Here is a 115343-nt window from a genome sequence, read left to right as displayed (position 1 = left end):
GCTGACCAACGCTTTGCGTTACGGCGCCAAGAGCCCGATCACCGTGAAGGTGTACAGTGAGAGCGGTCAGGCGCGGGTGGAAGTGCGCGATCAGGGGATCGGTATTGGAGAAGAAAACCAGAAACGCATTTTCCAGCAGTTCGAACGTGTGACGGCCAGACACGCCGTCGCCGGGCTGGGCCTGGGGTTGTTTATTTCAGAACAGATTGTGACCGCCCATGGCGGTAACATTACCGTCGAGAGCCGGATTGGCGAAGGCGCCTTGTTTCGCGTTTGTCTGCCGCTGTAGGAAAACAGCCGTTTAAACGCAACCTCTGATCGACCCCACGGTCGTATCAGCAGCTATTGACCGAACAAAGGCTTCCCATGAGTGAAGATGCACAAGATGTCGTATTGATCGTCGAAGATGACCCATCGATCCTGATGGTGCTGTCGGCCTACCTGTCCGGTGAGGGTTACCGGGTATTGCAGGCCGAAAACGGCGAGCAGGCCTTCGAAATTCTGGCGAGCAAGCCGCATCTGGACATGATGATCACCGATTTCCGCCTGCCGGGCGGGATCTCCGGCGTGCAAATTGCCGAACCCGCCGTGAAACTGCGACCGGAGCTCAAGGTGATTTTCATCAGCGGTTACCCGCAGGAAATCCGCGAGACCGACAGCCCGATCACGCGCACAGCGCCGATTCTGGGTAAGCCGTTTGATCTGGATGTGTTGCAGGAATTGATGCAGGACATGCTGTCGTAAGCATTTGTCGGCATGGCTCGACCGGTTGACCCCGGACCTGCAGGAGCCGGTTTACCGGCGAAGAGACCCCTGAGGTGTGCATCTACAGGGGCGCTCGTCAAATTCTAATCATCTCCCGCACCTTCGCCGTCAACAGGTCAAAGGTAAACGGCTTGGTGATCATCTGCATCCCCGGATCCAGGAACCCGCCACGTACCGCTGCGTGTTCCGCATAACCCGTAATAAACAACACCTTGAGATCGGGCCGGTATTGTCGGCCGATTTCCGCCAGTTGCCGGCCATTCATGCCGGGTAGGCCGACGTCACTGATCATCAGGTCGATGCGTTGCCCGGAATCGAGAATCGGCATCGCGCTGTCGGCATCGCCGGCCTCGACGAAGGCATAACCCAGATCACTCAGCACGGTGCTGACCAGCACCCGCACGGCCGGATCATCCTCGACGATCAGCACCGTTTCGCCGTTCTGCGCGAACAGCGCATGCTGCACGTCCGACGGACAATCCTGAGGCAGGTCACCCCTGAAACGCGGCAGAAACAGACTCACCGTGGTGCCTTCGTCCACTTCGCTGTGAATGGCGACATGCCCGCGTGATTGTTTGCTGAAACCGTAGATCATCGATAACCCAAGGCCCGTACCCTGGCCGATTGGCTTGGTGGTGAAGAACGGGTCGAAGGCGCGGTTGATCGTGCTTTGCGGCATGCCGCAACCGTTGTCGGTGACGCTCAGCACCACGTAGTCACCGGGCTCCAGGTTTCTGTGGGATTCGGTGAAATCGCTGCCCAGGTATTGATTGCTGGTTCTGACCACCAATTTTCCGCCGTCAGGCATGGCGTCCCGCGCGTTGATCACCAGATTGAGCAGGGCGCTCTCGAGTTGATTGGGATCGGCCTCGGCCACCCACAACGGCTCGTTCAACTGCATGTCCAGTTGAATGCTTTCATTGATGCTGCGCTGCAACAGTTCGCCCATGGACACCACCAGGGTGTTCATCGCCACGGGTTTGGAGTCCAGCGACTGACGGCGGGAGAACGCCAGCAAACGGTGGGTCAGGCCTGCCGCGCGGTTGGCCGACGTCACGCCCAGGTCGATCAGGCTGTCGAGGTCTTCCGTACGCCCACGCGCCAGGCGCCGGCGTAGCAGTTCCAGGCTGCCGATGATCCCGGTCAGCATGTTGTTGAAGTCGTGGGCAATGCCGCCAGTGAGTTGGCCGACCGCTTCCATCTTCTGCGATTGGCGCAGGGCTTCTTCGTTGTGGCGCAACTGTGCGGTGCGTTCCTCGACCTGCTGCTCCAGGGTTTCGAGAGTGGTTTGCAGGCGCGATTCGCTTTGACTCAAATCGATCAACCGGTCCCTGGCGTCATACTGTCGTCGTCGGCCGCGCAGCGCGGTGGTCACCAGGCTGATCAAAGTCACCGGATGAAAAGGGCGCTCAAGGAACGTCACATTGCCCAGTTGCGGGCCGAAGCGCGAGGCAGGGTTCTGTTCCGGGCCACCATGGTAGGTCATCAGAACAATCGGCAGATCGGACCACGACGGCTGCTGTTCAATCAGTCCTAACAACGGCTCGATATCGCTGCCCAGCAAGGCCTCGGAGGAGATCAGCAGCAACCCGACGCCATGCTCCAGTTCGGCGCACAGACCGTTCAGGTCGCGGGTGATGACGCCGTCGTAACCCGCTTCGTTGAGCATCATCAGGGCAATCTGGCTGTCACGTCCCAGCGGCGCGAGGATGATCGCGCGCTCGGACTTTGCTTCCATGACCGTCATGGGGCCTGGTCCCCGAGCAATGGATTGCTCGCACCCAGGTAAGTCGGCACGCCGCGCAACACACCCTGGAAAGCGTCCAGCGGTTCGCCGATGGTCATGCCGCTCCCGCTGATGCGGTATTCGCGAATGGTCGATTCGTGGCTGCCCGTACGTTTCTTGATAATCGAGATTGCCCGGCGAACCTTGCCCAGCGCTTCGAAGTAACGCAACAGGATGACCGTATCGGCCAGGTAGGTGATATCGACCGGGGCTTGCATGTCGCCGACCAGGCCGTGCTGGGCGACGGTCATGAAGGTCGCGGCGCCCTGGCGGTTGAGGTACAGCAGCAATTCATGCATGTGCAACACCAGGGCGTTTTCTCCGGGCATCGCCGCCTGGTAACCGTTGATGCTGTCGATGACCACGGTCTTGATATTGCGCTCGTCGACGCAGCGACGAACCCGGTGGGAAAACTCGCCGGGGGACAATTCCGCTGCATCCACTTGCTCGATCAGCAGGTTGCCGGTGTCTTGCAGGGCCTTGAGATCGATGCCCATGTTGTTCATGCGCTCAAACAGCAGGCCCAGCTCTTCATCGAAAATGAACAACGCGGCTTTTTCTCCGCGAGCGACGGCGGCAGCGGCGAAAATCATCGAGATCAGTGATTTGCCAGTACCGGCCGGGCCGAGGATCAAGGTGCTGGAACCGGTCTCGATACCGCCGCCGAGCAGGGCGTCCATTTCCTTGATGCCGCTGGTGAGTTGCGTGCGCACGTACTTGCCGCGATGTTCGGCGGCCACCAGGCGCGGAAAGACGTGGACGCCGTCGCCCATGATGGTGAAGTCATGGAAACCGCCACGGTATTTCTGGCCGCGATACTTTACTACGCGGATACGCCGGCGCTCGGCGCCATAGTTGGGGGTCAGTTCTTCAAGTCGAATCACACCGTGGGCCACGCTGTGCACGGTTTTGTCGAGGGATTCGGTGGTCAGGTCGTCCAGCAGCACCACGGTGGCGTCATAACGCACGAAGTAATGTTTGATCGCGAGGATCTGGCGGCGATAGCGCAGGGAGCTTTGGGCGAGCAGGCGAATCTCGGAAAGGCTGTCGAGCACCACGCGAGAGGGCTTGACCCGTTCGACCACTTCGAAAATCTGCTTGGTGGCTTCACCCAGTTCAAGGTCCGAGGAGTACAGAAGGCTCTGCTGATGCTCGGCATTGAGCAGGCTTTCCGGCGGGGTCAGTTCGAAGATGTGGATGTTGTCATCCAGCTCCCAACCATGGGAGCGTGCACCTTGGCGCAGCTCGCGCTCGGTTTCGGACAGGGTGATGTACAACGAGCGCTCGCCGGCTCTGGCACCGGCTAACAGAAAATGCAAAGCGACGGTGGTTTTGCCGGTACCGGGTTCACCCTCCAGCAAAAACACATGGCCGCGGGACAGTCCACCGGCCAGGATGTCATCCAGACCGTCGATGCCGGTGGCGGCTTTTGCACTGAACAACTCGTTAGATGTAGACAAAAAATGCCCTCTCATGACTAGGGGAAGCGAGGCAACAGGCCTGAAGTGCCTGAACGGACTGCCTGATCACTTGACCGTTGGCCGAGACGACGGTTCAACCTTTTGTTACACCTGACTTTGTAGGCGCTGGCTTGCTGGCGATGGCGACCGCCAGATCAACAATGATTTAAAGCCCTTGCTGCAACGCAGGGTCGTCGGGATTGAGTTGTTCGAGTTGCGCCAACAGAATCTGCACGTTTTGCAACTGCCCGCTTTCTTTCCAGTAATTGATCAACAACACCCGTGCCTTGCGGTCGGCCGGATGGCGCTGGACGATTTCCTGCAACTGCTTCTGCGCCGCTTCCAGCTCTTGTTCGCCGTGCAGCGTGGTGGCGAGGTCGTAGCGGTAATCCTTGTTGTCCGGTTCCAGCTCCACAGCTTTGGACAGGCCAAGCAGGGCGAATTCACTCTGTCCGTGATGCAACAACCAGAGCCCCAAGGCATGTTGCAAATAGGCGGAATCGGGTTGAGCCTTCAACTGTTTGGCCAATAACTGCCGGGCAGCTTCACTTTGGCCCTGTTTGTCCAGCACCTCGATCTGCATCACCAGTGCCGGCAGATTGTCAGGAGCCAGGCGCAAGGTGTTCTCCAACGCATGTTGCGCCGCCTTGAATTCGCCGTTGTGCAGATGTAACCGGGCCAGCTGATCCTGGTTTTCCGCACTGTCGGGCGCACTCGTGAGCACTTGCTCCCACGCGTCGATCGCCTGCTGCAACGGTCCGAAGTACAAGCCAAGGTCGTCCGGCGACAGTCCCAGCAATGCGTTCACGGCGGCAAACCGCACGCTTTGTTCGCTGTCATCGAGCAGCGGGCCCAGCAGCAGGCTGCGTTGGCCGTTGGGGACCAACCCGCTGATGCTTTTGATTGCAGCGATGCGCACCTCGACCGCCGGGTGTTGCAGGTCTGCGTCCGCCAGTTTCAGGGCGAGAGGGCTGGGATAATTGGGCAGTTCGGCATGCAGCCAGACGCGACGTTTGGGGGATATGTCAGGTCGACCCAACTGCTGATACAAAACCCGCGCTGCACCCGGTTGCCCCGCCCGCGCCTGGGTCAGCGCTTCGTTGAAACCGCGTTTGATCGCCTCCGGCACCACGGGCGTTGTGCTGCGCAGCAACAGCCAGGCAAGGCCGATGGCAAACAGGACACAGAGGCTGATGATCGGGTAACGGCGGGACTGGGGCATGCAGGAATCCGGAAGCTGGCAAGCTTTTGCAAGGTTGCCAGCTTCGGTCAGGCTGGGCTGTGAGTCAAACCCTGAGGCCATTACGCAGTAGATCGTCAGGATTTTTCCTACGAGGCCTGTCGACATTGAAACCCTGTCGAACCGCCGAAGCAGTGACTACGCTTGCTGTAGATGACTCGATGAGCACTCCCATGCAACCGTTGCTTCAATACTTCAAGGCAATACTCAACCCCGGGCAGGGGGTAGTGTTGTTCGCCTTGAGGACCATCGCGGCCGGGCTGTTGACGCTGTACCTGGCGTTCCTGTTCGACCTCGACCAGCCCAAGTGGTCGATCATGGCGGTGGTCATCGTCAGTCAACCGTTGGGCGGAATGGCCCTGGCCCGCAGCTTCGGTCAAGTCATCGGCACCACCCTCGGCGCCGTTGTCGCGGTGTTGATCATGGCGACCTTTCCCCAGGCGCCGTTGCCTTTCATCGTTACCTTGGCCCTGTGGCTGGCGTTGTGTACCGCCGGCGGGACTTTGTTGCGCTATACCAGTTCCCAGGCGTTTGTCTTGAGCGGCTACACGGCAGTGGTCGTGGCACTGCTGGCGGTGCCTGATCAGGACGGCACGTTCCTGCTGGCCGTGACCCGTGTCACCGAAACCTTGTTGGCGGTGGCCTGCGTATGCGTGGTCAGCCTGCTCACCGCGCGCCCGGAAACCGTGGCCCGGGACTATTTCGCCAAAATCGATCAAGTCATCAAGCTGCTGGCAACCCATGCCGCGGCGGTCATTCGCACCGAAGAAAGCGAGGCGGAGTTCCACCGCCGGCAGATGCAACTGTTGGGGGAAATCAGCGCCCTTGAAGGCGTGCGTCGGCATTTGTATTTCGACGCGCCACGGTTGCGCAGTGCCAATGGTCTCGTGCAGTTACTGGGTAATCAGCTGGTGCTGCTGACCTCGCGGCTGACGGCGCTGCGTCACCAGCGAGAACTGCTGACCGAGCGCTGGCAAGGGGCGCTACCCGAGGAAATCCAGCTGTTGCGCGCTGAAGAGCTGGCCTTCCTCGATCAGTTGGCCCTGCAAGGACGCTCGCTGTCGAGCGAGGCGCGGCACCATTTCGCGGCGCTGCAACAGCGTTTCGATGATCAGGCCTACAAGGCCGAACAACTCACCGAGACGATGCCTGCCACGTTGCGTTCCCTGGCCTGGGCACTGCGCTGGGAACAGGCCCGGATGTTGGAGCAACTGGGGCAGATGCTGGAGCTGAGCGACGCGATTCAGGAAGAACGGGCGGCCAGTTGCGTCTTTCGCGGCCAGGACAATCCGCTACATCTGGACTTCACCCTGGCGGCAATGAATGCGATTCGCGCCTTTACTGCATTGGTGGTGGCCGGGTTCATCTGGATCGAAACGGGTTGGGACGGGGCCCGGGGCGGGATGATTGTGGTGGGGATTCTCTGTTCGCTGATGGCCACTTTTCCCCGGCCATTACTGGCCAGCCAAAGCTTCGCCAGGGGGCTGGGTCTGGCGCTGGTGGTGTCGGCGCTCTACCTGTTCTTGCTGATTCCGATGATCAGTGGCTTCGAGCTGCTGGCCTTGCTGCTCGCTCCGTTGCTGTATGCCGTTGCGGTGGGGTTGTCCAGCCCGCCAACCACCGGCACCGGGATTGGCCTCGGATTGACGACGATGCTGTTGCTGGGTCCGCAAAACGTCGGCGTCGGGCAAAACACGGCGATTCAGTGGTTCGAGTTCGCCGGGGCCTATATCAGTGCCGCCGCACTGGCGCTAAGCGTGTATGCCTTGATCTTCCCGTTCCGGCCCGTGTTGCGGATACGTCGACTGTTCAATGAGAACTGCGAGCAGGTCTACGCTTTGTTGAAGACCCCGGTCACCGACGAACAACAATTTGCATTTGAAAGCCGCATGGTCGATCGCCTGACCATGATGTTGGGCCTATTGCCGGCCACCACTGACAAGCATTCCAGAGACCTGTTTGAAGTCAGCCTCGGGTGTATGGCACTCGGCGTTGCGTTGAATCAGCTCAGGCAACAGGGGCAAAGCAACACGTTGCTGAGTACCGACCAATTGAGCCGTTTGCTGACAGAGGTCCGCGAGACCGGGCGATTGATTGCCGGGCGGTCCGGGATCGACCTTGAACGGTTGCTGGAAAATTTGCGTGTCTTGGGTGATGAAATGGACGACTTGCATCTGGACGTTCATGAACACCTGTGGTCGGTCTTCAGGATGCGCGTGGCGTTGTTGATCGTGGTGTCGTTTCTGGAGCGATATCGCGCCTGGTTTCAACCCGCCGAACAGGAAGGAGACCCCGTCCTTGCCCATTGACCTGGAAATCGGGGGCGTCTATTTGCCGCCGATCGCGCAGGCGCTGTTGCTGGCCCTGCCGATTTTCCTGCTGCTGGACTGGACTTTGCGCCGCCTCGGTGTATTGCGGTTCGTCTGGCACGAAGCCTTGTTCGAAGGTGCGTTGTACGCCTGCGTTTGCGCGACGCTGATTCTGGTGATGGGAGCTTGATGCCTTGAAGAAGATCCTTGCCCGGCTGGCCACAGTGGCGGTGGTGGTGCTGGCCTTTGTGCTCGGCTGGTTCGCCTGGGAGCATTACACCCGCGCCCCCTGGACTCGCGATGCGCGGGTGCGGGCAGATGTGGTGACCTTGTCCGCCGATGTCTCGGGTCGCATTGTCGCACTGGGGGTCGAGGACAATCAGCATGTCGACAAGGGCCAGTTACTGCTGGAGATCGACCCGGCTCGTTATGTCCTGGCGGTGGAGCATGCCAAGCGTTCGGTGGAGGTGTCGAAGGCGACCCTTGGTCAATCCGAAGCAACGATTGTCGCCAGCGAAGCGCTGCTGCGCCAACGCCAAAGTGAAGAACGCCGGCGGCGCACGCTCAAGCAACGCTTCGCGATTTCGGGCGAAGAATGGGAAAAGTCCAGCACTGAGGTGGCGGTCGCGCAGGCCGAGTTGCTGCGTAACCAGGCGAACCTGGGGCTGGCTCAGGCCAATGTGCAATTGGCCGTTGCGGCATTGACTCAGGCCGAGCTGGATTTACAGCGCACTCGGGTCGAAGCGCCCGTCAGCGGTTACGTCACCAACCTGCTGACCCGACAGGGCGACTATGCCGCGGCCGGTGGCGCGTTGTTGGCACTGGTGGACAGCGAATCGTTCTATGTCAGCGGCTATTTCGAAGAAACCAAGCTGCCGAGAATCGGGGAGGGTGATCGGGTCAGGATCGAATTGATGAGCGGTGAAACCTTCGGTGGCACAGTGCAAAGCATCGCCTTCGCCATCGCCGACCGCGAGAACTTGCCCGGTGGTCGTCTGCTGGCCAACATCAACCCCAGTTACACTTGGGTCAAACTGGCGCAACGGGTGCCGGTGCGGATCAGGATTGACCCCGACTATGCCGGCAAAGACAAACTGCGGGCCGGGACAACGGCCACGGTGACCATTGAGGAAAATCGCAATACCGAAGATCACCGCTAACCCCTGTGGGAGCGGGCTTGCCCGCGATAGCGGTGGATCAGTCACCACTCTGTTGAATGTGCGACCGTCATCGCGGGCAAGCCCGCTCCCACAGGGGACTCGAGTAATTTCACTCATCGTGCAGACAAAAAAAGCCCCGCGACCGAATGAGGCGCGGGGCAAAAAAATCGGTTGGTTGCGGCCAACCAAAGAAGCAATTACGCGTTACTTGCTGGCGACCGTCTCTGGTTGCCAACCACCACCCAAGGCCTTGTAGATCGCGACGATGCCGCGATACAGATCGACTTCGGCCTGGGCCTGAGTGTCTTCTGCCGCCAAGCGTTCGCGCTGGGCATCGAGCAGGACGAGGAAGTCCGACGACCCTTCGCGGTAGCGAATTTCCGCCAGGTCAGCGGCCGCACGGCTGGATTCACTCTGACGAATCAGCGAAATCAGGCGTTGCTGGCGTTTGCCGTAATCACTGAAGGCGTTTTCCGATTCTTCCAGCGCCAGCAGCACTTGTTGCTCGTAAGTTGCCAAGGCGCCTTCGGCATCTGCGTCGGCACCGCGCAGTCGAGCACGAACGCTGCCCAGATCGAACGCCGCCCACGTGATGCTTGGGCCCAGCGCCCAGGCGTTGGCCGCCGAGGAGCCGATCTGCGAACCTCGCCCGGCAGTAAAGCCGAGGAAGCCACTGAGGCTGACCCTTGGAAACAGATCCGCCTTGGCCACGCCGATACGCGCCGTGGCCGACGCCAGTTTGCGTTCGGCACTGAGAATGTCCGGACGGCGTTGCAGCAGTTCGCCCGGATCACCGATCGGCAGCGCCTTGGCGATGGCCGGCAAGTCTTTCGGGCTCAAGTCGACGGTCAGTTTGTCCGGACGTTCACCCAACAGGGTGGCGATACGGTTTTTCTGCCGGACCTGTTCGGCCTGCAATTGCGGCACGCTGGCTTCGACAGACGCCAGACGTGCATCGGCGCGGACCACATCGAGCTGATCGCCGACGCCGGCATCACGCAGGCTTTCGGTGATCTTGCGCGACTCCTGCTGGTTGTTCAGGTTGGCCAGGGCAATCTTTTCCCGCAGTTGCGCGCCCCGCAGTTGACCGTAGGCGTCCACCAGTTCGGCAATCATGCTGACTTGCAGTTGGTACAGATCGGCTTCGGCCGCTTGCTGTTCGGCGTCGCTGGATTCCAGATTGCGCTGGATGCGGCCAAACAGGTCCAGTTCCCAGGCCATGTCCAGACCCAGGTCATAGCGTTCGCTATTGACCCGCTTGGTGGTCTGGCCAGGAATCTGACCTTTGCCCAGATCACTGCTGACGCGGCTGGTGATGGTCGGCATGGCGTCATTGCTGGCGTCATCGCGGATCGCCCGTGCGGCTTTCCAGCGCGCGAAGGCGACGCGCAAATCACGGTTGCCTTGCAGCGATTGCGTCACCAACTGGTTGAGAGTCGGGTCTTCAAACTGCTGCCACCAGATGCCTTCGAAGCGCGAGCGGTCGAAGTTTTTCTGACCGGCAGCGCCATCGGTGGCGGTGGTGATGTTCGCCGGTTCGCTGGCCGGGGTCTTGTAGTCCGGGCCGACCGCACAGGCACTCAGGGCCAGTACCAGCAAGCTCGGCAGGAAGGCTTTCAGGCTCATTGTTGCGCCTCCAGTTTCAGGGCCTTGGCCGCTTTGCGCTTCTCGCCGCGCTCCACGAAATTACGAATCAACACGTAGAACACCGGTGTCAGCAACAGCCCGAAGAAGGTCACCCCGAGCATCCCGGAGAACACCGCCACACCCATGGCGTGACGCATTTCAGCACCGGCGCCGCTGGAGAACACCAGTGGCACCACACCCATGATGAACGCGAAGGAGGTCATCAGGATCGGCCGCAGACGCAGACGGCAGGCTTCCAATACTGCCGCGAGTGGGCTGAGGCCTTCGTCCTGCTGTTTGTCCTTGGCAAACTCGACGATCAGAATCGCGTTCTTACACGCAAGTCCCACCAGTACGATCAAACCGATCTGGGTGAAGATGTTGTTGTCGCCTCCCGAAGCAATCACACCCGTGATGGCCGACAGCAGGGTCATCGGTACGATCAGGATCACCGCCAATGGCAGGCTCCAGCTTTCGTACTGTGCCGCCAGTACCAGGAATGCCAGCAATACGCAGAGCGGGAACACGAACAGCGCGGTGTTGCCGGACAGAATCTGCTGGTACGTCAGGTCGGTCCATTCGTAGGTCATGCCGTTCGGAAGTTCTTCCTTGAGCAGTTTTTCGATGGCTTTTTCGGCCTGGCCGGAGCTGTAGCCTGGGGCGGCCGCACCGTTGATTTCAGCGGTGATGAAGCCGTTGTAGTGCATCACGCGGTCCGGGCCCGAGGTGTCGCTGACCTTGATGAAGGTCGCCAGTGGGATCATCTCGCCTTTGTTGTTACGCACTTTCAACTGACCGATCTGGACCGGCTCGAGGCGGAACTGCTGTTCGGCCTGAACGTTCACCTGATAAGTACGACCGAAGCGGTTGAAGTCGTTGGCGTACAGCGAACCCAAATAAATCTGCAGGGTGTCGAAAATGTCGCTGACGGCCACGCCGTGAGTCTTGGCTTTTTCCCGGTCGATGGCGGCATCGACCTGGGGCACGTTCACCGTGTAGCTGGTGAACAGGCCAGCCAGTTCCGGAACGCCGTGGCTTTTGTTGATGATGTTCATGGTTTCTTTGTACAGCTCGTCGTAACCCAGGTTGCCCCGGTCTTCGATCTGCAGGCGGAAACCACCGATGGTGCCCAGGCCTTGTACCGGCGGCGGCGGGAAGATCGCCATATAAGCTTCTTGAATTCCGGCGAACTGGCCGTTCAACGCACCGGCAATCGCACCGGCGGACATGCTCGGGTCTTTACGCTCGTCGAACGGTTTGAGGGTTACAAACACGATGCCGGCGTTCGGACTGTTGGTGAAGCCGTTGATCGACAGGCCAGGGAACGCCACGGCACTTTCCACGCCCGGCTGTTTCAGCGCGAGGTCGGACATGCGTTTGATCACGTCTTCGGTACGGTCCAGGCTGGAAGCGTCCGGCAATTGCGCGAAGGCCACCAGGTATTGCTTGTCCTGGCCGGGGACGAAACCGGTCGGGGTGCTGGAGAAACCGAAGAAGGTCAGCACCATCAAGCCTGCATACAACAGCAGGGCAATGCCGCTGCTGCGGATAACCCGGCCTACCGTGCCGACATAACCGTGGCTGGCCTTGTCAAAGAAGCGGTTGAACGGACGGAACAACCACCCACCAAAGATCTTGTCCAGCACCTTGGAGAAACCGTCTTTCGGTGCGTCATGGCTTTTGAGCAATACGGCGGCCAGTGCCGGCGACAGGGTCAGCGAGTTGAAGGCCGAAATCACTGTCGAGATCGCAATGGTCAGGGCGAACTGCTTGTAGAACTGCCCGGTCAACCCGGAGATGAACGCCGCCGGAATAAATACCGCACACAGTACCAGCGCCGTGGCGATGATCGGACCGGTCACTTCACGCATGGCGCGCTTGGTGGCTTCGACCGGGGTCAGCCCGAGTCCGATGTTTCGCTCGACGTTTTCCACTACCACGATGGCGTCGTCCACCACGATACCGATGGCCAATACCAATCCGAACAGCGACAAGGCGTTCAGCGAGAAGCCGAACAAGTGCATGACCGCAAACGTACCGATCAGCGAAACCGGCACCGCCACCAACGGAATGATCGAGGCACGCCAGGTCTGCAGGAACAGGATCACCACCAGTACAACGAGGATCAGCGCTTCGAAGAGGGTGTGAACCACCGCTTCGATGGAACCGCGCACGAAGATCGTCGGGTCATAGACGATGCTGAAGTCCATGCCTTCCGGGAAGCTCTTCTTCAGCTCCGCCATCTTGTCGCGCACTTCGTTGGAGATTTCGATCGCGTTGGAACCCGGACGCTGGAAGATCGGGATCGCCACCGCCGGTTGGTTGTTCAGCAACGAACGCAGGGCGTATTGGCTGGAACCCAGCTCGACGCGCGCGATGTCTTTCAGACGAGTGATTTCACCGTTGTCGCCGGAGCGAATGATGATGTTTTCGAACTCTTCTTCGGAAACCAGGCGACCTTGGGTGTTGACCGACAACTGGAACGCGGTGGCATTCGGTGCAGGCGGGGCGCCTAGGGCACCGGCCGCCACTTGACGGTTCTGCTCGCGAATCGCGGTCACCACATCGGTCGCGGTCAGATTGCGCGAAGCGGTCTTGTTCGGGTCGAGCCACACTCGCAGGGAGTAATCGCCCATACCGAACAGTTGCACATCACCGACACCGCCCAGTCGCGCCAGCTCATCCTTGATGTTGAGCAAGGCGTAGTTGGACAGGTACAGCATGTCGTAGCGTTTGTCCGGCGAGGTCAAGTGCACCACCATGGTCAGGTCGGGCGACGCCTTGTCCACGGTAATACCGATGCGCGTCACTTCTTCTGGAAGCTTCGGTTCGGTGCGGGTCACGCGGTTCTGCACCTGCACCTGGGCGTTGTCCAGGTCAGTGCCCAGCGCAAAGGTGATGGTCAGGGTGATCTTGCCGTCAGCGGTGGACTGCGAGGACATGTACAGCATGTTCTCGACGCCGGTGATGGCTTGCTCCAGTGGAGCGGCCACGGTTTCACCGATGACTTTTGGGTTGGCGCCCGGGAAGTTCGCGCGGACCACAACGGTCGGTGGCACGACTTCCGGGTATTCGCTGATCGGCAACTGGAACAGCGAGATGGCACCGGCGATCAGGATCAGCAGCGACAGCACCGCTGCAAAGATCGGCCGTGAAATGAAGAATTGGGAAAAATTCATCGGAGTTTGTCGTCCCTTAACCGCGTGGAGTCGCAGCAGCCAGTTTCACAACCGAACCCGGCGCGACCTTGGCAGGTGCGACTTGGGGCAGGTTGCTGGCTTCCAGCGCTTGTCGTTGTTGTGCGAGTGCCGCGAGGGTTTGTTCGCTGGCCATCGGGATCACTTCAGGGGTGACTGGCGAACCGGGACGTACCCGTTGCAGGCCCTTGACGATGATCGTGTCATCCTTGTTCAGGCCGTTGCGCACGATGCGCAGACCTTCGATTTTCGGACCCAGTTCGACGGCGCGGTACGCGGTTTTGTTGTCCGCATCCATCACCAGCACGAATTTTTTACCGAGGTCAGTACCGACCGCTTCGTCGTTGATCAGCACGGCGGAATAGGTGCCGCTACCGACCAGTTTCAGACGTGCATACAGGCCTGGGGTGTAGGTGCCGTCGGTGTTGTCGAACACCGCGCGACCGCGGATGGTGCCGGTTTTCGGGTTGACCTGGTTGTCGACGAAGTTCATCACGCCCTGGTGCGGATTGCCGTCTTCGTTGGACAGGCCGAGGTAAACCGGGGTGGTTGCACCGCGTTTACCCTGGCGGGCGAGTTGGGTGTACTTGAGGAACACACGCTCGTCAGCGTCGAAGTAGGCGTAGACCTTATCGGTAGACACGACGCTGGTCAGCGCGGTGGTATCGGCGGTCACCAGGTTGCCGGCGGTGATTTCGGCACGGCTGACACGGCCGCTGATCGGCGCGGTGACGCGGGTGAAGCTAAGGTTCAGTTTCGCCAGGTCCAGTTGTGCCTGGAGGGCACCGACTGCAGCGCGGGCTTCTTGTGCAGCGCTGGTGCGCGAATCAGCCAGCTCGGCGGAAATCGCGTTGCTGATGCGCAGACGCTCACCGCGCTGGGCTTCGTTTTCGCTACGGGTGGCGTTGGCGCGCGACTGAGCGACCAGCGCTTCGAGACGGCGGACTTCAGCCTGGAAGGGACGCGGGTCGATCTGGAACAGCAAGTCACCTTTCTTGACCAGCGCGCCTTCGGTAAAGGCGACGTCATCGATCTGGCCGGAGACCCGTGGACGAATCTCTACCGTTTCCGGCGCTTCAAGGCGCCCGGTGAATTCGTCCCATTCATTGACCGGTTGTTCCAGCACCTTGGCGACGCTGACTTTCGCCGCAGGCATGGTCGCGGCAGACTCCGGAGCCTTGCCGCAAGCGCTCATCACCACTATGGCCAACAGGGCCAGCGGGAAGCGCAAATGTTTGAATGACTGTTCCATGGATGCATCCGCCAATGTATTGAGATGGGCGGATGATGCTCGGCGGGGTGGTATCGCACGAATCGAACGAAGCGAAGGTAACTATCATTCGGAATGATATGAGGTCAAAGCGAGCCCTCTAGCATGCACCTCAGGTCAGAAGACGATCAATGTGTTTGATGGCAATTCTGTGTTGCGTGGAATGCAAGGACGCGGCGTGAGACCGAGTCGTGGTCTTCGCCGGCAAGCCGGCGAAGAGGCCATAGGCCCCAACACAAGATCAGGATCAGGATCAGGATCAGGATCAGGCCAGGCTATCCGGGTCGCCAAAGAACATCTGGATCCGCGACCTAAGCCAGCGCTCCCCCGGATCATTGTCCTGCGACCCGCGCCAGGCCATGTGCAACTCAAAGCTGCGCACCGGCAACGGCGGATCTTCCGCCCGCACACCGCCCGCGGCCGTCAGCGCGTCAGCCGTGTAATCCGGCACAGTTGCGACGATATCCGTCCCGCTGATGAGCGTGCTGAGCCCGTTGAACTGCGGCACCGCGAGCACCACGTGACGTTTGCGTCCGAGTTTTTCCAGCTCTTCATCTATAAAGCCGCTCAGGTCGCCGGCGAACGACACCAGCGCGTGAGGGCGTTCGCAGAAGTCATCCAGGCTCAAAGGCCCCGGCACGGTGTCGGCGCGCAAGAGTTTGGGCATGCTGCGGCGCAGCACTTTGCGCTTGGCGTTGGCCGGCAGGTCGGCGGTGTAACTGACGCCGATTGAAATCTCGCCCGAGGCCAGCAGGCTCGGCATCAGGATGTAGTTGGCCCGCCGCACCACCAGCACAATCCCTGGCGATTCGGCGCGCAGACGTTTGAGCAGCATCGGCAACAGTGCGAACTCGACATCGTCCGACAGGCCGATGCGGAACACCGCAGTGCTGGTCGCCGGGTCGAATTCCGCTGCACGGCTGACGGCCGTGGAAATCGAGTCCAGGGCCGGGGAGAGCAGGGCGAAGATCTCCACCGCCCGCGCGGACGGTTCCATGCTGCGCCCGGTTCGCACGAATAACGGATCATCGAACAGCCCGCGCAGGCGCGAGAGCGCCGCACTGATGGCTGGCTGGCCGAGGAACAATTTCTCCGCAGCGCGGGTCACACTGCGTTCGTGCATCAATGTTTCGAAAACGATCAACAGGTTCAGGTCGACACGACGCAGGTCATTACGATTCATCTGGAGTCCTGGCAGAGTCATCAAGCTTGACGAGAGCGGCCATATGAGAACAATGGCCGGCATGAATATTACGGGGAAAGGCTGCTACTCTGCACCGGGTAATTCACTTTTCCTACAAAGGCTGCTTCGGTTTCTTACGACATTTGAGGATGTCGCCGGCGCTGCGGAATCAATGACAGGCATGTCGACTATTAATAGCCACTGATAGTCTTGGGTAGAAAGCCCAGATAGAGTTCAGGGCATTAGAGGTTTCTTTGACGAGGTTTGCGATGTCCCGCACGATCCGTTTTCACAAGTTTGGTCCAGCCGAGGTGCTCAAATGCGAAGAGCATGCGGCCGCTCTCCCTGCGCCGGGCGAAGTGCAGGTGCGCGTCGAGGCGATTGGCATCAGCTGGTATGACATTCTTTGGCGTCAGAATCTGGCGTCCTCCCATGCTCGCTTGCCTTCAGGCCTTGGCCATGAAATGTCCGGCGTCGTGACAGCGGTCGGCGATGGTGTCGATGACCTCGCGGTCGGTGACAAGGTCGCCAGTTTCCCGGCTGAAAGTCCGAACGACTATCCTGTCTATGGTGAGCAAATCGTTCTGCCACGTTCGGCACTGACCCGTTATCCAGACGTGCTCAGCCCGATCGAAGCCAGCGTGCACTACACGCCGCTGTTGATTGCCTATTTCGCCTATGTCGACCTGGCCCGGGTCAAACCCGGGCAATTCGCCTTGGTTACCGACGCGAGTCACTGCGCCGGGCCGTCCTTTGTCCAGCTGGGCAAGGCGCTGGGCATTCGGGTGATTGCCGCCACTAAAACCGCGGAAGAACGTGAATACCTGCTGTCCCTCGGGGCCGAGAAGGTCATCGTCACTGAAGAACAGGACCTGCTGATGCAGATCAACAAGATCACCGACAATCGCGGCGTTGACGTGGTGTTCGATGGCCTTGGCGGCCCGCAGATGTCTATGCTCGGTGATGTGCTCGCGCCTCGCGGCAGCCTGGTGTTGTACGGCCTGCAAGGGGGCAACCAGACGCCGTTCCCGGCTTGCGCAGCGTTCCAGAAGAACATTCAGTTCTTTGTGCACTGCATCGGCAACTTCACTGGCAAACCTGAGCTGGGCATCATTCAGGACCAGGTCGCGTTGCAACGGGCCTTGCGCGATATCAACCAGCTGACCGCCGATCGCGTGCTGCTGCCGCTCAAGACTCGGGTCTTCCCGTTTTCCGAGTTTGTCGAAGCACACCGCTACATGGACGAATGCCCATGTCGCGAGCGGGTCGCCCTTCAGGTCGAATCTGCGTAACAGCCCCAGAAAAAGTCCGTGCCTGCACGGACTTTTTTATTGTCCCTCGGAAAACATGAGACGTCTCATCGATCTGTCGATGGGTCAGTTCAGCAACTGAACTAGTTTTTGCTCTCGATCTGTATCTTCTAATCAGCATCTAAGCCTTGATAATTGAATGATTACTTTCATCTCAAGGAATGAGTCATGTCTGGGTGCCAGCCTGATACTTTTCAATGCACATCGTTAATAGATATCCGACCAACAGTAAGTCGTTGCGCAGTTGTCAAAAAAAGCACGTGCGGCTTCTATCTTTATTTCTTGTGCTACATGTCTGTGGGACGCTGTCGGACATTTCCTAGGATGCTCTGTGCGGTCGCAAGATCCCGGTAATACGGGGCTTTGGCGCCGTTCGGTCTCGGCTGGGACAACGTCGGTGTTCAACCATTTCAAATAATTACTAAAAGCATAAGTGCTAGCATTTGACAATAACGTCCAGCACTTCATTCGTGTCAGACAATCCGCTGTGCAGTGCATATCACTGTTTATGCAGTACTGAACTTACGAGCATCAGGTAAATAAAGATGACCCATATCCATGACCAAGCGATGAACTATGTCTACCAGCAAATGCTGCAACGCTTGTTGAGTTTTTTCTCTCGGGCCGAACGCACGGCATTGCAACTGATGATTCAGCGTCTGGTGGTCGCTGCGGGCGGTATGGAGCACATTGGCGATTACAAGGTGCTGGCGATCCAGTCCGGGTCGCGCGACAGTTGCTACACCCTGGCGCTGCTGCGCGCCGCGCAACTGAGTATTGCCGGTCGGGCGCCTGCCACGTTCCATTTGCGCGTGGCCTCTCTGCGAATGAACGGTGCCAGCTCGATGGCTCAGGAAAACATCCATCGCAGCTACAGTTCGCTGTTTCTCTACGACGATCCGCGGGTCGAAGTGTTGATGGTGGATAACCGCGAAGTGTTGCCGTTCACCCATCCCGCGCCGATCTCCGATGCCGGTCGCGAAGCCAACCGGCTCAATGTGCTGATGGTGGGCCATCGTCGAACCTGGAACGGGCCAATCGATCTGTGGGACGACGGCTATCTGGCGACCGGTGAATTCTATGGGCAGATCGCGCGTTGGGACGGCGGCGTCGATGCCTTGGTCAGCAGTGACACTTCACGCCAGCAGAAGCAGTTTCTCGAAGGCTTGAAGCGGGCGGCGGCCAAGGCCGGGTTCAAGATCTCCAGTTCCGTTGAAACAGGCTTCGATGAGTTGTTCGCCTTGCTCGACGAGCTAGGCAGTGACTGCTATCGCGCGTTTTACCCTGGACAGGGTCAGGCGGCATGGCGGCCGGCCGAGCGCTTTGAGGCCTGTCGCCGTACCACGTTCATTGACATTCACGACATGCTGGTCAGCAACCTCGAAGAGCGCTGGCCGCTGCTGACCGAGTTTCTCGGTTTTCAACCCGACGAACTGGCGGCTCAGCTTAGCGACAACGAGTTTGTCAGCCTCTCGATATCGGCACACGTGCGAGGGTTGCAAGCGTGCTTCGTGCACGGTCGAAGCTACGAGGCGGGTGTCGCCGAATACTTGCAGCGGGCGTTGGTGATGATGCGCCGCAAGCGACTCCCGGAGCGTTTGTGCGAGCAAGCCGTGGAGGTCTTCGGTAATCCGGCGGGGCTTTCTGAACAGCGAGGGCTGGCCGCGTCCGAGGCGCAAACAAACCTTGGTTTGACCGAGGCTCAGCTGGTGTGCCTGCTTTTCGCACCCTTTGTCGAAAGCGGCGCAGCCCTTGAGCGCTTTTTGCGCCAGTGCCATCCCGGAATGCTGGTGGCGATGCCTGATTTGCACCGGGCAATGCAGGGCAGCCCGGTGCCGGAGCAAATCCTGCAATGGATGGTCGACGTCAGCGGGTTGCCCGTAAGCCTGATCGGCACACTTTACCGGATGGGGCCTGTGCCGGGAGCCGAGGCCAGGGCGGTCGAGTCTGATACGGATGGCGCGAACCTGCCATCGGAAACCGCCAACTTTGGCGATGCGGCGGTAGTGGTGGGTGAAGGATCCGCGGGACATTGAAAGGACCACGCGAGACCGACTTTGCTTATCAGGCGGTGTACCGATACCTGACGCACCTGATCAACGAACCGGTCAGCGACACTCGCGTGCGCTTGCCATCGTTGCGGCAGTTGGCGGATCGTCTGAGCGTGTCGATTTCGACGATTCAGTACGCGTACTCGTTGCTGGAGAAAGAGGGGCGTGTGTATTCGGTCGCCAAATCCGGCTATTACGCGTTGCCGGTGTCCGCCATCAGCACCCTCGGCAATGGCAATGACCTGCTCGAAACCGTTTATTTCAGTGCCAGGTGCCCCGGCATGCTGGTGTTGAGTGCCGATGAGCCAGCACTGCTACAACCCCTCGACAGTCCGTTATTGCTACTGGAGCGAGAACTGTTGCGCCAGTATCCGCGCCAGCCACAACCGCGTTCGCAACCCTGCGGTGAGCTGGAACTGCGTACCGCCCTGGCAGCGCGTTACACCACAACGCCGGTGCGCTGTTGGCATGCCGATGATGTTTACATTGGTGCCGACTTGCGCGGCGTCCTGGAAATACTGATCGCCGTGTTGTGCCTCAAAAACGCCGCGGTGGTGCTTGAGTCTCCGTGTGACTGGGCGATTCTGCGTTTGCTCCAGGCCGCCGATGTCCAGGTGATCGAGTTGCCGCTGCAAACCGATGGCGGACTGGACGTCGAACGGCTCAAGGAGCTGCTGGAGACCCGACCGGTGCGGTTGGTCATGCTGTCATCCGCTTTGAACATGCCGCGAGGCAGCCTTGCCACTGACGACAACCGGCGCGCCATTGCGCAGCTCCTGGCGCGACATGGCAGTTGGGTGTTGGAAAACGATTGCTACGGTGAACTCGAATTCGAACCGTGCGGCTTGCGGTTTCGCGATCTGCTCGACCCTGACCGGCTGATCGTGTTCTCGACGTTCGAGAAAGTCATCGGCCCGGAAGCGCCCTACGGCTACCTGTTGTCGCGGCATTTCAGTGCCGAATTGCAGCGGCACTTTCTGCTGCGCTCCTTTCGCCTGTCGCCGATTCGCCAGAAAGCCATTGCCCGTTTGTACGGTAACGGGCGGATCGATCAGCATCTTCAGGTGTTGCGCCGGTTGCTCAAGGACCGCAAGGTGCAGATGACGCAGCTGTTGCAGGAGCGCTTGAGCGACGCCTTGCATTTTGTCGAGCCGCAGGGTGGCGCAACGATTTGGGCGCGTTCACTGCGTCAGGTCGATGTGCGGCGAGTGTTTCAGCGCCTGCTCAAACAACAGGTGGTGATTGCACCGGGCGAGCTGTTCAGTTTGCAGGGGCTGCACTCGCAGCACTTGCGCCTCAGCCACACCTTTGGCGGTGAGCATGATCTGGCCGTTGCACTGTGCCTACTCGGCGATGCCTTGCGCCTGGAGTCAGTCGACTGAGCACGTCCGGCAGACATCCTTTGCGCTCGTGGATCGATCCCATCGCGTTGTGGTCAAACTGCCAGTAAACTGCGTCCCTATTCCTGAACCACTCTATTCAGAGGTTTTGCATGACACTCAGTCCTTTTGCGGGCAAACCGGCACCGGCAGAGTTGTTGGTCGACATCCCGCGACTGGTAACGGCTTATTACACCGGCCAGCCCGATGCCGCGATCTCCACCCAGCGTGTCGCTTTCGGCACGTCAGGGCACCGAGGTAGCTCGTTCGACTTGAGTTTCAACGAATGGCATGTTCTGGCGATCAGCCAGGCGATCTGCCTGTACCGCGAAGCCCAGGGCATCGATGGTCCGCTGTTCGTCGGCATCGATACCCACGCACTGTCCACCCCGGCCGGCGCCAGCGCCCTCGAAGTGCTGGCCGCCAACGGCGTGACAGTGATGATTGCCGAGGGGGACGAATACACCCCGACACCGGCCATTTCCCACGCGATTCTCTGTTACAACCGTGGCCGCACCTCGGGCCTGGCAGACGGCGTCGTCATCACGCCGTCCCACAACCCGCCCCAAAGCGGTGGCTACAAATACAACCCCACCAACGGTGGTCCGGCCGACACCCACATCACCAAATGGATCGAAGCCAAGGCTAACGAGCTGTTGAGCAACAAGCTCGCCGGCGTCAAGCGCATCAGCTACGAGCAGGCGTTGAAGGCCAGCACCACCCATCGTCACGATTACCTCAACACCTATGTTGCCGACCTGATCAATGTGATCGACTTTGACGCCATCCGCGACGCCAAGCTGCATCTGGGCGTCGATCCGCTGGGCGGAGCAGGGGTGCGTTACTGGTCGGCAATTGCCGAGCATTACAAGCTGGATCTCGACGTGGTGAACAAGCAGGTCGATCCGACCTTCCGTTTCATGACGGTCGACTGGGATGGCCAGATCCGCATGGATCCTTCGTCCAGTCACGCCATGCAAGGCCTGATCGGCCTGAAAGAGCGGTTTGATGTGGCGTTCGCCTGCGACCCGGATCACGATCGCCATGGCATCGTGACGCCGTCCGGCGGTTTGCTCGCGCCGAACAGCTACCTGGCGGTGTCTATCGATTATCTGTTCCAGAATCGCCCGCAATGGCGCGCTGATGCTGCCGTGGGTAAAACTGTGGTCAGCAGCGGCCTGATTGATCGCGTGGCCAAGCGTTTGGGCCGTCGTCTGTACGAAGTGCCGGTCGGTTTCAAATGGTTTGCGGACGGCCTGTTCGACGGCTCGCTGGGTTTTGGCGGCGAAGAAAGCGCCGGCGCCTCGTTCCTGCGCAAGGACGGCGGCGTCTGGAGCACCGACAAGGACGGTTTGATCCCGGCCCTGCTGGCGGCAGAAATGACCGCCCGTACCGGCCGCGACCCGAGCCAGGCGTATCGTGCGTTGACCGATGAACTGGGCGAACCCTTCTCGGTGCGGGTCGATGCAAAAGCCAACCCGGAACAGAAAGCGTTGCTGAGCAAGTTGTCACCTCAGCAGGTCACATCGACTCAGCTTGCTGGCGAAGCGATCCAGAGCATCCTCAGCCACGCGCCGGGTAATGACCAAGCCATTGGCGGCCTGAAAGTCATGACCGAAAACGGCTGGTTCGCGGCGCGTCCGTCGGGTACGGAAGACATCTACAAGATCTACGCTGAGAGCTTTGTCAGTGATGAGCATCTGAAGCAGTTGGTTGCCGAAGCTCAAACATTGGTGGATAGCGCTATTTCTGCGAAATAGTTGAGGTCCCCATCGCCGGCAAGCCAGCTCCTACACAGAATTGCGCAGGCCCTGTAGGAGCTGGCTTGCCAGCGAAGGCGGCATCAGACGCGCAGCAAATCCAGAATCAAAAAAAGGGCGACTATTACAGTCGCCTCTTTTTTTGCCCTTTGTTTACACGATCAAGCCAGGTCCACCAGCACAATCTCACTGTCTTCGATGGCCGTCACGCGCAACACTTGCTCATCCGCCACCGCTACACCGTCTCGAGCTTGTGCACGCAAGCCATTGACTTCAATGACACCCGTGGCCGGAACCAGGTAAGCACGGCGGCCATTGTCCAGGCGATATTCCGCAGATTCGCCAGCCTTCAGGTTCGCCGCTACAAGGCGCGCATCCGCACGGATCCGCAGGCTTTGATCGTCGCCGGCCTTGCCGCTGGCCAGGGTCACGAAACCTTCGCGTTGACCTTTAGGGAACGGCTTTGCTCCCCAGGACGGCGCCAAGCCTGTTTCGTTCGGGATGATCCAGATCTGGAAGATTTTAGTTTCAGTCGCTTCCAGGTTGTACTCACTGTGGGCAATCCCGGTGCCGGCGCTCATGACCTGCACGTCGCCCGCTTCGGTGCGACCCTTGTTACCGAGGTTGTCCTCGTGGGTAATCGCACCTTCACGGACATAAGTGATGATTTCCATGTCCCGGTGCGGATGCTTCGGAAAACCGGTGCCCGAGGCGATCACGTCGTCGTTCCAGACCCGCAGGTTGCCCCAGTTCATGCGTTTTGGGTCATGGTATTCGGCGAACGAAAAGTGGTGATGAGCATCCAACCAGCCATGGTGGGCGCCGCCCAGGGAGTTGAAGGGTCTGAGTTCGAGCATGATCGTCTCCTGAAAGGGGTGGTGAATGGCGAGCATCATCTATCAGGCACTGATCGATAAAAAGCGTAAAAACTGCCTCAATACAATCGAATTGACTGATGTAAAATCACCTCGAAACATTCTCATCCAGCCTTCACTTCATCGCATAAGCCAATGACCTGTAAGCATTTCACTAGAACTGAAGGGCAAATGCAGACACCATAGCCCTCAACAGCCTCACACCCTGGAGTCAGCCCGCGTGCCGCAACACACCCCCGATCTTCCTCCTGAACTACGACCGTTGGCCGAGATGCCACTGTTCAAGCGCCTGGCGGCCCGCTTCTTTGGCCACGGGCTGACACGCCTGCGTGCACAACATCGGGCGTCATGGCTGCATGGCCAGGCCGACGGCTTTCGCAGCGGTCACAGCGCCGGGGTGGATTACGGTTATAAGGAAGGCAAGCTCGAAGGGTTGGAGGAAGGTCGGCAGGTGTTGCTGATTCGTGACTCGCGCTCGACCGAGCACCGGCCGCCCAACGTCGATAACAACCTGTTTGACGACTGGCGCCTGCCGTTGAGCGCCGAGTTGAAGAAGCGCATGAAGGCCGATGTCGCTCGTTTGCTGGCGCCGCACGCTCAGCCCAGCACTGCACAGTGGAAAATGATCTTCAGCGATACGCCATCGACGTCGGTGATCGCCGGCGCGGGAGCAGGCAAGTCGACCACTCTGGTGCTGCGTATTTTGCTGTTGACCCACTATCTGGGCTTCGAGCTGAACTCAATGACCGTCGTGACCTTCACGCGGGAGTCGCGCAAGGACTTCATCAACAAGCTAATCGAGATGTTTGCACTCTGGGGGCGGCCACTCGGCGTAAAGGAGGCGCGTGACCTGGTGCGCACCTTCCATTCGCGAATCCTGCCGATGGTGCGCAGCCTGCCGGGCTTCGAGCGGCTGCAAGCGTTCGAAAACCTCAGCAGCCGGGCGCAAGGCACTGGTGAGGAGGTCGATAGCAATCCTTTCGACTTGCGCATCAACGACGCCCAGCGTCAGCAGCTCAACGCCTGTTATCACCACCTGCACACGCGTGATGAGCGCTTTCGCGAACTGATCAAGCCGTTGTCGCGGCATGCCTTGCAGCTCAAGGAACTGGAGCGCGATCACCCGGACGTGCAAAAACGCATGGCCGTGACCGAACTGGCCGCCAAGCGTGATGAAGAGTTGTGCGACTTCGTTGAAGATTTGTGGATTCGCGCGGGGGCCTGGCCCATCAAAGGCATCGAGCCCAATCGACAGTCGTTCGATATCAACGGCTCGACCTTTCATTGTCATGGCTATATTCCGAGCCTGGACGCGTGGGTCGTGCTGGGTTTCGACCCGCGGGAAAACCCGCAGATCAGCCGTCCGAATGCCAAGCTCAGCGTTCGCGCGGAGTGGGCGGTAAAGCGAACCCTGTTTCAAGCTTTCTGTCGTAAGCCTTTGATATGGATTGATAGTTATGAAGCATCTAAACGTGTTTTAGCGTCTCTTGCGGGCGATGCCAGCGCCGGGCCTGGGTTCGATTACAAGGTTAAGGGTGAGCTCGGTTCCGCACCGTTGCTGGACTGTTTTGTCGCAGCGGCAGGGTTTATCGAAAATCTTGGCCTGGATGTTCCGAGCGCCGTAGGCCAAATGAACTTCGCCAACGACGACCCTGACCGATTTTTCTTCGAGGCCTTGAGCCTGTACTGGCGAGCCCTGGAGGATCATCTGCTGGATCAGAAGCCGCCGGTGATGACTTACAACCGCATGTTCGCCTTGTTCAGCGAGCATTCGCCGGAAAACCAGAAACTGCTAAGTGATGAACTGCTGCGTCCCTTGTCTCACCTGATGATCGACGAATTTCAGGACGTATCGCCGCAGATTGTTTCCTGGATTCGTGCCAGCCTCGCCGAGATTCGCAGTCGTGGCCCGGCCATGCATGTGGGGCGCGGCGCTCAGCGTTCGTCGCTGCTGTGTGTGGGCGATGACTGGCAGTCCATTTATGGATGGCGCGGCAGTTCGCCGACGTATTTCATGGAATTTAACAAGGAATTCCCGTCGCCGAGCACGACCAAGGTGATGCTCAGCGACAACTATCGCAGCCACCAGCACATCATTGATGCCGCCGAACACATCGTGCGTGCCGCGCCGTCCATAGCCGGCAAGAAGGCCAAGGCCAGCGGCGAGCCAAGGGCGCTGCTGCCGGTCAACGTGCTGGATCGGGACGATCAAGACTTGGCCAAACGGTTGATGGAGCACTACAGGCAAGGCGATACAATCTTGATGCTCTATCGAAAAAGTAGCGATAAGTCATTGATAGAAGAGCATATTAAGTCTGTAGTTAATGTTGATTCTAACTTGCCGTACGAGTCGCGACGGCTGAAGCAGTTGACCTATCACAGCGCTAAGGGCCTTCAGGCCGATGCCGTGTTTTTGCTGGGAGACTGCCAGCACCTGACCAGCTCACCGTACAAGAATCAGGTCTACCGTATGGCCGGTCTGGGCAAGGCTGGCGACAACGAAGCTTACGATAACGCGCAAAAAGACGAGATTCTGCGGCTGGCTTATGTCGGCATCACCCGTGCGGTGAGCAGTTGCTACTGGTATGTCGATGGCCAGGACAAACAAGCGGCGAACATGCCCAAGGCCTCCGACCGGATCGGCAAGGACAAGGCATTCTTTGCCGATCACCGAGGCAAGGCATTGGCTTAAACCCTCTTGACCCTCACAAAAAAGCCCACAAAAAGTGGGCTTTTTATTATGGCAACTGCGTTTCAGCTTTCAGGCATAACTCCTGAGGGTGACCGGCGGAATGAAAGACTCTAGCTCATCCTCCACCGCTTCGATAATTCGTTCTACGTCCGCTGCGTTCATGACAGTCGCGCACGGAATGCCGGCAATGGCGATCATGGTCTCGCCCGTGGCACGGTCAAAAAGACGGGCAATCATGCTGCCCGGCGCGTCCATGCTCGCCTCAAAACCCATGGGATGAAAATGCCAGCGCATCAGCTGGCAGGCGTTTGGGAAGGTGACTTTACTGAACCCTTTATTCATATGTTGCCCGCCTTCATCATCGAGCGCTTCCGTTAGCTCATGTTAGGAGGGAAGAGCCTTCATTGGCTCAACCGGTGATTGCCTTTAAAAGTAGCATCCGAATGTGAAAATGATGTGGAATTTTCAGGCCGTTTGGCGATTGCTTCCGTTTATTTTGATTCAGGTCACAGGGCTGCGGCCTTGCAGCAAAAGGCCAGTATTGATTGAGCATTGAAGCCGGTGCTGAATTTCGGCAAGCTCGCCTTTTTCTCGTCGAGACCTGTATGCATGCCGATGATGATGGTCCGCTGCAAAGCCTGGCCACGAGCGAGACGGTGATGCGCTATCACCTGCGCTGGAAGCATCGCGATCTGGACGGGGTCATGGCGCTGTATCACCCGGACATCCAGTACAGCGACTTCTTCCAGAACCGCGTAATGGGGCTGGACGAATTGCGCGAGTACGTGCGCAGCAGCATGCCGCGCGATCCCGATGAAGCGCTAGAGCACTCGGACCGCATTCGTCTGGACGGCAACACCGCGTTCATTCAGTACCGCATTACCCTGCGCGGTGGTGAAGGGTTGGTGTCGTTCCGGGCCAGCGAGGCGATCACTGTCCGCGACGGGCTGATCTGGCGGGTCAATGAATATGCCTCGCTGGTGCATGAGCAGCCCGTCAGCAAAACCGTAAACAGTCAGCGCCCGGCCGTCAGTCGTCTCGGGTTGTCTCCGCGTCAGCTGAGTTTCATGGCGCAAGACCTGCAGCAATACTTCCAGCGCCAGCAACCTTATCTGGACCCTGAGCTCGACCTGCAACGGGTGGCGAAGGAGTGCGGGTACAGTCGCAATCAAATGTCCTACCTGCTGAACCAGGTGCTGGGCCAGAGTTTCTATCGCTACGTTAACCAGGCCCGCTTGCAACATGTGCTCGCCGCGCTGGAAAACGCTGCGCCGCCACTGCGTGTCGACGATCTGGCATTTGCCGCCGGCTTCAATTCGTTGTCCGCGTTCTACAGCTGTTTCCGCCGGCACACCGGCTTGTCGCCCAAGGCCTACGTCAAACACATTTCTTTGCGTGCACGCGCGCAAGACAGTCTCTGAGCCCACGCACTAGGATCGACGTCATCGAAGTTTGAGTGGCGGAGTCTTACATGCCGGCGTGGCGCACTATCAGTTTGTGGATGGATCAACTCGACGAGCCATTGCTGGCGCGGCCGGCGCTGGAACACGATCTTGACGTTGACGTCGCCATCATTGGCGCGGGGTACACCGGGCTCTGGACCGCGTACTACCTCAAGCGCCTGGCGCCGGGTCTGAACATTGCCATCGTTGAAGCGCAGACCGCCGGTTTTGGCGCCTCCGGGCGAAACGGCGGCTGGTTGATGGGCAACCTCTTGGGTGAAGACCGATTGCTTGCCGACCTGCCGGTCGAACAGCGAAGGGCGTCGTATGGCTTGCTGCACAGCATTCCCGATGAAGTAGAGATTGTCCTCGAACGTGAAGGCATCGATTGCGATTATCGTAAAGGCGGGGCGCTGTATTGCGCTGCGCGCTACCCGGAACAGGAAGCCAGCCTCCGACGCTACCTGGACAAACTGCACAGCCAGGGCCTGACCGAAAGCCATTACCGCTGGCTGAGCCCCGAGCAGTTGGCGCAACAGATCAGAATCGCCAAGCCTTATGGCGGTATCTATGCACCGCACGTGGCGACCCTGCACCCGGCAAAGTTGGTGCGAGGTCTGGCCCGTACGGTAGAGCGCATGGGCGTCAGGGTTTACGAAAACTCTCCGGTTACCCACTGGCAGTCGGGCAGCCTGCGCACGGCGAACGCTGCGGTGCGCAGCCGCTGGATCGTTCCCGCGGTAGAAGGGTACGCGACCACGTTGCCACCGCTGGGGCGCTATCAATTGCCGGTGCAAAGCCTGATCGTCGCCACCGAGCCACTGTCGGCCGCTACGTGGGATGAAATCGGCCTGAACCGTGGGCAGGCGTTTGGCGAAAGCAGCCGTCAGGTCACTTACGGTCAGCGTACGGCGGATAACCGCCTGGTGTTCGGCGCGCGGGGCGGTTATCAGTTTGCCGGCAAGCTGCGCCATGACTTCGACCTGACCACCAGCGAGGTGGAGTTACGGCGGTATCTGTTTGGTGAGCTTTTCCCGCAACTCAAGGATGTGCGCATTACTCACGGCTGGGGCGGCAACCTGGGCATGCCCCGGCGATTCAAGCCGCACATGCTGTGCGATCAAGCGAGCGGCATTGCGATTTCCGGCGGTTATGGCGGGGAGGGCGTCGGCGCCAGCAATCTGGGTGGACGGACCCTGGCCGACTTGATTCTGCAACGCGATACCGAGCTGGTTCGCCAGCCGTGGGTCATCCCGCAGGGCGGTCTCGATGCACTCAAGACCTGGGAGCCGGAACCCTGCCGCTGGCTCGGCTACAACGCGATCATCCGCAGCTTTGTCCACGAAGACCAGACCCTGGCCAACCCGGCCACCGCGCCTTGGCGACGCAAACTGGCCAGCGGTGTCGCAGGGTTCATGGAAAGTTTCATGCAGTAAACGGCGCGCTCTTCACCTACAGGCTCAATCGACAGGTATTCCCATGGGCATCACGCAGTTCAAGAACACCGCAACCCTGACACTGGACGAATCAAATCCGGTCGCCGTGCCACTGGGCACGCCCGTGGCGGTGGCTTCCACCACTAGCGTCGAACGCGACGACGGGGTCGAGACCGGCGTCTGGGAATGCACCCCCGGTCGCTGGCGTCGGCAGATCGTCGCGCAGGAGTTCTGTCATTTCATTCAGGGGCGCTGCACCTTCACCCCGGATGACGGTGAAACCCTCCACATAGAAGCCGGCGACGCACTGATGTTGCCAGCCAACAGCCTCGGTATCTGGGACATCCAGGAAACCGTGCGCAAGAGCTACGTTTTGATTTTTTGATCCTCTGATTGCCTGCCAACAACAATAACCCACACAGGAATCCACTCATGATCCGAAAGACCCTGGCACTGGCCCCACTGGCGCTCGTCGTGTCCCTCAGCCACGCGGCCGACACCGTCAAGATCTACAACTGGTCGGATTACATCGCACCGGACACCACCAAAAACTTCCAGAAGGAAACCGGCATCGCCTTCAGCTATGACGTCTACGACAGCAACGAAACCCTCGATGGCAAGTTGATGACCGGCAAATCCGGTTACGACGTGGTGTTCCCGTCCAACCACTTCATGGCGCGGCAGATTCAGGGCGGGGCGCTGAAGAAACTCGACAAGAGCCAGTTGCCGAACTGGAAGAATCTCAATCCGGTCTTGCTCAAAGCCTTGCAGACCAACGACCCGGGCAACGAGCACGGCTTCCCGTATCTATGGGGCAGCACCGGCATCGGCTACAACATTGCCAAGGTCAAGGCGGTGCTGGGCGATAACGCGCCGGTGGATTCCTGGGACCTGATCTTCAAACCGGAAAACATGGCCAAATTGCAGAAGTGCGGCGTCGCCATCCTCGACAACGGGCCCGAACTGCTGCCGGCCGCGCTGAACTACCTGGGGCTGCCGCATCACAGCAAGAACCCGCAAGACTACAAAAAAGCTGAAGCGCTGCTGATGAAAGTCCGGCCTTACGTCAGCTACTTCCATTCGTCCAAGTACACCAGCGACCTCGCCAACGGTGACATCTGCGTGGCGGTCGGTTTCTCCGGCGACATCCTGCAGGCCGAAAACCGCGCCAGGGAAGCCAAGAACGGTGTGGACATCGGCTATGCGATTCCCAAGGAAGGCGCCGCCATCTGGTTCGACATGGTCGCCATGCCCGCCGACGCCCCGGACGAAAAGGCTGGCTACGCTTTCATGGACTACCTGCTGCGCCCGGCCGTCATGGCCGACATCAGCAACTACGTGCACTACGCCAACGGCAACGAACAGGCTGACAGCCTGATCGACCCTGCGATCAAGAACGACACCAAGGTCTATCCGAGCCCGGAAATGATGGGAAAACTGTTCGCGCTGGAAGCAATGCCGCTGAACATCGATCGGATTCGGACGCGGGTGTGGAACAAGGTTCGCACGGGCAGCTGACAGGCATTGACCATGCTATCGGGACAGGATGTCCCGTTGCGCGATCAGCCGGCCGGCTCGACCGTACAACTCATTTGTCCCGACCCCGGCATCTGGAGCAACGCGTCACTGCCGTTTTGCCAGAAGCTGTAGGTGCCCCGGTAATCTTTGCCGCTGTATTGGGTGGCGGAATCATTCGTCACCTGGATAAGGGTGGCAGAGGCATTCGCCCATTTCAGGTACACGACACGCGGCTCGACATTAAAGTAGGTGGCGGCAATCAACGCGTTGAGCCCGGCGCAACGAAAGGCTACCGGGCCGTCGGTGAGTCTGCTCGGATCCTTGGTTCGCGCAATCGCCGAGCCCTGACGAAGCTGATACGCCCGCTCGGCATAGCTTCGGATCGTGCAGGCCTTGGAATCCGCGTTGGCAGAGCACTGATTGCGGGCGTCGACCCAGAACCGCTGTTCGATCTCGACTTTGTCCGGAGGCGGCACCGACTGATCGTCGGTGAGTGCCAGGCGATAAAGGCGCGTCAGTTCAATCTCCATCTGCTTCAGTTGAGGGGTGCGGCAGATTAGCTTCTCGACGGCTGCGCTGGCTCTGGCGCAGTCGAAGCTGGTTGTCAGGACTGTAGACGTCCCGGCATTCGCCCATAGGCTCGTCCCCGCACATGCGCTGGCGGTCATGAGCGTGACCAAAAAGGGTGTGAGCATTCTCATGTCGGCTTCACCCGGATCATTTCGTGAGGCCCGTGGAGCAACGCAAACCATGCATCGTCATTCGTAACATGGGCTGTACGCAGTTTAAGGCGGTGTGCGAAACCTGCCACATCGACGATGGCTCGCGATTAACGGTAACGCGGCGTTTAATCTTCCTTGCGAACGGTGGCCACGTCATCCACCTTGACCTTCACTTTCGCCCCGGAAATATCTTCGAATTCGTAAAAGCCTTCCTTGTTATTGGCTTTTGGCATGTCCTCGGTCAAATACTGTGTGCCGTTCTGCAGCGTCACCACCGTTGGCGTCGAGCAACCGGCCAGGGTCAGAAGGGCTGCCGCCGCCAGGGGCAAACCCAGAGTCTTGATGTTCATAACCACCTCATATACTCCAAAAAACAGCGCGACCGTCTTGAACACTTCAATCGCCATTGAACCTCTACCGCGGTTGGTACGATGGATGAGCGGAAAGTTCGACCGGTACTCGAAAAAATCCCGAATCGCGCTGCCGCTTATCCTTTTCCGTTTGCACCGCACGGGTCGTAGCTGGTATCTGTACGCATAACCAGTATTCGCTCACCATGGCCCTGTTTTCCTGTGACCACACATCCCCTCGACGACCCGTTCTATTATTTGAACAACTTCATGCAAGTGCTTGATTGGCTTGAACATCGCTATGTCGATGTGTTGAGTGTCGAGGAGCAATCCTTCATCCGTGAGTTCAATCGACTGCCCCGGGAGTCCCGTGCACTTTTGGTCCGGATGGTCATGCGCAAGGGCGTTCATTTCCGGGCAAGCAAACTGCATTACGTCGAAATTGGCGACATTGCCACCGCTACGGCACCGTTGTTGGCCCTGGGCTGGATCGATGAGCAGTCGCCGCTGCCACTCGATGTGGTGTTCGAGGTGCTGCTCAAGGCCGAAGTCCTTCAATGCTTCGGCGCCGCCATCGAACAGCCCAAAGGGAAAAAGTCCGACTGGTTGACGGCATTGAGCGCACAGTTTCCCGACGCTCACTGCTTCAATCAGTGGTGCACGCCACTGGATGATCGATTGTTCAGCCTGACTATCATGGGCTTGTGCGATCGCCTGCGCCTGATGTTTTTCGGCAATCTTTATCAGGACTGGTCAGAGTTCGTGCTCGCCGACCTCGGTATCTTTACCTATGAAAAAGTCGAGTTTTGCGCCGAATCCCGAGGCTTGCGCAGCCGCGAGGACGTGGATGCGTGCCTGTTTCTTCATGATTGTCAGCAGCAGTTCGAGGCGGGTGACGCGGTGGCGGCGATTGTCGAGCAGATCAACGGACTGGCGCTGACCAATCCGTGGCTGCAAAAGCGCCGCGGCAAATTGCTGTTCCAGATCGGTCAGCACTGTGAGCGCATGGCGGATTTCGCCAATGCCCTGAATATTTACCGCGCGTGCGCCTGGCCGGGCGCACGTTCGCGCTTGATTCGGGTGCTGGAGCGCTGTGGCGAGTATCAGCTGGCCATGGACCTGGCCGTTGCGGCCGGGCAATCGCCGGAAAGCGCCGCCGAACAACAGCAGTTGCTGCGTATGGTGCCCAGGCTGCAACGCAAACTCGGCGGGCCCGCAGTGAAGCGATGCCCTCCACGGGAAATGCTGCGGCTCGATCTGCAACTGCCAAGAACTGACCCGACGCTGTCGGTGGAGTGTTACGTTCAGGCGCATCTGACGGAGGATTCGGCGCCGGTGCATTACGTCGAAAACAGTCTGATCAACTCATTGTTCGGGCTACTTTGCTGGCCGGCGATCTTCGCGCCATTACCGGGGGCGTTTTTCCACCCGTTTCAGCGGGGGCCGGCGGATTTGCTCAATGAAGATTTCCAGGCACGCCGGGCCGATCTGTTTCAGGCCTGCCTTGACGAACTCAATGACGGACGTTACCGGCAGACCATCCGTGAGCGGTATGTCGCCAAATGGGGCGTGCAATCGCCTTTCGTGTTCTGGGGGGCGTTGAGCGAACAGCTGCTTGAGCAGGCCCTCGATTGCCTGCCCGCCGAGCACCTCAAGCACTGGTTCAACCGCCTGCTGCTGGACATCAAGGCCAACCGCGCCGGCATGCCGGACCTGATCCAGTTCTGGCCGCAGCACAAGACCTACCGCATGATCGAAGTCAAAGGCCCCGGTGATCGCCTGCAGGACAACCAGTTGCGCTGGCTCGAGTTCTGCCATGAACACCAGATGCCGATTGCGGTGTGCTACGTGCAATGGGCGGAGCAGAGCGCTTGAGCTACAGCATCGCAGTGCGGGCGTTGTGTGAATTCACCGCCAAGGTCGGCGATCTCGACCTGCGTTTCACGCCATCGCCGACGGCACTGGAAGGGATCGTCGGCCACCGAACGGTGGCGTCCCGGCGCAGCGAACGTTACCAGAGCGAAGTCGCGCTTGAAGGCCAGTACCAGACGTTGAAGGTCAAGGGCAGGGCGGACGGCTACGATCCCGCGCAAAACTGCCTCGAAGAAGTCAAAACCTATCGCGGGGACTTGAGCAAACAACCGCCCAACCATCGTCAATTGCATTGGGCACAGGCCAAGGTCTATGGCTGGTTGATGTGCCAGAAACTGGAGCTGGCGCAGATCAACCTGGCCCTGGTGTATTTCGACATCGTCAGTGAAAAGGAAACCTGTCTGGTCGAGGCTTTCGGCGCTGAAGAGCTGCAGGTGTTCTTCGAACACCATTGCCGACTGTTCCTGCATTGGGCCGAACAGGAAATGGCCCATCGCGAGGCGCGCAACGGCGGGGCACAGCAATTGGCGTTTCCCCATGCCGGTTTTCGTCCGGGCCAACGGCATCTGGCCGAGTCTGTGTTCAAGGCAGTCAGCACCGGCCGGTGCCTGATGGCGCAGGCGCCGACCGGTATCGGCAAGACGCTTGGCACGCTGTTTCCGATGCTCAAGGCGTTGGCGCCGCAGCAACTGGACAAGGTGTTCTTCCTCACGGCAAAAACGCCGGGGCGCAAACTGGCGCTCGACGCCGCGCAGGTGATCCTCGACAGCGCCAAATCGCCACCGCTGCGGGTCCTGGAAATGATCGCCCGGGACAAGGCCTGCGAGCATCCGGACCAAGCCTGCCATGGCGAATCCTGCCCGTTGGCCCAAGGCTTCTATGATCGTTTGCCGGCCGCGCGCCAGGCCGCCAGCGTGCTGACGCTGTTGAACCAGAGCACTTTGCGCGAGGTGGCCCTGAAACATGCGGTCTGCCCGTATTACCTGAGCCAGGAAATGGCCCGCTGGGCAGACGTGGTGGTCGCCGATTACAACTATTATTTTGATTTCAGTGCGCTGCTGTTCGGCCTGGCCCAGGCCAACAACTGGAACGTCGCGGTACTGGTGGACGAAGCCCACAACCTGGTGGAGCGTGGCCGGCAGATGTACAGCGCGAGTCTCGACCAGTCGGCCCTCGACGGCGTGCGTAAAAGCGCGCCCGAGCCGTTGAAAAAATCCCTGCAACGGGTCAATCGTGAATGGAACGCCCTGCATAACCTGCAATCCGGTGCGTATCAGGCTTACGACAATCCACCGGAAAAGTTGCTTCAGGCATTGTTTTCCTGCAGCGCCAGCATCGGCGACTACCTCAACGATCACCCGCAGGGCCTGGACAGCGCATTACAGACGTTTTATTTCGACATGCTGCAATTCTGCCGCGTCGCCGAACTCTTCGATGAACAGTTTCTGTTCGACATCAGCAAGCGGGACCTCGAGCGTAAAAAACCGCTCTCGCAACTGTGCCTGCGCAACGTGGTGCCGGCCGGTTTCATCCGTCCACGCCTGACGGCAGCACGCAGTACCGTGCTGTTTTCCGCGACGTTGAGTCCACGCCATTACTACGCGGACCTCCTCGGGACGCCAGCGAACACGGTGTGGATCGACGTCGAGTCACCGTTTCACGCGGATCAGTTGAAGGTGCATATCGTCAGTCAGATCTCTACGCGGTTTGTCCATCGACAGTCTTCCCTGGCGCCGATTGTCGAGCTGATTGCCAAGCAGTTCAGTCAACGCCCCGGCAACTACCTGGCATTTTTCAGCAGCTTCGATTACTTGCAGCAGGTGACGCAGTTGCTGGCCGAAACACACCCACACATCAATTTGTGGGCGCAATCGCGGGGCATGGCAGAAGCCCAGCGCCAGGACTTTCTCGACCAGTTCACCGCGGACAGTCAGGGCGTCGGCTTCGCAGTGCTGGGCGGGGCCTTTGGCGAGGGCATCGACTTGCCCGGCGCACGGCTGATCGGTGCATTTATCGCCACTTTGGGCCTGGCGCAACTCAACCCGGTCAACGAACAGTTGAAACATCGCATGGCTGCGATTTTCGGCGCCGGTTACGACTACACCTACCTGTTCCCCGGTGTACAGAAAGTGGTGCAGGCGGCTGGGCGCGTGATTCGCACCCAGCAGGATGATGGGGTGGTGATGTTGATCGATGACCGGTTTGGCGATAGCAAGGTCAAGCAGTTGCTGCCGCGCTGGTGGTCGGTTGCCCCGGCGATTTCGCTCCCAGCAGGGTAGGAATTTTTACCCTGAAAAACATCGACATGCCTTGAAAGACACCGGCATTTGAACAAGTGGCGAATGTTCGCTTTATTCATAGGGGCAATCATCACTTTCAAGCCAGTCTTTGATAAGGAAATCAAGGTATGTCAGCAGCACCGGACTATAAGTACACCTCAGAGAAGGTCACGGCCGCTTTCGATGAAATACGAGCATTAAGCGAGCGCTAAAAAGCCTTGAAGTACAGGACTTGGAAAGATTTCTCACGGCGGAGAAGCTGGATATCAGCACAGGCCTTTCGCAAGCGATCATTCTGGCCTTCGAGATGGCGGCAAAGGCGGTCAGCGGTTCGCAAATGTTCGTCTATGAGCGCGGCTTCGGCGCGTTGAACGAACGTATCCTGCGTGCGCATAGCGCCTATATCAAAAACACCGGCGGTTCGGTCACCACAACGACAACCCTGGTGGATTTTGCCTATAGCGTCTATTCCGGCATCATTCAGAACTTCGTCTTCGCAAGGCGCGATCGCGATGAAATCGTTAAAGAGTGCCATTTGGCATTACTCAAGGCCTCGACCCACGCGACGGACGTACCGCAATTTGTCTACAACGACCCGTACACCTACCTCGTCTGGTACGTGTATCGATAGTTTCGGGCGACAAGCGTTGTTTTTCCGGCTTCTCAAAATCCCGCTTTGTCCCATACTCCACGAAGACAATCCCGACGAGATGGATCAATGAGCGAAGATCGAACCAAAGCCAGCGCCATCGAGGACGGGCGTTTTCGCCTGTTGATCGATGCGGTGATTGACTATGCGATCTACATGATTGATCCCGACGGCATCATCACCAGCTGGAACGCTGGCGCCCGCCGCTTCAAAGGGTATGAGGAAGCGGAAATTCTAGGTCAGCATTTTTCGCGTTTCTACACCGAAGAGGACCGTCTCAAAGGGATGCCCCAACGAGCCCTGGACACGGCCATTCGGGAGGGGCGTTTTGAAGGAGAAGGCTGGCGGGTGCGTAAGGACGGTACGCATTTCTGGTGCCACGTGCTGATCGATCCGATCCTCGATCCGACGGGCAAGCTGCTGGGGTTCGCCAAGATTACCCGGGACCTGACCGACCGCAAGATGGCCGAAGAAGTACTCAAGCGAAGCGAGCAGCAGTTCCGGCTGCTGGTGCAAAGCGTCACGGACTACGCCATCTACATGCTCGACCCTGATGGACGTCTGACCAACTGGAACCCCGGCGCCCAGCGCATCAAGGGTTACCTGCCCGAAGAGGTGATCGGCCAGCATTTTTCGATGTTTTACACCCCGGAAGATCGCGCAGCCGGCGAACCAAAGCACACGCTGGACATTGCGGTCCGCGAAGGTCGATTCGAGAACAAAGGCTGGCGACTGCGCAAGGACGGCACACGGTTCCTGGCGCATGTCGTGGTCGACCCGATCTGGGGCGATACCGGTACGTTGCTTGGTTTCGCCAAGATCACCCGGGATATCACCGAAGCGACCCATGCGCAGCACGCCCTTGAACAAACCCGCGAAGCACTTTTCCAGGCGCAAAAAATGCAGGCCATCGGACAGCTGAGCGGGGGGATTGCCCATGACTTCAATAATCTGTTGACGGTGATCCTTGGCAACCTGGAAATCGTGCGCAAGCGTGTGGGGGAGGATTCAAAGATCACCCGGTTGCTGGATAACGCCACTCAAGGCGCCTTGCGCGGAGTGTCGCTGACCCAACGCATGCTGGCGTTTGCCAGGCGTCAGGAACTGAAGACCGAGCCCGTCGAGATACCGACGCTGGTGGAAGGTATCTCCGGCCTGTTGCGCAGTTCCCTCGGGCCGTCCGTGGTTCTGGAAACGCGCTTTACGCAAGCAGTCGAGCCCGTATTGGCCGACGTAAACCAGCTCGAACTGGCGGTCCTGAACCTGGTGACAAACGCCCGCGACGCTATGCCCCATGGCGGCAGAATCCTGATCAGCGCCCGGTCTGAAGAAGCCAGCGATCACTCCGAGCTCACGCCCATGTCAGGCCGTTATGTCTGCCTGAGTTTCAGTGATACGGGGGAGGGCATGGATGACGCCACCCTTGCCTCGGCAATGGACCCCTTTTTCACCACCAAGGGCATCGGCAAAGGGACAGGGCTGGGATTGTCGATGGTGCACGGCTTCATCGAACAACTGGGCGGGCGATTCATTCTAAAAAGCCAGAAGGACAAGGGGACCACGGCCGAATTGTGGATACCCGTCGCCACACAGGGTTCGGTTGCCAGGCCTGTGCAGCTGGAAACCGCGCCGCCGGTGCCTCGTCTGAACGTGCTGGTGGTGGACGACGACAGTCTGGTGCTGACCAGTACCTGCCTGTTGCTCGAAGACTTGGGCCATCGGGTCATCAGTGCGGTATCCGGGGCTCAAGCGCTGAACGTGTTCGACAGCGAGCAAGCCATCGATCTGGTCATTACCGACATGGCCATGCCGCAGATGGACGGTGCGCAACTGGCACAGGCGATCCGAAGTATCAAACCTGACCTGCCGATCATCCTTGCCACGGGTTACGCCGAGCGGCTGGAGGGCTTTGCGACCAGGCTCCCGCGTCTGTCCAAGCCTTTCACTCAACTCAATCTGGTGGAAATCATCGCCTCGACGTTGCGCTAATAATCCAGCTGAACTTGTCAGGCGGTAGTTCTTCTAAACGGTTTCCATCGTGTGAATCCCTTGCCAAGAATACTGACTGCCGTTCCTGCCGAAGAAGCACTGACCGACCACAACGCAAAAATGTTCGGCTCGCCCAAGGAACGCCTGGATTTCTACCGCCGGGAAATCCAGTACGAAACCAGCATCCTGGCCAATCGCACCGATGCCTACCTGGCGGCGCAATCGTTCCTGGTGATTGCCTTCGCCTCCTGCATGGCAAACCTCAATCCCGAGTGGGGCAAACTCTTCACCCTGGTGGTGCCGCCCTTTCTGGCGTTGTTGGGGCTGCTGAGTTCGCTCAATGCCTGGCCGGGCATTCGCGCGGCGTATGACATCATCGATCACTGGCACTTCAAACAAAGTGAACTGTTGCGCAGCGAGCCCCTGATGGGTCTCGCCTATGACGAATCGCCGCTGTTCAGCAAGATGGAATCGTCGCACAAGGGCTACCGCAAATCGCTGTTGTTTTCAGTGCGTACGCCCTGGATATTCGCCACGTTCTGGGTGCTGCTGGGCAGCTACGCGTTTTACATCCAGGTAACCAACCCCGGTGGCTGAACCCAAAAGGCCCGGAAAATGCCGGGCCTTTTTATGGCTGTCGCGTTGATCAAGCCGCCAGATTGGCCGCGCTCATTTCTTTCTTGTACTGAGCCTTGAGGCTTTCCATCTGCGCACCCAACTCTTCAAGGGTGGCTTTGCCCAGCAGTTTTTTCGCCTGCGGAAACATTTCCGTTTCTTCCTCTTCGATGTGGTGTTCCAACAGTTCCTTGACCACTTTCACGCGACCGGCAAATTCCGGGGTGGATGGGTCGGTGACTTTTAAGTCCGGCAGCACCAGAGAGTCCACGGTGCGGTGTTCTTCCTTGGCCTCGTAATACATGACGTCCTGTTCTTTGCCGCCCGCTTTTTTATACGCCGGGTACAGGACTTCTTCTTCGAGGCGGGTATGGATGGCGATCTCCATTTCCAGCCTGGCCAATAATTCGGTGCGTTTTTTCACTCCGCGCTCGGTGGATTCGCTCAATTGGGTGAGGATGCCCTTTACGCGTTCATGGTCGGCTTGCAACAGGTCAATGGCGTTCATGGTCGAGTCTCTCAATAGTCACGGGGATGAGCGCGAACGGTCTCAAGGCCGAAGGTCGCTGCTGGTCCTGGAGCATTTGACGTGCCACTTTTTCTGCTGCGGTAGCTGCCATGAAAATCAACAGGTTGAATTGGCTGATGGCGAATTGAGCTCATGCAGGCTGCATGAGTCCGGATTTTGACTCATGCAGTTCGCGGCTTCGGGTTTCGCATCAGGTATCCAGTCAACGGTTTTGCTTTTTACGCCGTTCGTACCAAGCCAGCATCGGTTGCGTGCTGATGCCATGGATGAGGATGCTCAGCGCCACCACGGACAAGGTCAGGTCGGTGCAAAGCGTCGCAATCGACGGCGCCAGCCCATGGTTCAGGGCATAGAAAAGGTAATACAGGCTACCGATGCCGCGGATGCCGAACCAGCCGATCAACAGGCGCTGATGACCGCTCAGCACACCACGCCAGGGCAGGACGACGACGCTCAGCGGCCGTATCAGGCCAAATAACGCGCCACCGATCAACAGTGCTCGCCAGTCCCAGTGCGCCACCAGCACCACCCCGAGCAATGTCACCAGAAACACTTCCATGGCCCGCTCTACGAGACTGCCAAACGCGAGCATGTCACCCATCATGATGCCGGCGGCGACCTGGGTATCTTCAAGGCCATCGGTATCGCCATGCACGGCGTGTTGCAGCTCGACGTTCTGATGGCCGACTACCGCCTGAACCAGATGCTCGGCGGGGATTTCGTCATCGCCAGTGGATTTGACCTCTTCATGGCGCAGGCCGAGGCCCGCGGCGAACACGGACAGAAAGCCGTAGCCATGAATCCATTCGGCGCCCACGTAAGCCAGGGCGATCAAGGCGAGGGCCAGATAGTCGTTAGGTGAAAGGGTGCTGTCGTCATTCCTGATCCGCAGCGCCAGCGTCAGACGACCGATGCCGCGCCCCATCCCGTAGCCGATCAACAGGCCGGCGGGGACGGCCCAGAGCAGGCTGCGGAGCGCCCAGTCGCCCAGCCAGCCGGGATTGCCGTCGTGTTGCAACAGCAGTAAGCCGAGGATCACGAACGGAAAGGCGATCCCGTCATTCAGCCCGGCTTCACCGGAGAGGCCAAAGCGCACGCTGTCGTCATCCCGTGCGTCGTTAACCTGCACCAGGGCGGCGAGTACCGGATCGGTCGGCGCCAGAATCGAGCCGATCAACACCGAGGCACCCCAGGACAATTCGAAACCGTAGTGCAGCAGCAGGCAAACACCGGCGATGGTCAGCACCATCACCGGGCCTGCCAGGCCCATGGCGATGCGCCACTTTTCATCCTTGAACGGCGAGCGCAATTTCAAGCCACAGACAAACAGCGAAAAGAGCACCGCGACTTCCGTCAGGTGCTCCATCCAGAACGAGGCATCCTGAATGTCCAGTTTCAATAACCCTAGCGCCGCCGGTCCGATAGCGATACCCAACACCAGGCACACCGCCGCTGTGGTGACCGGCAGCCAGCGCAGGTACGACGACGTCAGCGCCAATGTCAGCAGCATGGCACCCAACACTGCCATCCAGAGAATGAAGCTCATGCGCCGTACTCGCCGCAGCGTTGGCGCGATGCCGGGCTGATGGCAATCAACCGACGGTAGCGCGCAGGTATCCCGGCGTCAGTACGTTGAACCTGGCGTTCGGTTGGGTAGACAGCTTGTCGATAGGTGCGGACATGACGACCTCCAGAGCTGGAGCGGCCTATGACAGAGCCCCTGAACGTATTGAGGGGCGAGCTTTGTCAGGGGTTCACTTTTTCTCGCCGGAGCCGGTGGTGATCCGATAGAGGGAATGCCAGGAGGCAGTGAAGATCAGCGATTGGGCCTTGAGCCTTGCGCTGACCTTGCGGGTGTCATCGCTGGCAAGCCAGCTCCTACAGGGGGCGAGGCGGCTGACGAGGATTAGTGTCGCGACCAATTTCTGTAGGAGCCAGCTTGCTGGCGATAGGCCTTGAGCCTTGCGCTGACCTTGCGGGGGTCATCGCTGGCAAGCCAGCTCCTACAGGAGGCGAGGCGGCTGGCGGGGATTAGTGTTGCGACCAATTTCTGTAGGAGCCAGCTTGCTGGCGATAGGCCTTGAGCCTTGCGCTGACCTTGCGGGGGTCATCGCTGGCAAGCCAGCTCCTACAGGAGGCGAGGCGGCTGGCGGGCATTAGTGTTGCGACCAATTTCTGTAGGAGCCAGCTTGCTGGCGATAGGCCTTGAGCCTTGCGCTGACCTTGCGGGCGTCATCGCTGGCAAGCCAGCTCCTACAGACGAGGGGTGTTTGTCAGAGGTCGCGCAGGCTGCGCTCCATCCGTGCAAGGCCTTCCTCCAGCAACACGCGCGGGCAGCCGAAGTTCAGGCGCACGAACTGTTGGCTGTCATCGCCGAAATCGAGGCCGGCGCTCAATCCGACTTTGGCCTGTTCAAGGAAGAATTGCTGCGGATTCTCCAGCCCCAGCGCCGAGCAATCGAGCCAGGCCAGGTAGGTGCTCTGAGGCACATTCATGCTGACGCCGGGCAAGCGCGTACGAACGGCATCCACCAGGTAATCGCGGTTGCTTTGCAGGTAGTCCTTGAGCGCGGCCAGCCAAGGGCCGGCATCGGTGTAGGCAACGCGTGTCGCTTCCATCCCCAGCGGATTGATGCTGTCGACCATGCCGCAGCGCGCATGGTTGACCCGCTCTCGCAGGGCGTGGTCCTGAATGATCATGAACGAGGTCTTCAGGCCGGCGATGTTGTAAGCCTTGCTCGCCGACATCAGCGTGATGGTGCGCTGAGCGATTGGCGCACTCAACGACGCGGTCGGAATGTGCTGGCGGCCGTCGAAGCAAAGCTCGGCGTGGATTTCGTCGGAAATGATCCACGCGTCCTGCGCCACACAGATATCGGCCACGGCTTGCAGTTCTTCCCTTGGGAACGCCTTGCCCAGCGGGTTGTGCGGGTTGCTCAGCAGCAGCGCGCCGCCACCTTTCAGCGACTGGCGCAAGGCGTCAAGGGGCGTGGCGTATGTGCCATCAGCCATCGCCTCGAAATTCAGTTCAACCTTGTTCAGCCCCCAATGCCCCGGTGCATGGCGCAGCGGCGGGTAATTGGGAACCTGGACCACGACGTTCTGTTGCGGCTGGACCAGCGCGTTCAGGGCCATGTTGAAACCCGATTCCACGCCCGGCAGGAAAATCAGTTCCTGTGGCTCGACGCGCCAGGCGTATTTGTTCCAGAGGTCGGCAACGATGGCATTGCGCAGATCGTCCTGCGCCACGCTGTAGCCGAGCAACGGGTGTTCCAGACGTTTTTGCAGGGCCTGGATGATCACCGGTGGCGCGGCAAAATCCATGTCGGCCACCCACATCGGCAATACGTCCGCCGGGTAGCGGCTCCACTTGGTACTGCCGGTGTTGTGGCGGTCGAACACCTGATCAAAATCGAAGGTCATGCTCAGTCTCATGCAAGGCAGGGTTGTTTTCGGCGGTCATGATAAACGCCAAGCCCTGTGGGAGCGAGCCTGCTCGTGAAGGCGGTGGTTCAGGCTTGCTTCTACAGATTGTCAGGGGCGGCACCCGTTTCCGGGCAGGCTCGACTCCCGCTGCCTTTGGGCATGTCCATCAGAAGCGCCCAAAGCGCAGCGGGTACTCGATGACCACGTAAACCCTGTCGATATCATCCCCGGCCTGAGCGCTGTTGGCCCGGTGCGAGACATGGGACAGTTGCAGCGACAGACCCTTGGCCGATCCAGACTGGACGATGTAGCGCAGGTCGATGTCGCGCTCCCAATGTCGACCGCCATCGCCTTGCTGCGGCACGCTCACACCGAGCGATTCATCGAACGGGTTGTAGGCGCCACCTTTGGGCGCATGGGTGCCGTCAATCTGACTGCCCATGACATAACGGGTCATGAATTTCAGCCCCGGAACGCCGTAGGTGCTCAAATCGAGGTCGTAACGTGCCTGCCACGAGCGTTCGTGGGCGCCGTTGAAGTCGGCGTACTTGATCGAGTTGGCGAGGTAGATCGAGTCGCCACCGACGAAGTCGAACGGCGTGTCGCCATTGATTTTTTGAAAGGCCACGGTAAAGGCCTGCGCATCGACGGTGTACTTGCCCGACAGGCTGAACGCGGTGTTATCGATAGCACCTGCCAGCGCCTGGCCGGTGTCCCGTGTCTGGTAGAGGTTGGCGTCGAGGAAAACACTGGACTGTTTTAAATGCAGATTGGCGTAGTACTGATGCCAAGTGTCGGTCAGTTCAGACGCATACAGCGCACCCCCAAACGGACTTTGGGTGAACACGTCAGCACCGACGAAGGTGATGCCGCCGGCCTCGGTGTTGGCGCCGTAACCGTAGAAGTCGTCCTTGCCTGATGAATGGTCCTGATTCTTGAACGCCGTGAAGTGCCCGGCCTGCAGCGTCGTGCCATCTATTTCGCGACTGTTCAACAGAAAACCGCTGGCGTACTCGGGTTGCAGGCGTTTGTCTGAGGTATCGAATACCGGGGTTTCGACCATCATTTCGCCGAAGGTCAAAGTGGTTTTAGATGCCTTGATTTTCAGCGCGCCGCCGCCACTGGAATAGTCGCTTTCGCTGCGACCGTCACTGTCCAGCGGCAACAGTCCGGTGCCGGAGTGCCCCTTGCCACCGTCAAGTTTCAACCCCAGAAACCCGTGGGCATCAAGCCCGAATCCGAGGCTTCCGGGTGTGAAACCAGATTCAAAAGAACTGATAAAACCCTGAGCCCATTCGGCTTTGTAGCTTTTGTCCGCCGGTGACGGCGATCGATAGTCGTTGTTCAGGTAGAAGTTTCGGCTCAGCACTTCAAGCTTCGCGTCGGCCAGCAAGCCCTGCGATTCATCCGCCAGGACCATGCCTGAAAACAGCACGGGCAAGCACACGCACAGCCTGCGATTGAGGTCTCGTGAGGAAAACGTCATCGATCAATCCACCGCGAGGGCGGCGACTCCGGTGTGCCCGGAGTCGCGGCTATTGCTTAATGGGCTTCGGACGCGCCGAACATGCTCTTGGCGTAGATCAACCCCAGGCCGTAGGCGCCGCCGTTGGCAATCGAGGTTTTCACGGTTTCTTCATAGGTTTCGCCGCGAGCCCAGTCGCGCTGCAATTCAAGCAAGTATTGCAACGAAGTCATGGGCCGCGCGCCGATCTGGATCATGCGCTGCATCGCCATTTCATGGGCTTCGGTGGTGACGTCGCCACAGGCGTCGGCGATCACGTAGACCTCAAAACCCTGATCAATGGCCGACAGCGCCGGGCCAACGATGCACACGGAGGTCCACAGGCCGGCGAGGACGATTTTCTGTTTGCCGAATTTGTTCACTTCAACGGCAATGCGCTCGTCTTCCCAGGTGTTCATGCTGGTGCGGTCGATGACGTTGTGCTCCGGGAATACCGATTTGATTTCGTCAAAGATCGGACCGGAGAAGCTTTTCTCGGCAACGGTGGTAAGGATGGTCGAGACCTTGAAACCACGCGCCGCCTTGGCCACCAGGGCAGCGTTGTTACGCAGGGTGACGGCGTCGATCGACTTGGTCGCAAAGGACATCTGCGACTGGTGGTCGATCATGATCAGCGTGTGGTCGGTCGGGGTCAGCAGGGTTTTGCCGGGTACTGCTTTTGCGATAGCCATGGCGATGTCCTTTCAGGATGAGTGAGGAGACCATGGTGGCGTAGAGTCGGGTGGGGATATTGAACCGATGTGCTGTGTTTCGACGTTGTTGTGGGCGAGATCGATGAAACGCCCCGCGCAATAAACGCTATTGCGCGGGACTGCCGATCATTGCATCACGTAACGACCGGGTGCCGATTCCAGTGCAGGGTATTGCGCATTACCGGTGTGCAGCACCGAAGGCTGGCGTTCACCGGCGTGTCCGGCCAGCCAGACGAACCAGTCATTCCACCAGCTACCGGGATGTTGCTCGGCATTCTTGAACCAGGTGTCGGGGTTTTTCGTGACCCGGTTGTTGGTCCAGTAATGGCGTTTTTCCTTGGCGGGCGGGTTGATGACCCCGGCGATATGTCCTGAAGCGCCCAGTACGAAGCGCTTGGTGCCGGCCAGCAGTTCGGTGCTGGCGTAGGCGCTTCGCCACGGCACGATGTGATCGTCATGGGTGGCGAGGATGTACGCCGGCGCTTCGATGGCGCGCAAGTCGAGCTTGACGCCACAGCAGTCCAGTTCGCCGGATTTCAGGTCGTTTTGCAGGTAGGTGTGGCGCAGATACCAGCAATACATCGGGCCGGGGAGGTTGGTGCTGTCGTTGTTCCAGAACAGCAGATCGAGGGGGATCGGCTTCTGACCCTTGAGGTACTTGTCGACGTTGTAGTTCCACCACAAATCATTCGGGCGCAGCAACGAGAAGGTGTTGCCCATGTCCTCGCCCTTGAACAGACCGATCGGGCCGTCGACGCCACCGATGGTGCGCTCGCGGTAAGCCACCAGTTGTTCGTCGACGAAGATGTCGATGGGCCCGGTGTCGAGGTAATCGAGAAACGTGGTCAACAGGCTGACGCTGGCGATCTCGCGATCACCACGGGCCGCCAGCACGGCCAGCGCGGTACTCAGCAGCGTGCCGCCGATGCAGAAGCCGACACAGTTGGGCCGTTGCTCGCCGCTGATTTCACGGGTGACTTGCAGGCCTTTGATGATGCCGGTTTCGATCAGGTCGTCCCAGGTGGTGTTGGCGTGTGCCTGATCGAAGTTGCGCCACGACATCAGAAACACCGGGTGCCCTTGCTGCAGCAGATGGCGAATCATCGAATTATCGGGCCGCAAGTCGAGGATGTAGTACTTGTTGATCGACGGCGGCACGACAAAAACCGGGCGCCGGTACTGGGTTTCGCTTTGCGGGTAGTACTGAATCAGCTGGAACAGTTCATTCTCGAACACCACTTCACCGGGGGTGCTGGCCAAGTCGACACCGACCTTGAAGGCGCCGCTGTCGCACTGTCGCATTTTGCCTTCCTGCAGATCGCTGGCCAGGTGCAGCAAGCCCGTGAGCAGGCTCACGCCCTGAGTGTCCGCGGCGCGCTTTAACGCATCGGGATCGCTCGCCAGAAAGTTGCTCGGTGCGCCGGCGGCGATGGCTTGCTCCACCAGGTACAGCAGGCGCTGGCGGGGCTTTTTGTCTTTGATCGGCAGCTTGTCGAGCAGTTTGAGCAGGAACCCGGCGTTGAGCAGGTAAAACGCAGCGAGGGAGCCAAACAGCGGCTCGCTCCAGTTGCCACTGGCGAAACGTCGATCTTCGAAGGTGAAGGGCTGGCCGCTCATCAACCGCTGGCCGAGGTTCGCCCATTGCAGTTGATAGTCCGATTGCAGGCTGTCCAGGGTGCCGCGTGGCAAGTCGAACCACTCGTTGTATTGCTGTCCGGTGAACCACGGATTGCTGCTGACCCATAACCGCAATTGTTGCACTGCAAAGGAGGCAATGAACGGAACCTGGCCGGACCAGAACGTATTGAAAGTGTGCGCGTTATTGTCCATGGAACTCCTTGCCCACATCAGCAAACCGGGCAGAAAAAAACCGCGGCGCCGGACTTCGGCACCGCGTCAGCAGTCAAGCAAGCAGTCCTGTGTTTCTTCTTATCGTTCGATGACCAGGCTGACGCCTTGGCCGCCGCCGATGCACAACGTGGCCAGGCCTTTTTTGCCGTCACGGCGAATCAGTTCGTGCACCAGCGATACCAGAATCCGCGCGCCCGACGCGCCGATCGGATGACCCAGCGCAATCGCGCCACCGTTGACGTTGACCTTGCGGGTGTCCCAGCCCAGTTCTTTGCCGACCGCCAGTGATTGCGCGGCAAACGCTTCGTTGGCTTCGATCAGGTCGAGGTCGTCCAGGCTCCAGCCGGCTTTCTCCAACACCAGACGGGTGGCCGGGACCGGGCCGATGCCCATGATCGACGGGTCAACGCCTGCGCTGGCGTATGCCTTGATGCGTGCCAGCACCGGCAAACCGAGGGCCTGGGCCTTGGCGGCGCTGGCCAGCAGCAACACGGCGGCGCCATCGTTGAGGGTCGACGAGTTGCCGGCGGTCACGCTGCCGTCTTTCTGGAACGCCGGTTTCAGGTTGCTCAAGGCTTGCAGGGTGCCGCCCGGGCGCGGTTGCTCATCTGTGTCGAACACTAACGGATCGCCCTTGCGCTGAGGGATCAGGATCGGGGTGATTTCACGCTTGAAATAGCCCGCTTCGATGGCGGCGGCAGCTTTCTGTTGCGAGGCGGCGGCGAAGGCGTCCTGATCTTCGCGGCTGAGGCTGTACTTCGTGGCCAGATTCTCAGCGGTAATGCCCATGTGGTAGTCGTTGAAGGCGTCCCACAAACCGTCCTGAATCACGCTGTCTTGCAATTGCGCATGACCCAGACGCAGGCCGGTGCGTGCCTTGGGCAGCACATAGGGCGCCAGGCTCATGTTTTCCTGACCGCCGGCAATCACCAGTTCGGCGTCGCCGCAACGGATCGCCTGTACAGCCAGTTGCACGGCCTTGAGGCCCGAGCCGCAGACCTTGTTCAGGGTCAGCGCCGGGGTGGTAAAGGGCAGGCCGGCCTTGATGGCCGTCTGGCGTGCCGGGTTTTGTCCCGAGCCTGCGGTGAGGACCTGGCCGAGGATCACTTCATCGATCTGCGCACCGTCCAGACCGGACTCTTCCAGCAGACGGCGAATCACTGTGGCGCCCAGCTCGGTGGCTGGAATCGCGGACAAGGCACCTTGAAAACTGCCAATGGCGGTACGAGTAGCGGCAACGATTACGACTTCGTTCATGCGTGACCTCATTAAAGTGTTGTCCAGCGGGAGCAGGGCGTCCGTGCCCTGATCGGTCTACTGCATGTTCATGCCGCCGTTCACCGAGAAGTCGGCGCCGGTGCTGTAGCCCGATTCATCGGAAGCCAGCCAGGCAACGATTGAAGCGATTTCTTCAGGTTGGCCGAGGCGCCCGACCGGGGTGGCCGCAATCATGCTGTCGAGGATGTCCGGGCGGATGGCCGCAGTCATGCTGGTCTGGATGTAACCCGGCGAGACGGTGTTGACGGTCACGCCCTTGCCAGATACTTCTCGTGCCAGTGCCATGGTGAAACCGTGGATGCCGGCTTTGGCCGCGCTGTAGTTGGTCTGGCCGAACTGGCCGCGCTGACCGTTGATCGAGGAGATGTTGATCACCCGTCCCCAGCCCTTGGCCAGCATTCCTTCAATCACCTGTTTGGTGGTGTTGAACACGCCGCTCAGGTTGGTGCCGATGACCGCGTTCCAGTCCTCGGGCGTCAGCTTGCGGAAAGAAGCATCACGCGTGATGCCGGCGTTGTTGACCAGCACATCGATCGGGCCGAATTGTTCCCGCGCCATCTCGAAGGCCTTGCGCGTCGACTCCCAATCGGTGATGTCGCCGTAGACGCACTCGAACTGGTAACCCGCTGCCAGTTGAGTGGCAATCCAGTCGTTCTTGCGGGCGGAATCGGCGCTGCAACCGACGATGACTTTGAATCCTTCCTTGTAAAGGCGCTGGCTTATCGCCGTGCCAATCCCACCCATACCACCAGTGACCAACGCAATACGACCAAGCGACTTCATAAGCTCCGTTCCTTTTTGTATTTTGCGCTGCAAGATGGGCAGATTGTTCGGTATTGGCGGGGGATGCGGAAGTGTTGGGAGGTGACGGGCTGGTGTCCAAAGGTGCCATGTCCGGTTTAGTTGCATCCGGGCGACGAATGGCTTGTAACAGTGGCTAAAAATGAGGATTACCTATACTGGGATCAATATTGGCAACTGAACCACCCGTTAGTCTTTGATTTATCGCAGATCAGTATGGCTCCGGACAGGATGTCCGGTTCCACAGGTCATTGAGGACGCCATGTATAGAATGAGTTCAGGCTATGCCAGCGTGCTGGTAAATACGCTCTCGGCTCAAGGACTGGATGTTGCCAGTCTGTGTCGGGAGGCTGGACTAGACATTGATCTCGCAAACAAACCAGGAGCGTTTTGCGAGCGAAAGGCCATCTATCGACTCTGGGAACTGGCCGCTGAGGCCTCGGGCGATCCGGACATTGGCTTACGGGCCTATGGCAGTTTCCACCCCGGCAGTTTTCAGATCGTCGGCTACACCATGATGTCCAGTCTGAACCTGAAAAAAGCCCTTGAACGCCTGGTCCGTTTCAGTCCGTTGATAGGCACCGGGTTCAGCCTTTTCTTCACTTCGGAACAGCACCATTTCCGTCTGTCCGGGCTCGACCATCAGCAGCAGGGTTCGGTCAAACCGCGGCAATACACCGATGCCGGGCTGGCGTCATTGCTGAGCTTCTGTCGCAAGCTGTCGGGCGGCAACACACCGCAACCCTTGAGCGTTGAGTTCACTTACCCCGAGCCCGAAGACATCTCCGAGCATCGGCGGCTGTTTGGCTGCAATCTGCGTTTCGACGCGCCTTACGACAGCATTTTGTTTGACGGGCAGGAGCTGATGCGGCCGTTGAGCATGGCCAACGAAGCGTTGGCGGTGCTGCATGACAGTTTTGCCGAGGCGCAACTGGACCTGCTGTTCGGTTTTTGCATTGTCGGCCGGATTCGCGCACTGATTACCGAGCGCTTGAGTCAGGGGCAGGGGCAGTGCGACATGGAGTCGATCGCGGCGGCCTTGAAGATGAGCAAGCGAACGCTGCAGCGTGCGCTGGAAAAGGAAGGGACACAATTCAAGGACGTGCTGAACGCGGTGCGTCGACAACTGGCGGATTTCTACCTGCGTCATTCTCACTTCAACATGAAGCATGTCGCGTATCTCCTTGGTTTTCATGATCACAGCAGCTTTAACAAAGCCTGTAGCCGCTGGTTTGGCATGACACCGGGGCAGTACCGTTCCGATGAATCGTTTGAGATCGAGGAAGCCGCGCCGGTGTGACGCGGTGCTCGTCAGCGGTCCGGCGTTACTTCGCCGGCGGTTTTTTTACTTTGTTCTTGCCCTTGGCAGGTTTGCCCACCGGACTCGCAGTCTTGGCGATTGGTGGGGTGGGCACCACGGCGGTTTTTTGCGCGATCGGCTTGGTCCGTGTCGGCGCGGGTGCGACGACGGGGGCTTTTTGCTTGACCGGCTCTGGTACGACGATCGGAGTTTTCGGCTTGATCGGCTCCGGGGTTATTGCCGGGGTTTTCTCCACGACAACATCGGCTTCACCTGGCGGTTGAGTCAGGCTGAACCCCGGCAGCGGCACATCGAGCAGCGTGTGCAATTCACACCAGGACGGGTTGTCTGCGCCGCTGGTCAGCAGTTCCGGGAGCAAATTGGCGACGGCCGCCAGCACTTGTTGGCGCTCTTCGAGGCCAACCAGCATCAGGGGCAAGCTGTGCAGGCTTTCCTGCGGGTGGGTGGCGACCAGCAGTTTTTGCAGGTGAAGGGTTTCGCGCAGGTCCCGCGGCTCGGCACTGTAGTCCTGCTGCAGCACTTGCAATTGCAGGAGCAGTTTTTCGACGCTTTGCTTGCCCGGTTCATCGCTGTCGCGGCCCAGCAGGAACAGGATCCGGATCAAGGCTTCCATCAAGCCGCCCAGGGGCAGGGCGTCCTGGAGGCGTTCGGTCAGGACTTTATCGTGCTGCCTGGCATGCGCCTGGAGATCTCGCCCCGGTGTATTGCCGGCGAGGCTGTTGAGGACGCCATACACACTATAAAAACTCATCTCCTGAGCGGCATCACGCAGGTCCCGATAGCCGTTCAAGGCGTCCTGTATCTGGTTGGAAAACAGTTCTTGCCAGGCCAGCAACGGATTGGACGGGCTGACGGGATGTCGATCCTTGCTCACTTGAGCGGCACTGCCAGCCAGCCACCAGAGCGCCGGGTTCAGACTGTTCCACATCACCTGTTGTTGGTGGAACGGGTGTGCCTTGCGCATCATTTCAGCGGTCGGCTCGTTGACCAACTGACGCAACCACGGCCGTACAAATCCGTCATAAAGCGTGTTGTTGAAATCAGAGGCACGTTCGACCAGCGCGAATTCGCGATCGTCGTCACGGGGCGGCTGCACTTTACCGTGGATGTCGGCGATACGCCGTGGCTCGAAACGCACGGCGTACGGCGTATCCGAGTTTTCCGGCAGGTCATCGATGAGCATTTCATACAGCCCGCCCGGCAGTTCATTGATCGCATCGACCGCGCCCAGCAACTCACGGTGTTCACGCCGCGCCACTTCACCCGACACGAAGATGCCCAGATGCCCGATGCTCGCGTGCCGCAGGTAAACGATGGTGCGCCCGGCATTTTGCAGGGCGAGATCGCTGGGATAGACATCAGTGATCCAGTCCAGCGCCTGTTGCGGCGAGGTGATGTTGTCGCCATAGGAGCAGAACACCACCACCGGCACTTCAATGCGTTTGAGGTCGAGCCCGCTGCTCTTGCGCCCGAGGCCGCCCGACAGCTGATTGCCGATGAACAGGTCGTCGACAATCTGCTCGATCTCTTCACCATTGAGCAGGGTCGGGCTGCCCCACCAGCGCTCGAAATCGAGAAACCGCGCGGCCTCGCTGTCGACTTCGCTGAACAGGTGGTAGTACTTGCCCCATACGGCATTGGCCGGGTCGAGACTCTCGAAGTTGCTGACCAGCCAGGTGCCGTCGAAACGGTCATTGCCCAGGTCGCTGCCCAGGCGCGCCATCCAGCCGCCACCCAGCAAGCCGCCGGTGTAGCGCATCGGATTGCGCCCATTGACACCGGCCCAGTATGACAACGGCGCGCCGTTGACGATGATCAGCCCCGGCAGTTCCGGGCGGGTCGCCGCCAGGCCCATCAATGCCCAGCCGGCCTGGCAGTTGCCGATCACCACGGGTTTGGCGCTGGCGGGATGTCGCGCGCTGACCTCTTCGAGAAACCGCGCCTGGGCTTCAACGATGTCCGCCAGGGTTTGCCCCGGGCGTGGCGAATGGCTGAACGAGATGAAATAGGTCGGATGGCCGGCGCGCAGGCTTTCGCCGATGACCGAATCCTGTTTGAAACCGCCAATCCCCGAGCCGTGACCGCCGCGAGGGTCAATGATGATCACCGGTTGTTTTTGGCTGTCGAGCAGTTGCCCGGGGCCCGCCAGGATCTGCAGCAACGAGTAGTTGACCGGGCGAGGCAGGTCTTCGCCGGCGACCAGGGTTTCATGATTGAACTTGAGCAGCAGCGGATACCCGGCGCGTTCGTGGGCCAGGGTGTTGTCACCGCGCTGACGCAAGGTGTCCCAGAACAGCACGCTGCGTTGGCCCAGGTCGGTGACGTATTCCTGCCAGTCAGCGGCGTTCGGCTGCTTGAGTAGCCCAAGGCTTGAAGGCGCGTAGGTTTTGGCCTGGCGCTGATGCGTGGCGTCGAGAACGTTGAGGGTGTTGAGGCGCTGGAGATGGTTCAGGTGCTCGAACAAACCGGGCGGAGCTGACCGTCCTTCATCTTGCAGTGCAATATTTTCTTCCTGGCCCATCGTGAACTCCTGACGCCATGCGTGGGAACGTCGCCCTGACTAATAGAAGCCAAGCCGCTCATCCGATTTTCACGAGTGTATAGGGAATTACAGCCAAGGAAGCGAACTTTATTGTGCGCTGCACAAAATAGCCATTGCCAAATGGTTTTGTGCGCTGCAATATCAAAACCAGCGCGATGACTGGCAGGATCGCTATCGCGTCCTCAGGCCCATTCGGGCCTTCCCGTACCAGGAGATTCAAGCATGTCTTTTTTCAACCCGGAAAATCTGCAAACCGCTCAGAAAGCCAACCTCGACCTGTTGCAGCAAATCAGCGGCAAAGTGTTCGCCAGCGTTGAGCAACTGAGCCAGTTGCAGTTCAAGGCACTGCGTGACTCCACCGAAGAGCATTTCGAAGGCGTCCGCAAATTGCTCGCCGTGCGCGACCCACAGGGTTTTGCTGACTTGCAAGCGTCGTTCACCCAGCCAAGCGCGCAAAGCGAACGCCTGGCCGAATTCAATCGCCAGGTTCAGGCGCTGATCGTGGGCACGCAGTCGGACATCGCGAAGCTGACGTCGAGTCAGGTCGAGGCGGGCACCCAGCAGGTGAATGAGTTTGTTGAATCGATCAGCAAGAATGCACCGGCCGGCTCCGAGCCTGTAGTGGCTGCATTCAAGTCGGGCCTGGCGAATGCCGGTACCGTGTTTGAAAGTGCACAGAAAGCCGTGAAGCAGGCAGCCGATGTGGCTCAGAGCAATTTCGACGCTGCGACCGCCGCGACCCAGAAAGCGGCGCCGGAAGCCAGCACCAAGGCCACCAGCGGTAACAAGTAAGTCAAATCAGGCCGGCAGCACCGATGGCGACGGGTTTACTCCCCGTCGCCATTTTTTTTCGTACCGTTTTCTGCTTCAGGTTTGCCGGTGAACAGGCCGAACATGTTTTGTGTGTTCAGGTAGAGCGCCTTGGACTGGTCGACATACTGACGCATCAGGTCCTGCATGACCGGCGCTTGCTGGTGCATGAAAGTGCTCCAGGCCTCGGACGATTGCGCGCCTGTCTGAGACTGGATGTCGATCACGGTCTGAATGCTTTTATCGAGGTAGCTGCCCAGTACACCCTGATAAGGACCGTAGAACTGGATAATCCCCATCAGCATGTCGCTGGTGAAAATCGGCTCACCGCCGCTTTCCGCCTCCAGAATCACCTGCAGCAGGATACTGCGAGTCAAATCCTCGCCAGACTTGGCATCGACCACCTGAAACGCAATCTTGTCGACCACCAACTGGCGTATGTCCGCCAGGGTCAGGTGACTGCTGGTGTGGGTGTCATACAGTCGGCGATTGGGGTACTTCTTGATCAGGCGGGGTGTGTTCCGACTGTTATCTGGCATGCGGGGCGTCTCGTGGCGAGCCTGGTTTGCAGGCATCTTAACCTACTATCGCTACGGTTGCGGGACGGTGTCGGGGAGGGAGGTCTTGTCCGGTATTTCGATTGAGGTTGAGGCCGCCATCGCTGGCAAGCCAGCTCCTACAGGATTGGGGTGTGCCGTAATTTTGTGGGCGACACAAACCCTGTAGGAGCCAGCTTGCTGGCGAAGCGGTGGTGGTCGTTATGCCGTCTTACCAGATCGGCAACGTGTAGCTGACAATCAAACGGTTTTCATCGAGATCGCTGCCGAAGTTGGTCGAGCGCACCGTCGCATTACGCCATTTCACCCCGACGTTCTTCAGCGGACCGCTCTGCACGACATACCCGATGTCGGTGTCGCGTTCCCATTCCTTGCCTTCGGGGCGGTTGCCGCCCAGGTCGATATTGTCACCGGTGATGTAGCGGGTCATGAACGTCAGGCCCGGCACGCCCATGGCGGCAAAGTTGTAGTCGTAACGGGCTTGCCAGGATTTTTCGTCCTTGCTGGCGAAGTCGCCGATCTGTACGAAGTTCACCAGGAACGCATCGGTGCCATTGACGTAGGCGTACCCGGTGTCGCCGCTCATGCCCTGATAACCCAGGCCGAACGCATGCCCGCCGAGGCTGTAAGTGAACATCGCGCCAATCGCGTTGTTGTCGACATTGCTGCCGCCATCATCGGTAGAGCGGGCGAAACGCAGGTCGGTCTTCAACGACTGGCCGACAGTGACCGGCAACACGTAGGTCAGGTTGACCAGGTGCTGGCTGTAGAAATTGTCGAGGTGGCCGTAGCTGTAACCAGTGGCGAGGTTACTGGTCCATTTGTAGTTGAGGCTGGCGAAATCGAAGCTGTCGCTATCCAGATGGCGGCTGGTGATGCCTTTGGCGCCGGTGCGGGTAATGCCCATGTCCTCGTAGTCCGAGGAGTCGCGCTGGTTGACCTGGGTCAGGCGTCCGGCATCCACGCTCAGGCCTTCGACTTCCAGTGAAGTCAGCTGGCCGCCCTTGAAAGTCTGCGGCAATAGCCGTGAATCGTTGGCCAGTACCGTCGGCAGCTTGGGCAACAATGTGCCGAGTTTCAGCGTGCTTTTGGAGGCGCGCATTTTGGCGGTCACGCCCAGTTCACCGTACTCGTCCTGCGCGCCTTTGCGCGTGTCGCGATGGCGCTGGAGCAAGCCGGAACCGGCGCGATCGGGGCTGGAGTCGAGTTTCACGCCCACCAGGCCGATTGCATCGAAGCCGACCCCGATCAACCCCTCGGTAAAGCCGGATTCGTAGCGCATCAGGAAGCCCTGCGCCCATTCCTCCTGTTTCGATTGCGCCGCGTTGGCCTGACGATAATCACGGTTGAAGTAGAAGTTGCGCAGCTCGAGGCTGGCCTTGCTGTCCTTGATAAAGTCAGCAGAGGCGGGGGCCGAGAGGCTGATGACGCCACTGGCCAGTAACAGTCGGGTAGCGCGAATGCGGGTGTTGCGATCCATGGTGAAGCCCCTTTGTTTTTATTATGGAATGACGGCTTGCGCAGCCCTCGCCAATCGGGCGAGGGCTTATCAAGAAAAAACGCGAGCGCCGAAAAGAGAGGAGCGTGGCGCCGCGTGCGGTTCAATCGTTAGAACTGCTCGGCACTCAGACCGAACAACGAGGCACTGCCGGCGCGAATCGACTGTTCGAGGCTCAAAATGCGCGGCAGCAAGCGATGGATGTAGAAGTCTGCGGTGGCAATTTTCGCCCCGTAGAACGCTTCGTCGTCGCCCCGTTTTTTCTGGGCAACCTGCGCCATGCGCGCCCACAACCAGGCGTAGGCGACGTAACCGAACAGGTGCAAATACTCCACGGAAGCGGCGCCGATTTCGTTGCGGTTGGTCGCCGCCCGGTCCTGCAACCAGTCGCTGAGGTCTTCCAGGCGTTGCACGGCATCGAACAGTTGCGCGGAGTAGGGCGCGTCAGGCTGATGCGCGAAATGGCGGATCTCGCCGGTGAACTGACGCAACGCGGCGCCGTTGTCGGCCAGCACTTTGCGCCCGAGCAGGTCCAGCGCCTGGATGCCGTTGGTGCCTTCGTAGATCTGCGCGATGCGCACGTCGCGGACCAATTGCTCCTGGCCCCATTCGCGGATGTAGCCATGGCCGCCGAACACTTGCTGGCCGTTGATGCAACTCTCCAGACCGGTGTCGGTGAAGAAGGCCTTGGCAATCGGCGTCAGCAACGCGACCAAGGTCTGCGCGCTGTCGCGCTCTTGCGCATCGTCGGAGAACTTCGCCAGATCGAGCTGCTGCCCGACGTAACTGGCGAACGCACGGCCACCTTCGGTCATGGCTTTCATGCTGAGCAGCATGCGCCGCACATCAGGGTGAACGATGATCGGATCGGCGACTTTGTCCGCGGCCACGGCGCCGGTCGGGGCGCGGCTCTGAATGCGTTCACGGGCGTAGGCCACGGCGCTTTGATAGGACGCTTCGGCGCAGCCAATGCCTTGAATGCCGATGGACAGGCGTTCGTAATTCATCATGGTGAACATCGCCGCCAGGCCTTTGTTGGCTTCGCCCACCAGCCAGCCGTTGGCGCCGTCGAAATTCATCACGCAGGTGGCCGAGGCCTTGATGCCCATCTTGTGTTCGATCGAACCGCAACTCACGGCGTTGGCATCACCGAGTGAACCATCGGCATTGACCAGCACCTTGGGCACCACAAACAGCGAGATGCCTTTCGGCCCGGCCGGTGCGTCCGGCAGTTTGGCCAGCACCAGATGGATGATGTTTTCGGTCAGGTCCTGATCGCCACCGGTGATGAAGATCTTGCTGCCAGTGATGCTGAAACTGCCGTCTGCCTGAGGTTCGGCGCGGGTGCGAATGAGCCCCAGGTCGGTGCCGGCATGGGCTTCGGTCAGGCACATGGACCCGGCCCAGCGACCTTCATACATCGGCGGCAGGTACAGGTCTTTCAACGTGTCGCTGGCGTGAGCATCCAGTGCCAGGCAGGCGCCGGAGCTCAATGCCGAATACAGCGCGAAACTGGAATTGGCGCCGTAGAGCATTTCTTCGAACTGCACGGCCAGCATCTTCGGCATGCCCATGCCGCCGTATTCGACGTTACCGGACAAACCGACCCAGCCACCTTCAATGTACGTGGCATACGCCTGTTTGAAGCCGATCGGCGTCGTGACTTGGCCTTCATGCCACTGCGCGCCTTCTTCGTCGCCGCTGCGGTTCAAGGGGGCGATCAGGTGCGCGGTGACTTTCCCCGCTTCCTCCAGGATCGCGTCGGCGATGCCGGCATCGATGTTGTCAGCCAGGGCAGGCAGGCGCGCCCACAGGGCCGGGGCGTCGAACACTTCATGCAGGACGAAGCGCAGGTCGCGCAGGGGGGCTTTGAATTCGGGCATAACGTGAACCTCGACAGGACGGTTGTGCACGGCGCCGCAAACGGGCGCCGTGCCTTTCAATCAATGACTGGAAGCGGCGGCAGCACCAAGGCCGGTCTGGGCGCGTACAAACTGGTCGGCGTAGGCGTCACGTTCCTTGTCGGCCCGCACGCTGCGGTCGAGTCGGGACACGACGACGATCACCAGGAACGCCAGCGGCATGGAAAACAGCGCGGGGTGGTCGTACGGGAAGATCGCGTGAGCATGACCGAGCACGGTCACCCACACGGCCGGGGACAGGATCACCAGCACCAGCGCACAGATCAGGCCGGCGAAACCGCCGATGATCGCGCCTTTGGTGGTCAGGCCTTTCCAGTACATGGCCATGATCAGCACCGGGAAGTTGGTCGAGGCGGCGATGCCGAAGGTCAGGCCCACCAGGAACGCGACGTTCATCTTCTCGAACAGAATGCCCAGCAGAATCGCGATGATGCCCAAGCCCACGGTGGCCATGCGGGTGACGCGCATTTCCTGTTTCTGGGTGGCCTTGCCTTTCTTGAACACGGTGGCGTAGAGGTCGTGGGAAATCGCCGATGCACCGGCCAGGGCCAGCCCGGAGACCACCGCAAGGATGGTGGCGAACGCCACGGCCGAGAGGAACCCGAAGAACAGATTGCCACCCACTGCTTTGGCCAGGTGCATCGCGACCATATTGCCGCCGCCGATCAAGGCACCGCCGACTTCGCCATTGACGTAGTACTGCGGATCGGTGCCGATGATCACCATCGCCGCGAAGCCCAGGGTGCACACCACCAGGAAGAAGAAACCGATGAAACCGGTGGCGTAGAACACCGATTTACGCGCTTCCTTGGCATTGGGCACGGTGAAGAAACGCATCAGAATGTGCGGCAAACCGGCGATGCCGAACACCAGGCCGAGGGACATCGACGCCGTGTTGATCGGGTCGGCGAGCATTGAGCCGGGGCCCATGATGTTCCAGCCGCTGGCATGCGCCTCGACCGCTTTGGTGGCGAGGGTTTCGTAGCTGAAACCGAATTGCGACATGGCCATGACCGCGAGGGTCGTACCGCCAGCGAGCAGCAGCACAGCCTTGATGATCTGCACCCAGGTGGTGGCGATCATCCCGCCGAAAATCACATACACCAGCATCAACGCACCGACGATCACCACCGCTACCGGGTAGTCAAGGCCGAAGAGCAATTTGATCAACTGGCCGGCACCGACCATCTGCACGATCAGGTAGCAGCACACCACCGTCAACGAACCGAACGCAGCGAAGATCCGCACTTTGTTCTGGTCCAGTCGATAGGAGACGATGTCGGCAAAGGTGTAACGCCCCAGATTGCGCAGCCGCTCGGCCATCAAAAAGGTGATGATCGGCCAGCCGACAAAGAAGCCGATGGTGTAGATGAAACCGTCGTAACCCTTGGCGAACACCAGGCTCGACAGCCCCAGCAGCGTCGCGGCAGACATGTAGTCACCGGCAATCGCCAGGCCGTTTTGAAACCCGGTGATGCCACCGCCAGCGGTGTAGAAGTCCGAGGTGGATTTGGTCTGGCGCGCGGCCCACCAGGTGATCGCCAGCGTGCCGAGGACGAACAGGAAAAACATGCCGATCGCATGCAGGTTCAGCGGTTGTTTTTCTATGGCACCCAACGCGGGTGCAGCGAACACAGCGGAGGCCGGCAACAGGCAGGCAGCGGCGAGGATGAGTTTACGTGGCAGGGTCATCACTTGCTCTCCTCAAGAATGGCCGCACCCAGTGCATCGAAGCGCGTGTTGGCGCTGTAGACATACCAACCAGTCAGCAGCCAGGAAAAAATGATGATCGCCGCGCCAACCGGCATGCCCAGGGTCAACATCCGATGCTCGCCGAGCGGTGCGTGCAGCCACTGCGGGGCAAACGCCACCACGAGCATGAACAGGTAATAAGTGCCCAGCACGGCAGCACTCAACGACCAGGCCAGGCGCGAACGGCTGCTGACCAATTGAAGGAATTTCGGGTTGCTCCGAATACGTTCACAGCGTTGGGTATCGGTTGCATGGATGTCGATCATGGTGCGCTCCACATTGTTGTTGTTATCGAAGGCCGAATTCGGCCTGCACGAGCCCGAAGCGGCAGGTAAGACACCTGCCGCCTGATAGGTGAAACGTGGGTGAGGGTTAGAGGGCCTTGGCCCTGTCGCGCAGCACGTACTTCTGGATCTTGCCGGTGGAAGTCTTCGGCAGCAGGGTGAAAATCACCGTGCGCGGGACTTTGAAACCGGCCAGGTGTTCGCGGCAGAAACTGATGATGTCGGCTTCGCGAACGTCCTGGTGATCCGCCTTCAAGGTGATGAAGGCGCAGGGCGTTTCGCCCCATTTTTCATCGGGGCGGGCGACCACCGCGGCTTCCATCACGCCCGGATGGCGGTAGAGCACGCCTTCGAGTTCGATGGTGGAAATGTTCTCGCCACCGGAAATGATGATGTCTTTGAGGCGGTCCTTGATCTCGACATAACCGTCGGGATGACACACCGCCAGGTCGCCGGTATGGAACCAGCCGCCCTCGAACGCTTCGGCGGTGGCCGTCGGGTTTTTCAGGTAGCCCTTCATCACGGTGTTGCCGCGCATGAACACTTCGCCGATGGTCTGGCCATCGCGCGGGGTCGGCTCCAAGGTCTTCGAATCGCCGACCATCACACCTTCGAGCGTCGGGTAGCGCACGCCCTGACGGGATTTGATCTGCGCCCGTTCATCCAGCGGCAGTTCGTCCCATTCGGCATGCCAGGCACACAGGGTCACCGGGCCATAGGTTTCGGTCAGACCGTAGACGTGGGTGACCTTGATGCCCATTTCTTCCACGGCACCAATGACTTTGGCCGGCGGTGCAGCACCGGCGACCATGGCGTTGACCGGGTGATCGATGGCTGCCTTCGCCGATTCCGGCATGTTGACCAGCGCATTGAGCACGATCGGCGCGCCGCACAGGTGGGTGACCTGGTGTTCGCGGATCAGCGTAAGGATTTTCTGTGGATCGACCCGGCGCAGGAACACATGCACCCCGGCCAGCGCAGTGATGGTCCACGGGTAGCACCAGCCGTTGCAATGGAACATCGGCAGGGTCCAGAGGTACACCGGATGGTTGCCCATGGCCCAGGTCATCTGGTTGCCCAAGGCATTCAGATAAGCGCCGCGGTGGTGATAGACCACGCCTTTGGGGTTGCCGGTGGTGCCGGAGGTGTAGTTCAGCGAGATGGCTTGCCACTCGTTGGCCGGCCATTGCCAGGCGAACGCCGGGTCGCCTTCGGCCAGCAACGCTTCATAGTCCAGATCGCTGACGGCCTGGCCTTCGCCGTACTCCGGGTCGTTGACGTCGATCACCAGCGGCGGGTGATCGAGCATGCCGATGGCGGCGTGAATCACGTTATGGAACTCGCGGTCGGTGATCAGCACCTTGGCCTCGCCATGTTGCAGCATGAAGGCAATGGCTTCGGCATCCAGGCGCACGTTGAGCGGGTTGAGCACGGCGCCGATCATCGGCACGCCGAAATGCACTTCAAGCATTTCCGGGATATTGGGCAGCATCACCGCCACGGTGTCGTTCTTGCCGATGCCGCGCCCGGCCAGCGCCGATGCCAGGCGTCGGCAACGGGTGTAGGTCTGCGCCCAGGTACGGCGAATCGAGCCGTGGATGACGGCGGGGTAGTCGGGGTAAACGTTGGCAGTGCGCTCGAGGAAGCTGAGCGGAGACAAGGCGATGTGATTGACAGCCGAAGGGCCTAGCCCTTGTTCATAGATCGACATGTGCGGGTACTCGGTGGCTGATTGTTAGCTCTATCGGTGGTCTTTCAGCGTAGTCGCTGAGGTCACCTTTTATGTCCGGCATGCTTTATATAACAATCAAACTCCAATATGGAAGTACAACCTATAGCGTATAGGATATGTACTATATTTAATGCTTGCGAGCCTAAATGACTGCAGTCATACCGCCAAGGCCGGTATATCCTTGGTTTCCCCAACGAAGCGGACCTGTGATGACCCTGACTCCCGTTCGATTGCACAGCTGGTTGCGCCTGCAGCGCGAGGGCGTGTCGCTGGCCGCCCGGGCCGATGCGTTGTGCCGGGCCCTGCAGGATTGTCCCGAGGTGCGTCGCGCGGTTTACCTGAGCTGGCAACCCCATGCGCGGATCTACAGCCATGAAGGCGCCGCCCAGCATTTCCCACCGGGCCAGGGCGACCCGTCGCTGGCCAGCGATCAGTTGCTGTTCGAGCGCTTGCTGGAAGCCGGGCGCCTCGATCTGGCGCAAGTACGGCAACTCGATTGCTGGTTGGCCGGTCGACTGCGCCGCGCCGCCATCAGCCATGGCCAGGTATTTGACCTGGCGTTGCAGCCGGGGCAGGCCGGGTTGTTGCTGGTAGAAGTCTGCGAGGGTGTGAGTTTTGATTGGCTGGGCTGGGTGCAGGATTTGCTGACGACGCTGCTCAGTAGCGTCAACGGCATGCTGCGCGGCTCGCCGCTGTTGGGCCACGATCCGCAGCCGAGTCTGTTGCTCGACGCGCAGGGTCGGCCGCAGGAATTCAACGCGGCGTTGCTGGCGCTGCTGGCGGAAAAGCCACTGACCGACGTACTGGGATTTCTGCCGGTCAATCATCGGGTGCTGGTGCGTGCCTGTCTGGACCAGCAACGCGCGATTGAAGGGGTCGAAGCCCAATTCGAAACGCAGATCCTGATCTGGACATTCATTCCCGACCCCCAGGACAACCGTGTGCTCGCCCGTTGCCGCGATGCCACCGCGCAAGTGCTGGCCGAGCGCGAAGCGACCCAGGCGCGGCGGCTGTACCGGTTGATCATCGAGAACACCACCGACCTGATTTCCCGGCACACGCCGGACGGCTGTTTTCTCGATGCCTCACCCGCCTCGTGGACGTTGCTCGGCTACTGGCCGGAAGAATTGCGCGGGCAAATGGCCCAGGGCCTGTTCCATGGCCAGGACCTGGCCAATCTGGTGCAGCGCGCCCGCGATGCGCTGGAGCAGGACGGCTACCACACGATGACCTATCGCATTCGCCATCGGGACGGGCATTACCTATGGTTCGAAACCGCCAGTCGGGCGATTCGTGAAACCTATACCGGCACGGTGGTCGAGGTGGTCAGCGTCTCCCGGGACATTACCGCCCGCGTGCAGGCCGAAGAGAACAAGCGGCGCCTGGCCGAAGTCGTCGAGGCCAACATCGACCCGGTGCTGTTTATCGATCCTGAGGGGCAAGTCACTTACCTCAACCCGGCGGCACGCCGCATCCTTGGCATCGACGAGCAACAGCCGATGCCGGTCCTGGCGCAACTGTTTGCCAGCGCCGACCTGACGCGTCTGCAACGTGACGGCTGGAGCGGTGCCGAACGCGACGGCGTCTGGAGCACCGATGCGCGCTTGCAACCACCGGGCGGCGGTGCGTCGGTGCCGGTGTCGCTGGTGCTGTTGGCGCATCGTTCGGCCGGCGGTGAGCGCTACTATTCCCTGGTGGCGCGGGACATGACCGAACGTGAACTGCGTGAAGTGCAACAGCGCCGCCATCAGGATGAACTGGCGCACACCGCGCGCCTGGTCACCCTCGGTGAATTGGCCTCGGGCATCGCCCATGAAATCAATCAGCCGCTGGCCGCGGTGGTCAATTATGCCAATGCCAGTCAGCGCTATTTGCAGACCGTGGATTCCAATCCGCAAGCCGCCGCCCGGGTGGCGCAAGGCCTGGAACGCATCACCCATCACGCCACGCACGCCTCGGAAGTGATCCGCCGTTTGCGCGCGTTTCTGCGCAAAGGCCAGCGCCGCATGCAGGCACTGAATGTCACCGATGTCGCCCGCGAAGCCGTGCGTTTGTGTGCTTGGGAGGCGAGCAATTGCCAAGTGACAATCGAGGATCGACTGCCGGATAATCTGCCGCCCGTTTATGCCGACCGAGTGTTGCTGGAACAAGTCCTGCTCAATCTGTTGCGCAATGCCATTGATGCCAACCGCGAACAACATCCGGGCCAGCCGTCGCTGATCGTGATGACGGCGGGCCAGGGCAGCGCCGCCACCGTTGACATCAACGTACAAGACCAGGGGCCCGGTGTGAGCGAGCCCGAACTGGAGCAGATCTTTACCCCGTTCTATACCAGCAAGGCTGATGGCCTGGGGCTCGGGTTGTCCATGAGCCGCAGCATCATCGAAGGTTTCGGCGGCGAATTGCAGGCCCGCCGCCAACCGGTCGGGCTGCTGATGTGCTGCCGCATGCCGCTTGCCGGTCCAACAAAACAACAACAGGAATAATGCAATGGCGGGTGTGACGGAGCACGTGGTGTATGTGGTCGATGACGATCAAGGCATGCTCGATTCAACGGTCTGGTTATTGGAATCGGTCGGCCTCAAGGCGTTGCCGTTTACCAGTGGCGTCGAATTCCTCAATGCCTGCGATGCCAGCCTGGCGGCCTGTGTGCTGCTGGATGTGCGCATGCCCGGCATGGGCGGCTTGAACGTGCAGGAAGAAATGCGTTTGCGCGAACTGAACCTGCCGATCATCTTCGTCAGCGGTCACGCCGATGTACCCATCGTGGTGCGTGCGTTCAAGGCCGGCGCTCACGACTTCATCGAAAAGCCTTATAACGAACAACTGCTGCTGGACAGCGTGCAACAGGCCCTCAGTAATTGCGCGGTCCACCGTTCGGGCAATCAAGGACATGACGCGTTGCAGGCGCGCTTGCTCACGCTAACCCCGCGGGAGCGCGACGTCCTGCTGCCGCTGGTGCAGGGTTACACCACCCGCGAAATTGCCGAGCAACTGGGCGTGAGCGCAAAAACCGTCGACCTCTACCGCTCCCGCGTGATGAAACGCATGCAGGCCAATACCCTGCCAGACCTGGTCGGCATGGCCATTGCCGCCGGACTGGTTGATCCATTGAAGCTGCGTTGAACCCTCGCGTTTTCCATCGAGCGTCTATGCTGGGCTAACCGATCCCGTACCCAAGTGATCAGGGAGGCATCCATGGAGCCCTCGTCGATCTCAGAGAAAACGCTGACGCGCACGCTGCTCGATGTGTTTATCCGGGCGGGGCTGATCGCCGTGCTGGTGCTGTTCTGCTTTGAAATCTTCAGCCCGTTCCGCGACCTGATGCTGTGGTCGCTGATCCTGGCGATCACCCTTTACCCCTTGCAAGAGCGGCTCAAAGGACCGTTGGGGCAAAAAGAAGGGCGCATCGCGACGCTGATCATTCTGATCGCCATTGTCATCCTGATGGTGCCGATTTACCTGTTGGGAACCTCGATAGCCGACTCGGTCGACCACGCCATGGAAATGGTCAAGGGCGGCGATTTCCACATTCCGCCGCCCGCCGAATCAGTCGCCAGTTGGCCGCTGGTGGGGCAGCCGCTGTCTGACTTGTGGCTCCAGGCCTCAACCAATCTCCCCGACCTGACCGCCAAATACATCCCGCAGATCAAACACGTCAGCCTGACCCTGTTAAGCAAACTGGCCGGCGTTGGCATGGGGTTCCTGACCTTTATTTTTGCCTTGATCATTGCCGGTATTTTCATGGCCCACGGCAAGAGCGGCAGCCGCAGTGCGGTGCAGATTGCCTCGCGGGTCGGCGGCCCGGCCAGAGGACCGAAAATCGCCGCACTGTGCACCGCGACCATCCGTGCGGTCGCGCTGGGCGTGGTCGGGATCGCGTTCATCCAGATGCTGTTGGTCGGGCTCGGGTTTGTCTTCAAGGGTATTCCCGGCGCCGGTTTGCTGGCCCTGGCCGTACTGTTGCTCGGCATCATGCAATTACCGGTGACGCTGATCACGCTTCCGGTGATTGCCTTCGTATTCGCCACCGAAGGCGCCAACACCGCAACGATCGTGTTTGCCATTTACGTATTCGTCGCCGGCCTGGTGGACAACGTGCTCAAGCCGCTGTTGTTGGGGCGCGGGGTCGATGTGCCGATGCCGGTGGTGCTGATCGGCGCGCTCGGCGGCATGGTCACCAGCGGCATCATTGGGTTGTTCATTGGCCCGGTGGTGCTGGCGGTCGGGTATCAACTGTTCTGGCAATGGGTCCAGGATCGGCCGTCGGAAGTGGGAGGGCCGCCACTGTGAATGCACCGGGTCATGAACTGCTGAATCACGTACTGATCGCCCACGGTGGTCTGGAACGCTGGAACAGCTTTAACCAGGTCCGCGCCACCCTCGTGACCGGTGGCTCGCTCTGGGCAATGAAAGGGCTGACCCAGGACAGCGCACCGCGGCAGATGAGCGTCTGGTTGCATGAACAGCGAGCTTCGGTAACGCCCTTTGGCGGGACCGATCAATTCACCGCCTACACGCCGGATCGAATTGCCATAGAGAATACCGCCGGCAAGGTGATTGCCGAGCGAACAGCGCCGAGGGAATCCTTTGTCGGCCATGGGGAAAACAGCCCCTGGGATCCACTGCACCGCGCGTACTTCAACGGTTACGCACTCTGGTCGTACCTGACCATGCCTTTTCAATTCACCTGGCCGGGTGTCGTGACCGAGGAAGTCGAGCCCTGGCACGAAGGTTCAGAACGCTGGCGACGCCTGCGGGTGACCTTTCCCGAGACCGTCGCCACGCACTGCGCAGTACAGGATTTCTACTTCGGTGATGACTTTCTGTTGCGCCGACACGACTACTCCGTGGACGTCAGCGGTGGCCTGCCTGCCGCGCAGTACGTTCATGGCTATGTTGAAGCCGATGGCTTGCGCATGCCCGGCAAGCGGCGCGCCTATCGACGCAAGGCTGACGGCCAGGCGGACACGGACGCCTTGCTCGTGGCCATCGATCTCAGCGACATCGGCTATTGGTAGTGCACTGTGGAGGAATGAATCATGACCGCGCATTCCTGGGAAAAACTGTATCTCGATGACCTGAGCCTGGGTCAGGAATTTGAAAGCGACCCTGTTCGCGTCCACCGGGACGCGATGCTGGCGTTTGCTCGCGAATACGACCCGCAACCCTTCCACCTGAGCGCCGAAGAGGCTGGGTTGAGCCTGTTCGGCGGTTTGGCGGCCAGCGGCTGGAACACCGCCGCCCTGACCATGAAAATGCTCGTGGCCAGCGTGCCGCTGGCTGACGGCATTATCGGTCTGGGAATCGAACTGAGCTGGCCGACACCGACCTATCCGGATGACGTGTTACGCCTGTTCAGCACCGTGCAGGCCATCGATCCGTCGGCCTCGAAACCGGATCGGGGCGTGGTGACGCTGTTCATGGAAACGCTGAATCAGAATGACAAGGTGGTGCAGCGTGCGACCGGGAAGTTGCTGGTGTTCAGAAAACCGGCGGAAGATTGAAGTGGCAGGCCCTGGCTTCAGGTTCCAGGGCAAAACTCGCTGCAGGTGTGAAAGCTTGCCCTCGATTTCAACCCGTTTGACCGACAGCGAACTCCATTACGGGGTGGCAATTACGGTTACTTGCGCACGTTCTGGTACAGCATCAGCCTGGAAGTTTCATGCATGCCGCGGGTCAGTTGCACCAGGCGCTTGAACTCTTCAGGGTTTTGCCCGGCCACGTTGTCCAGCGGCGTCGGTGAGGCCAGGTCGTGCAGCGTCGGCGAGCTGCCGTCGTGCTCCATCTGCACCATGTAGTGTTGAGTGACGCCCGCAATCAGCGGGAATGTGCCTTCCCGCAGTACCAACGGCACTACGCGTTCGCCCTCGGGCGCAGGCTGCTGAATATCACGCCCCAGGCCGCTGTTGCGAAACTCAAGTCCGGCCATGCCCGCCACCGTGGGCAGCAAGTCCACCAGGCCGACGGCTTCCTTGACGGTCCGCGTGCCGAGCAGGCCCGGTGCATGGATGATCATCGGCACTGCGTTGCTTTCCAGGCCCAGTTGTTCATAAGCCGGTGCGAGGAAAGGGATCTGGGCGATCCGGGTGTTATGGTCGCCAAACAGCACAAAAATGGTGTTGTCGTAGTAGCCACCTTCCTTGGCGATTTCCATCAAGCGTCCGATGTTGAAGTCCAGCAAACGCACGGCGTTGTACTGTTCGACACTGCGCGATCCTGCGGCCTGAACTTCCGCCAGGGTAGGGTGCTTGACCTCGAATCCGTCATTGCTCTTGGGAATTGTGAAGGGACGATGGTTGCCGGCCGTCTGCACATAAGCAAAGAACGGTTTGTCCTTGGGCAGGGCTTGCAGGATTTTGTCGGTTTCCTTGAACAGATCCAGGTCTGAAATCCCCCAGACATCCACGACCGGGGATTTCCAGTCCCGCTCTTCGAACAAGCGAACCCCGTCGATACTTTGTCGAATCAAGGCGTTCATGTTGGCCCAACCGGAGTTGCCGCCAATGGTGTAGATCTTCTCGTAACCGGCGAAGGCATTGATCAGTGTGTGCTGCTTGGTGATCAGCGGATTACGCGTCGCGGTTTCCTGTCGAGTGACGTCTGGAACCCCGCTAATGCTGGCCCAAACGGTTTTTGCGGTCCCGGTGACCGGAACATAGAAGTGCTCGAAGAACCAGCTCTGCGTGGCCAGGCGATCGATGTTGGGCGTCGGATTGATCGGGTTGCCATAGGCGCCGACGGCACTGGTACCCAAGGATTCGAGCATGACAAACATCACGTTCGGCGCCCGCGAACTCGATACCTTGTAGGGCTGTGGCGCCTGGTGACGGACGAAATTCAGGGTTTGCGGGTCGGGTTGCTCGACGCCGAGGTATTTTGAAATCACGGCGTAGTGTTCACGCACCTGCGCTTCGTCATAGCGCGACTGGCCGACCTTGACCGTGTCGTAGAGGAAGATCACGGGGTTCAGGCCCAGGGCTGCGACCTGGTTGTTACCGGAGAAGAACGCATCGCTCCAGCGCAACGGGACAGGGTTTTCAAGGTTCATGTTTTCGACACGGCCCAAAATGCCCAACAGCACCAACACGACCATCAACGCGCCACCCCAGGTGGCGGAGAGCGGGTGAATGGCTGTGCGGGGGCGGTCCAGCGTCAGGCGTTCCAGGCGCACCAAGGCCAAAGTCACCAGGGCGACCGTCGCCAGCCAACCCAATGAAATCCAGATGACCGGGTAGGTTTGCCAAACCATGTCACGGGATATTTGCGCGTCCTCGATGAAGCGCAGCACGGTGGCGTTGATCCTCACGCCAAGATAGGCGTAATGGCCAAAATCTACGATGTAGATCAGCAGCAGGGCGCCCATGGCGATGGACACATACACGCGTGCCAATTGGCGAAGCAGGCGGCTGCTGACGAGATTCCAACGCGGAATCCAGGCCAGCAACGCCACTGGCAACATCAGCAGGATGGCCAGGCGCAGATCGAAACGAAAGCCGATGCCCAGGGTTTCCAGTACCGCCTTTTCGTCGTTCAATGCGTTGGCATCGAAACCGGAAAATCCAAAGAAGAACACCACCCGCAGCAATGCAAACAGCACAAACGCAATCGCTGTCGCGCCTAGCCAATAGTGCAAACGTCTTGATTGCAGCCAACCCATCCCTGTTCCCCTGTTAAAAATGTCGTTGAATCTCAAACGGATCCGGAGTCTTTCACTGAGCCACGCAGCGTGTTCAGCCAGCCATACGACCAACGCACCGCCTGCGTGAGCAGTGCCGCGCAGCAATACAGGCCCAGCAGCGGATCAACCAGGTAATCCCAATAGTTATGCGAAGGTTTTACCCCGACGATGAAGGCCAGAGTTGCACTCGCCAGCATCACGACGGCCAGGTAACTGCGCACATAAAACAGGCCTGCCGTGAGCAGTGCGACGAAGATCAGCATTGGGCGCGGACTGAAGCCAAGCCGGTAAGGGTCCAGATAACTCAACCCCAGCGTTGCCGGGTAGAGCACCAGCGCCATCGCAGCGAAGATGATCAATACGCTGGTCGTGCTTTGCTGCGCAGACGGCAGGAAACCCAGTCGACGCAAACAGCCCCACACCATGAACACCAATGTCGTGACCGCAAGGTCATCGATGTGGCTGCGCAAGTACGCAGCCAACGACAAGCCATCCAGCGGTATGAAGCTGGCTGCCAGCAATGCGACCAACAGCACGATTCGTGCGGGCCTCTTTAAGCTGAAAGAAGGCAGCAACAGAAAGATGATGATTGCGAAGCTGATATGGGCTTGCCACAGGTTGATCATTTGGCACGCTCCGATAGCCATGCATCGTTGAAGGTGACGTGCTTGATGAAGGTGTTGTTCCAGGAATAAACCAGGTGATACATACCGTCGGGACTTCGAATGAAGTACGGGTATTCATATTCGAAACTGCAGGCTTGCTCTTTACAGACCCGGCTGTCGAGGTTGTTCAGGAACTGCGCCTCCAGCGGTTGGCGAAGTGCGCCACTGGAACCGCGAAACTCTCTGCCGATGATTTCCTTGTAAGCCTCGGGCGAAAACGTATCGCCCTCGGGATCAGGTGATTTGTCGAGGTCGCGCAGCGAGCGCCAATCGTTCATTTTTGCGTCGGTACCATAAAGGCTCAATTTGAAGCGCCCCTCCCGCAAGTCATTGAGCGCCACGAGCAACCCTCGTTCGGGCGTCGCGACGGCCGCCAACGAGGAGTTCGGATTCGAGGGATCGAGCGGATAAGGCTCGCTCCAGGTTTGCCCGGCGTCTTCAGTGCGGGTCGCCAGTACACGGTGGTGAATGTTGCCGGCATAGCGCAGCAAGGCGATACCGCGCTGTCCATCCAGCGGAACGACCGTGGGTTGCAATGAATTGTTGCCGTGGCTGATGCGGAATTTATCGATCACATCGCCGTCTGCGCTCAGGTACAGGTACTCGGAAAACTTGCCGAGAAATTCGTGGTAGACCGGTAAGCCGATGGAACCGTCGGCATGAAACACCGGGGCCGAACGTACCAGGGTGCTGATGTTCAGAAAGGGTGAAGTGATCAATTGGCGGGGTTCGGACCATTGGCGACCATAGTCGTCAGAGACCATCACGTTGACCGCACTACCGGCCCAGCCCCCCATGGACACCGACACGTAGAACAACCAGAGGCGTCCGTCCGGTGCGAGCGCGACAACCGGGTTGCCCAGCTTGCGGATGTATTTTCCAGTGCCCTGTTGGGTCGATTTCCGCGTCGCCAATACTTGCTCGGCACCCCATTCGCCGGTAGTCGCGTCGAAGCGTGCAGAGCGCACCTGCACGTCGGCTGCGCCTTCGCGGGTGCCGGCGAACCAGACCGCCATCAGGCTGCCGTCTGGCAAGGCGGTTACCGCCGAGGAATGCACGAAGTCCACCAGCCCGGATGAGGCAAAACGACTGGTATAGATGGGTTTGGCGACTTGATCAGTCACAGCCCGTACGGGATTCATCAGGGCAAAGGAAGAATGTTCAGGAGCAGGATGGGTGAACCATGCGACCGCAAACAGGCAGGAAAGGGCAACATAAGCCACGAAGGCGGGGAAGGTGGGTCGGTGGACGCGCATCATTAAGGCTGTGCATCTCATGGCCAGATAAGGCAGCGCAACCTATCACTTGTAGTTACAGACTCGGTCTTTTGCGAGACGCTGATTTGTAAGTAAACATTTGTAGCGCGGCATCCGTTCCTGTGCGCAGTAAAAACACCTTATTTATTAATATCTTGCAGCCATGAGGCCTACTCCAGGCGTCTTGTACAAAACACCTTAAATGCAAACTCGGCGTGTCTTTTAAATAAAAACCCGTAAGTTAGTGTGCCTTTTATAAAAAATACACTGTGATGCCACGAAATTTTCCCCGGTGTCCAAGACAATGAGCGCGGAGATGGTTCAGTGATTCCCCTACTGGTGTGTGACGATTCCAACATGGCCCGTAAGCAAGTGTTACGGGCACTGCCGGCTGATTGGTCGGTTTCGGTTACCGAGGCCAGTGATGGTCGCCAGGGAATGGACGCCATCCGCCAGGGCCTGGGGCAGGTGGTGCTGCTTGACCTGACCATGCCGGAAATGGACGGTTACCAAGTGCTGAGTGCGCTACGTGCCGAAGGGTTGAAGGCGCAAGTCATCGTGATCTCCGGTGACGTTCAGGAAGGTGCTGTGCGGCGGGTGCGTGAATTGGGTGCCCTGGCGTTCCTGAAAAAGCCCTTCAGCGAAAGCGAGCTGCGCCAGACGCTTGGCCAACTGGGGCTGCTGACGGAAGTTGGCCGGCCGGGGCAGGGGAGTCGTCAGGCTGCGAACACGGTCATCAGTTTTCGCGATGTATTCCGTGAAACGGTCAACGTCGCCATTGGCCGGGCGGCAGCCTTGATCGCCAAGGTATTAGGGGTATTTGTGCAGTTACCGGTGCCGAACGTGAACATCCTCGAAGTCGGCGAATTGCACATGGCATTGACCGACGCCGGTAGTCGCAAGCAGCACACGGCCATCTGTCAGGGTTTTATCGGCAGTGGCATCGCCGGCGAAGCCTTGCTTATGTTTCACGATTCGGAAATCGCTGACATAGCCCAATTGATGCAGCGTCAGAGCGCCGAGTACTCGGACCTGGAAATGTTGCTGGACCTCTCCAGCGTTCTGATCGGCGCCTGCCTGAGCAGCATTGCCGAACAGATCGATGTGGTGTTTTCTCAAGGTCACCCACAGGTCCTCGGCCAACACGCGGCCATCGACGAACTGATCCGGGTCAACCACCAGCACTGGAAAAAGACCTTGGCGGTGGAGATCAGCTACAGCCTGGAAGGGCACGATATTCGTTTCGACTTGTTGTTGCTGTTCACGGAAGACTCGATCGAACGGTTGACCCATAAACTCGCCTACCTGATGAACTGAACCATGAACGTCTCAATCGATCTGAACGAATTTCACTGGTTGCTGGCAATCGTCCAGAGCATCGACGTCGGGGTGGTGGTGCTTGACCGCGATTATTGTGTGCAGGTCTGGAACACCTTTATGGAGAACCGTTCCGGCGTGCAGCCCAAGGATGCTCATAATCAGTGTTTCTTCAGCCTGTTTCCCGAAGTCAACCGCGAATGGTTCACCCGCAAGGTGGAAAGCGTCGCGACCCTGGGCACACCCGCGTTCACGATCTGGGAACAGCGTCCTTATCTGGTGCGGTTCAAGAACTACCAGCCGATCACCGGCCAGGAAGACTTCATGTACCAGAACACCACTCTGTTGCCGCTGCGCTCCACCGACAGCCACATTAACCACATCTGTCTGGTGATCTATGACGTCACTGATGTCGCCACCAACCGGCGCCAGCTCCAGGCCGTTAATGCCCAGTTACAACAACTCTCCAGCACTGATCGGCTGACGGGCCTGTACAACCGCGGCCATTGGGAGGAAAGCCTGAAAGTCGCCTATGCCCGGCATCAGCGCCATGGCAATGCCACCAGCCTGGTGATGTTCGATATCGACCACTTCAAACGGGTCAACGACACCTACGGTCACCAGGCGGGCGATCACGTCATTGAGCAAGTCGCCAGGCTGCTCCGCGAACACGTGCGCGACAGTGATGTGGCGGGGCGCTACGGAGGGGAGGAATTTGCTGTTGTGCTTTCGGACACCGACAAAGTCGGCGCACGTGTTTTTGCCGAGCGACTGCGCAAGTCGGTCGAAGCGCTGGAAGTGCTGCACGATGGCCACAGCATCCGTTTCACCATCAGTCTGGGCATCGCCGACCTGAGCAAACCCTCGGTCAACCACGCCGACCTGATCGCTTGGGCGGACCACGCACTGTATGCATCGAAGCATGCCGGGCGCAATCGGGTGACGGTGTATGAGTAGATAGAACCATCTACTGAACCCTATGGATGAAGGGGCGAGGGCACGCCTCAATCAGAAAACAGCTCGAACATTAGCTGGCGAAGCCAACGATTGGCGGGGTCCTTGTTATAGCGTGCATGCCAGAACAAATTTATTTCGATGTTAGGCAGTTCCACTGGCGTCGGTAGTACCGCGAGCCCAAAGGGTTGTTCGCAACTTCTGGCGAATCGTTCAGGCACTGTTGCCATTAAGTCGGTGCGTTGAAGTATGTGACCGACTGCGACGAAATGGGGGACCTCCAGGCGTATGTTTCGCTCGATGCCGGCCCTTGCCAGAAACGTATCGACTTCGCCGTGCCCGGTGTTCGCCGCTACGACGCGAACGTGGCCAAAACTGCAAAAGCGCTCAAGCGTTAACGGCTCCCTGGTCGCCGAATGGTCCTTACGGCAAATGCAAACATAACGATGGTGAAACAGGCGCTGCTGAAAAAATCCGGCTTGCAGGTGCGGCAGTAATCCAACGGCGAGGTCGATCGCGCCGTTCTGCAACCCTTCGGCCAAGGTATCGGAGGTGTTGCGCAACGTGCTGATCGAGCAACCCGGAGCCCGCTCAGCCAGCGCGTCCATCAGCCGCGGCATGAAGTAGATTTCGCCAATATCGGTCATCGCCATCGTAAATCGACGATTGCAGTTGAGCGGATCAAACGTGTCCTGTCGGCTCAGCGCATCACGTAAGGTCTGGATGGCCAGTGCAACCGGCTCAGCCAACTGCCGGGCGTAGGGCGTGGGCTCCATTCCTTGATAAGTGCGAACGAACAGCTCGTCGTTCAAGGTGACACGCAGTCGCTTTAACGCGTTGCTGACAGCGGGCTGGGTCAACTCAAGGCTATCCGCCGCCGTCGATACCCGGCGGTCAATGAGCAGTTGGTTGAACACCAGAAGCAGATTGAGATCCAGCTCACGCAATTCCATAACGCCTCGTGCAGATTACGCGCTCATAGCGGCGATAGTTTTTTGCCCGTTGTGGGGTCTGCACCGCGCTGAAATTGCCGCTGCAAGCGCCAAAGCCTAACAAGTGCCGGACCGCTGCGTCCATCGTGAGATCGATGAGGCTTTTACTCCCCTTCGATCTTTATTCACGTCGAAATAATGCCTATTCATCTGGCTGCATTTATCACGGTCGATCGTTTGCCCATCATCGAATGCATGTCCAGTGCTGAACGTTCTGCGTAACACCATTGGGCACCGCGCAATTTCCGGAGGCATCAGATCTCCGGCTCTATAACAATGACAAGAAGAGCGATGCCATGCGTACGATTGATGTCTCAGCCCTGATTGACGGGGCACGTTTCAATGCCTTCCATGCGCGCGTGCTGTTCTGGTGCGCGCTGATCATCATTTTCGACGGTTACGATCTGGTCATCTATGGGGTCGTATTGCCCTCACTGATGGCCGAGTGGGGCCTCAGTTCGTTGCAGGCGGGCGCGTTAGGGAGCTGTGCGCTGGTGGGCATGATGTTGGGTGCGTTGTTTTTCGGTTCACTGTCGGATCGGATAGGCCGACGAAAAACCATCATGATGTGCGTCGCCATCTTCAGCGCAGTCACAGCGATCAACGGTCTGGCACGGAGCCCCGAGGCTTTCGCCTTATGCCGATTCATCGCCGGTCTTGGGATCGGTGGGGTAATGCCCAACGTGGTCGCGTTGATGAACGAGTACGCGCCAAAGAAATCCCGTAGCACATTGGTCGCGATCATGTTCAGTGGCTACTCGTTAGGCGGAATGCTATCGGCGACCCTGGGCATGGTGCTGATCCCACAGTGGGGATGGCAAGCGGTGTTTTATGTCGCGCTGATTCCTCTGCTGGCCTTGCCATTTCTGATCCGCCAATTGCCAGAGTCGATGGATTTCCTTTTGCGCACCGGGCAGACCGTCAAGGCCCAAAACCTGTTGGCACAAGCTGCACCATCTTATGAACCAAACGCAAATGACCAGTTGAACCAGATGGTCGCCAAAGGCACGACTGTGTCGATTTCGCAGTTGTTCCAGGACGGGCGCAAGTTGAACACCTTCATGCTTTGGCTGGCGTTTTTCTGTTGTTTGCTAATGGTTTACGCACTGAGTTCCTGGCTGCCGAAACTCATGACTGCCGCAGGCTACGGATTGAACTCCAGCCTGGCGTTTCTGATAGCGCTAAACGTCGGCGCGATTATTGGTGCGGTAGGCGGTGGATGGCTGGGGGATTGAATTGGTATCGCCAAGGTCTTGTTTGCGTTTTTCAGTTGTGGAGCATTAGCCCTTTGCCTGTTGGCGCTCAAGGCGCCGTTACCGGTTCTTTATCTGCTCATCGCCATCGCGGGGGCATGCACCATTGGCACCCAAATCCTGGCCAACGCCTGCACGGTGCAGTATTACCCTGCGCACATACGCTCGACGGGGCTTGGTTGGGCGATGGGCGTCGGTCGCACCGGTGCCATCATCGGCCCTCTGTTAGGCGGCGCACTGCACGCTTCTTCATTGCCGCTGCAGGCGAGTTTTCTGATCTTCGCCGTACCAGGACTGATAGGGGCCATCGCTATTCTGGTGTTTCTGATTCAGAACTCTCCAGGCCGCCAGGCCGCTTCATCCAAACACCCCGTGCCGCAGTAACGACTGCAGAAAAAGGCGAGCTCAAGGAAGAGCTCGCCTGGCCAATGATCGCGCGTCCTGAAAAGTAATATTCATACTCGTGATGGCATGTATGGGCGTTGCGGTATTTATCAATAGCGCTCGGATGGCGATGATTTGGTGACTCCAATAACAATCAGCCTTATGGGTAACTTGCTATGCGTACTTCTCAATCCAAACTGCAAATCGGCATTGTTGGCGGCGGTATCGCCGGCGTGGCTCTGGCCCTGGACCTGTGCCGTCATTCCCATCTGAGCGTGCAGTTGTTCGAATCGGCACCCGCCTTTGGCGAGGTCGGTGCGGGTGTCTCCTTCGGCGCCAATGCCGTGCGTGCCATTGCGGGTCTGGGTATTGCCGAACCCTACCGCAAGATTGCCGACCAGACGCAGGACCCCTGGCAGGACATCTGGTTCGAATGGCGCCGTGGTGAAGATGCCGGCTATCTGGGCGCAAGCCTGGCCGAAGGGGTAGGGCAGTCGTCGGTACACCGTGCTGACTTCCTCGATGCTCTGGCCAGTCAGTTGCCCGAAGGAATCGCCCAATTCGGCAAGCGCGCCGTCAGCGTGGAGCAGGATGCCGAGCAGGCTCGCGTGCTTTTCACCGATGGCACTGAGCATCGCTGTGATTTGTTGATCGCTGCGGACGGGATCAAGTCATCGATTCGTGATCATGTTCTCAACGGTCTTGGCCAACCTCTGGTAGCACCGCGTTTCAGCGGTACCTGCGCCTACCGTGGGATGATCGACAGCCAACAGCTGCGTGCGGCCTACCGGGCTCGGGGTATCGATGAGCACTTGATCGACGTCCCGCAGATGTACCTGGGGCTCGACGCACACATCCTCACATTCCCGGTAAAGCAAGGCCGATTGATCAACGTCGTGGCCTTCATTTCCGATCGCAGTCGCCCTGATCCAGCCTGGCCAAGTGATTCTCCGTGGGTGCGCAATGCCAGCCAGGAAGAAATGCTCTCTGCCTTCAATCATTGGGGAGACGCTGCACGGGTACTGCTCGAATGCATTCCGGCCCCGACCCTTTGGGCTCTTCATGAACTCGAAGAGTTGCCAGGCTACGTGCACGGACGCGTGGGGCTGATCGGCGATGCGGCGCACGCCATGTTGCCGCACCAGGGCGCTGGCGCAGGTCAGGGCCTGGAAGACGCCTGGCTTTTGGCCCGATTGCTGGCCGATCCGCAGGTCCTGGACAGCCAGCCACAAGCGGTGCTCGCGGCTTACGACGCCATCCGTCGTCCCCGTGCCTGCCGTGTGCAGCGTACCTCCTGGGAAGCCGGGGAGCTTTATGAACTGCGTGATCCGGCTGTAGCCGATGACGAACAGTTGCTGAGCAAAACCCTCGCCGAGCGTTTCGACTGGCTGTGGAATCACGATATGCAATCCGACCTTCAAGAGGCTCGTGCCCAACTGGGTTGGCGAGCACTCGCCTGAAGAACTGAACCGACAAGTACGCAGGGACCGTCCCGCAGCACTGGCTATCGCTGGCAGCATTCGCTTACACGAACTGCAAAACCTCGTTAACGTTTTTACGAGGCTTTTGCGGCCAGTTGGCCGAGCCAGGGTAGCCAACGGTGATCAACATCACCGGGATCTCCGTAGCAGAAAGACCGAACGCTTGCGCCACTGCCGACGGGTCGAACCCGATCATGGGTGTCGAAACAAGGCCTTGTCCTTTGGCCGCGAGCATCAGGGTCATGGCCGCCAGCGAGCCTGAGCGGATCGCTTCATCGCGTTGTAACTGCGGGTTGTTCTGGTACATGCCTTGAGCGGCGCCAACCCACATGTCGTAAATCGTCTGATCAATGATCCCGGCATCCAGTGCCGGTTTCAGGGCTGAAGGCAGCGTTTCATGGGGACGATGTGCATGCCGTCTGTCTGGCCGAAGGTGTCGCATCTGCGGCCGAAGGTCAGGTATGTGGTCGATGAGCTGGTCAAGCTGTGTGAGCATTGGCAGTGATGCCGTCACAACGACTCCCCGTTATCCAGTTTGGCGAGCAGTTTCTGGCCCCGCTCCCAGAGCGCTTGCTGCTTGGGTTCAGTCATGCGGTCGAGATTTTTGTAGACCATGCTCATGCGCTGATTGCTGCGCAGCAGGTCGCCGTGACGCATCAGGAAATGCCAATAAAGTGAATTGAAGGGGCAGGCGTCGTCTGTCGTGCTTTCACTGACTTTGTACGCGCAGTTTCGGCAGTAGTCAGACATGCGCTTTATATATTGGCCACTGGCACAGTAAGGCTTGGAGCCCAGGTAACCGCCGTCGGCGTGCATGACCATGCCCAGTGTATTGGGGAGTTCAACCCAGTCGAAGGCGTCCATGTAGATCGCCAGGTACCAGTCGCAAATCTGGCTCGGCGCGATGCCGGCCAGCAGCGCAAAGTTGCCGGTCACCATCAGCCGCTGGATATGGTGGGCATAGGCATGTTTCAAATTTTGGCCGATGGCCTGGCTCATGCAGTTCATGCGGGTGTCGCCCGTCCAATAGAACTCCGGAAGTGGCCGGCTGTTGCCGAATAGATTGCCGCCGGCGTAATCGGGCATTTTCAGCCAGTAGACGCCCCGTACGTATTCACGCCAGCCGATGAGTTGGCGGATAAAGCCTTCGGCGGCATTGAGTGGAATCCGCTGCGCCCAATACGCAGCCTCCACGTCGTGGCACAACTGACGCAGATCCAGCAGGCCAATATTGAGCGCCGCACTGATACGCGCATGGAACAGAAACGGCTCATCACTGGCCATGGCGTCCTGATAGTCGCCGAATCCTGCCAGGCCATAATCCAGAAAATAGGCCCACAGCGCCTGCGCGTCGGCATGGGTGACCGGATAGTTGAAGTCGTCTAGCGCGCCGTAGTGATGGGCGAATCGCGCCCTGACCAGCGCAAGCACGTCACGGGTGATGGCGTCGTCGCTGAAGCGGACCGGGTAGGGCGCTTTCACCCCTTTGGGCAGAGACTTGCGGTTCTCGGTATCGAAATTCCACGCGCCGCCCACCGGAGAGCCGTCGCCATTGAGCAACAAACCGCTCTTGCGGCGCATCTCGCGGTAGAAGAACTCCATGCGCAACTGCTTTTTGCCCTCCGCCCAGGCGCCGAACTCTGCGCGACTACACAGAAAGCGCGTGTCGACGTGCCAATGGATGGGTAAGCCACAGTCCTTGAGCGCCTGTTCCAGCCGCCAGTCCCCGCACTCGGTGACGTGCACTTCATCTACTTGCAGCAGCAGTTGCCAGCGTCGCAACTCACTCGCCACTGAACCGCTGTTATGCGGATCATCCAGGGTGACGTACTCGACCTGTACACCCTGGTCTCGCAGCGCTTTGGCGAAATGGCGCATGGCACTGAAGATCAGGGCGATCTTCTGCGGATGGTGGGGCACATGGCTGGCTTCTTCCATGACCTCGACCAACAGGACCGTGTCGCACTCGGCATCGAGTTGCTGTAATGAAGCCAGGTCAAAGGACAACTGGTCGCCCAGTACCAGGCACAACCGATGGCGTTTGTTCATTCAGTTCAGTCCAGCGTCATCCGGTTCATAAAGGCGTGGTCAGCGAAAACGGAATTCGCAGCTCCTCGACGGGACCGGCATCCCGGCCGCACATCTCGTCGTGCACGCATTGCTGCACCAACACGCAGGGAAATGCCGGCACGGTGTGCATCAAGTCACGCAGGTGGGTGATTGACCGCAGGTGCATCGGCTTGGCCGCATCGTCGAGCAAAGTGAATTGGCCATGATCCAGACGGATCCGTGCCAGATAGAAACCACCTTCGAGTGACAGTAACTCCAGCTCGCGTATTTCGCTGTTGGCCGCACGCTCGGTCAGGGTTTGCAGGTTCATGCTTTCTCCTTGCCTACCAGGGTAGGCGTTCTCCATCGTAGGCAAAGAAATGGCCGCTATCGGCCGGCGTCAACTGGTCAATCAAGGTCAATAGTTCTGCCGCGGCAATGCCTGCCGGACGTGCGCTGGAGGCCCGACGAAAAGGTTGCGACAACCCTGACACGACCGTGCCCGGATGCAGACTCAGCAAGCGGCTCTGCGGACGAGTGCGGGCCAATTCGATGGCGGCGGTCTTGATCAGCATGTTCAGCGCAGCCTTCGAGGCGCGATAGGCGTACCAGCCACCCAGACGGTTGTCGCCAATGCTGCCGACCTTCGCCGAGAGCATCGCCATCGCGCCTCGGGGATCAAGCAGTGGCAAAAAGTGCCGCAACACTAGCGCCGGCCCTAGCGTGTTCACTTGAAACACCGCCTGCAACGCTTGCGCCTCAATCGCGCTGTAGCTTTTTTCTGGCTTGACCTGGTCGCGATGGAGCAGGCCGGCAGCGTGGACGATCAACTGATAGGGCGCTTCTGCTGCCAATGCGGTGGCAGCGCCGGCGATGGTTTCAGGTTGTTCCAGATCCAGCGCGGGAACTGTAGTGCGCCCCAGCTCGCGAACCCCGGAACATCGCGGGTCCTGATGGAGCAACTCGCAAAAAGCCGTCCCCAGGGCACCACTGGCGCCGATCACCAGCGCGCGATAACCGTCGCCGAGGGAGACCAGGGTGAACGCGCTGTTCATTGGCTTTCTCCTGCGCCCTGGCGCCGGAAGAACAACGTCACCTGGCCGACCTCGACGCCCAGCTTGGACATGCTGGTGCGGTTGATCAACGTGTCCTCGTCCATCAGGTACATCCAGTCGTCCATGCTCATTTCGTAGGTTGAGCCGTCCACCGGCAGGTTCAGGCGATAACGCCAGCGCAAGGCATTGCCGGCGATTTCGCCCTGAGCGACACCTACCACATCATCCGCGCGCCCGCTCCAGCGCCCCTGGCCCTCTGGCGTCAGGGTCCAGACCCGGCGTTGGCGGGTGCCGTCGCTGTACAGGAAGCGCTCATCGAGAATCAGGTTGTTGCCCTCACGATGGCTGACGATGTTGACCTCGAAGCGCTTGGCCACCTCACCGGAGCGCTTCTGAAACATCCCCCAGGCTTTCACGGGTTTGCTGAAAAAGCGTTCCAGATTCAATGCCGGTTGCTGATCCGCATAGTGGGTGACATCCACGCTGCCACAGCTCGCAACGCTGAGTGCCAGAGCCAGTAAAACCAAAAGTCGAGTCATTGCCTTTCTCCCTGAGTGCCCAGGTGATGAGGGTGAAGTGTCGAAAACCATGCTTGTACAGTGAGCTAGTGGTGTACAGGTTTATGGCGCCTGTCTAAGGTCAGAAGCCGGCTTCCTGCATCAACTTCGCCGCCCAATCAGTTGCAGGAATTCCTGGCGCGTCGTAGAGCTCTCGCGGAAGGCGCCCAGCATCACGGAGGAGGTCATGATCGAGTTCTGCTTCGCCACGCCGCGCATCATCATGCACATGTGCCTGGCTTCAATGACCACGGCCACGCCGGCGGCGTCGGTAATCTGCTGGATCGCCTCGGCAATTTGCCGGGTGAGGTTTTCCTGGATCTGCAGGCGACGCGCGAACATGTCCACCACACGCGCCACCTTCGAGAGCCCCAGAACCCTGCCCGTGGGGATGTACGCCACATGCGCCTTGCCGATAAAAGGCAGCATGTGGTGCTCACACAAGGAATAAAGCTCGATGTCGCTGACGATGACCATCTCATCGCTTTGCGACTCGAACAAGGCACCGTTGGTGACGTCTTCCAGGCTCATCGAGTAGCCATTGCACAGATACTGCATCGCTTTGGCCGCCCGTTTTGGCGTGTCCAACAGGCCTTCACGGTCGGGGTTTTCACCGACGCCGACGAGAATTTCACGGTAATGGTGGGGTAATAGTGGGTTCATTCAGGCTTCTCGCGGCGATGCAGGCGGTGATCGGGGGGGCCGCCCCTGACAGCAGGAAAGAGCCTGTTGATGGGGAATCGGCGAGCAACCCATTGACAGATAGTTGTACGATACGTGTCTGCGTGTATAGGTTTTACTCAAGATAGGCTGAAAAAATCCACCTGACAATGAGGCAGCCATCTTTTTGTGTAGATGCGAGAACGCCCTATCAAAGAGCGGGGGGAGTTGATCGGGCAACGAAAAGGCGAGAGGTGGTGAAAATGCGCGCTCCCGGGGAAATGGGAGCGCTGGTTTGACCCGAGCGGTTATTCGCCGTAGGTGGGGTAATCCACATAGCCTTCGGCATTGCCGCCGTAGACCGTAGCCTGATTCAGGGCATTGAGCGGCCAATCATTGGCGATCCTCGCTGGCAGATCCGGATTGGCCATGAACGGGCGGCCGAAAGCGATGAGATCTGCCAATCCCGACTCAAGCATCCGCGCGCCGGATTCGGCGTTGTATCGCCCGGCATAAATGATCGCGCCACTGAAGGTGTCGCGCACCGCACGGCGAAAGGCTGGCGGCATCACCGGCGCGTCGTCCCAGTCGGCTTCGGCGATGGACAGGTAGGCGATGCCCACGTCTTCAAGCACCTTGATCGCTTCGATGTACGTCGTGTGCGGGTCATCCTCCACCATGCCCAGATAGGTCCGCGCTTCATCGGTGGTGGTGAACAGCGGCGCGAAACGCACGCCGACTTTCTCCCTGCCGATGCATTCGGCGACGCCCGCCACCACTTCGCGCAGAAAACGCAGGCGATTGTGCAGAGCGCCACCGTACTGATCGGTGCGCACATTGCTGTGGGCAGAAATGAACTGGTTCACCAGGTAGCCGTTGGCACAGTGCAGTTCGATACCGTCGAAGCCCGCGTCCATTGCGTTGCGTGCCGCCTGAATATAGAGCTGAACCAGTTCCTGGACTTCATCCGTGCTTAGCGCTCGTGGAGCGGATGGCGCAACAAGCGCGCCGGCACCCGGCGCCGTCTCGATGAATACGCTGACACGGTCGGTGGCGATGGCGGAGGCCGACACGGGTGCCGCGCCATCGGGTTGCAGCGCGGTGTGGGACACACGGCCGACGTGCCACAGCTGAGCGAAGATCACGCCGTCCCTGGCATGAACAGCCTCGGTCACCGTGCGCCATCCGGCAATTTGTTCAGGCGTGTGAATGCCCGGCGTCCAGGCGTATCCCTGACCCCTGGGCTCGATCTGCGTGCCTTCAGTGACCAGCAGACCGGCGCCGGCGCGTTGCTGGTAATACTCGGCCATCAACGAATTGGCGACGTTGCCCGGTTGCGTGCTGCGCTGGCGAGTGAGGGGAGGCAGGACGATGCGGTTCTTGAGGGTGTGCAGGCCCAAGGTTGTTGGAGTGAAGAAAGCACTGCTGTTCATGAAATACCTATTCATTTATTATTAGACCAGTCGTCTATTAACGGGGCGAAAAAAAACACCGTGAAGGTCGCGCACGGTGCCTGGACATTGATTCGATAGCCGTCAGGCCAACATTTTCAGCAGTTTTTCGGCTACGGCCGCCGAGCTGGCAGGGTTTTGACCGGTCACCAGCTGACCATCGGCGACCACATGAACCTGCCAGTCGGCCACCTTGGAATAACGCCCGCCAAGACGCTGGAATTCGTCTTCGATGAGGAACGGCACCACATCCGTCAGGCCGACTGCCGCTTCTTCAGCATTGGTGAAACCGGTCACGTCGCGACCCTGAATCAACGGCTTGCCATCAGCGGCGACGACGTGGCGCAGCACGCCCGGCGCGTGGCAGACAAAACCGTGGGGCTTGTGGCTGCGGTCAAAGGCTTCGATCAAGGCGATGGAGTGTTTGTCTTCCGCCAAGTCCCACAGCGGGCCATGTCCACCGGGATAAAACACCGCATCAAAATCGGCAGCGCTGACATCGCCCAGACGCCCAGTGTGAGCCAATGTCAATTGAGCCTCAGGGTCTTTGCGGAACCGGTCGGTGTCGGCGGTTTGTGCACCAGGCTCGTCACTTTTTGGATCGAGCGGTGGCTGGCCACCGGCCGGCGAAACCAGAGTGATCTCTGCGCCCGCATCCTTGAAGGCGTAGTAGGGGGCCGCGAACTCTTCGAGCCAAAAGCCGGTTTTCTTGCCGGTGTTGCCAAGTTGATCGTGGGAAGTCAGAACCATCAAGATTTTCATAGCGCGCCCTGGGCTGGTCGGGTGTTCGAGAACGGTTCGTCTTCGACACCTCGGTAGGTTTGAGGGGCACAGCATAGATATCAATTAGACCAGTCGTCTAGTAATTTTTTCAGCTGTGTTTCCGACCAATGTCTATGGCAAACTCCTGTTCCTCAGAAATATACGACTGGTCTATTGTTTGGTATTTTGCGCCCCATGAAACCGACCTACGACGATACTCGCCAACACTTGCTCGATACCGGCCACCGCATGATGGCCGAGAAGGGCTTCACCAGCGTTGGCCTGAACGAGATCCTGCAGACTGCCGGCGTGCCCAAGGGCTCGTTCTACCACTACTTCAAATCCAAAGAACTCTATGGCCAGGCGCTGCTTGAGGATTACTTTGTCGGCTACCTCGCGGACATGGAACGACGTCTGACACTGCCCGGACTCAGCGCTTACGAGCGGCTGATGGATTATTGGCTGGGCTGGCAGAACCGCTGCACTCTGGAAGGCCACGGCGATGAATGCCTGGTGGTGAAGTTAAGTGCAGAGGTCGCCGACCTTTCCGAATCGATGCGCCTTACGCTGCGCGATGGCGCCGAGCGCATCGTTGCGCGCATCACCACGTGCCTGGAACAGGGCGAGGTGGATAAAAGCCTGCCGGGGGGCGACGCTCGTCAGTTGGCAGAAACCCTCTACCAACTGTGGTTGGGGGCCAGTTTGCTGAACAAGCTGCAGCGCACGGGGCAATCCCTGCAAACCTCGATGACGATGACGAAGCGGCTTTTGGAGATTTGAAACTGGCCCGGTCATTGGCCGGGGATGGGGAGCCTGATGCTCGTGGAGAGGCGCCCAGCCACGGCTGGGCGCCTTTTTTACTCAACCAGTGTGATGACTCTTCGCAAGGCCGTAGACGGATGTGTCGATGCCTTCGAAGCGCGCCTTCAACTGCAGCGCCAGATACAGCGAATAATGCCGTGACTGATGCAGGTTGCCACCGTGGAACCAGAGGTTTTCTTGCTGCGTTGGCTTCCACATGTTCCGCAGTTCGCCCTCATACGGGCCAGGATCATTGGTGGTTCCCGAACCCAGGCCCCAGCAGCGGCCGACCTTGTCCGCGACTTCCTGGGAAATCAGCTTCGCCGCCCAACCATTCATTGAGCCATAGCCCGTGGCGTAGACGATGAGATCTGCCGGTAGTCGGCTGCCATCGTTCAGTACGACGGCATCTGCTTCGATGCGTTCGACACCCAGGCCAGGCGCGCTCTTGAGCTTGATCGTTCCATTAGCGATCAGCTCGGAGGCGCCGACGTCGATGTAGTAACCAGAACCCCGGCGTACGTACTTCATGAAAAGGCCAGACTCGTCGTCACCGAAATCGAGCATGAAGCCGGCCTTGGTCAACCGCTCGTAGAAGTCCTCGTCACGCTCCTTGATCGCATCAAATATGGGTTGATGAAAACTTGGCATAACCTTGTAGGGGATCGAGGCGAACAGCATGTCAGCCTTGTCCGTGGTCAACCCCGTCTCCAGGGCGTCTTCAGAGTAGAGCCCGCCGAAGACGAGATCCATCAAACTGTCGGAACGCACGATGTGGGTGCTGGAGCGTTGCACCATGGTCACCTCGGCGCCGTTCTCCACCAGGTCGGCGCAGATATCGTGAGCCGAATTGTTCGCACCGATAACCACCGCGCGCTTGCCGCGCCAGGCGTCTCCGCCGGGATGGCGGCTGGAATGATGCTGCTGGCCATTGAAAACCTCGGCGCCCGGATAACTGGGAACGTTGGGTACGCCAGACATGCCGGTGGCGAGGATCAACTGGGCAGGCTGTAAAGTCATACGCTCGCCATCACGCTGAACGTCAACCTTCCAGGTGCCACTTTGCTCGTCAAAGCTGGCGCTCACGCATTCTGTCCGCGGCCAATAATTGAGCTCCATGACTTTGCTGTACATCTCCAGCCAGTCGCCAATCTGGTCTTTTGGGGTGAAGACTGGCCAGTGATCGGGGAAGGGCAGGTAGGGCATATGGTCGTACCAGACAGGGTCATGCAGGCACAGCGACTTGTAGCGACCGCGCCACTGATCGCCAGGACGCTCGGCTTTGTCGACGATCAGAGTGGGCACGCCCATTCGCTTGAGGCGCGCTGCGAGCCCCAGCCCACCCTGGCCGCCGCCCACGATCAGGCAGTAAGGTTGGGTGGTGATACCAAGGGAAGCTTCTTCATCACGACGGCGTTCCAGCCAGTTGCGTTTGTCGGCATGGGCGTGACCATGATTGGCTCCCATTGGACGACGGCGGCCCCTGGGTTCTTCAAAGCCTTTGAGTTCGCGCATGGTTGTCAGCAGCGTCCAGCACAGGCCCTCCTTTAAACGCACGTAGCCTTTACCTCGCGCCGCATCGGTCTCCAGGCTGATCCAGCCTTCGAGCACACCGTCATTCAGCGTCGCCTCACCTTCCAGTTTCCATCGCTCAGGACGAGTCTGGTCAAGCCGTGTTTCGAGCATGTTCCGGATGGCGGGCTTGCCTTCCAGGGTCACCAGGTTCCAGCTGAAAAGCAGCAGGTCACGCCAGTGACACTCGTCGGCAAACAATTCCAGCGTGCCGTCCAGATCACGTTGGGCGAGACGCTCGCCGAGGTTTTCGACCCACGCCGCGAGCTGAGCAGTTGGCGTTTGCAGCGGTGTTTCGATAGCGATGTTCATGGGCTTCTCCCGTTCTTGTTGTTTTTGTAACAACTTGCCCTGGAGCAAGCCCCGGGCCATCTTCATGAAAGCCCCGTTGCAGAGCGGCTGACGCGGTACTGCTCAGGCCTTTTCTCGGATCTATGTCACGATTCTGGGAAGGGTGGATGACAGAGTGTCACGCGGCGCGTAAAGCGCTCTTCGCAGGCTTTTCATATAAGCTGCGAACAGCCCCGTGTCCTCACCGTAGCGGAGAACAAGAACAATGAAGCCGGCCTTTATCAACGCCCATGCACAGCAAGTGCTACAAGCCGTCCAGGGCAGCTCTGCCAGCCACGGCCATGCTAATGACCTGGCTATTACACGGTCCTGGCGTCGTTGCCTGGATCAGCATCAGCTCGATCCCGCCAGCCGCCGCGCGCCTAATGTCCTTGAGCACCCACGCTTACAGGATCACCGCGCACCACTGGAACACATCATCTCGGTGGCGCACTGGCAGATGACCAGCTTGCACCAACAATTCGGGGGTGACGGCCACGTGGTGCTACTCACCGATGCTCGCGGTGTGGCGATTGACAGTGTGTTCAACGAATCGGAACGAGCCGAGTTCCAGCGTTCCGGACTGTGGCTCGGTTCGGTATGGAGCGAGGATTGTGAGGGTACCAACGGTGTCGGCACCTGCTTGGTCGAGCGACAGCATGTCACCATCCGTCGTGATGAACACTTCCGTGGCAAGCACGCCGGCTTAACGTGTTCGGCTAGCCCAATATTTGATGCGAGCGGAGAGTTGCTTGCCGTTCTAAACCTCTCTTCTGTGCGAGAGGAACAAAGTTTTCAGCAGCACTTCAAAGCCATGGCGTTGACCAACCTGACCGCCAATTTGATCGAGAGCTGTTATTTCCTGGGGCATGATCCGCAGCGATACTTGCTGCGTTTTCACCCTGAGGCAGGCTTCGTTGGGCTGCTGGGTGAAGGTCTGCTCAGTTTCGACGAGAGTGCCCGTATCTGTTCAGTCAATCATGCTGCGCTGGATCTGCTGGGCCTCAGCCGTGACCAGGTGGTTGGACAATCTCTGACGATGCTGCTGGAAACACCTATCGATCAGGTGATGAGTCAGGCCAGCTCTCAGCCGAGTGTCTGTTGGCCAATGCGGCTGGTGGACGGACGCCTGCTCTACGGACAGTTGCGGGAGCCCTTACGCCAGGTGCCTTTGGTCCCGCCGGCAAGCCCCAAAATCAACGACGTGCATGTGTGCCTGGAAGATCCGCGCCTGCAACGCGGATTTGCTCGCGCATTGCGTGTTTTGGAGCGTGACGTACCGGTGTTTTTACAGGGCGAAACCGGTACCGGCAAAGAAGCTTTTGCTGCGGCGCTGCATCGCGCCAGCTCCAGAGCGAATCAGCCGTTTGTGGCGATCAATTGCGCGGCCATTCCAGAAACGCTGATTGAGAGCGAGTTGTTCGGCTATCGCGGTGGCAGCTTCACTGGCGCACGCAAGGACGGGATGATCGGTAAGCTGGAGCAGGCTCATGGCGGCATTCTATTTCTCGATGAGATCGCCGATATGCCACTGGCTTTACAGACTCGCCTGCTGCGAGTGCTGGAGGAACGTCAGGTGGTGCCGCTAGGCGGCGCGACGGCACGTCCGCTCGACGTTCGCCTGATCAGTGCCAGCCACCAGGAACTGCACGCCTGTGTGGCCGAAGGGTGCTTTCGCGAAGATCTGTTTTATCGCATTGCTGGATTCGCCGTGCTGCTTCCGCCGCTGCGGGAGCGTTCAGACAAGGGCCGTTTGCTCGACCTGTTGCTGCGCGAGGAGGCAGTAGGGGTCAGAGTCCGGCTGGAGGTGGGCGTCAGAGAGCGCTTGCTGGCGCAGCCTTGGCCGGGCAATGTTCGGCAACTGCGTACGTGTCTGCGCACACTGGTAGCGTTGGCGCTGGATGGTCGTGTCACTCTGGAAGACTTGGCGGAGTTGCTGCCGGCAGCGCCAGCGACAGCCGTGCTGGCCGAAAATCCGCTTGGAGTATCCGAACGGCAGACGCTGCTGACATTGATTGAGGCGGAACACTGGCATATCGCCCATGTTGCCGCCCGATTAGGGATTAGCCGCAATACGCTCTACCGCAAATTACGTCAGCACGGTATTTCACGGCCCGGTTGAACACAGAATGAAATCGACACGTTTCCTGCCGCAGTGGATTTGGGCAGAGAAAATAGAGGTTGAGCAGGAGAGGGCGCTAATGCGAGAAGCAATCCTGTGTTCGCGCACTGATCGCCATTGCTTCTGCGCATTTGATTGGCCTCAGTTCAAGGCGTGGGGGTGTCTACGAAACGCGGGGCGATTCACTTCACAGATCGAGTGCGGCTTGCGCTGGGCCGAGGTCCGTGAGGCCCCATTCCATCTGCATTAGCGTGCCTAAGCGGCTGTAACCCAGGATTTTGAGAACCGTTAGCCAGAAACAAGGTTAGAGTGTTGATCAATATCTGTTCATAAGGGCCTCCATTCGATTCGCGTAGTCGCGCCAAGCGGTTACAACGAACGAACCGGGGAAAAAAACCGTATATCAATCGTTGTTTGAATAATGAATCGTCCGCTGTTTGTTTCTCTAGATGGGCCCAAGGGCGCCGGCAAAACCACACTGTTGGAAGCCGTTACGAAAGCACTGAGGGCAGACAACAAAAAAGTGATCCGGCTTTGCGAGAAAAAAAGCGATCCCTATAGGGGTGAAACAATGGCCCTCGTTAACCAACTCGTCAGAAACCCCACCCGGGATTTGGAGTTGAGGGTTTGTGAGCGCTTTGCTGATAGCCGTACCTGGATTTCCCGGCATGTGCTGGCTAAACAGCCAGCAGACAGCATCATCCTGATCGATCGCTGGTACCCGTCTGATGCCGCGTTTCGCCGGATAGTCCCGTTTGCAGAGATCCTGCAGTTGAACATTGAGCGAAACGTGCGAGTGCCAGACCTGCATGTCGGGGTTGTCACCGCCCCCGATATTTCATGGGCGAGGGCAGCGGCAAGACAGCGGGGGCTAGGCAGTACGGTGATCCATAAGCTGGAAGAACATGTCGCTTGTACCCAGGCGTTCGAGCGAGCGATTGCCGATCACGGCTGGGTTTTATGCCGTAATGAAGGAACGATCGAAGACGCAACGATGCAGGTTGTTTCTGAGATCTATAGAGTCCTTCGATGCCCCGTAGGCGAAGCTCGTTGCGCCAGACTTGAGGCGGTTGAGAGAGCCGTGGATATAGACCGTTAGCAGGATTGAAGGGGGATCGCAGCAGTAGCCGGTTGCCCCAGAAAAACGAAAGCTGTGGCAGAACTGCCCCTCGGAAGTGAGGGCAAGGGCACCTAGAGGCGCCCTTGCCCGTAATCCATGCCGCCCCCCCGCCAGGGCGGCTGAACGTTACGAACGGCTGAGACAAGGCGCGGACTGGGCCAGAAAATAGCCAGGCAGCCGACCATCGCCTTTATTGGCTGGAGCGAATGGCCCCTCCATCAATCAACAGGTTCTGCCCGGTCAGGTAGCCCGCCTGACTGCTGCAAACGAAGGCACAAAGAGCACCGAATTCCCCGGGTGAGCCGAAGCGTTTGGCAGGAATTTCGCTACGGCATTCGCCGAGGAATGCCTCGCTGTCTTGCCCCGACTCTTGGGCAGCAGCGACCAGGTTGTCACGCAGTCGATCTGTGTCGAATGAGCCCGGTTGCAGGTTGTTGATCGTCACATTGCGACTGGCGAAGTTTTCTTGGCGGGCAAGCCCTGCGATAAACCCCGTCAGACCACTGCGAGCGCCATTGGACAGTCCCAGGCTTTCGATAGGCGACTTCACGGCACTCGACGTGATGTTGATGATTCGGCCAAACCCGCGTTGCGCCATCCCGTCTATCGTTGCCTTGATCAACTCGATAGGAGTGAGCATGTTGGTATCCAGCGCCTTGAGCCAGGCGTCGCGGTCCCATTCGCGGAAATCCCCGGGAGGGGGGCCGCCCGCGTTATTGATCAAAATATCGAAATGCTCATGGGCCGCGAGGGCTGTCGCCCGACCCTCAGGCGTCGAGATGTCTCCGGCTACGGCGATGACGGTCACTTCAGGGTTTATCGTTCTGAGCTGGCGGGCTGTTTCATTCAGCGCCTGTTCGCCTCGGGCGGTGATCACCACGTTTACGCCCTCGCTGACGAGTGCCTGGGCGCAGGCTTTACCCAGACCTTTGCTGGCGGCGCAGACCAGCGCCCAGCGTCCTGCGATTCCAAGATTCATGCGTATTTTCCTGAAAGAACGAAGCTCAAAGAAAGTGGTTGCCGATTGCAGCACCATGCTTACGCATGATCGGCCGTTGTAGTCAGGTTTGGCGATCGAGCACCGATTCCCATAAAGCGCCGCACTCGCTCTCCTTCGGCATCGCATCGTATGGTTTCAGGTGCGGCATCCAGTTGGATATTGCCGTTCTCCATGAACACGACCCGGTCGGAGATCGACATGGCAAAGTCCATTTCGTGGGTGACAATCACCATGGTCATGCCTTCACTGGCCAGGTCGCGTATGACGTTCAGCACATCGCCCACCAGCTCTGGGTCCAGCGCTGACGTAGGCTCATCGAACAGCATGATTTCCGGCTCCATGGCCAACGCACGAGCAATCGCCACGCGCTGTTGCTGCCCGCCGGAGAGTTGGTGCGGGTACTTGTGGGCATGGGCCAGCAGGCCGACCTTGTCCAGCAGCGCATAAGCACGATGTTCGCTCAGTTCGCCCGGACGGCCGTGGTAGCGAGGCGCGAGGGTGACGTTGTCGAGAATGGTGCGGTGCGGGAACAGGTTGAAGTTCTGGAACACCATGCCAATGTGTCGCACACCTTTGCGCAGGCGGGCACTGTTGGGTTTGTCCGACGCTTCGATGAATGTCTCACCGAACAACAGAATGTCGCCCGTATCGATACTCTCCAGACCGTTGACGGTACGGATCAGGGAAGTTTTGCCGGAACCGGACGGGCCAATGATCGAGATCACCTGGCCGCGCTCGACATTCAGGTCGATACCCAGCAGCACTTTGTGTGTGCCATAGCTCTTCTGGATATTCTTGAGTTGCAGGATTGGCGTCGCATTGGTGCCTGCTGCTTTACGCGCAGTGTCGGGCAAGGCTTCGGCGCAGGCTTTGAGCTTGGCGATGGCCGCCGCATCGAGTGTGTGTGGCTTGCGGAAGTTCAGGTCCAGGTAGCGTTCCAGGCGCTGCAGGAAATAGCCGAATACGGTAACGATCAGCACGTAGTACACCCCCACCGCAGCGAGGGTTTCCATGACCAGGAAGTTGGTCGCATAGAGGCGTTGGCCGACCGTGAGGATTTCGGTCAGGGAGATGACCGAGACCAGCGACGTCAGCTTGACCACGGTGATGTATTCATTGATCAACGTGGGCAGCGAGATCCGGAAAGCCTGGGGAATCACTATCAAACGTTGCATGCCGAGCAGGCCGACCCCCAGTGCGCGTCCGGCTTCCTTCTGGCCCTTGGCCACGGAGATCAGGCCTCCACGGTGGATTTCCGCCATGTAAGCCGCTTCCGTGACCACCAGGGCAAGCAAACCGGAGTAGAAGGGGTTGGACAGAATCGGTCCGCTACCGGGAAACAATTGCGGCAAGTTGTAGACGAAGACCACCAGCACCAGCAACGGGATGCTGCGGAAGAACCAGATGTAGACCGCTGCGGGGATGCGTAGCAGAGGCGAATGGGACAGCTTGGCCGTGGCGAGGACAAAGCCCAGCAGCATGCCGATGAACCAGGCCAGGGCGCTGAGCTGGATCACCGTGACGCAGGCGCTCCAGAAATCCGGCAGGGAAAACAGTGAGAAGAAATACGACCAATCGAATTGCATAGGGCACCTCGATCTGCCGCCCCGGTGCAGGGGCGGCAGATGACCTGACTACAAGGACACGTTCTTAGTTAGCAGTCGGTTCTTCCAAGCCATACTTCTTGAGAATAGCGGCGTACTCACCGCTCTTTTTGGTCTCCTCGAACGCTTTTTGCACGGCCTGGAACGTTTCGTCGTTACCTTTCTTGACGAAGATACCCAGGGTTTGCTGATAGATCGGGTGTTCAGTGGTGATCACTACGCGGCCATTGGTCTTTTCAGCGATCATTTTTGCGGCACCGGCGATTTCAACCTGGGCCTGAATGTTTTTAGACAACAGCGCCTGGGTCACTTCGGGGGCCGAAGGGAACTCGCTGACGGTGATGGCGCCTTTGTTGTTCGGCACGCAGTAGTCATCGGAAAGCTTCTTGAATTCCTTGACCCAGGTGGTGCCCTGTTCCAGGCCCAGTTTCAAGCCGCACAGGTCTTCAGGTTTTTTCGCATTGATCTCGCTGCCCTTGGGCACCATGACCGCAGCGCCGGTATTGGCATAGGCGATGGTCTGGGCCTGAGTCTGGCGTTCTGGTGTGATGTACATGCCGGAAATGATCGCGTCGTATTTGCCGGAGTTCAGGCCCAGGATCAGGCTCGGGAATTTGGTGTCGATAAACTCCACCTTGGCGTTCATGTGCTTGGCCAGCGCTGTTGCCAGTTCCGGGTCCGAACCCACTACGTTTTTGTCCTTGTCATAGGACTCGAAGGGCGGGTAGGTGATTTCCATCCCGACCTTGAACGCGTCTGCTGCGGCCATGCTCAACGAGGCACCGAGCATCCCGGCGGCCAATACGCTCAGGCGCAATAGGGTTTTTTTGTTGTTTTTCATTATTTACTGACTCCGGCGTAGGTAAGTGTGTAGCTGAAAACGTCAATCAGGACGGTTGAGCCTGATTTTTCAAGTGCCCGAAACTGGCGGGCTTGCGTGCCTTCTCTGGCAATTGAACTTCCCCATTTGCCACGCGCTGGCGCAGATACTGATAGGTCTGCAGCGCCTGGCCATACATGTGTTCGCCGATCGCGATTTCTTCGTAGTCCTTGCCTGCCTGGGCGAACGCGGGCAGTGGCTTGATCTGCGTGTGGTAGTCGCAGGCGTAAAACAGGGGAAAGGAATAACGCTCCTCACTCACGCTCCGCACCCGGTGCGAAGTGGCGACGAATGTGCCTGCTGTCATCACTTCAAGCATGTCGCCGATGTTGACCACAAAGGCATCGGCAATCGGCGGTGCGTCGATCCATTGGCCCAGATCGTTCATCACCTCAAGGCCTGGCTTGTCGGCCAGAAGGATGGTGAAGCACTCGTAATCAGTGTGGGCGCCGATACCCGGTGCGTCGTGGGCGGCACCGTCGAAGGGGTAATGGATCAGGCGTAGCTTGGACGGTGGACGGGTGACCAGGCTGTCGAAATAGTTTTCTTCCAGACCCAGGGCCAGGGCGAAACCGCCGAACAAGCGGCGGCCCAAAGCGAAGATCGCTTCATAGTAGGCCTGTACCGACTCCTTGAAATCCGGTAGCCGAGGCCAGTCGTTGGGCCCCAGCAAAGGGGTGTTGGCCAACACGAGAGGGTCGTCGGCCGGAACTTCAAAGCCGACGTCGAAGGCCTCCTTGTGGTCCGGCTTGCCCTTGGAGTAGACCTCTTCGCCTTCAGGTACAAAACCCTTGTGGGTTTGTGAGGTGCCGATGTAGTGCTGCATCTTGGTGTCGAAAGGCTGGTCGAAAAAGTCCTTGGCAGCCTTGCGCAGGTTATTGATCAGCTGCGGGTCGATACCGTGGTCGGTGATATAGAGGAACCCGACATCGCTGGCAGCACGCCCCAGTTGTTCGGCCACGGCCAGGCGGTGTTCCAGTTCAACGCTGAACAGACCGGCGATGTTGACCACCGGGATGCTGTTGAAGTTGGCGTTCTGTGTGTCGGTGCTAACGCTGTTGTTGTTATTGTCAGGCATGACGCATCGGCTCCCTAAGGATGGCTTGATTGGCTGAAACGGCTGAAGTGTTCACGTTCGGTGTTGCCCATCCACACGTTCAATGACCAGAGATCGGCGACCGGTACATTGGTGAAAGGCAAATGATGCAGGTAGCCATCGGCGCCGAATTCCGGGGTCAGGGTAGTGACCTGATAGCCGCGGTCTTTCTGCGAGCGCCAAATGCTTTCCCAGTGCTGCTGATGGAAGGCCAGTTCTTTTGCATACTCGGGAGCCGCCGGGTGCGGAACCTGCGGGCCTTGGTCATAACCGACCCGGGCCTGGATATGATGAACTCGCTCGATGAAGGCGCTCAGATCATCGGCCGGGTCATTCAACAAGCGCTCGCAGGTCACCACCCAATGGCTGATGTCACTGGTGAACAACAGATTGGGCAGTTGCCGGATCAATTCCAGGGTCACCCAAGGGTTGAACAGCGATCGAGAACGGTGGGTTTCGAAACTGCAGACCTGACCGTGCTTGCGCGCCAGTTCCAGTGCCTGACCGAAGAACTCCACTTGCTGTGGCAGGGACCAGCGATCGTTGCCCGCCAGTACGTTGACGAAGCGTGGGCCGAGCTCGGCGGCCCAAGCAAGTTTTTGCTCAAGGTCATTGAGGTGAACGGCAGGGGAGGCCGACTGGTCCGGCAGCACGTCGTACGCGGTGAAGACGGTGCTGATATAGCCCAGGCGATTGGCCTGGAGAAAGGCGGCGAACTCAGCCCGCTCACGGGCGTCCAGTGGCAGACGCGCTTCCATTCCATCAAAGCCCGCCTGCAGCAACTCTTCAAGCGCCTGGGCCTTGCTGGCGGTGTAGCCCCACAGCGTGCGGAAAATTTCCAGCTTCATTGGTGATCCTCAAAAATACTTGGGCCTGCTGCAAAAGCACTTCGATGGAGCCAGTCGGCAATCAAGGTTCAGCAACGGCAGAGGAATTTTCAGCCAGGTCTCTGCGTGTTGGGTCCCACTAAGCGCTGCCGTGGCTACTTCGCCATGGCGTCGATGTTAGGCACAGGCAGCGGCGGGAAAGAATCTGAAAGTTCAAATGAATACTTCAGACTTTCTTGAACCAATAGCTAGCTATTGATCATGTCTTGCGGGCAGGATTTTATGGGGGAGTAAGCGTTTACGTTGGCTATTAGCGAGAGGTGCCATTGTTGCGGCATCATTTTGAAGAGTGCCAAGCGAAACCGGGTCGCTGATGGTCCGGTTTTGGCTGTGGCAGAGAGGGGGTCCGCTCGAAGTGCGCTTAGCTAACGCAACAGCGAGCGACCCTGATCACGGGGACTATCAGTCAACCAGTTCTTCTGGGGAAATCACCCACACGCTGCACGGCATTTTGTACAGCAGATGTTCCACCGTACTGCCGACCAATCGGTCCAGGCCACGATGGCCTACACGGCCCATGACGATTACGTCGATGTTATAGGCATCAGCGTAGCTGGAAAGAACCTTGGCTGGATTGCCCATGATCATGTGCTGGTTCTCCGCAGGAATACCATTGCGCTCGGCCAGCTCGCGGAAGGCGTCGCCCTGTGCATCGAACAGGGTCTTGGCTTTGCCTGAAGAGAAAAATGCGGAGGCGTTGTCGAAACCGAATTCGTCGGCGCCAATGGATGAAAGGTCATGGGCATAGATCACATCCAGCGTCGCATTACAGGTGTTCGCCAGTTTTGAGGCTTCGCGCAGAATCCGGTCGTTGAAACCTTCGTATTGGCCATCTCGATGGAAAGGATCAACGGCGGCGACAATCTTGCGGGGCAGGGCTTGCTGCGCGTGACTGACAAAATGCAAAGGCACGGGGCATTCGCGCAGCAGATGGATATCCAGGGGCGTGAACATCAGGCGTGACAGCAGCGATTCGTATTCGAGCGCCTTGATCAGTGCAGCCATTGGCTGTTCTTTGAGGTGGATAAGGATTTCCTGCAAGGGGTTTTCCACCCAGACCACTTCAGTGGTGACATGCACTCCGATTTTGCGCAAGGGACGAGCATGGTCTTCAAGCCACTGGCGATGGCGCTCGACATAGCCGATTCGCATCTGCTCCAGTGCTTGTTCGTTGACCATGCCGGCGGTCGCCAGCCCCTCCAGATAATCAAATGCGACGATGTGCAGTGCCGCATCCGAAGCCTTGGCCAGCGCTGCTGCCCGGTCGAAAGCGGGGCTGTTCTCCATCAGGGGTGAGACGACCAGCATGAAACGTGATTGCTCAGACATGACAAATCTCCCACAGGTAATTGCGCTGAATGCCAGCTGTATTCGGGTAGAGAATCCTTGTAGTTATTCTGTCGCTGACCGGGGAGGGTGACTTGATCTTTGTCATAACAAGCGGATAACGGGACATACTACCGACGTGCGGGCAGCGGCTCGGCCTCGATCCACAAATGGGGGCACTATGAATGAAACGCTTGGCATCACGGGCGCAGCGGCTGCGCTGGGGATCGGTATGCTCATCGGTCTGGAGCGTGAGCGGCACAAGGGGGAAGGGGAGAGTCGAGCCTGTGCCGGTTTGCGCACGTTCGCGATCACAGCGTTGCTGGGCTACGTAGCGATGCAGGTCGGTGGTGGTCTGTTGTTAGGGATCATGGCGATCTGTTTGGCGTTGCTGGTCACCGTGGCGTACTGGCGCAGCCTGAGCGACGACCCGGGCGTGACCAGTGAAGTGGCGTTGCTCTCGGTGTTGGTATTAGGGGCCTTGTGTGGCACCGCACCGGAACTGGCCATTGCCGTAGGCGTGGTGATAGCGGGCCTGCTGACGTACCGCCAGAAACTGCATCACTTCGCCAACAACCAATTGACCGAAGCAGAAATGCGCGATGGACTGGTGCTTTTGGTCGTCGCACTGGTGGTATTGCCCTTGGCTCCGGACCGTTTCATTGGCCCCTATGCCGCGATCAATCTGCGCACCATTTGCACCCTGACCGTGATGCTGATGGCGGTTGGGGCCGTGGGTCATATCGCAGTGCGTGCCTTGGGCAACCATTACGGCTATGCGATCAGTGCCATCGCCTCCGGGTTTGCGTCCAGTACGGTGACCATCGCCACCATGGGACATCTTGTCGTCAAGGAACCGGACAACATCAAAGTCCTGGCCGCGGCCGCGATATTGTCCAATCTGGCCACCGTCGCTCAGGTCGGGTTGATCCTGGCGGCGGTCGACATCGCTCTCTTACGCCAAATGTGGGGGCCACTGTTGTGTGGTTTCATCGCCACAGCTTTGTACGGCCTGTGCCTGATGTTTCCAAGACCTGCTGCCGGTGCCAACCAGCCAATCAAGGTCGGAGGTGCATTTAGTCTCAAGTTGGCCTTGGTCGTGACCCTGACCCTGACCGGCATCACCTTGCTGTCGTCGGTCATGCTGAACCTCTTTGGGGAGGTGGGGGTGATGCTGACGGCTACGTTTACCGGTTTCGCCGACGCTCACTCCTCAACGGCATCGATCGCCGCCTTGGCCAAGTCCGGACAGTTACCTTTAGAGGCCATTATCGGCCCTGCGCTGATCGCAATAAGTAGCAACTCTGTGAGCAAATGCCTGGTGGCATGGGTCAGTGGCGGGTGCCGGTTCGCAGCGTATGTGATTCCCGGGCAGGTGGGTCTGACGCTGGCGATGTGGGCGGGCACCCTGCTGCACTGAAAGCGCCTCGCGTCGTTAAGCTGACAAAGGTCAAGTCGCCCGGACCTGAAGCGCCCAAACTGAAGCTCTAGTGACTCCCTCCAGTTCGCCGCGTGCCGAGGTGCCCCATGTCGCAGACTCAGCGTTTACTGTTAATCGCTCCCCCAGCCATGACCCGTACACCGGCGTTCGACCGAGCTGCGGCGTTGGCGCTCGCCATGCAATTACCATTGCACATCGTTGCATTCGATTATTTGCAGGCTCTGGCGGTGGCCGGACTATTCGCGCCTGAGCAAATCAACCCGGCCCGGGAAGGGTATTTGCACACCCACCGGCAATGGCTCACCCAGCAAGCCGCGTTGATGAGCCAACAGGGTGTAGAGGTCACCAGTGAGGTGATGTGGGTGCAGCAGCCTTATGAAGAAATCCTGCATTTCGTCAACGAGATGTCGCTGGCACTGATCATCAAAGATGCCCAGGAAGAGTTCGTGTTGAAACGGGTGTTCTTCACGCCGCTGGATTGGCAGCTGCTGCGAGATTGTCCAGTGCCCGTGCATTTGGTAACGAACGCGCTCAACCCGAGGCCGCGCAATGTGCTGGCGATTGTCGATGTGCTGCGCAGCGAAGAGCAAGACATAGTGTTCAACGATCAGATTATCGACGCGGCGGTGAAGCTGGCTGAGCAATGTGATGCCAGGCTCGAACTCGTGCACGTGTATGACTGGACGGCCGCATACACCCAGGATATGGGCATGGGCGCGCTGCCGCTGGCCACCGGGATCCATCAAGCACTGGGTGCCGCGCAACACCAGACATTTGCCGCGTTGTCTGAACGGCATGGCGTACCGCCGGATCGTCGTCATTTCATCGAAGGCGCGCCCCTGTCGAGTATCTGTGATTTTGCCGCTGACCACCGCACTGACGTGATCGTCATGGGGACGGTGCAGCACAGCGGGTTAAACAAACTCCTGGGCACCACGGCAGAACAGCTTTTGCCTCGGGCGCCGTGCAGTGTGTTGGCGATAAAGCCGAGTGGGGGTTCCAATCCTGAAGGCTGAATTGCCCCGCAATGGACCGTTGGCCTGAATATCACAGCGCGTTTTTTTACAGAAGCCGGTGAGTAACCTGACGGGGGCGTCGGGATCGCTGTGCGTCTCGAAACCCAATGACCCAAGGCGAGCCGACTCACTGCTCCATTAAAAACCGCTCAATCTCCTCAACGGTACTGCGTGCCGTGCGGGTGACGCCGATCAGTGTCGCGGAAGCGGCGCCTGTCCAGTCGCCATAACCCACCAGCCACAAGCGCGGTTCCTGTATCGAATGCGTGCCGTCGACGGCCACACGCCCATCGGCAGTGCACACACCCAGTGACTCCAGATAGCCGAGGGCAGGGCGAAAGCCGGTGCACCAGATCACCGCGTCGACCGGCGATTGCGAGCCATCAGCCCACGTCACGCCGTGTTCGGTGAAACGCAGGAACGGCCGAACCGCGTGCAGTACGCCGCGCTCCCGAGCCTCGACGACGGGCGGCACCATCACGATATCGCCCAAGCCACCGACCGGTTGCTCAACGACAATGCCGGCGAGCTGGGCTTTCCAGCGTTCGGTGGCGCGTTCGAACAGCACTCGGCCATCGACATCATCGGCGAGAAATTGTGGCGGTTGCGGGGTGACCCATATTGCGTCAGCCACTTGCGAGACTTCAGCGAGGATCTGTGCACCGGAGTTACCAGCGCCCACCACCAGGACTTTTTTCCCGGCAAACGGTTTGGCGTCGACGTAGTGGGCCGAATGCAATTGCTGACCGGTAAAGGTGTCACTGCCGGGGTAATGCGGCAGGTAGGGATGGCGCCAGGTGCCAGTCGCGCTGACCACCGCGCGCGCCAGCCAGCTACGGCCCTGGGCTTTTACGTGAAGGCGATTGCCTTGGCGCTCAATAGCGTTGACCCAGTAGGGCCGTTCGACAGGAAATTGGTAGCGTTGCTCATACTGGCGCAGGTAATCGAGTACGTGGTCGCGGCTGGGGTAGCCGTCCGTGACCGGCGGCATCATCCAGCCGGCGATGGAGCTCCAGGTCGAGGGTGAAAACAGTCGCAGGGAATTCCAGCCATGCCGCCAGGCACCGCCCGCTGCCGCTTCGGCATCAATGATCACAAACGAGCGCCCGGTTCGGCGCAGGAAGTAAGCCACGGCGAGTGCGGACTGGCCACCGCCGATAATCGCAACATCCACTTCGGTGCGGGTAGAAAGCATGGACTGGCCTCAGGGGCGTGAGAGTCGCACCAAGGTAACCCATGGGACGCAGGTATTTATTGATGTTCCTCAAGCGTTCGGTGCATTGGCTCAAAACGCCAACTTCGGCCCCAGATAAGCATTGGCACTGGCGATGTCGTCGTCCCCCAGCGCACCGACGTTGGCCGCCAGTCGCAGTTTCGCCAGCAGGTAACGCAGTTTGGCTTCAAACAGGTCGCGGCGGGCGGTGTAGATCTGTTCCTGGGCGTTGAGGATGTCGACGTTGGTGCTGCTGCCGGCCAGGAAGCCCTTTTTCGAGGAGTCCAGCGAGCGTTCGCTGGATTTGACCGCTTTTTCCAAGGCATGGATGCGCGCTTCACCGCTTTGTACGCCGCGAAACTCCCGGGTGGTGCCAGAGATGATTTCTTCGCGGGTGGCGTTCAAGTCTTCTTCGGCTTGATCCCGAGTAGCGACGCTTTGCCGGGCGCGGGCGCTGACGTACCCGCCGCTGTACAGCGGAATGTTCAGCTCCAGCCCGGCCGAGGTGTAGCGGTTGCGCTGGTTTTGGGTGGACAGGGTTTCGCTGTCGGCGGCGGTGTAGCCCAGCACCAGATCTAGGGTTGGCCAGTGCCCGGCCTTGGCCTTGGCGACTTCTTCGTCGGCGGTGTTGACGTTCAAGCGCCGGGCGCGGATCGAGGGGCTGTCGGTGCCGGCGCGGATGATCCATTCCTGCAAGTTGTCCGGCTGCAGGGGCGGGGTCGGGAAGGTGTCCTGCAGGGTGGCGATCTCTTCGGGCGGCTGGCCGAGGTATTCCTGCAACAGGCGTCGGGCCACGGTGACGCTGTCCTCGGCCTCGATCAGTTCGGCCTGGGCCAGGTCGCGTCGGGCGGCCGCTTCGTCTACGTCGGTGATGGTGCCGTCGCCCAGGTCTTTGCGGCGCTGGGTCGAGGCCACTTGCTCGTTGAAGGACTTGAGCTTGGCCATCGACAGCTCCACGGTTTCGTGGGCCAACAGCACGTCGAAGTAACGCCCGGCCAGTTTCACCGCCGCGTCCTGTGCCTTGCCATCGAACACCGCGACGCCGTAGTCGGCCTGGTATTCGCCCTGGCGGTACTCGGCCATTTTCTGTTTGTTGAACAGTGGTTGGCGCAGTTGCAGGGTCGCGCCGCGGGAGTTGTAGTTCAGGTCGTTGGTGTGGCTGTTGCCGAAAAAGTCCGGCTGCTTTTGCGTGCCGTTGATGTGGTTGTCGAAAGCGGTGATGCCGATTTTGGGCAGCACCCCGGAATGGCCGATGGCGCGGTTTTCCAGCGCGGCATCTCGTTCGTGACCGGCGGACAGGTAAGTCGGGCCCTGGAACTGCATCAGGTTCCAGGCTTCGCGCAAGTCCAGGGCCTGAGCCGACGGTGCCGTGCACACCAACAGGGCAATCAGCAGACGGGCGCTGGTCATGTCATTGCTCCTTGAACGCGCTATTGACGCGATCGAGCAGCGGCTTCAACAGGTAACTCAGCATATTGCGCTCGCCGGTCTTGATAGTGACCGAAGCGGGCATGCCGGCGCGGATGTGGTTGCTGCCGAGCATGGCCATGCCGGCCGGCGTCACTTCGATCTGCGCCAGGTAAAACGGTTGCTTGTTTTCCTCGTTCAGCAAGCGGTCGGCGGAAATGGTCAGCACCTTCCCCGGGATGTTCGGTGTTTGTACATGGTTGAACGCCGGGAACGAGATGCTCACCGGCAGGCCCGGCGTCATGCGGTCGATGGCTTGCACCGGAATCATCGCATCGATCTGCAACGGCTCGTGGCCCGGTACAATTTCCATAATCTTGAAGCCGGGGGCGATCACGCCGCCGATGGTCGAGACGCTCAAACCCTGGACCATGCCGTCGATGGGCGAGCGGATCACCGTGTGCCGCACCTGATAATCCAAGGCCTGCAAACGGTCGGTGAGGGCGCTGTTTTCCTTTTGCACATCGGCGAGCATCGACTGCACTTCCTTGCGGTAGTCGAACTCGCGCTGAAGGATGCGCAACTTGATGTCGGCCACCTGACCCTTGGCCCGAGCGATGTTGTTGAGGTTGTCAGCCTGGGAGGCATTGAGGTCCGAACCGGTGCGTTCGAGTTCCAGCATCCGGTTGCGCGGCACATAGCCTTCGGCCGCCAGTTGGCGCACCCCGACCAGTTCCTGATTGAGAAAGCCGATCTGCGCCGAGCGGACGCCGTAGATGTGTTGCAAGCCCTTGATCTGCGCTTCGGCGGAGACGAGCGACTCGCGCAGGATGCCGACCTCGCCCTCCAGGCTGGTGCGGCGCGTGGCGAACAGATGACGTTGCAGGTTGATGGCGTTGTTCAAGTGTTCGTTACCGGCAAAGCGCTGCAACATCGCCGGGTCGAACACCACGTCAGGCAAGCCGTCGCGTTCGGCTTCCAAACGGTTTTGCATGGTCATGGTGGCGATGAACTGCGCGTTCACCACCCCTTGTTCCGAGAGTGCCTGGGTGGCGTCGAGCCGCACCAGTTCCTGGTCTTTGCTGACGTTGTCACCTTCGCGCACCAGGATCGCTTCGACGCTGCCGCCGGTGAGGTGCTGGATGGTCTTGCGGTTGCTGGTGACTTTGACGGTGGCGCTGGCGACGATCCCGGCGTCCAGCGGCGCCAGCCACGACCAGAGCAGAAACCCGCCAAACCCGAGGATCACCAGCAACACGCCCCAGCGAGCCGGGCGATGGTCGTCGACATCGATATTGGCCACCGCGCGCACCAGTTCCTGGCTGCGAGGATCAACACTCAAGGCGCCCATTTATTCTCTCCCGCGAACGGCTGACAGGGTGGGGGCGCCCACGGTCGGCAGCACGCTGGTCTGGCGCAGCGCGGCGAACACTTCTTCCCGGGGGCCGAACAGTTGGGTGCTGCCTTCACGCAGCATCAGAACTTTATCGACGGTGCCGAGGATGCTCGGACGATGGGAGATCAGCACCGTGGTGCAGCCCCGAATCTTCAGATCCTCAAGGACGTCGATCAGGGCTTTTTCCCCGGCGTCGTCGAGGTTGGCGTTCGGCTCGTCGAGCACGATGATCGCCGGCTCGCCGTAGAGCGCTCGGGCCAGGCCGATGCGCTGACGCTGCCCGCCGGACAACGGGTTGCCGTCCACATCCAGGGTCGTGTCGTAACCGTGGGCGAAGCGCAGGATCATGTCGTGCACGCCGGCACGCTTGGCGGCGACGATCACGGCGTCACTGTCGACCACGCCGAAGCGGGCGATGTTGTCGGCGATGCTGCCTTCGAACAATTCCACGTCCTGGGGCAGGTAACCGACCCAAGGGCCGAGTTCTTCCTTGTTCCACAGGTAAACGTCGACGCCATCGAGGCGCACCTTGCCGCTTTGCGCCGGCCAGATCCCCACCAGCAAACGCGCCAGGGTCGATTTGCCCGACGCGGAGGGGCCGATGATGCCCAGGGATTCCCCGGGCGACAGGTTGAAGTGCGGGCCGCGAATGATCGATTGGCTCATGCCAGGCGCCCCGGCGTGCAGGTGCTCCACCGAGAGCATGCCCAATGGCCGTTGCAGCTTCATCGCATCGGCGCGGGGCGGGAATTCTTGCAGAAGGTGCGTAAGACGCGACCAGGCCCGGCGGCTGGTCAGCAACTGTTTCCAGGCGCCGATCAGTTGTTCGACCGGTGCCAGCGCGCGGCCGCTGAGAATCGAGCACGCGATCATCATGCCGGGGGTGATCGAGCCTTCGATCGCCAGCAGGGCGCCAGTGCCCAGAATCAATGATTGCAGGGTGATCCGCACGAAACGCCCCAGGCCACTGATGTAAGCCGCCCGGTCGGAGGCCAGGGTTTGCATTTCCAGGATTCGCAGGTGACTGCCGAACCAACGCTGGGTGATTGCCGACAACATGCCCATGGCTTCGATGACTTCGGCGTTGCGCAGGTTGTTGTTGGCGAACGTGCCCGAGACTTGCGCGGCCAGGCCGGCCTCACCCAGCGGTTTTTTGGTGGCGATTTCGGTGAGCCAGGTGAGGGCCACCAGAATCAGCGAACCGCACAGGGTGACGATCCCGAGCAAGGGGTGAATCAGGTAGGCGACGAACAGGTAAATCGGCGTCCACGGTGCATCGAAGAACGCAAACAGCCCGTTGCCCGTCAGAAACTGGCGCACTTGCGCCAAATCTTGCAGGGCCTGCGCCGGGTTGCCGCCTGCCCGTTGCAGGTTGCGTTCGAACGCGGCGGTGAACACCCGTCGGTTCAGGGCCATGTCCAGTCGATTGCCGACCCGAATCAACACTCGCGTGCGTACCACTTCCAGCATCGCCAGCAGAGTGTACAACCCGATCATCAGGATCGTCAGCATCAGCAACGTCGTGAGGTTGCTGCTGACCAATGCCCGGTCATACACCTGCAGCATGTAGATGGCCGGCGCGAGCATCAGCACGTTGATCACGCCACTGAACCCGGCCAGCGAATAGAAGGTGTGGCGCAGCCGAAAAAACACCTCGGCAAACTCGGATCTTGGGCGGGTTTTCTTGTCCATCGGAAGGTTCCAATGCCGGGGGTTTCATGTACCTCAGCGTAGGAGAGCTACTGTTGGTCGGATGAGGGACCGGGCCGGGTTTGTGCTGGCGGCGTTTTATTGGCGGTTTTGACTGTCTTCAAAAACAATGGGTTGGCGTTATTTTTTTCAGAAAATTGTGAGTAGAACGGATGATTGACGGTGAAATTTCGTCCGACTTAAGTCTAATTTTCCACACTCCAGGCCTTGGCCTGTCCGACCAGCGCCCGGCATACCCGCGGGTTAGCTGCTATTAATCAAGGGTATCCGCACACTTGCCTGCCCAGGAGCGCGTTATGAACCCGTTTATCCGTATCGGCATTGCCGATGACCATCCGTTGTTGCGTGAAGGCGTAGCCAATACCTTGAGAAAAAGGACAGACCTGCAAGTGGTCGAGCAGGGCGCCAGCGCTGACGATGCCCGGACTATCGCACTGCATTCACGCCCGGATGTGATGCTGATGGACGTCAACATGCCGGGGGATGTGTTTGGCACGGTGCGCTTCATTGCCACGCAGTTGCCCGACGTCAAGGTGCTGATGCTGACGGTGTCCGAGTCCGAGGATGATGCTTACGCCGCGCTGGAAGCCGGGGCGCGCGGCTACGTTTTGAAAGGCGTCAGCGGGCCGGACCTGGTGCTGGCGATCCGTTCGGTCGCCCGGGGCGATACGTACATCACCCCCGAATTCGCCAATAAGCTGCTGAGCAACTTCAAGAAGCATGAAGCGCAAGTACACAAGATCGACCTCACCCATCGGGAGGAGCAGATCATTCGTGAAGTTTCAAAGGGCCTGACCAATAAGGAAGTTGCTTCAAAGCTGTTGATTAGCGAAAAAACCGTCAAGTACTACATGACCTGTGTGATGCAGAAGCTGCATGCGCGCAACCGGGTGGAAGCCGTCACCGCCCTGCGCCGCTATTGGGAACGCGAAGCCATTAGCCGACTGCACATCAGTTCGGCGACGGCGCAATTGGACGCTCGGAGTAGCTCCTGACTACAGCTTGAATTGGGCGTTCACCGAGGTGCCTTTGCCGGGGGCTGTTTCAATGCTGAATTGCCCCCCCAACGATTCGACGCGATAACGTAAACCCACCAGCCCCAAGCGTGTCCGGCCGTGGGTGTCGACCAGCAGCGCATCAGCGGCCATGCCCGGGCCATCGTCCTTGACCGTAATGAGCAACTTGCCGTTGAGATGGTTCCCGCTCACGACCTGCCCTTGGCCCTGCGCATGGCGATAGGCATTGTTCAGGGTTTCCTGCACGAAACGGTAGATGCACAGTTTGAGCGGTAGGGGAGCGGCATCGGGTAACGGTCCCAGTTTCAGTTCGACCTTGCTGCCGGTGCGCTGCTCGTGCCGTTGTGCCACCAGTTGCAATTCCTCCTGCAGCGTCAGGTCATTGATTTCCGGGAGGGCCAGCCCCCTGGACAAGTCCCGTACCTCGCGCAATGCGTCGGTCGCCGCGCCGCGAATGGTCTCCATCGACTCCTGATCGACCGTCGAGCAGTTCTCGGCCAGATCGTCGAGCCGGATCAGAATCAGCGTCAACAGTTGTGCCGGGCCGTCGTGCAAGTCTGCACCGATGCGGCGCAGGGTCAGTTCGTTGATCCGCGAAAATTCCTGGGTCGCCGTGGTCATCTTGCGCTGCAATGCGGCATTGCTGACGTGCAACCGGGTTTGTTCCAGCAGACGCAGGCGCAACGCCACTTGCTGGCGCTGGATGATCTTGTCTCCGCGTCGCACCAGGAAAAACAGCAGCATCAGCATCGCCAGGGTCGCGGCACCGACCACCATCCAGACTTGCTGGCGCACTCGATTGATTTCCTGCTCCAGGCTCTCGGCTCTTTCATAGAACTCGCCCACTGCGATGATTTTCCCGGTGTTGAACTCCCGCAGCGGCGCATAAATTTCATAGAGCGGCACGTTCAGCTTGCGCTCGAATTCGTTCTCTTCCTGATCCAGGTCCTCCAGGTCCGTGACCACGTTGCCCTTGAGTGCTTCGGCGATCTCATCCATCGGGAACTTGCGATTGGTGATGGATTTGTCGGTGCTGTACACCACCGTGCCGTCGGCTCGCCAGATCTTGATCGAGACGATGTGCCGTTTCAGCGAACGGCTTTCCATGAGCCGGTCCAGGGACTTGATGCTGGGAGGCGACAGCCCGTTATTGCGGCTCATCTCCTGCACGTAGGGCTCCAGGAACGCCTCCATGTAGTGGGCGCCGGCCTCGGCCGCGCTTTGCACGGCCGCCCGTTCGATCCGGGCGCTGACCAGTTTGCCGACGAAAAACATCGTCAGCCCCAGAATCAGCGCGGCGGCAATCACGAACTGGGTGGAGCGGCTCAGGTTGCGTATCTGGGTCTTGATTCGTCGGAGCCAGTGACCGGCGTTACCGGCCCCGAAAGCAGGCGCGGGCTGGACCAAAGTCTCAGTCTGATCTCCGACAAAAGTCTGGTTTTTTGATTCGACTTTTGCATCTTTTGCCATTGCTTTGGTTCCGTGATGATCGTGATAAGTCGGTTGGAAAACTCTGCCACTCAACGGATGTCCGGAGATTGCCATGTATGAGCTAAAGCGCTTCACCCTCAATCAAAAAGATATTTCGTTCCTTGAGCAGCAGGTGTCTTTCCCGACCATCCACATCGTGGGCTACAACACCGCGGGTGAGCCGCTGTACGGCTACGACGGTTCCGACGGCAACGTGCATGTGCTCGGCCTGCTTGGCAGCTTTAACCCGCTGGACACCCCGCCCGGTGAAACCAATTGGTACAACGGCGCGCGCGACCCGATTGGCTTGCGCAACGTCTCCGGGCACTTCAACAACATGACCCAGGATGGCCAGGCCTGGGGCAGCTTCGGCCAGGATTTCATTCGCTTGACCCATGCCGATTACACGCATTACGTCCACCAGGACCTCAGCAACGCGGCGTTGACAGGGCAGGGCGTGCCCGTCGGCGCCACGCCCATGACTGACAGTAGTTCACTGTATAGCGATCCGACAGCTTCGCTGGTGGACTACACCCCCCGAATGATCAGCCAGACCATTGTCAGTGGCGGCGTCACCTTCGCCACCGATGCCAACGGGCATATCCAGCACACCGCCACGGGCGTGGCGATCGTCACCGACCCCGGCATTCTCGGCGCCATCGGCGAAGTCGATACCACCTCGCCGGATTCCGGCCAGTACTACATTCGTAACCAGAACACGGTGTCGGGCGACCCGTCGACCACCGGCTGGTTCACCCTGTTCGGGCAGTTCTTTGACCACGGCCTGGACTTCATCAACAAACCGAATCAGAACGCGACGATCACTATTCCCCTGGCGCCGAATGATCCGCTGTACGGCTCTATCGGCCCGGACGGCCAACCGGTGTATTCGATCAAAGTGCATCGCGCGACGGTCAGCGAAGTGGACGGCCAGGGCCAGGCGCAATACGTCAACCTCGACTCTCCCTACATTGATCAGAACCAGACTTACGGCTCCAACGACGCCGTGACCCAATTGCTGCGTCAGTGGGTGGCGGACCCTAATCATCCCGGTCAATTCATCGCCGGGGCGGCGCTGTTCGATGGCACCACGCTCAGTGACGAGGCTGCCTGGACGCTCAATGGCGTGCTGACGCATCAGACGTTGCCGACCTTGAGCGAATTGCGTGCCCATGTGCTGGCCACCGGTCGTGACGACCTGACCTGGGACGACATCGCCAATTTCCGTGTCCGCGATGCCCATGGGCATGTGCTCGATGCCGACCCGAATACCGCCGGGGTGCAGGCCGTTTACACCCGCGAAGCCATCCTGCTGGACATGAACCCACACTTCGACGATGTGCATATCGATCAGGCGAGACTGATGTCGCTGGATGCGCACATCACCAGCATCACCTTCGATGCGAACAACCCTTACGGCATGGTCTTCAACTACGACAACTCAGGGCCAAAAAACCTGTTCAGCTTCGTCAACTTCGCCGACTTCTCGATCAGCGCCGCCGCCGGCAGCGCCGATTTCGCCGTGGCCAACGAACTGCTGCTGCAATCGGTGGGCGATCACTACATTGCCGGTGACGGCCGGGTGAACGAAAACTTCGGGCTCACCGCCATTCACCACGTCTTCCATGAAGACCACAACGTGCAACTGATCAACCTGCAACACGAGGTGCTGGCACAAGCCGATGCCACCGTGCGGCACAACTGGCAGGTGCAAGTGAGCAACGGCAGCGGCGGTTTTTACACCGATGCCAACGGCAACTTCACCCTGGCCGATGGCGTCACGGTGTCCTGGGATCAGGACAAGTTGTTTTACGCCGCCAAGCTCACCGTAGAAATGGAATACCAGCACGTGGCGATCGACCAGTACGCCCGGCTGATCACCCCGGACTTGCCGGAATTCGTGACCTACGACTCGGGCATCAACACCAATATCTCGCTGGAATACGGCCAGGCTGCGTTCCGCTTCGGCCACTCGCAACTGCGTGAAACCATCGATGCCCTGGAGAAAAATGCCAGTGGCGGCTACGACCTGACCGGCGCGATCACCCACTATGCGCTGGAGCAGGCGTTCCTCAATCCCGGCGGTTTTGCCGAGGTGGGGCCGACGGCGATTGCGTTGGGCATGACCCGGCAGATCAGCAACGAAATCGACGAGTTCGTGACCCCGGCGCTGCAACAGGGCTTGCTTGGCCAGCCACTGGACCTGGCGACCATCAACCTGGCCCGTGGCCGCGATTTGGGCCTGCCCACCCTGAACCAGGCACGTCAGCAGATTCACGATGCGCTGATTGCCGAGCGGGCCTCGCCGGCCGGCGCCCAGCATCACACCAACCTGATCGTCGATGGCCTGACGCCCTATACCAGTTGGAGTGATTTCGCCAACAACATGATTCACCCCGAGTCCTTGGTGAATTTCATCGCCGCGTATTCCTTCGACGGTGACAAGGCCCATGCCCAGGCAATTATCGATGCCGATATTTCGGGACTCACCGTCAACTATGCCGGGGGCAGCGTCACGGCCGAACAGGCGGCGTATTTCCTCTCCGGCGCGGCGGACGCCAATGGCAATCATGTGGCCGGTTATGACGGCTACAACGCGATCGACCTGTGGATCGGTGGCCTGGCGGAAAAACACGTCTACACCGGGCAGCTCGGCACCACCTTCAACGCGATCTTCGAGGACCAGATGGAACGGTTGATGGACGGCGACCGCTTCTACTACCTGTTCCGCCTCGACCTCGGGTTGCCGGCGATGACCAACCTCAACGAACAGGTGGTCACCGAGCAATTCAAGGACATCATCGAACGCACCACCGACGCCCGGCACCTGGCCGGTGATGTCTTCGGCTATGCCGACAGCTACGTGGAACTGAGCTACACCGATTCCGGCGCCAGTGCCACGGCCTACAAAAGCGAGCATAAGTACGGCACGTTGATCGCGGCCAACCACGTGGGTGTTTACTCGACTGGCGGTACGGGCGGGATCGGCGGTAACGGCTTGCTAATGAGCCTGACCAATCCGGAAACCCACACGGCACAGACCTACATTCGGGACTACCGCCCGGATCAAGGGCTGAACCCCGATGGTACGGCGGCCGTGGGCTACAACTCCCACGAAGTGCTGGTGGGGACCGATTACAACGACTGGCTCGACGCCGGCGACGGTGACGACACGATCTACGGTGAAGGCGGCGACGATATCCTTGATGGCAAGGCCGGTGCCGACCATATCTACGGTGGCGACGGCAACGACGTGATCTACGGCGGTGACATCGAAGACTTCCTCGATGGCGGGGAAGGGGACGACACCATTTATGCCGGGACCAGCGCCGGCGCGCTCGATGTAGTGATTGGCGGTGGCGGTAACGATCACCTCTATGGGGAGGCCGGGATTGACGAGATTTACGGTGGTGCCGGCAATGACTACATCGATGCCGGTGGCGACACCGACCTGGTGCATGGCGGTGACGGCAACGATGAGATCTACGGCGGTGACGGCCCGGACATTCTGTTTGGCGAGGACGGCGATGACATCATTTCCGGCGGCTCCACGGGCGACCAGGAGTTCGGCGGTGCCGGTGACGACATTCTGCTGCCGGGCCTCGGTGGTGCGCCAGGCCAGGGCGATGGTGACGAAGCGATTGGGGATGTCGGTTTTGATATTGCGGCGTTCAGCGATGTGAACATCGCCCTTGATGCCGCCGCCGACCTCAATAACCAAAACATCGTGGCGGCGCCGGGCACCGCTGTGCTGTTCCAACCGTTCAACGCCTTGCTCACCGACATAGAAGGCCTGATTGGTTCACGCTTCAGCGACAGCCGGCCGAACACGGTCACTCCAGCCAATCCTCTGGCAGGCCTGATCGGTAATGCCACGGAGAACTGGCTGATTGGCGGCAGTGGTGATGATGTCTCCCAGGGCAATGGCGGCAATGACGTGATCGTCGGTGACTCGATCAAGCTGGCCGATCTGAACCACTTGCTCGCCAGTCAGGGCTTTGCCCAACACTTTACCGGCCTGCAATCGACTCGCCCTGATTTCATTCTGGGCGACAACCATGCGGCCTCCGGCACCGCTGACGGCGCAGCGGATGCGGCGCTGTACAGTGGCAATTTTGCCGACTACAGCATCACCAAGTTCACCGATACCCGGCCCGGCGGTGAACTGATCACCGCGTTCAAAGTGGTGGATTTGCGCGTGGGTGCGGCGAACGTCGATGGCACCGATATCGTGATTGGCGTGGAAAAACTGCGCTTCGCCGACCGTACGATCAACCTGAACATCACCAACCATCTGCCGACCGGCAATGTGCTGTTGTCGGGTTTTGCCACCGCGCCGACCACACCAAGTCGTCCGGTGCCGGCGCAATACCGGCTGACCGCCAACACCTCGGCTATCCAGGACGCCGACGGTTTGCCGGGGCCAAGCGGGTTCTCCTATCAGTGGCAAGCATTGGTGGGCGCGGCCTGGCTGAGTATCACCGGGGCGAATGCGTCGACCTTTGCGCCGACCTCGGCACAGTTCGGCCAGCAACTGCGGGTGGTCACGACTTACACCGATAACAACGGCACGGTGGAGCAACTCACGTCCGACCCGTCGGAGGCGGTCGGACGCTTCATCGAAGGCACCAACTTCTTCAGTAATACGCTCAATGGCACCAACTATCAGGACATCCTGATGGGCTATTCGGGCAACGATGTGCTCAATGGCGGCCTCGGCTCCGACCTGCTGGACGGCGGCACCGGCAACGACACGATGCGCGGCAACGCCGGCAATGACATCTACATGGTCGATGCCAATGGCGACGTGGTTCAGGAGAGCCTGAACGAGGGCACCGACACCGTCATGTCGTCGGTCAGCTACACCTTGGGCGCCAACGTCGAGAACTTGACCCTGCTCGGTTCGAACAACATCAACGGCACGGGTAACGCACTGGACAACGTCATCCATGGCAACAGTGGCAACAACCAGTTGAGCGGTCTGGCGGGCAATGACTTCGTCTTCGGCGAGGCGGGCAACGACACGCTGCTGGCATCGGTCAATGACGGCAACGACCACTACGACGGTGGTTCGGGCACTGACACTTATGACCTGTCGGCCACTTCGGCGGCGGCCACGGTGGACTTGCTCGTCGGCACTTCAACCAGTGCCCAGACCGGCAGCGACAGCCTGACCGGAATCGAGAACGTCAGCGGCAGTTCGGGCAGCGACCATATCCAGGGCGATGCGGCCAGCAACTTGCTGCAAGGCCAGGGCGGCAACGACTGGATCGACGGCGGCAGTGGTGACGACACCCTCGTCGGTGGGCAAGGCCTGGATAATTTGTACGGTGGCCTGGGCAATGACACCTTCCTGGCCTCGGTCAACGATGGCAACGACACGTATGACGGCGGCGCTGACACTGACACCTATGACCTGTCGGGGACTTCGGCCAACGCCACGGTCAACCTGAGCACTGGGGGGGCCAGTAGCTCGCAAACCGGTAACGACAGCTTGGTCGGCGTGGAAAATGTCATCGGCAGCAGCGGCACCAACAGCTTGACTGGCGACAACAACAATAACGCCCTGACCGGCCAGGGTGGCATCGACACCTTGAGCGGTGGTGGCGGCGCCGACACGCTGACCGGTAATGGCAACCGCGATACGTTGACCGGTGGCGCGGGGGCGGACATGTTTGTGTTCAGCTCGGTCAACGACTCGGGCACGACGACTGCAAGCCGCGACGTGATCACTGATTTTGTGCACGGAACCGATCACATCGACCTGTCATTGATCGATGCCCGTACCTCCGGCGCCGGAGCGGCCGGCAATCAGGACTTCACCTTCCTCGGCGAGTGGAATGGCGCTGGCAACGAGTTCAACAACCAGGCGCAATTGAAGTACCACTTCGTCAATGTCGGCGGAGTCGATCACACCTATGTGGAGGGCAACGTCAACAGCGGCAATGGGGCTGATATCCAGATCGATCTGGTCGGGCATATCGCCCTGACGGCGAGCGATTTCGTCGGCGTGGTCTAGTCGTCAACGCACAAAAGGCGCCCCATCGAGGATCGGGCGCCTTTTGTGTTTTGGAGTATCGACGCGCTAGACCACCGCCCCAAACAACGACCCCACCAGCGCGGTGATGCCCATGGCCAACACGCCCCACAGCGTCACGCGCCAGGCGCCGGTCACTACGCTGGCACCGCCGGCCCTGGCCGCCACAGCCCCCAGGCTGCCGAGAAAAACCAGCGACATGCCGCACATCCACGGCACCACGCTGGGCGCTGGCGCGATGAAAACCACCGCCAGCGGCAATGCCGCGCCGACCACGAAACTGGCGGCCGAGGCGAGGGCGGCCTGCAGCGGTTTGGCGGTGAGTGTTGCGCTGATGCCCAGTTCGTCCCGGGCATGGGAGCCGAGGGCGTCATGGGCCATCAATTGGTCAGCCACTTGATGGGCCAGTTCCGGCGATACGCCGCGATGCATGTAAATGTTCGCCAGTTCGATGTGTTCGGCTTTCGGGTCGCTGGCCAGTTCGGCGCGTTCCCGGGACAGGTCGGCCCGTTCGGTGTCCGCCTGAGAGTGCACGGAGACGTATTCCCCCGCTGCCATGGACATGGCGCCGGCGACCAGCCCGGCCATTCCGGTGACCAGCAGCGTGGCGTGACTGGCGTTGGCGGCGGCGACGCCGATCAACAGGCTGGCGGTGGACACGATCCCGTCGTTGGCCCCCAGGACGGCGGCGCGCAGCCAGCCGATACGCTCACTGCGGTGTAGCTCGGTGTGCCGGTGCATGAATTTCATGGTTTAACGGGACTCACTGTCTTTGGGTGGATCAAGTGGACGGGTGTCAATGTGCGCCTGCAATTGGCCGCCGACTATGGAAATTTCCTTGAACTGCTCACCGTCGTGCAGCACGAACAACGCGTCCATCCCGCGTTCCTGCGCCAGTCGCGGGCCTTCGATTTCGCCCAGCACCAGCAGCGCCGTGGCCCAGGCATCGGCGAGCATGCACGAGGCCGCCACCACGCTGACCGCCGCCAACGGGTTACGCAGTGGCGCGCCGGTAACCGGGTTCATGGTGTGGGCGTAGGTTTGCCCACTGACATCGACCCACTGTCGATAGTCCCCCGACGTCGCGATGGCGGCATCGCTGAGTTCCATCACGCCCATCACTTCACGCACGCCCCGGCAGGGTTTTTCAATCGCCACGACCCAGGGTTGCGCATCCGGCTTGAGCCCTCGGGCGCGCATTTCGCCGTCAATGCCGACCAGGTAGCGCGTGATGCCAAACCCTTCCAGGCAGCGGGCCAGTTCATCGACGCCGAAGCCCTTGGCGATGCCATTCAAATCAAGCTGCAGCGGCGCACGTTTGCGTACCTGATTGCGTTGTGAGTCAACCTTTAGCGCGGCGCTGGCTGACAGTCGAGATCGCGGCAGCACCGCTGCGAGTGCCTGCTCCGTGACTGTCTGTTCGCCGGGACCAAACCCCCAGGCGTCCACCAGATCACCGACGGCGATGTCGAAAGCGCCGCTCGATTGCTGACTGACCCGCAGCGCGGCGGCCAGCACCGTGGCCAGTTCCTTGGGGACTGACAGCCACTCCTGTTCGGGCCCGGCGTTGAGGCGGTTGAGGTCGGAGTCGGTTTTCCAGGTGGACATTTGCTGGTCCACCCGGCCCACGGCCTTGGCCAGGCTGCGGCCGATTGCGTCGGTGTCGAGGCCCGCATCGGCATAGAACAGCGCGGTGTAGCGGCTGCCCATGGTCTCGCCGTTCAGGCTGTAGCGTTGCCCGTCAATAGACATCTTCACGGTAGCGTCCTTGTGCTTTGAGGGTCAGCACACTCAGGTTGAGCGGTGCCAACACTTCGTCCAGGGCCAGCATCACGCCTTTGGCCATTTCGCGGCTGCCACACACCAACACCTGGGCGCCTTTTTCGATCAGTCGGCGCAAGGCCAGCGCGTCGCTGATCAACCGGTCT

The 115343-nt window shown here is 59.5% G+C and carries 88 protein-coding genes and 2 pseudogenes (2 of these 90 cut by a window edge); 37 read left to right on the top strand and 53 right to left on the bottom strand.

Annotated elements, in window-relative coordinates; all coding sequences use genetic code 11:
- Together ACI77H_RS22185 and ACI77H_RS22180 are read left to right on the top strand one after the other, a co-directional pair.
- Positions 1-289, top strand: partial view of an ATP-binding protein gene (locus ACI77H_RS22185; protein ID WP_407013849.1) — the final stretch only. Its footprint begins 893 nt before the window's first position; the window shows 289 of its 1182 coding nt (coding positions 894-1182); its start codon lies off the left edge, out of view; the stop codon is at positions 287-289.
- Between the two features lie 77 nt (positions 290-366).
- Complete coding sequence (locus ACI77H_RS22180; protein ID WP_150629631.1) at positions 367-744, top strand: response regulator; 378 nt, start codon at positions 367-369, stop codon at positions 742-744.
- Positions 745-841: 97 nt separating this feature from the next.
- On the opposite strand, the gene ACI77H_RS22175 is transcribed toward ACI77H_RS22180, so the two are convergent.
- From ACI77H_RS22175 to ACI77H_RS22165, 3 genes are all read right to left on the bottom strand, one after another.
- Positions 842-2512, bottom strand: coding sequence for an ATP-binding protein (locus ACI77H_RS22175; protein WP_407013848.1), 1671 nt, complete (start codon positions 2510-2512; stop codon positions 842-844).
- On the bottom strand, positions 2509-4011 hold the full coding sequence (locus tag ACI77H_RS22170; protein WP_407013847.1) for an ATPase domain-containing protein: 1503 nt from the start codon (positions 4009-4011) through the stop codon (positions 2509-2511). The genes ACI77H_RS22175 and ACI77H_RS22170 overlap by 4 nt, the downstream gene beginning before the upstream one ends.
- A 166-nt stretch (positions 4012-4177) precedes the next feature.
- Complete coding sequence (locus tag ACI77H_RS22165) at positions 4178-5233, bottom strand: tetratricopeptide repeat protein (RefSeq protein WP_407013846.1); 1056 nt, start codon at positions 5231-5233, stop codon at positions 4178-4180.
- A gap of 179 nt (positions 5234-5412) precedes the next feature.
- Here ACI77H_RS22165 and ACI77H_RS22160 point away from each other — a divergent pair, with 179 nt between their 5' ends.
- From ACI77H_RS22160 to ACI77H_RS22150, 3 genes are read left to right on the top strand one after another with little or no spacing between them, the layout of a single operon-like run.
- The gene (locus ACI77H_RS22160; protein ID WP_407013845.1) at positions 5413-7560 is read left to right on the top strand and encodes an FUSC family protein; all 2148 of its coding nucleotides are present in this window, start codon (positions 5413-5415) and stop codon (positions 7558-7560) included.
- Positions 7550-7750, top strand: a complete 201-nt coding sequence (locus tag ACI77H_RS22155; protein WP_407013844.1) for a DUF1656 domain-containing protein — start codon at positions 7550-7552, stop codon at positions 7748-7750. Before ACI77H_RS22160 ends, ACI77H_RS22155 begins: the two co-directional genes overlap by 11 nt.
- Before the next feature lie 4 nt (positions 7751-7754).
- Complete coding sequence (locus ACI77H_RS22150) at positions 7755-8720, top strand: biotin/lipoyl-binding protein (protein WP_407013843.1); 966 nt, start codon at positions 7755-7757, stop codon at positions 8718-8720.
- Between the two features lie 204 nt (positions 8721-8924).
- Here ACI77H_RS22150 and ACI77H_RS22145 read toward each other — a convergent pair whose 3' ends face one another.
- The 4 genes from ACI77H_RS22145 to ACI77H_RS22130 form a co-directional block, all read right to left on the bottom strand.
- The gene (locus ACI77H_RS22145; protein WP_407013842.1) at positions 8925-10346 is read right to left on the bottom strand and encodes an efflux transporter outer membrane subunit; all 1422 of its coding nucleotides are present in this window, start codon (positions 10344-10346) and stop codon (positions 8925-8927) included.
- Positions 10343-13525 carry an efflux RND transporter permease subunit gene (locus tag ACI77H_RS22140; protein ID WP_407013841.1) on the bottom strand — a complete coding sequence of 1061 codons (3183 nt, stop codon included), beginning with the start codon at positions 13523-13525 and terminating at the stop codon, positions 10343-10345. Before ACI77H_RS22140 ends, ACI77H_RS22145 begins: the two co-directional genes overlap by 4 nt.
- A gap of 16 nt (positions 13526-13541) precedes the next feature.
- A complete protein-coding gene (gene mexE, locus ACI77H_RS22135; protein WP_407013840.1) occupies positions 13542-14795 on the bottom strand; it encodes a multidrug efflux RND transporter periplasmic adaptor subunit MexE in 1254 nt (417 codons plus the stop codon).
- Positions 14796-15078: 283 nt separating this feature from the next.
- Positions 15079-15996, bottom strand: coding sequence for a LysR family transcriptional regulator (locus ACI77H_RS22130; protein ID WP_150629616.1), 918 nt, complete (start codon positions 15994-15996; stop codon positions 15079-15081).
- 269 nt (positions 15997-16265) lie between these two features.
- Here ACI77H_RS22130 and ACI77H_RS22125 point away from each other — a divergent pair, with 269 nt between their 5' ends.
- The 4 genes from ACI77H_RS22125 (at position 16266) to pgm (ending at position 22496) form a co-directional block, all read left to right on the top strand.
- The gene (locus ACI77H_RS22125) at positions 16266-17288 is read left to right on the top strand and encodes a zinc-dependent alcohol dehydrogenase family protein (protein WP_407013839.1); all 1023 of its coding nucleotides are present in this window, start codon (positions 16266-16268) and stop codon (positions 17286-17288) included.
- A 563-nt stretch (positions 17289-17851) separates the two neighbouring features.
- Positions 17852-19342, top strand: a complete 1491-nt coding sequence (locus ACI77H_RS22120) for a hypothetical protein (protein ID WP_407013838.1) — start codon at positions 17852-17854, stop codon at positions 19340-19342.
- Positions 19339-20739 carry a PLP-dependent aminotransferase family protein gene (locus ACI77H_RS22115; RefSeq protein WP_407013837.1) on the top strand — a complete coding sequence of 467 codons (1401 nt, stop codon included), beginning with the start codon at positions 19339-19341 and terminating at the stop codon, positions 20737-20739. The genes ACI77H_RS22120 and ACI77H_RS22115 overlap by 4 nt, the downstream gene beginning before the upstream one ends.
- Positions 20740-20849: 110 nt before the next feature.
- A complete protein-coding gene (gene pgm / locus ACI77H_RS22110; protein WP_407013836.1) occupies positions 20850-22496 on the top strand; it encodes a phosphoglucomutase (alpha-D-glucose-1,6-bisphosphate-dependent) in 1647 nt (548 codons plus the stop codon).
- A gap of 161 nt (positions 22497-22657) precedes the next feature.
- Here the strand turns inward: pgm and ACI77H_RS22105 are convergent, their stop codons facing one another.
- A complete protein-coding gene (locus ACI77H_RS22105) occupies positions 22658-23353 on the bottom strand; it encodes a pirin family protein (protein WP_407013835.1) in 696 nt (231 codons plus the stop codon).
- A 238-nt stretch (positions 23354-23591) separates the two neighbouring features.
- Here ACI77H_RS22105 and ACI77H_RS22100 point away from each other — a divergent pair, with 238 nt between their 5' ends.
- A complete protein-coding gene (locus ACI77H_RS22100) occupies positions 23592-26063 on the top strand; it encodes a UvrD-helicase domain-containing protein (RefSeq protein ID WP_407013834.1) in 2472 nt (823 codons plus the stop codon).
- A 69-nt stretch (positions 26064-26132) separates the two neighbouring features.
- Here ACI77H_RS22100 and ACI77H_RS22095 read toward each other — a convergent pair whose 3' ends face one another.
- Positions 26133-26405: a DUF1652 domain-containing protein gene (locus tag ACI77H_RS22095; protein ID WP_407013833.1), complete on the bottom strand. Its 273-nt coding sequence runs from the start codon at positions 26403-26405 to the stop codon at positions 26133-26135.
- Between the two features lie 263 nt (positions 26406-26668).
- On the opposite strand from ACI77H_RS22095, the gene ACI77H_RS22090 reads away from it, so the two are divergent.
- From ACI77H_RS22090 to ACI77H_RS22075, 4 genes are read left to right on the top strand one after another with little or no spacing between them, the layout of a single operon-like run.
- A complete protein-coding gene (locus tag ACI77H_RS22090) occupies positions 26669-27484 on the top strand; it encodes a helix-turn-helix domain-containing protein (protein ID WP_407013832.1) in 816 nt (271 codons plus the stop codon).
- 50 nt (positions 27485-27534) lie between these two features.
- Positions 27535-28941, top strand: a complete 1407-nt coding sequence (locus tag ACI77H_RS22085; protein ID WP_407013831.1) for an NAD(P)/FAD-dependent oxidoreductase — start codon at positions 27535-27537, stop codon at positions 28939-28941.
- A 43-nt stretch (positions 28942-28984) separates the two neighbouring features.
- Positions 28985-29326 carry a cupin domain-containing protein gene (locus ACI77H_RS22080; protein WP_407013830.1) on the top strand — a complete coding sequence of 114 codons (342 nt, stop codon included), beginning with the start codon at positions 28985-28987 and terminating at the stop codon, positions 29324-29326.
- Between the two features lie 47 nt (positions 29327-29373).
- Positions 29374-30459: a polyamine ABC transporter substrate-binding protein gene (locus ACI77H_RS22075; protein WP_407013829.1), complete on the top strand. Its 1086-nt coding sequence runs from the start codon at positions 29374-29376 to the stop codon at positions 30457-30459.
- A gap of 44 nt (positions 30460-30503) precedes the next feature.
- Here the strand turns inward: ACI77H_RS22075 and ACI77H_RS22070 are convergent, their stop codons facing one another.
- Positions 30504-31160, bottom strand: a complete 657-nt coding sequence (locus ACI77H_RS22070) for an MliC family protein (protein WP_407013828.1) — start codon at positions 31158-31160, stop codon at positions 30504-30506.
- Between the two features lie 146 nt (positions 31161-31306).
- Entirely contained in the window at positions 31307-31531 is a 225-nt protein-coding gene (locus tag ACI77H_RS22065; protein WP_407013827.1) for a YgdI/YgdR family lipoprotein, read from the bottom strand.
- Positions 31532-31753: 222 nt separating this feature from the next.
- Between ACI77H_RS22065 and ACI77H_RS22060 the strand changes: the two genes are divergently transcribed.
- From ACI77H_RS22060 to ACI77H_RS22040, 5 genes are all read left to right on the top strand, one after another.
- A complete protein-coding gene (locus ACI77H_RS22060; protein ID WP_407013826.1) occupies positions 31754-33406 on the top strand; it encodes a VRR-NUC domain-containing protein in 1653 nt (550 codons plus the stop codon).
- Positions 33403-35682 carry an ATP-dependent DNA helicase gene (locus tag ACI77H_RS22055; RefSeq protein WP_407013825.1) on the top strand — a complete coding sequence of 760 codons (2280 nt, stop codon included), beginning with the start codon at positions 33403-33405 and terminating at the stop codon, positions 35680-35682. Before ACI77H_RS22060 ends, ACI77H_RS22055 begins: the two co-directional genes overlap by 4 nt.
- Before the next feature lie 232 nt (positions 35683-35914).
- Positions 35915-36313 (top strand): hypothetical protein, encoded by a 399-nt coding sequence (locus ACI77H_RS22050; protein WP_407013824.1) that lies wholly within the window; start codon positions 35915-35917, stop codon positions 36311-36313.
- An 87-nt stretch (positions 36314-36400) separates the two neighbouring features.
- Positions 36401-38320 carry a PAS domain S-box protein gene (locus tag ACI77H_RS22045; protein ID WP_407013823.1) on the top strand — a complete coding sequence of 640 codons (1920 nt, stop codon included), beginning with the start codon at positions 36401-36403 and terminating at the stop codon, positions 38318-38320.
- A gap of 60 nt (positions 38321-38380) precedes the next feature.
- Positions 38381-38917 (top strand): hypothetical protein, encoded by a 537-nt coding sequence (locus ACI77H_RS22040; protein ID WP_407013822.1) that lies wholly within the window; start codon positions 38381-38383, stop codon positions 38915-38917.
- 49 nt (positions 38918-38966) lie between these two features.
- Here the strand turns inward: ACI77H_RS22040 and ACI77H_RS22035 are convergent, their stop codons facing one another.
- The 8 genes from ACI77H_RS22035 to phbB all read right to left on the bottom strand — a co-directional run bounded on the left by ACI77H_RS22035 (position 38967) and on the right by phbB (position 49018).
- Complete coding sequence (locus ACI77H_RS22035; protein ID WP_407013821.1) at positions 38967-39443, bottom strand: hemerythrin domain-containing protein; 477 nt, start codon at positions 39441-39443, stop codon at positions 38967-38969.
- Positions 39444-39666: 223 nt separating this feature from the next.
- Complete coding sequence (locus ACI77H_RS22030) at positions 39667-41010, bottom strand: cation:proton antiporter (RefSeq protein WP_407013820.1); 1344 nt, start codon at positions 41008-41010, stop codon at positions 39667-39669.
- A 727-nt stretch (positions 41011-41737) separates the two neighbouring features.
- On the bottom strand, positions 41738-42886 hold the full coding sequence (locus ACI77H_RS22025; protein ID WP_407013819.1) for a MalY/PatB family protein: 1149 nt from the start codon (positions 42884-42886) through the stop codon (positions 41738-41740).
- Positions 42887-43055: 169 nt separating this feature from the next.
- Positions 43056-44375 carry an OprD family porin gene (locus ACI77H_RS22020; protein WP_407013818.1) on the bottom strand — a complete coding sequence of 440 codons (1320 nt, stop codon included), beginning with the start codon at positions 44373-44375 and terminating at the stop codon, positions 43056-43058.
- 56 nt (positions 44376-44431) lie between these two features.
- Positions 44432-45085 carry a hydrolase gene (locus tag ACI77H_RS22015; protein ID WP_253403508.1) on the bottom strand — a complete coding sequence of 218 codons (654 nt, stop codon included), beginning with the start codon at positions 45083-45085 and terminating at the stop codon, positions 44432-44434.
- 147 nt (positions 45086-45232) lie between these two features.
- Positions 45233-46936 carry a class I poly(R)-hydroxyalkanoic acid synthase gene (gene phaC / locus ACI77H_RS22010; RefSeq protein WP_407013817.1) on the bottom strand — a complete coding sequence of 568 codons (1704 nt, stop codon included), beginning with the start codon at positions 46934-46936 and terminating at the stop codon, positions 45233-45235.
- 99 nt (positions 46937-47035) lie between these two features.
- Complete coding sequence (locus ACI77H_RS22005) at positions 47036-48214, bottom strand: acetyl-CoA C-acetyltransferase (RefSeq protein WP_407013816.1); 1179 nt, start codon at positions 48212-48214, stop codon at positions 47036-47038.
- 57 nt (positions 48215-48271) lie between these two features.
- Positions 48272-49018: an acetoacetyl-CoA reductase gene (gene phbB, locus ACI77H_RS22000; RefSeq protein WP_407013815.1), complete on the bottom strand. Its 747-nt coding sequence runs from the start codon at positions 49016-49018 to the stop codon at positions 48272-48274.
- 280 nt (positions 49019-49298) lie between these two features.
- Between phbB and ACI77H_RS21995 the strand changes: the two genes are divergently transcribed.
- Positions 49299-50336, top strand: coding sequence for an AraC family transcriptional regulator (locus ACI77H_RS21995; RefSeq protein WP_407013814.1), 1038 nt, complete (start codon positions 49299-49301; stop codon positions 50334-50336).
- 25 nt (positions 50337-50361) lie between these two features.
- Here ACI77H_RS21995 and ACI77H_RS21990 read toward each other — a convergent pair whose 3' ends face one another.
- The gene (locus tag ACI77H_RS21990) at positions 50362-52878 is read right to left on the bottom strand and encodes a DUF3141 domain-containing protein (protein WP_407013813.1); all 2517 of its coding nucleotides are present in this window, start codon (positions 52876-52878) and stop codon (positions 50362-50364) included.
- 243 nt (positions 52879-53121) lie between these two features.
- On the opposite strand from ACI77H_RS21990, the gene phaP reads away from it, so the two are divergent.
- Positions 53122-53691 (top strand): TIGR01841 family phasin, encoded by a 570-nt coding sequence (gene phaP / locus ACI77H_RS21985; RefSeq protein ID WP_407013812.1) that lies wholly within the window; start codon positions 53122-53124, stop codon positions 53689-53691.
- Between the two features lie 35 nt (positions 53692-53726).
- Here phaP and phaR read toward each other — a convergent pair whose 3' ends face one another.
- The 6 genes from phaR to ACI77H_RS21955 all read right to left on the bottom strand — a co-directional run bounded on the left by phaR (position 53727) and on the right by ACI77H_RS21955 (position 61433).
- Positions 53727-54248: a polyhydroxyalkanoate synthesis repressor PhaR gene (gene phaR / locus ACI77H_RS21980; RefSeq protein WP_150629539.1), complete on the bottom strand. Its 522-nt coding sequence runs from the start codon at positions 54246-54248 to the stop codon at positions 53727-53729.
- A 229-nt stretch (positions 54249-54477) separates the two neighbouring features.
- Positions 54478-55746: an OprD family porin gene (locus tag ACI77H_RS21975; protein WP_407013811.1), complete on the bottom strand. Its 1269-nt coding sequence runs from the start codon at positions 55744-55746 to the stop codon at positions 54478-54480.
- Positions 55747-55874: 128 nt separating this feature from the next.
- Positions 55875-57647 carry an acyl-CoA dehydrogenase C-terminal domain-containing protein gene (locus ACI77H_RS21970; RefSeq protein ID WP_407013810.1) on the bottom strand — a complete coding sequence of 591 codons (1773 nt, stop codon included), beginning with the start codon at positions 57645-57647 and terminating at the stop codon, positions 55875-55877.
- A 60-nt stretch (positions 57648-57707) separates the two neighbouring features.
- Positions 57708-59378, bottom strand: coding sequence for a cation acetate symporter (locus ACI77H_RS21965; RefSeq protein ID WP_407013809.1), 1671 nt, complete (start codon positions 59376-59378; stop codon positions 57708-57710).
- Positions 59378-59704 (bottom strand): DUF485 domain-containing protein, encoded by a 327-nt coding sequence (locus tag ACI77H_RS21960; protein WP_253428087.1) that lies wholly within the window; start codon positions 59702-59704, stop codon positions 59378-59380. Before ACI77H_RS21960 ends, ACI77H_RS21965 begins: the two co-directional genes overlap by 1 nt.
- A gap of 106 nt (positions 59705-59810) precedes the next feature.
- Complete coding sequence (locus ACI77H_RS21955) at positions 59811-61433, bottom strand: acyl-CoA synthetase (protein WP_407013808.1); 1623 nt, start codon at positions 61431-61433, stop codon at positions 59811-59813.
- Positions 61434-61663: 230 nt separating this feature from the next.
- Between ACI77H_RS21955 and ACI77H_RS21950 the strand changes: the two genes are divergently transcribed.
- The 5 genes from ACI77H_RS21950 (at position 61664) to ACI77H_RS21930 (ending at position 66961) form a co-directional block, all read left to right on the top strand.
- Positions 61664-63940 carry a PAS domain S-box protein gene (locus ACI77H_RS21950; RefSeq protein WP_407013807.1) on the top strand — a complete coding sequence of 759 codons (2277 nt, stop codon included), beginning with the start codon at positions 61664-61666 and terminating at the stop codon, positions 63938-63940.
- A 4-nt stretch (positions 63941-63944) separates the two neighbouring features.
- On the top strand, positions 63945-64580 hold the full coding sequence (locus tag ACI77H_RS21945; RefSeq protein ID WP_407013806.1) for a response regulator transcription factor: 636 nt from the start codon (positions 63945-63947) through the stop codon (positions 64578-64580).
- 72 nt (positions 64581-64652) lie between these two features.
- Positions 64653-65747: an AI-2E family transporter gene (locus ACI77H_RS21940; protein ID WP_407013805.1), complete on the top strand. Its 1095-nt coding sequence runs from the start codon at positions 64653-64655 to the stop codon at positions 65745-65747.
- Positions 65744-66475 carry a hypothetical protein gene (locus tag ACI77H_RS21935; protein WP_407013804.1) on the top strand — a complete coding sequence of 244 codons (732 nt, stop codon included), beginning with the start codon at positions 65744-65746 and terminating at the stop codon, positions 66473-66475. The genes ACI77H_RS21940 and ACI77H_RS21935 overlap by 4 nt, the downstream gene beginning before the upstream one ends.
- A gap of 21 nt (positions 66476-66496) precedes the next feature.
- Positions 66497-66961: a MaoC family dehydratase gene (locus ACI77H_RS21930; RefSeq protein WP_407013803.1), complete on the top strand. Its 465-nt coding sequence runs from the start codon at positions 66497-66499 to the stop codon at positions 66959-66961.
- A 116-nt stretch (positions 66962-67077) separates the two neighbouring features.
- On the opposite strand, the gene ACI77H_RS21925 is transcribed toward ACI77H_RS21930, so the two are convergent.
- Genes ACI77H_RS21925 through ACI77H_RS21915 form a run of 3 tightly spaced genes read right to left on the bottom strand, consistent with a single transcriptional unit; the run spans position 67078 to position 71056 of the window.
- Positions 67078-69114, bottom strand: coding sequence for an LTA synthase family protein (locus tag ACI77H_RS21925; RefSeq protein ID WP_407013802.1), 2037 nt, complete (start codon positions 69112-69114; stop codon positions 67078-67080).
- Positions 69115-69146: 32 nt separating this feature from the next.
- Positions 69147-69761: a hypothetical protein gene (locus ACI77H_RS21920; protein ID WP_407013801.1), complete on the bottom strand. Its 615-nt coding sequence runs from the start codon at positions 69759-69761 to the stop codon at positions 69147-69149.
- Positions 69758-71056, bottom strand: coding sequence for an exo-alpha-sialidase (locus tag ACI77H_RS21915; RefSeq protein WP_407014055.1), 1299 nt, complete (start codon positions 71054-71056; stop codon positions 69758-69760). Before ACI77H_RS21915 ends, ACI77H_RS21920 begins: the two co-directional genes overlap by 4 nt.
- A gap of 324 nt (positions 71057-71380) precedes the next feature.
- On the opposite strand from ACI77H_RS21915, the gene ACI77H_RS21910 reads away from it, so the two are divergent.
- A complete protein-coding gene (locus ACI77H_RS21910; protein WP_407013800.1) occupies positions 71381-72373 on the top strand; it encodes a response regulator in 993 nt (330 codons plus the stop codon).
- Positions 72374-72376: 3 nt separating this feature from the next.
- A complete protein-coding gene (locus tag ACI77H_RS21905; RefSeq protein WP_407013799.1) occupies positions 72377-73330 on the top strand; it encodes a diguanylate cyclase in 954 nt (317 codons plus the stop codon).
- Positions 73331-73377: 47 nt separating this feature from the next.
- Here the strand turns inward: ACI77H_RS21905 and ACI77H_RS21900 are convergent, their stop codons facing one another.
- On the bottom strand, positions 73378-74280 hold the full coding sequence (locus ACI77H_RS21900) for a LysR family transcriptional regulator (protein ID WP_407013798.1): 903 nt from the start codon (positions 74278-74280) through the stop codon (positions 73378-73380).
- A 335-nt stretch (positions 74281-74615) separates the two neighbouring features.
- Here ACI77H_RS21900 and ACI77H_RS21895 point away from each other — a divergent pair.
- A pseudogene (locus ACI77H_RS21895) lies at positions 74616-75956 on the top strand (MFS transporter).
- Positions 75957-76132: 176 nt separating this feature from the next.
- Positions 76133-77416: a salicylate 1-monooxygenase gene (gene salA, locus ACI77H_RS21890; RefSeq protein WP_407013797.1), complete on the top strand. Its 1284-nt coding sequence runs from the start codon at positions 76133-76135 to the stop codon at positions 77414-77416.
- 64 nt (positions 77417-77480) lie between these two features.
- On the opposite strand, the pseudogene ACI77H_RS21885 reads toward salA, so the two are convergent.
- The 8 genes and pseudogenes from ACI77H_RS21885 to ACI77H_RS21850 all read right to left on the bottom strand — a co-directional run.
- Positions 77481-77840 (bottom strand): annotated as a pseudogene (locus ACI77H_RS21885) (nitroreductase family protein); the annotation flags it as partial.
- 107 nt (positions 77841-77947) lie between these two features.
- Positions 77948-79486 (bottom strand): cryptochrome/photolyase family protein, encoded by a 1539-nt coding sequence (locus ACI77H_RS21880; RefSeq protein ID WP_407013796.1) that lies wholly within the window; start codon positions 79484-79486, stop codon positions 77948-77950.
- A gap of 25 nt (positions 79487-79511) precedes the next feature.
- Entirely contained in the window at positions 79512-79817 is a 306-nt protein-coding gene (locus ACI77H_RS21875) for a DUF6482 family protein (RefSeq protein WP_407013795.1), read from the bottom strand.
- A gap of 13 nt (positions 79818-79830) precedes the next feature.
- Positions 79831-80541, bottom strand: coding sequence for an SDR family NAD(P)-dependent oxidoreductase (locus ACI77H_RS21870; protein ID WP_407013794.1), 711 nt, complete (start codon positions 80539-80541; stop codon positions 79831-79833).
- Positions 80538-81080, bottom strand: coding sequence for a DUF3833 domain-containing protein (locus ACI77H_RS21865; protein WP_407013793.1), 543 nt, complete (start codon positions 81078-81080; stop codon positions 80538-80540). Before ACI77H_RS21865 ends, ACI77H_RS21870 begins: the two co-directional genes overlap by 4 nt.
- A gap of 120 nt (positions 81081-81200) precedes the next feature.
- On the bottom strand, positions 81201-81761 hold the full coding sequence (gene folE / locus ACI77H_RS21860) for a GTP cyclohydrolase I FolE (protein WP_407013792.1): 561 nt from the start codon (positions 81759-81761) through the stop codon (positions 81201-81203).
- Between the two features lie 305 nt (positions 81762-82066).
- Positions 82067-83191, bottom strand: coding sequence for an alkene reductase (locus tag ACI77H_RS21855; protein WP_407013791.1), 1125 nt, complete (start codon positions 83189-83191; stop codon positions 82067-82069).
- A 102-nt stretch (positions 83192-83293) separates the two neighbouring features.
- Positions 83294-83971, bottom strand: a complete 678-nt coding sequence (locus tag ACI77H_RS21850) for a type 1 glutamine amidotransferase domain-containing protein (RefSeq protein WP_407013790.1) — start codon at positions 83969-83971, stop codon at positions 83294-83296.
- Between the two features lie 195 nt (positions 83972-84166).
- Between ACI77H_RS21850 and ACI77H_RS21845 the strand changes: the two genes are divergently transcribed.
- The gene (locus ACI77H_RS21845) at positions 84167-84751 is read left to right on the top strand and encodes a TetR/AcrR family transcriptional regulator (RefSeq protein WP_407013789.1); all 585 of its coding nucleotides are present in this window, start codon (positions 84167-84169) and stop codon (positions 84749-84751) included.
- Positions 84752-84832: 81 nt separating this feature from the next.
- On the opposite strand, the gene ACI77H_RS21840 is transcribed toward ACI77H_RS21845, so the two are convergent.
- Complete coding sequence (locus tag ACI77H_RS21840) at positions 84833-86656, bottom strand: NAD(P)/FAD-dependent oxidoreductase (RefSeq protein WP_407013788.1); 1824 nt, start codon at positions 86654-86656, stop codon at positions 84833-84835.
- A 244-nt stretch (positions 86657-86900) separates the two neighbouring features.
- On the opposite strand from ACI77H_RS21840, the gene ACI77H_RS21835 reads away from it, so the two are divergent.
- Together ACI77H_RS21835 and ACI77H_RS21830 are read left to right on the top strand one after the other, a co-directional pair.
- The gene (locus ACI77H_RS21835) at positions 86901-88796 is read left to right on the top strand and encodes a sigma-54-dependent Fis family transcriptional regulator (RefSeq protein WP_407013787.1); all 1896 of its coding nucleotides are present in this window, start codon (positions 86901-86903) and stop codon (positions 88794-88796) included.
- Positions 88797-89217: 421 nt separating this feature from the next.
- Positions 89218-89895 (top strand): dTMP kinase, encoded by a 678-nt coding sequence (locus ACI77H_RS21830; protein ID WP_407013786.1) that lies wholly within the window; start codon positions 89218-89220, stop codon positions 89893-89895.
- 211 nt (positions 89896-90106) lie between these two features.
- On the opposite strand, the gene ACI77H_RS21825 is transcribed toward ACI77H_RS21830, so the two are convergent.
- The 6 genes from ACI77H_RS21825 to ACI77H_RS21800 all read right to left on the bottom strand — a co-directional run bounded on the left by ACI77H_RS21825 (position 90107) and on the right by ACI77H_RS21800 (position 96712).
- Positions 90107-90895 carry an SDR family oxidoreductase gene (locus ACI77H_RS21825; protein ID WP_407014054.1) on the bottom strand — a complete coding sequence of 263 codons (789 nt, stop codon included), beginning with the start codon at positions 90893-90895 and terminating at the stop codon, positions 90107-90109.
- Between the two features lie 59 nt (positions 90896-90954).
- Positions 90955-92502: an amino acid ABC transporter permease/ATP-binding protein gene (locus ACI77H_RS21820; RefSeq protein ID WP_407013785.1), complete on the bottom strand. Its 1548-nt coding sequence runs from the start codon at positions 92500-92502 to the stop codon at positions 90955-90957.
- Positions 92503-92566: 64 nt separating this feature from the next.
- Positions 92567-93361: an ABC transporter substrate-binding protein gene (locus ACI77H_RS21815; protein WP_407013784.1), complete on the bottom strand. Its 795-nt coding sequence runs from the start codon at positions 93359-93361 to the stop codon at positions 92567-92569.
- A gap of 46 nt (positions 93362-93407) precedes the next feature.
- Positions 93408-94478, bottom strand: coding sequence for an isopenicillin N synthase family dioxygenase (locus ACI77H_RS21810; RefSeq protein ID WP_407013783.1), 1071 nt, complete (start codon positions 94476-94478; stop codon positions 93408-93410).
- A 14-nt stretch (positions 94479-94492) separates the two neighbouring features.
- Positions 94493-95344 (bottom strand): sugar phosphate isomerase/epimerase family protein, encoded by an 852-nt coding sequence (locus ACI77H_RS21805; protein ID WP_407013782.1) that lies wholly within the window; start codon positions 95342-95344, stop codon positions 94493-94495.
- 441 nt (positions 95345-95785) lie between these two features.
- Positions 95786-96712: a universal stress protein gene (locus tag ACI77H_RS21800; protein WP_407013781.1), complete on the bottom strand. Its 927-nt coding sequence runs from the start codon at positions 96710-96712 to the stop codon at positions 95786-95788.
- Positions 96713-96890: 178 nt separating this feature from the next.
- On the opposite strand from ACI77H_RS21800, the gene ACI77H_RS21795 reads away from it, so the two are divergent.
- Both ACI77H_RS21795 and ACI77H_RS21790 read left to right on the top strand, forming a co-directional pair.
- Complete coding sequence (locus ACI77H_RS21795; RefSeq protein WP_407013780.1) at positions 96891-98129, top strand: MgtC/SapB family protein; 1239 nt, start codon at positions 96891-96893, stop codon at positions 98127-98129.
- Between the two features lie 107 nt (positions 98130-98236).
- The gene (locus ACI77H_RS21790; RefSeq protein WP_407013779.1) at positions 98237-99166 is read left to right on the top strand and encodes a universal stress protein; all 930 of its coding nucleotides are present in this window, start codon (positions 98237-98239) and stop codon (positions 99164-99166) included.
- Between the two features lie 127 nt (positions 99167-99293).
- On the opposite strand, the gene ACI77H_RS21785 is transcribed toward ACI77H_RS21790, so the two are convergent.
- From ACI77H_RS21785 to ACI77H_RS21770, 4 genes are all read right to left on the bottom strand, one after another.
- The gene (locus ACI77H_RS21785) at positions 99294-100361 is read right to left on the bottom strand and encodes an ArsO family NAD(P)H-dependent flavin-containing monooxygenase (protein WP_407013778.1); all 1068 of its coding nucleotides are present in this window, start codon (positions 100359-100361) and stop codon (positions 99294-99296) included.
- A gap of 90 nt (positions 100362-100451) precedes the next feature.
- Positions 100452-101789, bottom strand: coding sequence for a TolC family outer membrane protein (locus tag ACI77H_RS21780; protein ID WP_407013777.1), 1338 nt, complete (start codon positions 101787-101789; stop codon positions 100452-100454).
- Between the two features lies 1 nt (position 101790).
- Entirely contained in the window at positions 101791-103137 is a 1347-nt protein-coding gene (locus ACI77H_RS21775; RefSeq protein WP_407013776.1) for an HlyD family type I secretion periplasmic adaptor subunit, read from the bottom strand.
- Positions 103138-104874: a type I secretion system permease/ATPase gene (locus ACI77H_RS21770; protein WP_407013775.1), complete on the bottom strand. Its 1737-nt coding sequence runs from the start codon at positions 104872-104874 to the stop codon at positions 103138-103140.
- Positions 104875-105188: 314 nt separating this feature from the next.
- Here ACI77H_RS21770 and ACI77H_RS21765 point away from each other — a divergent pair, with 314 nt between their 5' ends.
- Positions 105189-105887: a response regulator gene (locus ACI77H_RS21765; protein WP_407013774.1), complete on the top strand. Its 699-nt coding sequence runs from the start codon at positions 105189-105191 to the stop codon at positions 105885-105887.
- Here the strand turns inward: ACI77H_RS21765 and ACI77H_RS21760 are convergent, their stop codons facing one another.
- Positions 105888-107378 (bottom strand): sensor histidine kinase, encoded by a 1491-nt coding sequence (locus tag ACI77H_RS21760; RefSeq protein WP_407013773.1) that lies wholly within the window; start codon positions 107376-107378, stop codon positions 105888-105890.
- 73 nt (positions 107379-107451) lie between these two features.
- Between ACI77H_RS21760 and ACI77H_RS21755 the strand changes: the two genes are divergently transcribed.
- Positions 107452-113397 carry a peroxidase family protein gene (locus tag ACI77H_RS21755; protein ID WP_407013772.1) on the top strand — a complete coding sequence of 1982 codons (5946 nt, stop codon included), beginning with the start codon at positions 107452-107454 and terminating at the stop codon, positions 113395-113397.
- Between the two features lie 66 nt (positions 113398-113463).
- On the opposite strand, the gene ACI77H_RS21750 is transcribed toward ACI77H_RS21755, so the two are convergent.
- The 3 genes in view from ACI77H_RS21750 to ACI77H_RS21740 are tightly spaced (at most 3 nt apart) and all read right to left on the bottom strand, a layout consistent with a single transcriptional unit that may run on beyond the window.
- Positions 113464-114165, bottom strand: coding sequence for a VIT family protein (locus ACI77H_RS21750; RefSeq protein ID WP_407013771.1), 702 nt, complete (start codon positions 114163-114165; stop codon positions 113464-113466).
- Positions 114166-114168: 3 nt separating this feature from the next.
- The gene (locus tag ACI77H_RS21745; RefSeq protein WP_407014053.1) at positions 114169-115167 is read right to left on the bottom strand and encodes an FAD:protein FMN transferase; all 999 of its coding nucleotides are present in this window, start codon (positions 115165-115167) and stop codon (positions 114169-114171) included.
- Positions 115157-115343, bottom strand: partial view of a PepSY domain-containing protein gene (locus tag ACI77H_RS21740; RefSeq protein WP_407013770.1) — the 3' portion only. 1994 nt of this gene lie beyond the right edge of the window; the window shows 187 of its 2181 coding nt (coding positions 1995-2181); its start codon lies off the right edge, out of view; the stop codon is at positions 115157-115159. Before ACI77H_RS21740 ends, ACI77H_RS21745 begins: the two co-directional genes overlap by 11 nt.

This window comes from Pseudomonas sp. O230, assembly GCF_045447035.1.
GTDB lineage: Bacteria > Pseudomonadota > Gammaproteobacteria > Pseudomonadales > Pseudomonadaceae > Aquipseudomonas.
This window is presented reverse-complemented; position numbering and strand designations above follow the sequence as displayed.

Coding starts and splice junctions, on each gene's coding strand:
- ACI77H_RS22180 (WP_150629631.1), top strand. CDS start 367: ATGAGTGAAGATGCACAAGATGTCGTATTGATCGTCGAAGATGACCCA.
- ACI77H_RS22175 (WP_407013848.1), bottom strand. CDS start 2,512: ATGACGGTCATGGAAGCAAAGTCCGAGCGCGCGATCATCCTCGCGCCG.
- ACI77H_RS22165 (WP_407013846.1), bottom strand. CDS start 5,233: ATGCCCCAGTCCCGCCGTTACCCGATCATCAGCCTCTGTGTCCTGTTT.
- ACI77H_RS22160 (WP_407013845.1), top strand. CDS start 5,413: ATGAGCACTCCCATGCAACCGTTGCTTCAATACTTCAAGGCAATACTC.
- ACI77H_RS22145 (WP_407013842.1), bottom strand. CDS start 10,346: ATGAGCCTGAAAGCCTTCCTGCCGAGCTTGCTGGTACTGGCCCTGAGT.
- ACI77H_RS22140 (WP_407013841.1), bottom strand. CDS start 13,525: ATGAATTTTTCCCAATTCTTCATTTCACGGCCGATCTTTGCAGCGGTG.
- mexE (WP_407013840.1), bottom strand. CDS start 14,795: ATGGAACAGTCATTCAAACATTTGCGCTTCCCGCTGGCCCTGTTGGCC.
- ACI77H_RS22130 (WP_150629616.1), bottom strand. CDS start 15,996: ATGAATCGTAATGACCTGCGTCGTGTCGACCTGAACCTGTTGATCGTT.
- ACI77H_RS22125 (WP_407013839.1), top strand. CDS start 16,266: ATGTCCCGCACGATCCGTTTTCACAAGTTTGGTCCAGCCGAGGTGCTC.
- ACI77H_RS22120 (WP_407013838.1), top strand. CDS start 17,852: ATGACCCATATCCATGACCAAGCGATGAACTATGTCTACCAGCAAATG.
- pgm (WP_407013836.1), top strand. CDS start 20,850: ATGACACTCAGTCCTTTTGCGGGCAAACCGGCACCGGCAGAGTTGTTG.
- ACI77H_RS22105 (WP_407013835.1), bottom strand. CDS start 23,353: ATGCTCGAACTCAGACCCTTCAACTCCCTGGGCGGCGCCCACCATGGC.
- ACI77H_RS22095 (WP_407013833.1), bottom strand. CDS start 26,405: ATGAATAAAGGGTTCAGTAAAGTCACCTTCCCAAACGCCTGCCAGCTG.
- ACI77H_RS22090 (WP_407013832.1), top strand. CDS start 26,669: ATGCATGCCGATGATGATGGTCCGCTGCAAAGCCTGGCCACGAGCGAG.
- ACI77H_RS22085 (WP_407013831.1), top strand. CDS start 27,535: ATGCCGGCGTGGCGCACTATCAGTTTGTGGATGGATCAACTCGACGAG.
- ACI77H_RS22080 (WP_407013830.1), top strand. CDS start 28,985: ATGGGCATCACGCAGTTCAAGAACACCGCAACCCTGACACTGGACGAA.
- ACI77H_RS22075 (WP_407013829.1), top strand. CDS start 29,374: ATGATCCGAAAGACCCTGGCACTGGCCCCACTGGCGCTCGTCGTGTCC.
- ACI77H_RS22070 (WP_407013828.1), bottom strand. CDS start 31,160: ATGAGAATGCTCACACCCTTTTTGGTCACGCTCATGACCGCCAGCGCA.
- ACI77H_RS22065 (WP_407013827.1), bottom strand. CDS start 31,531: ATGAACATCAAGACTCTGGGTTTGCCCCTGGCGGCGGCAGCCCTTCTG.
- ACI77H_RS22045 (WP_407013823.1), top strand. CDS start 36,401: ATGAGCGAAGATCGAACCAAAGCCAGCGCCATCGAGGACGGGCGTTTT.
- ACI77H_RS22035 (WP_407013821.1), bottom strand. CDS start 39,443: ATGAACGCCATTGACCTGTTGCAAGCCGACCATGAACGCGTAAAGGGC.
- ACI77H_RS22030 (WP_407013820.1), bottom strand. CDS start 41,010: ATGAGCTTCATTCTCTGGATGGCAGTGTTGGGTGCCATGCTGCTGACA.
- ACI77H_RS22025 (WP_407013819.1), bottom strand. CDS start 42,886: ATGACCTTCGATTTTGATCAGGTGTTCGACCGCCACAACACCGGCAGT.
- ACI77H_RS22020 (WP_407013818.1), bottom strand. CDS start 44,375: ATGACGTTTTCCTCACGAGACCTCAATCGCAGGCTGTGCGTGTGCTTG.
- ACI77H_RS22015 (WP_253403508.1), bottom strand. CDS start 45,085: ATGGCTATCGCAAAAGCAGTACCCGGCAAAACCCTGCTGACCCCGACC.
- phaC (WP_407013817.1), bottom strand. CDS start 46,936: ATGGACAATAACGCGCACACTTTCAATACGTTCTGGTCCGGCCAGGTT.
- ACI77H_RS22005 (WP_407013816.1), bottom strand. CDS start 48,214: ATGAACGAAGTCGTAATCGTTGCCGCTACTCGTACCGCCATTGGCAGT.
- phbB (WP_407013815.1), bottom strand. CDS start 49,018: ATGAAGTCGCTTGGTCGTATTGCGTTGGTCACTGGTGGTATGGGTGGG.
- ACI77H_RS21995 (WP_407013814.1), top strand. CDS start 49,299: ATGTATAGAATGAGTTCAGGCTATGCCAGCGTGCTGGTAAATACGCTC.
- ACI77H_RS21990 (WP_407013813.1), bottom strand. CDS start 52,878: ATGGGCCAGGAAGAAAATATTGCACTGCAAGATGAAGGACGGTCAGCT.
- phaP (WP_407013812.1), top strand. CDS start 53,122: ATGTCTTTTTTCAACCCGGAAAATCTGCAAACCGCTCAGAAAGCCAAC.
- phaR (WP_150629539.1), bottom strand. CDS start 54,248: ATGCCAGATAACAGTCGGAACACACCCCGCCTGATCAAGAAGTACCCC.
- ACI77H_RS21975 (WP_407013811.1), bottom strand. CDS start 55,746: ATGGATCGCAACACCCGCATTCGCGCTACCCGACTGTTACTGGCCAGT.
- ACI77H_RS21970 (WP_407013810.1), bottom strand. CDS start 57,647: ATGCCCGAATTCAAAGCCCCCCTGCGCGACCTGCGCTTCGTCCTGCAT.
- ACI77H_RS21965 (WP_407013809.1), bottom strand. CDS start 59,378: ATGACCCTGCCACGTAAACTCATCCTCGCCGCTGCCTGCCTGTTGCCG.
- ACI77H_RS21960 (WP_253428087.1), bottom strand. CDS start 59,704: ATGATCGACATCCATGCAACCGATACCCAACGCTGTGAACGTATTCGG.
- ACI77H_RS21955 (WP_407013808.1), bottom strand. CDS start 61,433: ATGTCGATCTATGAACAAGGGCTAGGCCCTTCGGCTGTCAATCACATC.
- ACI77H_RS21950 (WP_407013807.1), top strand. CDS start 61,664: ATGACCCTGACTCCCGTTCGATTGCACAGCTGGTTGCGCCTGCAGCGC.
- ACI77H_RS21945 (WP_407013806.1), top strand. CDS start 63,945: ATGGCGGGTGTGACGGAGCACGTGGTGTATGTGGTCGATGACGATCAA.
- ACI77H_RS21940 (WP_407013805.1), top strand. CDS start 64,653: ATGGAGCCCTCGTCGATCTCAGAGAAAACGCTGACGCGCACGCTGCTC.
- ACI77H_RS21930 (WP_407013803.1), top strand. CDS start 66,497: ATGACCGCGCATTCCTGGGAAAAACTGTATCTCGATGACCTGAGCCTG.
- ACI77H_RS21925 (WP_407013802.1), bottom strand. CDS start 69,114: ATGGGTTGGCTGCAATCAAGACGTTTGCACTATTGGCTAGGCGCGACA.
- ACI77H_RS21920 (WP_407013801.1), bottom strand. CDS start 69,761: ATGATCAACCTGTGGCAAGCCCATATCAGCTTCGCAATCATCATCTTT.
- ACI77H_RS21915 (WP_407014055.1), bottom strand. CDS start 71,056: ATGCGCGTCCACCGACCCACCTTCCCCGCCTTCGTGGCTTATGTTGCC.
- ACI77H_RS21905 (WP_407013799.1), top strand. CDS start 72,377: ATGAACGTCTCAATCGATCTGAACGAATTTCACTGGTTGCTGGCAATC.
- ACI77H_RS21900 (WP_407013798.1), bottom strand. CDS start 74,280: ATGGAATTGCGTGAGCTGGATCTCAATCTGCTTCTGGTGTTCAACCAA.
- salA (WP_407013797.1), top strand. CDS start 76,133: ATGCGTACTTCTCAATCCAAACTGCAAATCGGCATTGTTGGCGGCGGT.
- ACI77H_RS21880 (WP_407013796.1), bottom strand. CDS start 79,486: ATGAACAAACGCCATCGGTTGTGCCTGGTACTGGGCGACCAGTTGTCC.
- ACI77H_RS21875 (WP_407013795.1), bottom strand. CDS start 79,817: ATGAACCTGCAAACCCTGACCGAGCGTGCGGCCAACAGCGAAATACGC.
- ACI77H_RS21870 (WP_407013794.1), bottom strand. CDS start 80,541: ATGAACAGCGCGTTCACCCTGGTCTCCCTCGGCGACGGTTATCGCGCG.
- ACI77H_RS21865 (WP_407013793.1), bottom strand. CDS start 81,080: ATGACTCGACTTTTGGTTTTACTGGCTCTGGCACTCAGCGTTGCGAGC.
- folE (WP_407013792.1), bottom strand. CDS start 81,761: ATGAACCCACTATTACCCCACCATTACCGTGAAATTCTCGTCGGCGTC.
- ACI77H_RS21855 (WP_407013791.1), bottom strand. CDS start 83,191: ATGAACAGCAGTGCTTTCTTCACTCCAACAACCTTGGGCCTGCACACC.
- ACI77H_RS21850 (WP_407013790.1), bottom strand. CDS start 83,971: ATGAAAATCTTGATGGTTCTGACTTCCCACGATCAACTTGGCAACACC.
- ACI77H_RS21845 (WP_407013789.1), top strand. CDS start 84,167: ATGAAACCGACCTACGACGATACTCGCCAACACTTGCTCGATACCGGC.
- ACI77H_RS21840 (WP_407013788.1), bottom strand. CDS start 86,656: ATGAACATCGCTATCGAAACACCGCTGCAAACGCCAACTGCTCAGCTC.
- ACI77H_RS21835 (WP_407013787.1), top strand. CDS start 86,901: ATGAAGCCGGCCTTTATCAACGCCCATGCACAGCAAGTGCTACAAGCC.
- ACI77H_RS21830 (WP_407013786.1), top strand. CDS start 89,218: ATGAATCGTCCGCTGTTTGTTTCTCTAGATGGGCCCAAGGGCGCCGGC.
- ACI77H_RS21825 (WP_407014054.1), bottom strand. CDS start 90,895: ATGAATCTTGGAATCGCAGGACGCTGGGCGCTGGTCTGCGCCGCCAGC.
- ACI77H_RS21820 (WP_407013785.1), bottom strand. CDS start 92,502: ATGCAATTCGATTGGTCGTATTTCTTCTCACTGTTTTCCCTGCCGGAT.
- ACI77H_RS21815 (WP_407013784.1), bottom strand. CDS start 93,361: ATGAAAAACAACAAAAAAACCCTATTGCGCCTGAGCGTATTGGCCGCC.
- ACI77H_RS21810 (WP_407013783.1), bottom strand. CDS start 94,478: ATGCCTGACAATAACAACAACAGCGTTAGCACCGACACACAGAACGCC.
- ACI77H_RS21805 (WP_407013782.1), bottom strand. CDS start 95,344: ATGAAGCTGGAAATTTTCCGCACGCTGTGGGGCTACACCGCCAGCAAG.
- ACI77H_RS21800 (WP_407013781.1), bottom strand. CDS start 96,712: ATGTCTGAGCAATCACGTTTCATGCTGGTCGTCTCACCCCTGATGGAG.
- ACI77H_RS21795 (WP_407013780.1), top strand. CDS start 96,891: ATGAATGAAACGCTTGGCATCACGGGCGCAGCGGCTGCGCTGGGGATC.
- ACI77H_RS21790 (WP_407013779.1), top strand. CDS start 98,237: ATGTCGCAGACTCAGCGTTTACTGTTAATCGCTCCCCCAGCCATGACC.
- ACI77H_RS21785 (WP_407013778.1), bottom strand. CDS start 100,361: ATGCTTTCTACCCGCACCGAAGTGGATGTTGCGATTATCGGCGGTGGC.
- ACI77H_RS21780 (WP_407013777.1), bottom strand. CDS start 101,789: ATGACCAGCGCCCGTCTGCTGATTGCCCTGTTGGTGTGCACGGCACCG.
- ACI77H_RS21775 (WP_407013776.1), bottom strand. CDS start 103,137: ATGGGCGCCTTGAGTGTTGATCCTCGCAGCCAGGAACTGGTGCGCGCG.
- ACI77H_RS21770 (WP_407013775.1), bottom strand. CDS start 104,874: ATGGACAAGAAAACCCGCCCAAGATCCGAGTTTGCCGAGGTGTTTTTT.
- ACI77H_RS21765 (WP_407013774.1), top strand. CDS start 105,189: ATGAACCCGTTTATCCGTATCGGCATTGCCGATGACCATCCGTTGTTG.
- ACI77H_RS21760 (WP_407013773.1), bottom strand. CDS start 107,378: ATGGCAAAAGATGCAAAAGTCGAATCAAAAAACCAGACTTTTGTCGGA.
- ACI77H_RS21755 (WP_407013772.1), top strand. CDS start 107,452: ATGTATGAGCTAAAGCGCTTCACCCTCAATCAAAAAGATATTTCGTTC.
- ACI77H_RS21750 (WP_407013771.1), bottom strand. CDS start 114,165: ATGAAATTCATGCACCGGCACACCGAGCTACACCGCAGTGAGCGTATC.
- ACI77H_RS21745 (WP_407014053.1), bottom strand. CDS start 115,167: ATGTCTATTGACGGGCAACGCTACAGCCTGAACGGCGAGACCATGGGC.